General features: G+C 33.1%; 96 protein-coding genes (2 of these 96 only partly in view). 44 read left to right on the forward strand and 52 right to left on the reverse strand.

Annotation, left to right across the window (positions count from 1 at the left end):
* Both APR43_RS18600 and gltB read right to left on the reverse strand, forming a co-directional pair.
* A protein-coding gene (locus tag APR43_RS18600; protein WP_053471070.1) for a glutamate synthase subunit beta crosses the window boundary here: on the reverse strand, positions 1-775 show its 5' portion. The gene continues 680 nt to the left of window position 1, outside the view; the window shows 775 of its 1,455 coding nt (coding positions 1-775); its start codon is at positions 773-775; the stop codon falls past the left edge of the window.
* Positions 776-907: 132 nt separating this feature from the next.
* Entirely contained in the window at positions 908-5,425 is a 4,518-nt protein-coding gene (gene gltB / locus APR43_RS18605; protein ID WP_053471069.1) for a glutamate synthase large subunit, read from the reverse strand.
* A gap of 415 nt (positions 5,426-5,840) precedes the next feature.
* Here gltB and sucC point away from each other — a divergent pair, with 415 nt between their 5' ends.
* Positions 5,841-7,034 carry an ADP-forming succinate--CoA ligase subunit beta gene (gene sucC / locus APR43_RS18610; protein ID WP_053471068.1) on the forward strand — a complete coding sequence of 398 codons (1,194 nt, stop codon included), beginning with the start codon at positions 5,841-5,843 and terminating at the stop codon, positions 7,032-7,034.
* Between the two features lie 460 nt (positions 7,035-7,494).
* Here sucC and APR43_RS18615 read toward each other — a convergent pair whose 3' ends face one another.
* The 4 genes from APR43_RS18615 to APR43_RS18630 all read right to left on the reverse strand — a co-directional run bounded on the left by APR43_RS18615 (position 7,495) and on the right by APR43_RS18630 (position 11,024).
* The gene (locus tag APR43_RS18615; protein ID WP_053471067.1) at positions 7,495-7,959 is read right to left on the reverse strand and encodes a DUF1456 family protein; all 465 of its coding nucleotides are present in this window, start codon (positions 7,957-7,959) and stop codon (positions 7,495-7,497) included.
* A 209-nt stretch (positions 7,960-8,168) separates the two neighbouring features.
* Positions 8,169-9,188, reverse strand: coding sequence for an aminotransferase class I/II-fold pyridoxal phosphate-dependent enzyme (locus tag APR43_RS18620; RefSeq protein ID WP_053471066.1), 1,020 nt, complete (start codon positions 9,186-9,188; stop codon positions 8,169-8,171).
* A gap of 2 nt (positions 9,189-9,190) precedes the next feature.
* The gene (locus APR43_RS18625) at positions 9,191-10,201 is read right to left on the reverse strand and encodes a dipeptide epimerase (protein WP_053471065.1); all 1,011 of its coding nucleotides are present in this window, start codon (positions 10,199-10,201) and stop codon (positions 9,191-9,193) included.
* Between the two features lie 31 nt (positions 10,202-10,232).
* The gene (locus tag APR43_RS18630) at positions 10,233-11,024 is read right to left on the reverse strand and encodes an alpha/beta hydrolase (RefSeq protein ID WP_053471064.1); all 792 of its coding nucleotides are present in this window, start codon (positions 11,022-11,024) and stop codon (positions 10,233-10,235) included.
* Between the two features lie 57 nt (positions 11,025-11,081).
* On the opposite strand from APR43_RS18630, the gene APR43_RS18635 reads away from it, so the two are divergent.
* Positions 11,082-11,483, forward strand: coding sequence for a hypothetical protein (locus APR43_RS18635; protein WP_053471063.1), 402 nt, complete (start codon positions 11,082-11,084; stop codon positions 11,481-11,483).
* On the opposite strand, the gene uvrB is transcribed toward APR43_RS18635, so the two are convergent.
* The 12 genes from uvrB to trmD all read right to left on the reverse strand — a co-directional run bounded on the left by uvrB (position 11,480) and on the right by trmD (position 25,397).
* Entirely contained in the window at positions 11,480-13,471 is a 1,992-nt protein-coding gene (gene uvrB / locus APR43_RS18640) for an excinuclease ABC subunit UvrB (protein ID WP_053471062.1), read from the reverse strand. The genes APR43_RS18635 and uvrB overlap by 4 nt on opposite strands.
* A 400-nt stretch (positions 13,472-13,871) precedes the next feature.
* Positions 13,872-14,813 (reverse strand): alpha/beta fold hydrolase, encoded by a 942-nt coding sequence (locus APR43_RS18645; protein WP_053471061.1) that lies wholly within the window; start codon positions 14,811-14,813, stop codon positions 13,872-13,874.
* Positions 14,814-14,905: 92 nt separating this feature from the next.
* Positions 14,906-15,136: a hypothetical protein gene (locus tag APR43_RS18650; protein WP_053471060.1), complete on the reverse strand. Its 231-nt coding sequence runs from the start codon at positions 15,134-15,136 to the stop codon at positions 14,906-14,908.
* A gap of 133 nt (positions 15,137-15,269) precedes the next feature.
* Positions 15,270-16,358, reverse strand: a complete 1,089-nt coding sequence (gene rlmF, locus APR43_RS18655) for a 23S rRNA (adenine(1618)-N(6))-methyltransferase RlmF (protein WP_240514972.1) — start codon at positions 16,356-16,358, stop codon at positions 15,270-15,272.
* A 172-nt stretch (positions 16,359-16,530) separates the two neighbouring features.
* Entirely contained in the window at positions 16,531-17,193 is a 663-nt protein-coding gene (locus APR43_RS18660; protein ID WP_053471059.1) for a thiamine diphosphokinase, read from the reverse strand.
* 137 nt (positions 17,194-17,330) lie between these two features.
* The gene (locus APR43_RS18665) at positions 17,331-17,777 is read right to left on the reverse strand and encodes a DinB family protein (RefSeq protein ID WP_053471058.1); all 447 of its coding nucleotides are present in this window, start codon (positions 17,775-17,777) and stop codon (positions 17,331-17,333) included.
* A 44-nt stretch (positions 17,778-17,821) separates the two neighbouring features.
* Positions 17,822-18,304, reverse strand: coding sequence for a GyrI-like domain-containing protein (locus APR43_RS18670; RefSeq protein WP_053471057.1), 483 nt, complete (start codon positions 18,302-18,304; stop codon positions 17,822-17,824).
* A 5-nt stretch (positions 18,305-18,309) separates the two neighbouring features.
* Positions 18,310-19,131, reverse strand: coding sequence for a DUF4249 domain-containing protein (locus APR43_RS18675; RefSeq protein ID WP_053471056.1), 822 nt, complete (start codon positions 19,129-19,131; stop codon positions 18,310-18,312).
* Positions 19,132-19,166: 35 nt separating this feature from the next.
* Complete coding sequence (locus APR43_RS18680; protein ID WP_053471055.1) at positions 19,167-21,548, reverse strand: TonB-dependent receptor; 2,382 nt, start codon at positions 21,546-21,548, stop codon at positions 19,167-19,169.
* Positions 21,549-21,693: 145 nt separating this feature from the next.
* Positions 21,694-23,916, reverse strand: coding sequence for an NADP-dependent isocitrate dehydrogenase (locus APR43_RS18685; protein ID WP_053471054.1), 2,223 nt, complete (start codon positions 23,914-23,916; stop codon positions 21,694-21,696).
* 281 nt (positions 23,917-24,197) lie between these two features.
* Positions 24,198-24,548 (reverse strand): 50S ribosomal protein L19, encoded by a 351-nt coding sequence (gene rplS, locus APR43_RS18690; RefSeq protein ID WP_053471187.1) that lies wholly within the window; start codon positions 24,546-24,548, stop codon positions 24,198-24,200.
* A 174-nt stretch (positions 24,549-24,722) separates the two neighbouring features.
* A complete protein-coding gene (gene trmD / locus APR43_RS18695) occupies positions 24,723-25,397 on the reverse strand; it encodes a tRNA (guanosine(37)-N1)-methyltransferase TrmD (protein ID WP_053471053.1) in 675 nt (224 codons plus the stop codon).
* Positions 25,398-26,056: 659 nt separating this feature from the next.
* On the opposite strand from trmD, the gene tnpA reads away from it, so the two are divergent.
* The 8 genes from tnpA (at position 26,057) to APR43_RS18735 (ending at position 32,022) form a co-directional block, all read left to right on the forward strand.
* Complete coding sequence (gene tnpA / locus APR43_RS18700) at positions 26,057-26,518, forward strand: IS200/IS605 family transposase (RefSeq protein ID WP_053471052.1); 462 nt, start codon at positions 26,057-26,059, stop codon at positions 26,516-26,518.
* 31 nt (positions 26,519-26,549) lie between these two features.
* Positions 26,550-27,458, forward strand: coding sequence for an archaemetzincin (locus APR43_RS18705; protein ID WP_053471051.1), 909 nt, complete (start codon positions 26,550-26,552; stop codon positions 27,456-27,458).
* 2 nt (positions 27,459-27,460) lie between these two features.
* The gene (locus APR43_RS18710) at positions 27,461-27,991 is read left to right on the forward strand and encodes an NADPH-dependent FMN reductase (RefSeq protein WP_053471050.1); all 531 of its coding nucleotides are present in this window, start codon (positions 27,461-27,463) and stop codon (positions 27,989-27,991) included.
* A 29-nt stretch (positions 27,992-28,020) separates the two neighbouring features.
* The gene (locus APR43_RS18715) at positions 28,021-28,890 is read left to right on the forward strand and encodes a sugar phosphate isomerase/epimerase family protein (RefSeq protein WP_053471049.1); all 870 of its coding nucleotides are present in this window, start codon (positions 28,021-28,023) and stop codon (positions 28,888-28,890) included.
* A 49-nt stretch (positions 28,891-28,939) separates the two neighbouring features.
* Positions 28,940-29,287, forward strand: coding sequence for a cupin domain-containing protein (locus tag APR43_RS18720; RefSeq protein WP_053471048.1), 348 nt, complete (start codon positions 28,940-28,942; stop codon positions 29,285-29,287).
* 201 nt (positions 29,288-29,488) lie between these two features.
* Positions 29,489-30,637, forward strand: coding sequence for an MFS transporter (locus APR43_RS18725; protein WP_240514973.1), 1,149 nt, complete (start codon positions 29,489-29,491; stop codon positions 30,635-30,637).
* Positions 30,638-30,696: 59 nt separating this feature from the next.
* On the forward strand, positions 30,697-31,629 hold the full coding sequence (locus APR43_RS18730) for a peptidylprolyl isomerase (protein WP_053471046.1): 933 nt from the start codon (positions 30,697-30,699) through the stop codon (positions 31,627-31,629).
* A gap of 93 nt (positions 31,630-31,722) precedes the next feature.
* Positions 31,723-32,022, forward strand: coding sequence for a c-type cytochrome (locus APR43_RS18735; RefSeq protein ID WP_053471045.1), 300 nt, complete (start codon positions 31,723-31,725; stop codon positions 32,020-32,022).
* A gap of 106 nt (positions 32,023-32,128) precedes the next feature.
* On the opposite strand, the gene APR43_RS18740 is transcribed toward APR43_RS18735, so the two are convergent.
* The 3 genes from APR43_RS18740 to APR43_RS18750 all read right to left on the reverse strand — a co-directional run bounded on the left by APR43_RS18740 (position 32,129) and on the right by APR43_RS18750 (position 34,536).
* Positions 32,129-32,524, reverse strand: a complete 396-nt coding sequence (locus tag APR43_RS18740) for a GreA/GreB family elongation factor (RefSeq protein WP_053471186.1) — start codon at positions 32,522-32,524, stop codon at positions 32,129-32,131.
* A 387-nt stretch (positions 32,525-32,911) separates the two neighbouring features.
* Entirely contained in the window at positions 32,912-33,466 is a 555-nt protein-coding gene (locus APR43_RS18745) for a thioredoxin family protein (protein ID WP_053471044.1), read from the reverse strand.
* Between the two features lie 176 nt (positions 33,467-33,642).
* Positions 33,643-34,536 carry an alpha/beta fold hydrolase gene (locus APR43_RS18750; RefSeq protein WP_053471043.1) on the reverse strand — a complete coding sequence of 298 codons (894 nt, stop codon included), beginning with the start codon at positions 34,534-34,536 and terminating at the stop codon, positions 33,643-33,645.
* 130 nt (positions 34,537-34,666) lie between these two features.
* Here APR43_RS18750 and APR43_RS18755 point away from each other — a divergent pair, with 130 nt between their 5' ends.
* Positions 34,667-35,002 (forward strand): tRNA-binding protein, encoded by a 336-nt coding sequence (locus tag APR43_RS18755; RefSeq protein WP_053471042.1) that lies wholly within the window; start codon positions 34,667-34,669, stop codon positions 35,000-35,002.
* A 412-nt stretch (positions 35,003-35,414) separates the two neighbouring features.
* Here the strand turns inward: APR43_RS18755 and APR43_RS18760 are convergent, their stop codons facing one another.
* The 4 genes from APR43_RS18760 to APR43_RS18775 form a co-directional block, all read right to left on the reverse strand.
* Entirely contained in the window at positions 35,415-35,969 is a 555-nt protein-coding gene (locus tag APR43_RS18760) for an RBBP9/YdeN family alpha/beta hydrolase (protein WP_053471041.1), read from the reverse strand.
* Positions 35,970-35,987: 18 nt separating this feature from the next.
* A complete protein-coding gene (locus APR43_RS18765) occupies positions 35,988-36,818 on the reverse strand; it encodes an alpha/beta hydrolase (protein WP_053471185.1) in 831 nt (276 codons plus the stop codon).
* A 178-nt stretch (positions 36,819-36,996) separates the two neighbouring features.
* Positions 36,997-37,365 (reverse strand): PUR family DNA/RNA-binding protein, encoded by a 369-nt coding sequence (locus APR43_RS18770; RefSeq protein ID WP_053471040.1) that lies wholly within the window; start codon positions 37,363-37,365, stop codon positions 36,997-36,999.
* Positions 37,366-37,434: 69 nt separating this feature from the next.
* On the reverse strand, positions 37,435-39,213 hold the full coding sequence (locus APR43_RS18775) for an ABC transporter ATP-binding protein (protein ID WP_053471039.1): 1,779 nt from the start codon (positions 39,211-39,213) through the stop codon (positions 37,435-37,437).
* A 204-nt stretch (positions 39,214-39,417) separates the two neighbouring features.
* Between APR43_RS18775 and APR43_RS18780 the strand changes: the two genes are divergently transcribed.
* The 3 genes from APR43_RS18780 to yajC all read left to right on the forward strand — a co-directional run bounded on the left by APR43_RS18780 (position 39,418) and on the right by yajC (position 42,226).
* Entirely contained in the window at positions 39,418-40,527 is a 1,110-nt protein-coding gene (locus APR43_RS18780; RefSeq protein WP_053471038.1) for a Glu/Leu/Phe/Val family dehydrogenase, read from the forward strand.
* Between the two features lie 330 nt (positions 40,528-40,857).
* The gene (gene nusB / locus APR43_RS18785; RefSeq protein WP_053471037.1) at positions 40,858-41,769 is read left to right on the forward strand and encodes a transcription antitermination factor NusB; all 912 of its coding nucleotides are present in this window, start codon (positions 40,858-40,860) and stop codon (positions 41,767-41,769) included.
* 181 nt (positions 41,770-41,950) lie between these two features.
* Positions 41,951-42,226, forward strand: a complete 276-nt coding sequence (yajC, locus tag APR43_RS18790; protein WP_053471036.1) for a preprotein translocase subunit YajC — start codon at positions 41,951-41,953, stop codon at positions 42,224-42,226.
* 386 nt (positions 42,227-42,612) lie between these two features.
* On the opposite strand, the gene APR43_RS18795 is transcribed toward yajC, so the two are convergent.
* From APR43_RS18795 to APR43_RS18815, 5 genes are all read right to left on the reverse strand, one after another.
* Complete coding sequence (locus APR43_RS18795) at positions 42,613-43,173, reverse strand: YdeI/OmpD-associated family protein (protein WP_205720338.1); 561 nt, start codon at positions 43,171-43,173, stop codon at positions 42,613-42,615.
* Between the two features lie 28 nt (positions 43,174-43,201).
* A complete protein-coding gene (gene pepT, locus APR43_RS18800; RefSeq protein WP_053471035.1) occupies positions 43,202-44,479 on the reverse strand; it encodes a peptidase T in 1,278 nt (425 codons plus the stop codon).
* Between the two features lie 339 nt (positions 44,480-44,818).
* The gene (locus APR43_RS18805) at positions 44,819-45,961 is read right to left on the reverse strand and encodes a formylglycine-generating enzyme family protein (RefSeq protein ID WP_053471183.1); all 1,143 of its coding nucleotides are present in this window, start codon (positions 45,959-45,961) and stop codon (positions 44,819-44,821) included.
* A 110-nt stretch (positions 45,962-46,071) separates the two neighbouring features.
* Complete coding sequence (locus APR43_RS18810; protein WP_053471034.1) at positions 46,072-47,031, reverse strand: DUF6515 family protein; 960 nt, start codon at positions 47,029-47,031, stop codon at positions 46,072-46,074.
* Positions 47,032-47,099: 68 nt separating this feature from the next.
* Positions 47,100-48,320 carry an OprO/OprP family phosphate-selective porin gene (locus APR43_RS18815; protein ID WP_053471033.1) on the reverse strand — a complete coding sequence of 407 codons (1,221 nt, stop codon included), beginning with the start codon at positions 48,318-48,320 and terminating at the stop codon, positions 47,100-47,102.
* A gap of 304 nt (positions 48,321-48,624) precedes the next feature.
* Here APR43_RS18815 and APR43_RS18820 point away from each other — a divergent pair, with 304 nt between their 5' ends.
* Complete coding sequence (locus tag APR43_RS18820) at positions 48,625-49,659, forward strand: quinone-dependent dihydroorotate dehydrogenase (protein WP_053471032.1); 1,035 nt, start codon at positions 48,625-48,627, stop codon at positions 49,657-49,659.
* On the opposite strand, the gene APR43_RS18825 is transcribed toward APR43_RS18820, so the two are convergent.
* A complete protein-coding gene (locus APR43_RS18825; RefSeq protein WP_053471031.1) occupies positions 49,645-50,361 on the reverse strand; it encodes a DUF3307 domain-containing protein in 717 nt (238 codons plus the stop codon). The two genes, APR43_RS18820 and APR43_RS18825, sit on opposite strands and share 15 nt — an antisense overlap.
* Entirely contained in the window at positions 50,358-50,972 is a 615-nt protein-coding gene (locus tag APR43_RS18830) for a SatD family protein (RefSeq protein ID WP_053471030.1), read from the reverse strand. The genes APR43_RS18825 and APR43_RS18830 overlap by 4 nt, the downstream gene beginning before the upstream one ends.
* A gap of 316 nt (positions 50,973-51,288) precedes the next feature.
* Here APR43_RS18830 and APR43_RS18835 point away from each other — a divergent pair, with 316 nt between their 5' ends.
* The 5 genes from APR43_RS18835 to guaB all read left to right on the forward strand — a co-directional run bounded on the left by APR43_RS18835 (position 51,289) and on the right by guaB (position 56,263).
* Positions 51,289-52,155 (forward strand): hydroxymethylglutaryl-CoA lyase, encoded by an 867-nt coding sequence (locus tag APR43_RS18835; protein WP_053471029.1) that lies wholly within the window; start codon positions 51,289-51,291, stop codon positions 52,153-52,155.
* Positions 52,156-52,169: 14 nt separating this feature from the next.
* Positions 52,170-52,502: a hypothetical protein gene (locus tag APR43_RS18840; protein ID WP_053471028.1), complete on the forward strand. Its 333-nt coding sequence runs from the start codon at positions 52,170-52,172 to the stop codon at positions 52,500-52,502.
* A gap of 142 nt (positions 52,503-52,644) precedes the next feature.
* Entirely contained in the window at positions 52,645-53,196 is a 552-nt protein-coding gene (locus APR43_RS18845; protein ID WP_053471027.1) for a hypothetical protein, read from the forward strand.
* A complete protein-coding gene (locus APR43_RS18850; protein ID WP_053471026.1) occupies positions 53,193-54,587 on the forward strand; it encodes a DUF5723 family protein in 1,395 nt (464 codons plus the stop codon). Before APR43_RS18845 ends, APR43_RS18850 begins: the two co-directional genes overlap by 4 nt.
* 203 nt (positions 54,588-54,790) lie before the next feature.
* Entirely contained in the window at positions 54,791-56,263 is a 1,473-nt protein-coding gene (gene guaB, locus APR43_RS18855; RefSeq protein ID WP_053471025.1) for an IMP dehydrogenase, read from the forward strand.
* A gap of 60 nt (positions 56,264-56,323) precedes the next feature.
* On the opposite strand, the gene APR43_RS18860 is transcribed toward guaB, so the two are convergent.
* The 16 genes from APR43_RS18860 to APR43_RS18940 form a co-directional block, all read right to left on the reverse strand.
* Positions 56,324-57,154 carry a hypothetical protein gene (locus APR43_RS18860; protein ID WP_053471024.1) on the reverse strand — a complete coding sequence of 277 codons (831 nt, stop codon included), beginning with the start codon at positions 57,152-57,154 and terminating at the stop codon, positions 56,324-56,326.
* Positions 57,155-57,319: 165 nt separating this feature from the next.
* Positions 57,320-58,216, reverse strand: a complete 897-nt coding sequence (locus APR43_RS18865; protein ID WP_053471023.1) for a L,D-transpeptidase — start codon at positions 58,214-58,216, stop codon at positions 57,320-57,322.
* A gap of 83 nt (positions 58,217-58,299) precedes the next feature.
* Entirely contained in the window at positions 58,300-58,857 is a 558-nt protein-coding gene (locus tag APR43_RS18870; RefSeq protein WP_053471022.1) for a hypothetical protein, read from the reverse strand.
* Position 58,858: 1 nt separating this feature from the next.
* Complete coding sequence (locus APR43_RS18875; RefSeq protein WP_240514974.1) at positions 58,859-60,304, reverse strand: S41 family peptidase; 1,446 nt, start codon at positions 60,302-60,304, stop codon at positions 58,859-58,861.
* A gap of 84 nt (positions 60,305-60,388) precedes the next feature.
* The gene (locus APR43_RS18880; protein ID WP_053471020.1) at positions 60,389-60,973 is read right to left on the reverse strand and encodes an NUDIX domain-containing protein; all 585 of its coding nucleotides are present in this window, start codon (positions 60,971-60,973) and stop codon (positions 60,389-60,391) included.
* A gap of 54 nt (positions 60,974-61,027) precedes the next feature.
* Positions 61,028-62,299 carry an adenylosuccinate synthase gene (locus tag APR43_RS18885; protein ID WP_053471019.1) on the reverse strand — a complete coding sequence of 424 codons (1,272 nt, stop codon included), beginning with the start codon at positions 62,297-62,299 and terminating at the stop codon, positions 61,028-61,030.
* A gap of 92 nt (positions 62,300-62,391) precedes the next feature.
* Positions 62,392-62,856 (reverse strand): Fur family transcriptional regulator, encoded by a 465-nt coding sequence (locus APR43_RS18890; protein ID WP_053471018.1) that lies wholly within the window; start codon positions 62,854-62,856, stop codon positions 62,392-62,394.
* Between the two features lie 184 nt (positions 62,857-63,040).
* A complete protein-coding gene (locus APR43_RS18895) occupies positions 63,041-63,583 on the reverse strand; it encodes a hypothetical protein (RefSeq protein ID WP_082356387.1) in 543 nt (180 codons plus the stop codon).
* A 27-nt stretch (positions 63,584-63,610) separates the two neighbouring features.
* The gene (locus APR43_RS18900) at positions 63,611-65,833 is read right to left on the reverse strand and encodes a RelA/SpoT family protein (RefSeq protein ID WP_053471017.1); all 2,223 of its coding nucleotides are present in this window, start codon (positions 65,831-65,833) and stop codon (positions 63,611-63,613) included.
* A gap of 335 nt (positions 65,834-66,168) precedes the next feature.
* Positions 66,169-66,957: a TrmH family RNA methyltransferase gene (locus APR43_RS18905; protein WP_053471016.1), complete on the reverse strand. Its 789-nt coding sequence runs from the start codon at positions 66,955-66,957 to the stop codon at positions 66,169-66,171.
* Between the two features lie 193 nt (positions 66,958-67,150).
* Entirely contained in the window at positions 67,151-68,236 is a 1,086-nt protein-coding gene (locus APR43_RS18910) for a phosphoglyceromutase (RefSeq protein ID WP_053471015.1), read from the reverse strand.
* Between the two features lie 499 nt (positions 68,237-68,735).
* Positions 68,736-70,067, reverse strand: a complete 1,332-nt coding sequence (locus APR43_RS18920) for a DUF58 domain-containing protein (protein ID WP_053471013.1) — start codon at positions 70,065-70,067, stop codon at positions 68,736-68,738.
* A gap of 134 nt (positions 70,068-70,201) precedes the next feature.
* Positions 70,202-71,215 carry an AAA family ATPase gene (locus APR43_RS18925; RefSeq protein ID WP_053471012.1) on the reverse strand — a complete coding sequence of 338 codons (1,014 nt, stop codon included), beginning with the start codon at positions 71,213-71,215 and terminating at the stop codon, positions 70,202-70,204.
* A gap of 106 nt (positions 71,216-71,321) precedes the next feature.
* Positions 71,322-72,527, reverse strand: coding sequence for a DUF4350 domain-containing protein (locus tag APR43_RS18930; protein WP_053471011.1), 1,206 nt, complete (start codon positions 72,525-72,527; stop codon positions 71,322-71,324).
* On the reverse strand, positions 72,527-73,294 hold the full coding sequence (locus tag APR43_RS18935) for a DUF4129 domain-containing protein (protein ID WP_053471010.1): 768 nt from the start codon (positions 73,292-73,294) through the stop codon (positions 72,527-72,529). Before APR43_RS18935 ends, APR43_RS18930 begins: the two co-directional genes overlap by 1 nt.
* 11 nt (positions 73,295-73,305) lie before the next feature.
* On the reverse strand, positions 73,306-74,286 hold the full coding sequence (locus tag APR43_RS18940) for a stage II sporulation protein M (RefSeq protein WP_053471009.1): 981 nt from the start codon (positions 74,284-74,286) through the stop codon (positions 73,306-73,308).
* A 20-nt stretch (positions 74,287-74,306) separates the two neighbouring features.
* Here APR43_RS18940 and APR43_RS18945 point away from each other — a divergent pair, with 20 nt between their 5' ends.
* From APR43_RS18945 to APR43_RS18995, 11 genes are all read left to right on the forward strand, one after another.
* Positions 74,307-75,050: an RDD family protein gene (locus APR43_RS18945; protein ID WP_053471008.1), complete on the forward strand. Its 744-nt coding sequence runs from the start codon at positions 74,307-74,309 to the stop codon at positions 75,048-75,050.
* Positions 75,051-75,160: 110 nt separating this feature from the next.
* Complete coding sequence (locus APR43_RS18950; RefSeq protein WP_053471007.1) at positions 75,161-76,006, forward strand: hypothetical protein; 846 nt, start codon at positions 75,161-75,163, stop codon at positions 76,004-76,006.
* Positions 76,007-76,074: 68 nt separating this feature from the next.
* Positions 76,075-76,677, forward strand: coding sequence for a trimeric intracellular cation channel family protein (locus APR43_RS18955; protein WP_053471006.1), 603 nt, complete (start codon positions 76,075-76,077; stop codon positions 76,675-76,677).
* A 122-nt stretch (positions 76,678-76,799) separates the two neighbouring features.
* On the forward strand, positions 76,800-77,777 hold the full coding sequence (locus tag APR43_RS18960) for a hypothetical protein (RefSeq protein ID WP_053471181.1): 978 nt from the start codon (positions 76,800-76,802) through the stop codon (positions 77,775-77,777).
* Between the two features lie 12 nt (positions 77,778-77,789).
* Positions 77,790-78,890 carry a DegT/DnrJ/EryC1/StrS family aminotransferase gene (locus APR43_RS18965; RefSeq protein WP_053471005.1) on the forward strand — a complete coding sequence of 367 codons (1,101 nt, stop codon included), beginning with the start codon at positions 77,790-77,792 and terminating at the stop codon, positions 78,888-78,890.
* A 279-nt stretch (positions 78,891-79,169) separates the two neighbouring features.
* Positions 79,170-80,153: a hypothetical protein gene (locus APR43_RS18970; protein ID WP_053471004.1), complete on the forward strand. Its 984-nt coding sequence runs from the start codon at positions 79,170-79,172 to the stop codon at positions 80,151-80,153.
* A gap of 24 nt (positions 80,154-80,177) precedes the next feature.
* Positions 80,178-80,627 (forward strand): T9SS type A sorting domain-containing protein, encoded by a 450-nt coding sequence (locus APR43_RS18975; RefSeq protein WP_053471003.1) that lies wholly within the window; start codon positions 80,178-80,180, stop codon positions 80,625-80,627.
* 10 nt (positions 80,628-80,637) lie between these two features.
* The gene (locus APR43_RS18980) at positions 80,638-87,828 is read left to right on the forward strand and encodes an RHS repeat-associated core domain-containing protein (RefSeq protein ID WP_053471002.1); all 7,191 of its coding nucleotides are present in this window, start codon (positions 80,638-80,640) and stop codon (positions 87,826-87,828) included.
* A gap of 8 nt (positions 87,829-87,836) precedes the next feature.
* The gene (locus APR43_RS18985) at positions 87,837-88,685 is read left to right on the forward strand and encodes a hypothetical protein (protein WP_123924616.1); all 849 of its coding nucleotides are present in this window, start codon (positions 87,837-87,839) and stop codon (positions 88,683-88,685) included.
* A gap of 421 nt (positions 88,686-89,106) precedes the next feature.
* Positions 89,107-90,426 carry a CDP-glycerol glycerophosphotransferase family protein gene (locus APR43_RS18990; RefSeq protein ID WP_053471000.1) on the forward strand — a complete coding sequence of 440 codons (1,320 nt, stop codon included), beginning with the start codon at positions 89,107-89,109 and terminating at the stop codon, positions 90,424-90,426.
* A gap of 8 nt (positions 90,427-90,434) precedes the next feature.
* The gene (locus tag APR43_RS18995) at positions 90,435-91,892 is read left to right on the forward strand and encodes a lipopolysaccharide biosynthesis protein (protein WP_053470999.1); all 1,458 of its coding nucleotides are present in this window, start codon (positions 90,435-90,437) and stop codon (positions 91,890-91,892) included.
* On the opposite strand, the gene APR43_RS19000 is transcribed toward APR43_RS18995, so the two are convergent.
* A complete protein-coding gene (locus APR43_RS19000; protein ID WP_053470998.1) occupies positions 91,884-93,023 on the reverse strand; it encodes a glycosyltransferase in 1,140 nt (379 codons plus the stop codon). The genes APR43_RS18995 and APR43_RS19000 overlap by 9 nt on opposite strands.
* Positions 93,024-93,136: 113 nt before the next feature.
* Between APR43_RS19000 and APR43_RS19005 the strand changes: the two genes are divergently transcribed.
* Together APR43_RS19005 and APR43_RS19010 are read left to right on the forward strand one after the other, a co-directional pair.
* Entirely contained in the window at positions 93,137-93,967 is an 831-nt protein-coding gene (locus APR43_RS19005; RefSeq protein ID WP_053470997.1) for a glycosyltransferase family 2 protein, read from the forward strand.
* Complete coding sequence (locus tag APR43_RS19010; protein ID WP_053470996.1) at positions 93,957-94,370, forward strand: sugar 3,4-ketoisomerase; 414 nt, start codon at positions 93,957-93,959, stop codon at positions 94,368-94,370. The genes APR43_RS19005 and APR43_RS19010 overlap by 11 nt, the downstream gene beginning before the upstream one ends.
* On the opposite strand, the gene APR43_RS19015 is transcribed toward APR43_RS19010, so the two are convergent.
* Complete coding sequence (locus APR43_RS19015; RefSeq protein WP_053470995.1) at positions 94,357-95,292, reverse strand: glycosyltransferase family 2 protein; 936 nt, start codon at positions 95,290-95,292, stop codon at positions 94,357-94,359. The genes APR43_RS19010 and APR43_RS19015 overlap by 14 nt on opposite strands.
* A gap of 6 nt (positions 95,293-95,298) precedes the next feature.
* A complete protein-coding gene (locus APR43_RS19020; protein ID WP_053470994.1) occupies positions 95,299-96,183 on the reverse strand; it encodes a glycosyltransferase in 885 nt (294 codons plus the stop codon).
* A 63-nt stretch (positions 96,184-96,246) separates the two neighbouring features.
* On the opposite strand from APR43_RS19020, the gene APR43_RS19025 reads away from it, so the two are divergent.
* On the forward strand, positions 96,247-97,083 hold the full coding sequence (locus APR43_RS19025; RefSeq protein WP_053470993.1) for a class I SAM-dependent methyltransferase: 837 nt from the start codon (positions 96,247-96,249) through the stop codon (positions 97,081-97,083).
* Positions 97,084-97,086: 3 nt separating this feature from the next.
* Here APR43_RS19025 and APR43_RS19030 read toward each other — a convergent pair whose 3' ends face one another.
* Positions 97,087-97,770: a cell division ATP-binding protein FtsE gene (locus APR43_RS19030; RefSeq protein WP_053471180.1), complete on the reverse strand. Its 684-nt coding sequence runs from the start codon at positions 97,768-97,770 to the stop codon at positions 97,087-97,089.
* Positions 97,771-98,079: 309 nt separating this feature from the next.
* Here APR43_RS19030 and APR43_RS19035 point away from each other — a divergent pair, with 309 nt between their 5' ends.
* The 10 genes from APR43_RS19035 to secDF form a co-directional block, all read left to right on the forward strand.
* Complete coding sequence (locus tag APR43_RS19035; protein WP_053470992.1) at positions 98,080-101,097, forward strand: tetratricopeptide repeat protein; 3,018 nt, start codon at positions 98,080-98,082, stop codon at positions 101,095-101,097.
* Positions 101,098-101,203: 106 nt separating this feature from the next.
* Positions 101,204-102,067: a PhzF family phenazine biosynthesis protein gene (locus tag APR43_RS19040; RefSeq protein WP_053470991.1), complete on the forward strand. Its 864-nt coding sequence runs from the start codon at positions 101,204-101,206 to the stop codon at positions 102,065-102,067.
* Positions 102,068-102,234: 167 nt separating this feature from the next.
* Positions 102,235-103,989 carry a TonB-dependent receptor gene (locus APR43_RS19045; RefSeq protein ID WP_053470990.1) on the forward strand — a complete coding sequence of 585 codons (1,755 nt, stop codon included), beginning with the start codon at positions 102,235-102,237 and terminating at the stop codon, positions 103,987-103,989.
* 179 nt (positions 103,990-104,168) lie between these two features.
* Entirely contained in the window at positions 104,169-104,618 is a 450-nt protein-coding gene (locus tag APR43_RS19050) for a hypothetical protein (RefSeq protein WP_053470988.1), read from the forward strand.
* Positions 104,619-105,151: 533 nt separating this feature from the next.
* Entirely contained in the window at positions 105,152-106,828 is a 1,677-nt protein-coding gene (asnB, locus tag APR43_RS19055) for an asparagine synthase B (protein ID WP_053470987.1), read from the forward strand.
* 313 nt (positions 106,829-107,141) lie between these two features.
* On the forward strand, positions 107,142-108,758 hold the full coding sequence (gene asnB, locus APR43_RS19060) for an asparagine synthase B (RefSeq protein ID WP_053470986.1): 1,617 nt from the start codon (positions 107,142-107,144) through the stop codon (positions 108,756-108,758).
* A gap of 217 nt (positions 108,759-108,975) precedes the next feature.
* Positions 108,976-111,711: a M16 family metallopeptidase gene (locus APR43_RS19065; protein ID WP_053470985.1), complete on the forward strand. Its 2,736-nt coding sequence runs from the start codon at positions 108,976-108,978 to the stop codon at positions 111,709-111,711.
* Between the two features lie 361 nt (positions 111,712-112,072).
* Positions 112,073-114,013 carry a DNA topoisomerase (ATP-hydrolyzing) subunit B gene (gene gyrB / locus APR43_RS19070; protein WP_053470984.1) on the forward strand — a complete coding sequence of 647 codons (1,941 nt, stop codon included), beginning with the start codon at positions 112,073-112,075 and terminating at the stop codon, positions 114,011-114,013.
* Positions 114,014-114,121: 108 nt separating this feature from the next.
* On the forward strand, positions 114,122-115,057 hold the full coding sequence (gene mdh, locus APR43_RS19075) for a malate dehydrogenase (RefSeq protein ID WP_053470983.1): 936 nt from the start codon (positions 114,122-114,124) through the stop codon (positions 115,055-115,057).
* Between the two features lie 227 nt (positions 115,058-115,284).
* On the forward strand, positions 115,285-115,343 hold the 5' end (the start) of the coding sequence (gene secDF, locus APR43_RS19080; RefSeq protein WP_053470982.1) for a protein translocase subunit SecDF. The gene runs 2,932 nt beyond the window's last position; 59 of the gene's 2,991 nt are visible here — the first part of the coding sequence; the start codon lies at positions 115,285-115,287; the stop codon falls past the right edge of the window.

Raw genomic sequence — 115,343 nt, forward strand, 5'->3', positions numbered from 1 at the left:
AATCCATTGCCTGAACAACGCCTTTGCTTTCGATTCCTTTAGTTGGCAAACTTCTTCTTTCTGTTGCTCCTCCGCATAAAACGATAGAATCGAAAGCGTTTAATTCTGCTACGCTAAAGTTTACACCAACGTTTACATCAGTTTTAAAAGTGATTCCTTCAGCTTCAAGGATTGCTACACGTCTGTCGATAATTCCTTTTTCTAATTTGAAATTCGGAATTCCGTAACGTAATAAACCTCCAATTGCATTGTCTCTTTCAAAAACTGTAACCGTGTGACCAGCTCTGTTTAATTGCTGCGCTGCAGCAAGTCCCGCAGGCCCTGAACCAATAACGGCAACTGTTTTACCAGTTCTTGTTTTTGGAGGTTGAGGTTTGATCCATCCTTCTGCAAAACCAATTTCAACAATGTTTTTCTCGATGTTTTCGATTGATACCGGATCTTTAATGATTCCTAATACACATGCTTTTTCGCATGGAGCAGGGCATAAGCGTCCTGTGAATTCCGGAAAGTTATTAGTCGATTGTAAAATCTCTAATGCGCTCTGCCATTCTTCCTGATGCACCATGTCGTTGAAGTCAGGAATTAAATTTCCTAACGGACAACCACTGTGGCAAAAAGGAATACCACAATCCATACATCTTGAACCTTGTTCTTTTACTTTATCTTTTGCTAACGGAATAGTAAATTCGTTGTAGTTTGAAACACGTTCTGCTACTGCTAAATTACTTTCGTCGGCTCTGTTATATTCTTTAAATCCGCCTATTTTACCCATGACATTTTAATTAAATGTAAATTTTTAAAAATTCCAATTCTTAAAATTCCAAATTCCAATTTCATCCTTCGACTTCGCTCAGGAAGACATTGTAAATAAATCTAAAATCTAAAATCTGAATTCTAAAATCATTTATCCAGCTATTAATTCTTCTATTTTTTTCTCTTCTGCAATTCTTTGTAATGCTTTTTTGTAATCAGTTGGCATTACTTTTACGAAGTGCTTTTGTTGATTTTCCCAGTCTGCTAAAATTCTTTTTGCTAATGGACTGCTTGTGTACAATGAATGATTTTTGATCAATCGTCTTAGTTTCGTAAGATCTTCTTCTTCCATAGGGTCGAATGCAACCATTTCCATGTTACAAACTGTTGAGTCGAATTTCTTATTTGGATCGTAAACATAAGCTACACCACCGCTCATACCAGCTGCGAAGTTTCTTCCTGTTTTTCCTAAAACTACTACTGTACCACCGGTCATGTATTCGCATCCGTGATCTCCAATTCCTTCAACAACTGCTGTTGCTCCAGAATTTCTAACACAGAAACGCTCTCCGGCCATTCCATTAATATAAGCCTCTCCGGTAATAGCTCCGTAAAGGGCAACGTTTCCAATAATGATATTTTCTTCAGGTTTGAAAGTTGCAGTAGGAGGGACTTTTACAATTAGTTTTCCTCCAGAAAGACCTTTTCCTAAATAATCATTACAGTTTCCGTGAATTTTAAATGACAATCCGTTTGTTGCAAAAGCACCAAAACTTTGTCCGGCAGAACCTTCAAAATCAACTAAAATAGTGTCATCAGGTAATCCTTGTGCGCCATAAATTTTTGAGATTTCGTTACTCAAAATCGCACCTACAGAACGGTCTGTATTTTTAATTTTAAATGTTACTCTTGTTTTTTCTTTTCTATAAATAGACGGAATCGCTTCTTTAATGATGTCAAAATCTAATACGTTTTCAAGTTGGTGATCTTGTTGTGTTGTATTGTGATTTGGCTGTGTTTTCGCTTTTTCCGGTTTGTATAGAATTGGTGATAAATCTAAACCATTTGCTTTGTAATGTTTGATCGCTTTGTTCACATTTAATTTTTGTGACTGACCAACCATTTCTTTTAAAGTTCTGAAACCTAACTGCGCCATGATTTCTCTTAACTCTTCAGCAATAAAATACATAAAGTTGATTACGTGCTCTGGAGTTCCTTTGAAATTTTTTCTCAATTCAGGATCCTGAGTTGCAATACCAACAGGGCAAGTATTTAAGTGACAAGCTCTCATCATGATACATCCAGAAGCTACAAGCGGTGCAGTTGCAAAACCAAATTCCTCAGCTCCTAATAAAGCTGCGATAGCAACGTCACGACCTGTTTTTAACTGTCCGTCACACTCTAAAACTACACGGCTTCTTAAATCGTTTAAGATCAAAGTCTGCTGTGCTTCAGCTAAACCAAGTTCCCACGGAATACCTGTGTGTTGTAAAGATGTTAATGGTGCAGCACCAGTTCCTCCGTCATAACCTGAAATTAAGATAACGTCAGCTTTAGCTTTGGCAACACCGGCAGCGATGGTTCCAACTCCAACTTCAGAAACTAATTTTACGTTTACACGCGCTTCACGGTTTGCATTTTTCAAATCGTAAATCAACTGAGATAAATCCTCAATTGAGTAAATATCGTGGTGAGGAGGAGGTGAAATCAAACCTACATAAGGCGTAGAGTTTCTGGTTTCAGCAATCCACGGCACCACTTTTTCTCCAGGTAATTGTCCACCTTCACCAGGTTTCGCTCCCTGAGCCATTTTAATCTGGATTTCTTTAGCGTTTGTCAAATAGTTGATCGAAACACCAAAACGTCCCGAAGCAACTTGTTTGATTGCACTGTTTCTGGAATCTCCATTAATTTCTTTCTGGAAACGTTTTGGATCTTCTCCACCTTCTCCAGAATTACTTTTTCCGCCAATTCTATTCATTGCAATCGCTAAATTCTCGTGTGCTTCCTGGCTGATAGAACCATAAGACATTGCGCCTGTTTTGAATTTTTTTACAATTTCTGTCCAAGGTTCTACTTCATCAATAGAAATTGGATCCAAATTGTTGAATTCAAATAAACCTCTAATAGTCATTAAGTTTGAGCTCTGCTCGTTAACGGCATTTGAGTATTCTTTATAACTTTCAGGGCTGTTTAAACGAACCGCTTGTTGTAATTTAGAAATAGTAGTTGGGTTAAACATGTGTTTTTCACCACCGCGTCTCCATCTGTAAATACCTCCAATTTCAAGAGAAAGCAAACTTGCCACTTTTGAATTAGGGAAAGCTTTTTGGAAACGTTTTTTAACTTCTTTTTCCACTTCCATTAAACCAATTCCTTCAATTCTTGATGGCGTGTAAGGGAAGTATTTAGAAGTAAATGTTTTGTTTAAACCTAAAATCTCGAAAATCTGAGCAGCTCTGTATGAATGTAATGTAGAGATACCAATTTTGTTCATGATTTTAACGATACCTTTTGCAATCGCTTTGTTGTAGTTTACAACAGCATAATCAGCTTTTACTCCGGTAATGAAACCTTGAGCTACCTGATCGTGAATGATTTCGTTTACCATGTAAGGATTGATGGCACTTGCACCGTATCCGAACAATAATGCAAAATGATGTGGTTCACGAGGTTCTGCAGATTCAATGATGATTCCGAATTTAGAACGAACCTGTAAAATATTCAAAGAGTGGTGAATGTAAGAACAAGCCAATAACATAGGAATTGGAGCTAATTCTTCACTTACGCCTCTATCAGAAAGAATGATAATATTACATCCTTCGTTTACAGCTTTGAAAGTTGCCTGAACACATTTTTCAAGTGCACGCTCTAAACCGTTAACTCCTTTTTCTATTTTATATAAAGTAGAAATTGTAGCCGATTTGAAATCTACGTGATCAATGTTTCTAATTTTATCCAAATCCTCGTTAGAGATAACCGGATTTTGGATTTTTAATTTTTTACACTGTTTAGATTCAATTTCAAAAATATTGAAATCTCCTCCAACAGCTAAACTAATATCTGTAATGATTTCTTCACGAATACCATCCAAAGGCGGATTGGTAACCTGAGCAAATAATTGTTTGAAATAGTTGTACAACAATTGAGGCTGCTCTGACAATACTGCCAAAGGCGTATCGTTACCCATAGAACTGATTGCTTCAGCTCCTTGTCCTCCCATTGGGTTGATGATTGTTTTTAAATCTTCAATTGTATAACCAAATAAACGCTGTCTTGTCTGGAAATCTAATTTCTCAACCGGAGTTGGATTATTCGTATAAGGAACTTTTGCTAAAGGCAATAAGTTAGCGTCCAACCATTCCTGGTACGGACGTTTTGTAACAATTGCTTTTTTAACTTCTTCGTCTTCAATAATACGGCCTTCGTTCATATCAACCAGGAACATTTTTCCTGGCTCTAAACGTCCGTGCTGAATTACATCTTCAGGATCGATATCTAATACACCAATTTCTGATGACATGATTACGAAACCACTATGTGTTAAGGTGTAACGAGAAGGACGCAATCCGTTTCTGTCTAGTAAAGCTCCAATTACGTTACCATCTGTAAACGGAATAGAAGCTGGACCATCCCAAGGCTCCATAATACAAGCGTTAAACTCGTAGAATGCTCTTTTTTCAGGAGACATTGTCTGGTGTTTTTCCCAAGCTTCAGGAACAACCATCATCATTGCTTCTGGCAACGAACGACCTGTCATTAATAAAAGTTCAACCACCATATCCATAGAAGCAGAATCTGATTTTCCTTCTAAGATAATTGGGAATAATTTTTTGATATCATCGCCAAAAACTTTGCTTTGCATAAGCTCTTCACGAGCACGCATACGGCTTACGTTTCCACGAAGTGTGTTGATCTCACCATTATGACACATGTATCTAAACGGTTGAGCTAAATCCCATGATGGGAATGTATTTGTAGAGAAACGCTGGTGTACAAGCGCTAAACGAGTCACCAAGTCCGGATCTTTCAAATCTATATAATAACGGCTGATGTCTTCCGGCATCAATAGACCTTTATATATTATAGTAGTTGTCGATAAACTAGTAAAATAAAACATGTGGCTTTCAGAAGTTTTTGATCCTCTTACGGCATGTTCAGCAATTTTTCTAGCTGCAAAAAGTTTTGCATTAAATTCTTGTTCAGTTAAATCTTGTCCGTTTTTAGAAACGAAAACTTGTTTAATTGTTGGTTCTTTTTCTGCGGCGATCTGCCCTAAATTCTCAACGTCAACAGGTACATCTCTCCAACCTAAGATCTTTAAATTTTGATCTTTAATAGTTGCCTCAAATGCATTGATACAAAAAGATACCTGGTTTTTGCTTTTTGGTAAAAAAACCATTCCTACTGCATACTCACGTGTTTCCGGGATTTCAAAGTCACAAACCTTCTTAAAAAAATCATGAGGGATATCAAATAAGATTCCCGCTCCGTCTCCAGTTCTTCCATCAGAACTAACGGCACCACGATGTTCCAATTTAATTAAGATGTCTAATGCTTTATGAATAATATCATTTGATTTAATACCATTCAAATTACAAATAAATCCTGCACCACAATTGTCGTGTTCAAATTCAGGCAGATAAAGCCCTTGTTCTTTAACTTTCATTCTTGATATTTTTTCTACAAAAATAAAGATTTCGTTAAACATAATGTAGTGAAATTATGCTTTAGCTTACATTTTTGTTGTAATATTAGAAAAAGGCTTCTTAATTGATAATATTATTATATTAACCATTGCGAAATGATAAAATGATAATCCGAATTAAAATATATTAAGAAAAATCGCCTCAAGGCTAATAAATACGGTGAAGTTTTTGTTAAATATCAAACGTTTTAGTGGTTTTGAGTTAATATTAACAAATCGTTTCGTTAACTATTTCTTTGCATTGAAAAAGAATAAACGTTTAATACCTATAAGTGTCATTTTTTAATAGAAAAAGATTTTACTATTAAGTTGTATTTTGTTACTTTTGTCCGACTTTTATTCTGAACTAAATTCAGAACCAGACAAATTCTATATTATGAACATACACGAATATCAAGGAAAAGAAATTTTAGCAAGTTACGGAGTACGCACTCAACGCGGAATTGTGGCTAATAATGCGGTTGAAGCTGTAGCTGCTGCAAAACAATTAACTGCCGAAACTGGTACAGGATGGCATGTAATAAAAGCACAAATTCACGCAGGTGGTCGTGGAAAAGGTGGTGGAGTTAAGCTGGCAAAAAACTTACAGCAAGTTGAAGAGTTAGCAGAACAAATCATCGGAATGCAATTGATCACACCTCAGACTCCGCCTGAAGGTAAAAAAGTAAACAAAATTTTAGTTGCTGAAGATGTTTACTATCCTGGTGAAAGTGAAACTTCTGAGTTTTATGTTTCTGTTTTATTGAATAGAGGTACAGGACGCAACATGATCATGTATTCTACTGAAGGTGGAATGGATATCGAAGAAGTTGCTGAGCATACTCCTCACTTAATCTTTACTGAAGAAATCGATCCTTCTGTTGGATTACAAGGTTTTCAAGCAAGAAGAATTGCCTTTAATTTAGGTCTTTCTGGAAATGCTTTTAAAGAAATGGTGAAATTCATCGACGCATTATACAATGCTTACATTGGTTCTGATGCTTCTATGTTTGAAATCAACCCGGTTTTAAAAACATCTGATAACAAAATCTTAGCTGTGGATGCTAAAGTAAATATCGACGATAACGCTTTATACAGACAAGCTAAATATGCTGAAATGAGAGATATCCGTGAGGAGAATCCAATCGAAGTTGAAGCTAAAGAAGTAGGTTTGAACTATGTAGATCTTGACGGTACTGTAGGATGTATGGTAAACGGAGCTGGTCTTGCAATGGCAACTATGGATTTAATTAAATATGCTGGTTTTGAGCCTGCTAACTTCCTTGACGTAGGAGGAACTGCTGATGCAAAACGTGTTGAAACAGCTTTCAGAATTATCTTGAAAGATCCAAACGTAAAAGCTATTTTAATTAACATCTTTGGAGGAATCGTTCGTTGTGACCGTGTTGCTCAAGGTGTTGTTGATGCTTACAAAAACATGGGTGACGCTATTAAAGTGCCAATCATCGTTCGTTTACAAGGAACAAATGCTGAAATTGCAAAAGAATTAATTGACAATTCTGGTATGCCAATTTTATCAGCTGTTCAGTTCCAAGAAGCTGCTGACCAAGTTAAAGCTGCTCTTTCTTAATTAAATAAGAAATCAAATTATATAGAAAATCCCTTCGATATTCGGAGGGATTTTTTTTTGAAATTATGCCAAAAACATTCCTTTTGAGAATATTTTTTAAGACAAAGTATATCGTAGAGACGCACAGCAGTGCGTCTACACAACGTATTTAACATTGTGGATTTCCGAGATGTAGACGCACTGCTGTGCGTCTCTACGATCAATGATGTGTAATAAAAGATCCCTTAGATATTCGGAGGTTTTTTTTGCAATTATGCCAAAAACATTCCGTTGAGAATATTTTTTAAGACAAAGTATATCGTAGAGACGCACAGCAGTGCGTCTACGCAAAGTATTTTTCATTATGGATTCACTAGACGTAGACGCACTGCTGTGCGTCTCTACAATAAAATGATATGTAATAAAAAAATCCCTTCGAATATTGAAGGGATTTTATGAAATAATGATATCTCAATATTGATTATTTCTTATTCTTACCGTTTTTGTAAACGACTTTTTCTACAACAGATGTTTTTCCATTTCCTTTTGGGAATGCTTTCTTCTTAGGTTTTCCCGCTGCTGAACCTGACTTTGATGGACTTTGATCGCCTCTTGCTCTTTCAGAATCTTTTGGAGCAGCTTTAAACTCAGGTCTTTCTTTAGAAGTTTCTTTCTTCGGAATTTCTGCTTTATGTTTTGCTAAAACATCCGTTGGGTTTTTAGGATTTTCTTTCGTTCCTCTTAAATGAATAACCAATCCGTTTAAGAAGTTTCTTAAAACCTGATCGCCGCATTCCATATAATTAGGATGATCTTCAGCTCTGAAAAAAGCACCCAATTCTGATTTTGAAATTCTAAAATCTACTAATTCTAAAATCTCAACTATTTGGTCATCACGGAGCATCAAAGCCACGCGAAGTTTTTTAAGTATATCGTTATTTGTCATCGTTTATTTTTTGCAAAGGTACGGTTTAAAAACAATTCGGACTATTTATTTTTTTTGCCACGAATTACGCGAATTTTCTTGCCACAGATTAAAAAGATTTTAATGATTTTTTAAGCAATTTATAAATCCTGATAATCTTTTTAATCTGTGGCAAAAACATAAAAATTAATTCGTGCAAATTAGTGTAATTTGTGGCAACTTTAATAATATTAAGAATTTAAAACCGCAGCAAGTTTATCTAAATCTTCTTTGAGATGATTTGCTGTAATTACAATTCGATTTAGCGGTTCAGCATTTTTAGTGTATTTAAAGCTGGCAATAATAATCTTTTCGTTTTTTAATTTTTCAACTAATTCTTTTGATAAAAGATAAATCAAAGGATAGTTTTTATCAAACTTAATATTGTTGTTTTTGATTAAAATTGAATCTATATACTTTAAATTATCCAGCAGTTTGATGTGCTGCCAAGTATAAATTTCTGCAGCATCAGAAAGAGTTTGTACAAAAGCAGGGTTCATTCCCGCGGCACTTGTAAAAGTTTCCATTTCTTTTATTTCATTTATAAATCCAAAATCGCCGGCAATAACCCCTCCAGTTAAACCGAAAGCTTTTCCCAGAGATGAAACCATGATTTTTCTTTTAACTGGATATTGAATTGATGAATAAATTCCAGAACCATTTTTGCCTAAAATCCCAAAAGAATGCGATTCATCCAAAATTAAAGTAACTTCTTTATGATTTGGAATTTGTTTTAAAAAGGATAAATCAGCAGGCTTAGTTTCAAAAGTAGGAACACCGTCAGTAAGAATCGTTATTTTCTCCCGTTTTGAATCTAATAAACGATCATTTAATTTGTCATTAACAAATAATGGAAGACTATTTTCAATGCTGATTGCGTTGTGTGTATCATTAAAATGAAAAAAACAATCTGTCTGCTTTTTCATTAAATCTATAACCAGTTTTCCAGCCAGCATTCCTGAAGAAACCGTAACAGTACTATCTGAATCTATATGAGAAGCCAGAAACTTTTCTCCTTCATCGTATGCTTTTAATTTGATATTGGCTGTTCTGGAACTTCCGTAAGTAGTTCCCCAATTAAGAATGTTCTTAATTACCAAATCCTGAAAACCTTTGTTTGTTGGCAATCCTAAATAAGCAGTTCCGCCAAAATACAAATACTGTTCTTGGTCAATTTCAATAATACGGTCGGGAAATTTTTCTACTATCATTTTTATAGAAGTGTAACTCCGGTTCCGTTAAGATCAGAATAACTCACAGCGCCATTTTTAATGGTTACTCCGGTTGCAATATCTTGTGCTAAAAGTAACGCGCCATCCATATCAACATAATCAAGCTGAGGTAATAAATGAGCAATCGCAGAAATTCCAACTGTTGATTCCGTCATGCAGCCCACCATTGTTTTTAGTCCTAATTTTTTAGCTTCTTCAATCATTCTTTTGCCGGGAGTTAATCCACCGCATTTTACCAATTTTACATTTACTCCGTGAAAATGATTGTGGCATTTGGCAACATCTTCTTCAATAATACAGCTTTCATCGGCAATAATTGGAAGAACAGAATGTTTAAAAACTTCTTTGTGGGCTTCCCAATTATCTGCTTTCATAGGTTGTTCGAGAAATTCAACACCTAGTTTTTTTAATTCAATGGCATTGTTAATGGTTTCCTCAACGCCCCAGCCGCAATTGGCATCGATTCTAAAAATAGCATTGGTATGTTTTCTAAGTTCTTTTACGATTTCAATATCTTCTTTGGTACCTAATTTAATTTTATAAATAGGCCAGGGAAGTTCCTGCATTTTTGAAACCATTTTTTCAATAGAAGCAATTCCGATTGTATAATCCGTAAGCGGATTTCTTTCGGTTGTATAATTCCATAATTCGTATAACTTTTTGCCTTTTTTACGGGCGTACAAATCATTATAAGCCAAATCTAAAGCGCAAAGTGCAAACATATCCTCTTTTAAAAACGGATGAATTTTTGTCCAAAATGCATCTGGAGTCTCATTTTCTGTATTTTCAATAATGCTTCTGATTTTTTCTAAATCCTGGATCATCATTGGAACTGTTGTTTTGTAATACGGATTTGAAGTTGCTTCTCCAAAACCAGAAAAACCATCACTTTGCAATTCAACAATTAAAGAAGGCTGAAAATCAATAGATTCTCTTGAAATCGTGAAAGTGTGTTTTAGTTTTAGGTTATATTCTCTTAAAATTAGTTTCATGATTTTTGTACTATTTTTTTTATGTTTTCTCTCAATAATTAAGCCAAAGAACTGCTTTTACAAAACCGTCCCTCCATAATTTTTCATTATGTTCACCGCCTTTTACCACTTTAGATTTCGTAAGATGAAGACAGTAACAACGCTTTGTATCCAATAACTTTTCCATTTTGGTCATGTCTTTCACCATATTTTCATCTTCTTTATCGCCGCATAAAAAGTAAAATTTGGTTTTAATTTTGGGTATCTTTTCAGTAAAAGTGAAAATGTCGTTTGTGTACCAAAATGAAGGTGAAAAAACGCCGGCTTTGCCAAATACTTCAGGATATTTTAAAGCTCCATAATAAGAAACCAAACCGCCCAGTGAACTTCCAAAAATGATTGTATTCTTAGGTTTTGTTTTGGTTCTGTAGTTTTTATCAATATACGGTTTTAATGTTTTTACGATAAATTCTAAATAATTATCAGCATTTCCTCCGCCGTATTTTTCGTTTTTAAAAGGAGTTAATTCTTCTATACGTTTTTCATTTCCGTGTTCAATTCCAACAACAATTACCTGCGCTTTTAAACTGTCTAATTTCTCGTCGACATTCCATTCGCCTACGTAAGAGGTTTTAGCATCAAATAAGTTCTGAGCGTCGTGCATATAAATCACGCTGTATTTTTTGGCTGAAGCCGAATAATTTTCAGGAAGATAAATCCAGATTTTTTTAGTAGTTTTTAGCTGAGGTGCTTCAATCGTAAATGTTGATACGTTTTTTGAAGCCGTACTTTGTGCATTTCCGGAAATCATCCAAAGAAATATAAATATAAAAAATCCCCTCATCATTAGATTTTGTATTTTTAATTTAAAAGCAATATTTTAGCTAAAAATAACAAATTGATGAATACCGAAGCACAAAAGAAAAGTTTACTTTTAGAATTGATCGCCTTTTCTACTGTTGACGGGCAATTGCATAAAAGAGAGTATGATTTTATATGGCATGTTGCTCAGGAATTAAAGATTGATTTGAATGTTTTTCATGATTTATTTCATCAGGAAATAAAACCTGTAGTTATAAAATCAGAATTTCAACGCATTCAGCAGTTTTACAGATTGGCTTTGATTATGCACTGCGATGGAATTTTACATGAAAAAGAGGCAATAGGAATTCAGCAGATTGCAATTGAAATGGGATTAAACCCAAGTGCAGTAAAACGCATTTTAGATTTAATGAAAAAGGCTCCAAATGCAATGATAGAGCCTAAAGTTTTATTAAGAGTTTTTCAGGAACAACACAATTAAGGTAATTGTTCCTGTAATTTTTTGATATCGTCACGCAGTTTGGCGGCCTGCATAAAATCTAATTCCTTTGCTGCTTTTTCCATTGATTTTCGTTTCTCGCGAATCATTTTTTCAAGATCAGCTTTAGACATATACGCCGTTTCTGGTTCTGCAGCAACTGATAAAGTATGACCTAGTTCGTATTCTACCAAAGGATTTTTGGTAAAAGCACTTTCTATTTTTTTGTTTAATGCCTGTGGCGTTATATTATTTTCGACATTAAAATTGATCTGTTTTGTTCTTCTATAATTGGTTTCGTCAATTGTTCTTTGCATACTCGCCGTAATTTTATCGGCGTACATAATGGCTTTACCATTTAAGTTTCTCGCCGCACGACCAATTGTTTGAGTTAAAGAACGATGATTTCTTAAAAAACCTTCTTTATCAGCATCCAGAATTGCTACAAGCGAAACTTCGGGTAAATCTAAACCTTCACGAAGTAAGTTTACACCAATTAAAACATCAAAAATACCTTTTCGTAAATCTTGCATGATTTCGATACGCTCTAAAGTATCCACTTCAGAATGAATGTAACGGCATCGAATGCTTACTTTAGTTAAGTATTTGGCTAATTCTTCGGCCATTCTTTTAGTCAAAGTTGTCACCAAAACTCTTTCGTCTAATTCGCAGCGCACCTGAATTTCTTCAATCAAATCGTCAATTTGATTTAAACTTGGGCGCACTTCAATAACAGGATCTAATAATCCTGTTGGACGAATAATCTGTTCCACATAAATACCATCAGATTTCTGTAATTCATAATCAGCCGGAGTTGCCGACACATAAATCACCTGATTTTGTAAAGCTTCAAACTCCTCAAATTTTAAAGGTCTGTTGTCCATTGCGGCCGGTAAACGGAAACCGTATTCAACCAGATTTTCTTTTCGGCTGCGGTCGCCTCCGTACATAGCGTGAACCTGCGAAACGGTAACGTGGCTTTCGTCAACAACCATTAAAAAATCACTTGGGAAATAATCCAATAAGCAGAAAGGTCTTGTTCCGGCTTGTCGTCCGTCAAGATAACGGGAATAATTTTCAATTCCGGAGCAATAACCCAATTCGCGAATCATTTCTAAATCGAAATTAGTTCTTTCTTCTAATCGTTTGGCTTCTAAATGTTTACCTATTTCTTTAAAATAATCTACTTGTTTGACTAAATCCTGCTGTATTTCCCAAATTGCGCCTTGAAGGACTTCTGGCGAAGTCACAAACATATTGGCTGGGTAAATCGTCAGTCTTTTAAATTTCTCAATAACCTGAGAAGTTTTTGCATCAAAAGATTCTATTTCTTCAATTTCATCTCCAAAAAAATGAACTCTGTAAGCGTCATCAGCATAACTTGGATAAATTTCGACCGTATCGCCTTTAATCCTAAAAGTTCCCGGATTAAAATCGGCTTCAGTTCTGGCATACAAACTTTGTACAAGACTGTGCAGTAATTTAGTTCTCGAAATAACCTGATCTCTGCTGATTTCAATTACGTTCTTTTTAAATTCAACAGGGTTTCCAATACCGTATAAACACGAAACTGAGGCAACAACTAAAACATCACGTCGCCCCGAAAGCAGGGAAGAAGTGGTGCTTAAACGCATCTTTTCAAGCTCTTCATTTATAGATAAATCTTTTTCAATAAAAACGCCTGTTACGGGCATAAAAGCTTCCGGCTGATAATAGTCGTAGTAAGAAACGAAATATTCAACCGCATTATTCGGGAAAAATTGTTTGAATTCTGAATATAGCTGTGCGGCCAAAGTTTTGTTGTGTGCCAAAACTATGGTAGGACGCTGTACTTCCTGAATAACATTGGCTACTGTAAATGTTTTACCAGATCCCGTAACTCCTAATAATGTTTGATATTTTTCTCCATCAACTACACCTTGTGCGAGTTTTTGTATGGCTTGCGGCTGGTCTCCTTTTGGACTATATTCTGAAGATACTTGGAAATTCATTTGTTACTGATGAAAAGTTGGTTTTGTAAAGATACAAAGTTTGAATGCTATTTAAAAGGGTAAAAAAAAATGATTTGTGTAGTCCCTACGGGACAATTTTAAAATTTGACAACCATTTTTCTACCGATATTTAATCTCTACGAGATGATTTTTTCGAATTAATTTTAAGAAACAACTGAAATTTTTAAACCAAATTGATAATTTTCCCAACAAATAATTGTCATTAAAACATATCTCGTAGAGATTAAATATCGGTAGAAAAATAAACATTCATCCGTACAAATTGTCCCGTAGGGACTACATTTTATGATACAAGTTCGCCACGAATTTCACGAATTTTTACCAATTTATTTAATTGGATTATGCAAAATCAATTCGTGGAAATTCGTGGCAAATAATCTTATTCTAAAAAATTAATAACAGCATCATTAATAATTTTTGGCTGATCAATGGTCAAAAAATGCCCGGCATCTTTTATGATTTTTGTTTTACTGTTGGCTAAGTGTTTTTTTGCACGCTCTAAACTTTCTTCAGAATTAATAACATCTTTGTCGCCAATTAAAACCAAAACAGGATTATTGATTGATTCTAATTCTTTATCTGAAAATGGCGTCATTTTTAACATACTGGAATTTGATTTGGCGTATTTATTAGCCAAATAAAATTGCCTGTTATAGATAGGACTAATTTTTTCTGGATGTGTAGAAAATGCTTTTAATGTTTTGCTGAATTTCTTTTCACTAGGAAAAAGTTTTAACATTAAAGCCGATGATGTTTTTCTGGGCTTGTCAATGAATTTAAAAGTCTGCGCCGGACTTAACAGTACAATTTTATCTATAGAATTGTTTTTTTGCGTTGCCAATAATGTTGCAATCCAACCACCGCGAGAAGCACCAATGATGTCGAATTTCTTTAATTTAAAATGATCGAAAATTTCGTTGTACCAAACGACAATTTCTTCTGAGGAAAGTGGTTTTGCGGTTAAATTGGATTTATTGGGTTCCATCAAAAAGTCGATAGCATAAATGCGGTGATTTTTAGCCAAAGATTTAATGTTAGGATACCACATCGTTGAACTGGCATCCATTCCGTGGAGTAAAACTAAATCTTTTCCGTTTTTTGGTCCGGCGATGATCACATGCGCAGTTCCAAAACTTGTTTTTACATTTTCTTCGGTATACGGAATATCCCAAAGCTTTAAAGCCTTGTTATAAGCGGTTTCATATTTTTGTTCTTCGCTTTTGGTTTTAAAAACATAATCCTCAAATTTTGCCTTTTTGGTTGAAGCGCAGCTTGTTACTAAAAATAAGAGAATTGCTAATCTGGAGTATAATTTTGACATGGTTATAAGTTCAATTTGAACTTAAAGTTACGATTATAGAAAACAGGAATTGTATCAGAATTTTGTTTTAAAATATCATAATTACAATCTTGTTATACTTTTTTAGCTGTCAGATGATAGATTTGAACAAATGATAAAATCGCATTTGGAATAATAATCGGTAAAAGCCATTGGCTAAAATCCCTGTAATCTTTTAAAAAGATTCCGTAAACTACAAAACATATACAGCCGAATAAATTTATGAGTCGAATTGTTTTAAGATCTTTTAGCAAAAATCCTCCAACAATAAAAAAGGAAGCGAGATAACCTATGTATTCTGCCATAACCTTGATTTTAAATAGTTTACTAAATTTAGCAAAACCAAATTATATAATCAAGAGTTTAGTTGAAAATCAGTAATATAGGGTGTTTTTTTGTTGGTCTAAAATTTTAAATTGTAAGCAATGCATTTCCAAATTACTTCTTTTTCCATTGTTCAATTTTGCCTTTCATTTCATTATGTGAATGAAAGTTACCTTTTTTGATATTTTCTTCTGCAGCTTCTAAATCGTCCTTATATTCTTGTGAATAGTTTTCAGATGAATTTTTGTGATTATCTAGTTTCCAAGACTTTTGTTCTGCATTATTCAAAAAACTCCAAGCTACAATACGACTATTTTTCTGTCCTTGCGACATTTCAATTGTTTTGAATTCAACAGCATTTACCTTTTTCAAAGTTTTGTAAATAGAAGAAAGATTTTCTTTTTTAGAAACTAAAGTAGTGAACCATAAAACTTGCGAAGCATATTTTGCGCTTTCGTAAATCATTTGTGTTACAAAACCAATTTCGCCGCCGCTGCACCACAATTCTGCGTTTTGTCCTCCGAAGTTTAAAACTGGATTTGTGTTTCTTTTTTCCTTTGGATTCAAATTTGAAACTTTTCTGGAAGTGCTTTTATTGGCTTCTTCTGCCGATGCGTGAAAAGGCGGATTACACATGGTGAATGTAAATCGGTCTTCGGGAATTATAATATTTTTAAAGATAAATCGGGATTCTGTCTGTTGTTGTAAACTGATTGCGTCAATTAATTTTGGATTAGCTTCGATAATTTTACTGCAGTTTTCGATTGCTTTTTTGTCAATATCAGTGGCAACAAAACTCCAGTTGTAAATAGAATGCCCTAATATCGGATAGATTAAATTTGAGCCCGATCCGATATCTAATCCTAAAACAGAATTTCCTTCCGGAATTTGATTGTTGTTTGTTTCGGCTAATAAATCAGCGATATAATGAATGTAATCGGCGCGGCCGGGAATTGGCGGACAAAGATAATTTTTAGGAATATCCCAGTTTTGAATGTCGTAGTACGTTTGCAATAAAGCTTTATTTAAAGTTTTTACCGCATTTGGATTAGCGAAATCAACAGTTTCAATTCCGTATTTATTGATGGAAATAAAAGCTTTTAATTCGGGACAATTTGAAATTAGAAGTTCAAAATCATATCTGGAACGATGAAGATTTCTTGGATGTAAATTGTCTTTTTGGGAATTGTTTTCTGCTTTCATTTTGATTTATTTCGATGCAAAGGTACACATTCCTTTTTTGAAGAAAGATTTATTATGAAACCGATTGTCCTAGCCCTGATGGAAGCGGCATCCTTTTGTGGCGGGGTTCGCCGCAAAAGATATAGCGGACAGCAGGATTAGCTTCTAACTCTTCGACTTTAGAATAACATTATTAATCAAAACATTCCATTAATAACAAATCACCGTTTGTGTGATTAATAGTTACCAAACCGTCTTTTGCAACAGAATTACTGCTTCCGGTTCTGTAACCCATTGTTAAAGTGTCATTTTGCAGAGGATATTCTAAATTTGTAGAATAAATGCCGTTTACAACACCAATTGGAATCAAAGAAATTGGTGTTTTAGCAGTATACCATTTTTCGAATTTTGTTGGAAGCAAAAAGATTTTGGAATGATCGTCGAGAATTACAATTTTAAGTAAATCTCTGTAACGAACAATATTCGTTAAGCTGGTAATTGTGTGATCTGCACGTCTTCCGGTTGCCCAAACTACATTTACGGCTGGAATTTTTCTTTTAACTAAATAATCAAAAGCTTTTTCTAAATCGGTTTTATCCTGATCTGGCGTGTGAACAATTTCAAGTGGATATTGTGAAGTTTTATAAATTTCGGGATCAAAACCTCGGTCAAAATCTCCTAAAAGTACATCAACTTTAATACCCAATTCAATCACCCTTTCTATTGCCGAATCTAAAACGATAACGAGCGGAGACCATTCTAGCAATTGTCCTAATAATTCAGGATCGCAGGCCGCTCCGTTTGCAATTATTAAAGCTGGTTCCTGATCGTCGCGAACTATATGATGTGATGACATGTGAGTTTTTTTGAATGTAACGCAAAGATACGTTTAGAATTTTAGATTGCAGATTTTAGATTTTAGATTTTTTTTGCCACAGATTAAAAGGATTAGAATGATTAATCTTTTTAATCTGTGAAATCTGTGGCTAAATATTATATATCAAGCAATCTTCTATGATAATTGATTTGCCCAACATGATAGGCCAAATGTGTTGAAAGATGAACTAAGAAAAATCCGGTTGTCATTTCTTTTTCAAAAACGATTTCAGGATATATTTTACTTAAATCTTCTTCGGTTAAAATATCCAGTACATCATTTACAACTATAATTGTATTTTCGATTTTATCGATTAATTCTGATTTTGGAATATCTTTTAGTGAAAATTCTAAAGGACGATTTCGAATATATCCAGTTTTTCCAATTTGGGCTCCAATATAAGTATTGATGTTTCCAATTAAATGAAGTGTAAGATTTCCGGCGGAATTAGAAATGTTTTTATCAATTGCCCAAATTTGTTTTTCGAATTCGTATGATTCAATTTCAAATTTGAGTTTATTTAGATCCCTGTTAAAAAGTATTTTTAGTGTTTCGATTAACATATTTTTTATTTGAAGATTAAAAAGAATAATTTGTAGGCAAGCGGTTAATCTCTGTTTTTTATGGGAATCCAGATTTCTTCTTCTGATTCCGGATCTTCTTTTTTGTACTTATGATCCATAACGGCAAAATGCGGTCTGTCGTCAACTGTGTATTTTGAATTAGGAAGCCATTCTGCAAAAATTGTGTGATACGTTTTATGTCCTTCAGAAGCCGGGCCATAATGTATAAAAACGGCATATAGTCCATCTGGAATAATTAAAGTTTCCATTTCTGATGGGACTTCATCATAATTTCCGACTTCTACAGCAGCCCATTTTTGAAATGTTTTGCCTGGATCAAAGTTATCAAAATGACCGTGAGAAAACACTTCAAGTGAATATAAATTCTCGTTAATGGTATTTTTGATTTGCTTTCGTTTTGGCATAAAATTACTCCACAATTGAAATGTTTTGTTTTCGATAAATGACATTTCAATATGTTGTCCGATCAGTTTTTTCTCGGTTAAAGTTTCAATTCTGGCTTCCATGTTTATTATTCTATTTTGAATTTTTTTGTCTGACTTTCGCTAAGTGAAAAATAACCTAAAGGATAATTTGCTTTGTCGGTTGTATTGATGATGTTTCCTTTTACGGTTGCGGGCGGCGATTGAAAAGGACCGCCAACATTACTGCCGGCAATACTTACCAAAATATTCATGTAATTATAATATTGTTTTGAAATGCCGAAATGTGTTATTTCTAATTCATCTCCAGCTTTGAGTTCGTCATCATCAGAAACACTAAAGAATTCATTACCCTGAAAAAACTTATCTTCATCAACATAAAAATTAGAAGTGACTTTATTAGAGTATACATATTTGTATAAATAGAAATTATCTTCATCTGGAGGGTCGTTAAAATAAGCTCTTATTTCGATATCTTTTCCTGTAAATCCGCCTTCGTTATTTTGTTCAATATGCGTAATTGGCGCAACAGATTTTAAAGTTTCAGATGCTGTATAGGTATTTCCTCCGCTAATAACGGTTAGTGTATAAGTTTCATTAATTTCAGGTGCAAAATTATTACAGAGATAGCGTCCTGTTTTTGGAACTTCGGTAAAATTAAATTGCACGTTTTTACTGTTCCTAATATATATAGTTGCTCCGGAAACCGTTGGAATTACTGATTCAAAATAACCTGTTGTTGTCGTTAATTTTACAACCTGCTGTTTTCCCGTCGTACCTTTTTGCCAATTTATGGCGGCTTCGATAACTAATTTTGGAGGAGCAGTATCCAGTTCAACATCTACAACATCTTCACAGCTTGTGAAGAAAACTGATGTAAATAAGACGATTAATGCGATTACTTTTTTCATACTATATCTTTTATTTTCTTTACAGAAATGAATTTTTAAAATTTGAAATTATAACTAACAGCCGGAACTATTCCGAAGATTGATAATCGTACCGCTTCATTTAAACCTGTATCAGAATTTTGTCTAAAGTTGATTGAGGCTGCGTTGCTTCGGTTGTATAAATTATAGATACTAAAAACCCATTCACCTTTCCAGTTCCTGCCTTTATTACTTCGAGGCGTTAAAGTTGCCGAAACATCTAAATGATGATAAGCCGGAAGACGATTTTCATTTCGAAGGCCATAACTTGGAACTGTAATTCCTAAATATTCATATTGTGCGTTTGGATACGTAACCGGCTGCCCGGATTGCAAAGCGAAATTAGCACCAAAAGACCATTTTTCGTTTAAATTATAAGCAGATGTTATCGCCAAATTATGTGTTTTGTCGTAAGGAGTACTATACCATTGTCCATTGTTGATTCCAATTTCTTCCGGAGTTCTTCCAGGCGTTTGCTGTTCTGATTTTGATAAGGTATAAGAAACCCAGCCATTGAATTTGCCTTCGTTTTTTTTAACCATAATTTCTAAACCATAGGCACGCATTCTTCCGTTTAGAATAACTTGTTCGATGGCATTATTGGCAATTAAATCGGCGCCGTCAATATAATCCAATCTGTTCTGTATTTTTTTGTAATACGTTTCAACTTCCAGCGAATAAGCGCCTTCTTTAATGTTTCGGAAATATCCTAAAGCAACCTGATCTGCAATTTGCGGTTTAATATAATTGTCACTTGGCATCCAGACGTCGAGCGGAGTAGGAGATGAAGTATTTGAAATTAATTGAAGATACTGCGCCATACGATTGTAACTCGCTTTTATGGACTGATCGTCATTTAATTGATACGATATTGAAAGTCTTGGTTCGAAATTATTATAATCCTGAATTACTTTGTTTTTGCCGAAATATTTTGTTGAGGTTGGAATTCCTTTTTCATAAACTTCTGTATCTGAATTGAAAACTACCGGACTATTATTGTCGTAATAATTTATGGTTGAAGAACCTAAACGATAAAATAAACTGTAACGTAATCCATACGCCAGTGTTATTCTTTTTGAAAGCTGATTTTCGGCATCTAAATAAATCGAAGGTTCAAATGCATATTTTTTATCTAATTGATCAGGATTAATTCCAGAAGTAGTATTACTTGGTATAATAGTTCCCGGATTGAATTCGTAATAAATGCCGTTTACACCATAATTCAGTTTGAATTTATCTGAAATATAATGTTTGAAATCGTATTTGATATTATAGTTTTGAATTCCCGAATCCCACTTAAAACCGACATAATCCAAATCAAGTCCGTAATAATAATCGCTGTAAATGAGAGATAAATTAGAGAATAATTTATCAGAATATAAATGATTCCAGCGCAGGTTTAAAGTTGAATTTCCGTAAATATTAGTAAAGCTTTTGTTCAAGCTGAAAACATCCCGGCCAAAATATCCGGATAAATATAAATTGTTATTGTCGTTTAATTTATAACTCAGTTTAGCATTTAAATCGTAGAAATAAGCCGAATTATCTTTGTTATCTTCTGAAAGTTTTAAAAATAAATGAGCGTAAGATCCTCTTCCGCCAATTAAAAAAGAACCTTTGTCTTTTACAATTGGACCTTCCAGAAGAAGTCGGCTTGAAACTAAACCAATTCCTCCATTCATGTGGAAATTTTTACTGCTTCCGTCTTTCTGGTAAATATCTAAAACAGAAGAAGCTCTTCCTCCAAATCTTGCCGGAATGCCGCCTTTATACAATTTTAAATCTTTAATCGCATCAGGATTAAAAACTGAGAAAAATCCAAAAACGTGAGAGGAATTGAAGATTGTTGCTTCATCTAACAAAATTAAATTCTGATCTGCACCGCCGCCGCGAACATTAAATCCAGAAGCGCCTTCGCCAGCATTTGTAACTCCGGGAAGTAATAAAATTGATTTTAAGACATCGACTTCACCTAAAACTACGGGCATTTTTTTTATGGTTGAAATGGAGAGTTTGTTAACGCTCATTTCTGGTGATTTGATATTTATTTTCTTCTTATTATCTGTAATGACAACTTCCTGAAGTTCTTCGCCACTTTCGCTGATGGAAAAATTGTTTTTGGTATTTTGGTTTAAAGTGATGGTTTGTTGAATAGTTTGATAACCCACATAACTAATTTCGATTTCATGTTCGCCGCGAGGAACTGTAATGGAATAAAATCCGTATTCGTTTGTTGTCGTTCCTATTTTTAAAGCCGGAATATAGATATTGACACCAATTAAGGTTTCGTTATTTTTTGAATCTTTAATAGTACCGCTTAGCGTAAATTTATCCTGAGAGAAAGAATGAAGTGTGGTAAAAATAATGATAAGAAGGAAACTAATCTTTTTTGTAATCATCGTTTTGGTTTTGAGTTACATAGTTAGCAATTCTTACTAAATATTAGAGTCCAACTATTGTTAAACATTAGTTAAGAATAAAAAAGGGCAGCTTATAAAAGCTGCCCTTTTTGTCTATATTTTAAAAATACACAGCGTGCATTTCTTATTTTATTTTTGCAATAATTGCATTGAATGTTTCACTAGGACGCATAGCTTTGCTTACTAACTCAGGAGTTGGCTGATAGTATCCGCCAATGTTTTGAGCTTTTCCTTGTGCACCAATTAATTCTGCATCGATTTTAGCTTCGTTTGCTTCAAATTCTGCAGCAATAGGAGTAAAGATCGCTTTTAATTCTGCATCTTTATTTTGAGCAGCTAAAGCCTGAGCCCAGTAAAATGCAAGGTAAAAGTGAGAACCACGGTTATCAATTTGTCCAACTTTACGAGCTGGAGATTTATCGTTTGCCAAGAATTTATCGTTTGCTTCGTCAAGAGTTTCAGCTAAAACAATAGATTTAGAATTGTCTAAAGTTTGTCCTAAATGCTCTAATGAAGCACCAAGAGCTAAGAATTCTCCTAATGAATCCCAACGTAAATATCCTTCTTCTGTAAATTGCTCAACGTGTTTTGGAGCAGATCCTCCAGCGCCAGTTTCGAACAATCCACCACCGTTCATTAACGGAACAATAGATAACATTTTTGCAGAAGTTCCAAGTTCTAAAATTGGGAATAAATCTGTTAGGTAATCACGTAAAACGTTTCCTGTTACAGAAATAGTATCTAAACCTTTGATGATTCTGTCTAAAGTAAATTCAGTCGCAGCAACCGGGTTTAAAATACGGATATCTAAGTTTGTAGTATCGTAATCTTTAAGGTATTTTTGAACTTTTACGATCAATTCTCTGTCATGCGCTCTGTTTTCGTCTAACCAGAAAACAGCCGGAGTATGAGATAAACGAGCTCTGTTTACAGCTAGTTTAACCCAGTCCTGAATAGGAGCATCTTTTGCCTGACACATTCTGAAAATATCGTTTGTTTCAACGTTTTGTTCCATTAAAACAGTTCCGTTTGCATCAACAACACGAACAATACCATCACCTTGTATTTGGAAAGTTTTATCGTGAGATCCGTATTCTTCTGCTTTTTGAGCCATTAATCCAACGTTAGGAACACTTCCCATTGTTTTAGGATCAAAAGCACCATGTTTTTTACAGAAATCAATTGTTGCTGTATAAATACCAGAATAAGAACGGTCTGGAATAACTGCAATTGTATCTTGTGCCTTACCATCTTTATTCCACATTTGTCCAGAAGTACGGATCATTGCCGGCATTGAAGCATCAACAATAACATCAGATGGAACGTGTAAGTTTGTAATTCCTTTATCAGAATTAACCATTGCTAAAGCTGGTCCGTTTTCGATCGCTTTTGTAATGTCAGCTTCAACTTCAGCTTGTTCAGGTCTTCCAGCAATTTTTGCGTAGATATCACCTAAACCATTTCTTGTATCAATATTTAATTCTGCAAATAAAGTTTCGTATTTTTTGAAAAGATCAGCAAAATATACTTCAACGATAGCGCCAAAGATAATTGGATCTGAAACTTTCATCATTGTAGCTTTCAAATGCACAGAAAGTAAAACTCCTTCTTTTTTAGCTTCTGCAATAGCATCGGCAGCAAAAGCTTTTAATTTTTTTACACTTAAAACAGAGCTGTCGATGATTTCTCCAGCTTTAAGCGGTGTGCTTGCTTTTAAAACAGTTGTAGTTCCGTCTTTTGCAACAAATTCGATTTTTACATCATTTGCTTCAGCAACAGTAAGTGACTGCTCACTTCCGTAAAAATCACCGTTTGGCATTGAAGCCACTTTAGTTTTTGAATCAGCAGACCATGCACCCATTGAGTGTGGATTTGCTTTTGCAAAGTTTTTAACGGCTCTTGGCGCTCTACGATCAGAGTTTCCTTCACGTAAAACAGGGTTTACAGCAGAACCTAATACTTTTGCATATTTTGCTTTAATTTCCTTTTCAGCATCGTTTTGCGGATCTTCCGGGAAATTAGGAACGTTGTAACCGTGAGATTGTAATTCAGCAATAGCAGCTTTTAATTGTGGTACAGATGCTGAAATGTTTGGTAATTTGATGATGTTAGCTTCTGGTTTTGTTGCTAATTGACCCAATTCAGCAAGAGCATCTACTGTTTTTTGAGCATCTGTTAAAGACTCAGGAAAATTAGATAAAATTCTTCCTGCCAAAGAGATGTCTCTAGTTTCAATAGCAATACCAGCTGTTGAAGTAAAAGCCTGAACAATAGGTAATAAAGAATAAGTCGCTAATAAAGGCGCCTCATCAGTTAAGGTGTAAAAAATTTTTGAATTCTGTGTCATTTTTTTTTTTTTTATAATCGTGTCGTCAAAGAATGGCGATGTAAAAGGTATGAGCTGGCTCAAAATGAGCGGAGCAAATATAATAAAAACAGTCCGAAAACGGTTTAGTTTTCCTGATAATTGCTTAAATTATCAGATTGCTAATACGATTTCGTAAAATTGCTAAATCGATGATTTTGATATTAAAAAATTACGGTTTTGATATTGGTTAAAATAGAGTCATAAAAAAAACTCGTTTCAAATAGTATGAAACGAGTTTTTTATAACAGATTGATAAATGATTATCTTCTTTTATCTTTAATCTTAGCTTTTTTACCAGTAAGTTCTCTGAAGTAGAAAATTCTAGCTCTACGAACTGCACCTTTTTTGTTGATTTCGATTTTTTGTAAAGCTGGTAAGTTTACTGGGAAGATACGCTCAACTCCAATAGCTCCAGACATTTTACGAATCGTGAAAGTTTCTGTGTTACCAGAGCCTCTTCTTTGAATAACAACTCCTTTAAAAAACTGAGTTCTTGTTTTTTCACCCTCTTTAATTTCGTAGAAAACTGTGATAGTATCTCCAGCTCCAAATTCAGGGAAATCTTTTTTAGCAACGAATTCGGTTTGAACGAATTTTAATAAATCTGCCATGATAATTTTATTATTATAGTTTAATAGAGTAACATTCACGGATCTCGCCAGAGGTTAGTCTAATTCGGGTGCAAATGTAGTTAAAAAAAATAAAATTCCAAATAAAATAAATTCCAAATTCCAATTTCTTAACTAGTTGATTAATTGGAATTTGGAATTTTAAAAATTTGGAATTTATTCAAGTAAATCCGGACGTCTGTTTTTTGTATGTTCGTAGGCTTTATCTTCGCGCCATTTGTCAATTTTGGCAAAATGTCCGCTGGTTAAAACTTCCGGAACTTTCCATCCTTTATAATCCGCAGGTCTTGTATATATTGGTCCTGATAGTAAATTGTCCTGAAAACTATCTGTCAACGCTGAGGTTTCATCGCTTAAAACACCAGGGATTAAACGAATTAATGCATCTGATAAAACTAATGCGCCCAATTCTCCGCCAGATAAAACGTAATCTCCAATCGAAATTTCCTTAGTAATAAAATGATCTCTAACACGCTGGTCAACACCTTTATAATGTCCGCATAAAATGATAATGTTTTCGTACATTGACATTTTGTTGGCCATTTTTTGGTTTAAAGTTTCACCGTCGGGAGACATATAAATTACCTCGTCATACTCACGCTGACTTTTAAGATGCGTAATACAATCATCAATAGGCTGAATTGTCATTACCATTCCTGCGCCGCCGCCAAAAGGATAATCGTCTACACTTTTTTGCTTATTAGTGCTGTAGTCGCGAAGATTATGAAAATGTACTTCGACCAAGCCTTTATCAATGGCACGTTTCATAATCGATGCCTCAAAAGGGCTTCTTAATAATTCAGGTAAAAGTGTAACAATGTCAATTCTCATTTTTTCTTCAATAATTTGGGCAAAGATACGAAGTTAAAAATGAAGATGTAATAGGTATAGTCCCTACGGGACAAAAAATCATGTCGATGCAAAATTTTCTATCGATATTTTGTTCCTAACGGAACAATTTGTTTTTGCATATATTGTTTTTATGGGCTATATAAAACCATCAATATTCTATTCTTTGTCTAGATGTATAGTCCCTACGGGACAAAAAAACTTACCGATATTTTTTTCTACCGATATTTTATCCCTAACGGGATATTGTATTGATTTTAATTGGAGTTTATTAAAATAGAATTATGCTAAAAAGTTCCGCTAGGAACATAATATCGGTAGAATAAAGATGGATGAGAATTCAAATGTCCAGTTAGGGACTATATCTTAAAAATAAATAATAATGAAACGAATATTTTTTTGTTTGTATTTGAAAACTATCAAAAAGATATCCCTTTAGGGATAAGATATCGGTAGAAATAATGTTAGATATACGTTCAAATGTCCCGTTAGGGGCTATACATTTCTATTGAAATAAAAAGAAAGAATATTCTTTCTTTTTTATATATTTGAAAACTATCAAAAAATATTCCGCTAGGAATAATATATCGGTAGAAAAAAAATATTTAAGAAAAAATGTCCCGTAGGGACTACACAAAATCATGGCAAATACCTACACCCAAATCCACATTCATTTTGTTTTTGCTGTAAAATATAGACAAGCGGCTATACATAAAAACTGGAAAAATGATTTATATAAATACATTTCAGGAATTATTAAAAACAATAATCATAAGATCTTAGCAATCAATGGTGTTTCAGACCATGTTCATATTTTAATCGGAATAAGACCCGCACAATCAATATCTGAATTGATGAAAAGCATAAAGCAAAATTCATCAAAATGGATAAACGAAAATAAATTTACCAACATTCATTTTGAATGGCAGGAAGGATATGGAGCATTTTCATATAGTAAATCTCAATTAAGTGCAGTTGCTGACTATATAGAGAATCAAGAAGAACATCATAAAAAGAAAACTTTTAAAGAGGAATACATCAATTTTCTCGAAAAATTTGAAGTTGATTATGATGAAAAGTTTATTTTTAAGGAATTAATCTAAAATTGGTTTTTTAATTATATCCAAAACGTAAATGAAAAAAATAACCTTCTTCATTCTTATATTATTATGCGCTTGTAACAAAGAAAAAGCCAAAGAAATCTCAAAACCAGCCTCAAAACAAATTCCAGAAGAAGCTTCCTATTTTAAAGACATTAAAAGAAATGACGTTAAATTGCCGAAACCATCTTATGGAGATTGGCTGTTTTCTCATCCTGAAGATGGACAGACTTTTGAACAGTATTATAGATCTAAGCACATTGTTCCGACTAAAGAGGAGAATATTATTTATATAAAACCGATTGGAAATTTTAATTCTCTGCAAAAGAAACAGATTCAACTTGTTAATGAGTATTTAGGACTCTTTTTTCAATTAAAAACAAAAACATTAGAACCAATTTCTAATGATATAGTTCCAAATTCAGCAAGAAGAATGTCTACGGAAGGTCATGAACAATTACTGGCAGGATATCTTTTAAATGATGTATTAAAAGAAGAAAAACCGGAGAATAGAATTGCATTGATGGGACTTTCTGAATTGGATTTATATCCGAAACCGGAATGGAATTATGTTTTTGGACTTGCTTCCTATAGAGATAAAGTAGGTGTAAGTTCTATTTACAGATTTCAGGATGGTAAACTTACTGCCGAAAATTTTGATTTGTGTTTGGTAAGATTACTCAAAACGAGTTCTCATGAAATTGGACATATGTTTGGAATACACCATTGTATTAATGCTGATTGTGTAATGAATGGTACTAACAGTTTATCTGAAACAGATAGAAGTACGATTCGATTGTGCTCTGTCTGCCAGAGAAAATTAAATTCATGTATTCAATATGATAATAAAAAGAGATTAACCGACTTAGATAATTTTTTTAAAAAAAATAACCTGACTGAGGAATCTGATTCAATGAAAAAAGATATCTCAGTTATTCAATAAAAATGAAGACAATTAAAATAGTTGCCATAACAGGCAGTACAAGAAAAAACTCAAGCAATTTTAAAATTCTAAAATATATTTCAGAACATATAAAATCAGATTTTGAAGTTGAAATTTTTGAAGATTTAGATCGAATTCCGCATTTTAATCCCGATTTAGATACAGAGAATCCACCTGAAGAAATAAGTTTGTTCAGAAATAAAATAATGAAGGCCGATGGAATTATAATCTGTACTCCGGAATATGTTTTTAGTCTGCCCGGAAGTTTGAAGAATGCTTTAGAATGGTGCGTGTCGACCACTATTTTTTCGAATAAAAAAGTCGGATTAATTACGGCTTCTGCTTCTGGAGAAATGGGACACGAACAGCTTTTATTAATTATGAAAACCCTTGAAGCCAAATTTGACGATAATACGCAACTTTTAATTCAGGGCATTCGCGGAAAAATAGATGCTGAAGGGAAAATTACAAACGAAGAAACAGAAATTGCGCTTCAAAACTTTATAAATAATTTTGAGAATCAATTTTTATAGTAGATTTACTTTTCTAAAATTCGATCAAAATGGTTACAAGAAGAAACTTTATTATAAACACAAGTCTGGCTGCTACGGCTGTTCTGGCTTTACCGTCATTAGCATTTTCTATGAATAAAAAAGAAATTGGTTTGCAGTTATATACATTGCGTGAGGAACTTCCGAAAAATGTAAAAGAAACTTTAGAAAAAGTTGCTGCGTCAGGATATACAAATGTAGAAACGTATGGATTTTCTATTAAAGATCAGTTTTGGGGATTGTCTCCAATTGAATTGAAAAAAATATTAGACAATAACAAGTTAAAAGCGGTTAGCGGACATTATAATTTAGGAAGCTATTTATATGACGGAAATACAGCGGAATTAATTGCTGCAATTGAAGCCGCAAAGATTTTAAAAAACGAATTTTTAACCGTTCCGTGGATCGATGAACCTTTTAGGAAAATTGAAGATTATAAAAAGATTGCGCTGCGTTTGAATCAGGCTGCAAAAATGTGCAAAGAAGCAGGGTTAAAATTAGCGTATCACAATCATGATTTCGAATTTCAAAAACATGATGGCGTTACGGGTTATGAAATCTTATTAAATGAAACTGATAAAAATCTGGTTTATTTTGAATTAGATTTATATTGGGTAGTTCGTTCGGGAAATGATCCGCTAAAATTATTTAAAGAAAATCCGGGACGTTTTAAAATGTGGCATGTAAAAGACATGGACAAAGCAAATCAGGCTTTAAATACTGAAATAGGTTCGGGATCAATTGATTTTAAACCTTTTTTCAAAGAAGCAAAACAATCCGGAATGATTCACTTTTTTGTTGAGCAGGAAAATAATTATGCTGGAGATTCTTTTAAATCCATTAAAACAAGTTCAGATTTTATTTCAAAAGAATTGATTTAAAACCGAATCATCAAAATATCTTATTTTTGTAAGAATAAAATTAAAAATCATGCAAAATATTAAAACAAGCAAAGAATTTATAAAAGGAGACGAAATAGAGTGGGAAGTAGTTGGTGAAGGAATCAAACGTAAAATCCTGGCTTTTGATGATAAAGTTATGCTTGTAAATGTTCATTTTGAAACCGGAGGAATTGGTGTTTTACACGAACATTACCACTCTCAGGTAACGTATATCGCAAGCGGAAAATTTGATGTAACCATAAGCGGAGTTACACAAACTTTAAAAGAAGGCGATAGTTTTTATATCCCGCCTCACGCCATTCATGGAGTTGTTTGTTTAGAAAGCGGCATGCTTACAGATGTTTTTAGCCCGGCAAGAGAAGACTTCTTGAAATAGATTAATAAAGAAAATCAGTAAATATCCGCGTCTTCGCGATAGCGAATCTGCGTCATCAGTGTTCTAAAAATTGACGTTGATAAAACGGATTCGCTATCGCGAAGACGCAGATTTAGACAGATTTTATAAAAAAATAACTTTAATTATAAATATTGATGGTATTTTTGTAAAATGAATTTATCTAAAACCAACGTCCTGTTTATGGCAGTTTGCACTGGTCTTATAGTCGCAAATCTTTATTACTGCCAGCCTTTAATTGTTTTAATTGCCAATGAATTTAAAATTCCAGAAGCCAGCGCCGGAACTATAACATATTTAACTCAGGCGGGTTATGCTATTGGGTTATTTTTTATGGTGCCGCTTGGTGATAAATTAGAACGAAAAAAGCAGATTTTAATCACCACTTTTGCCTCTGTAATTGCATTGCTTATTGCAGCAACGGCAAAAAGTTTTTTTATTTTACAAATTGCTTCATTGTTAATCGGAATCACTTCGATTGTACCGCAGCTTATTTTGCCTTTAGCAGCTTCGTTAAGTACGCCAGAACAGCGAGGAAAAGTTATCGGAACTATTATGAGCGGTTTATTAGTCGGAATTTTGCTTTCCAGAACTTTAAGTGGTTTTATTGGAGAAGTTTTAGGTTGGAGATCAATGTTTTATATTGCAGCCGGAATTTGTCTTTTAATCTTTTTTGTCATTCAGAGTAAATTCCCAGTGAATAAACCGCAATTTCAGGGAACTTATGGTCAATTGATTCAGTCTTTATTTACACTTATAAAAACACAGCCGGTTTTGCGTGAAGCTACAGCAATCAACGTTTTCAGTTTTGCCCAGTTTGGAGCTTTCTGGACCACAATGGTTTTACTGCTTTCTGGAGAACTGTTTCATTTTAACAGTGCCACCATTGGTTTATTCGGAATTGTTGGTGCTTCCGGAGCTTTGGCTGCGCCTTTGGTTGGAAAAATTGGAGACAAAGGAAATTCAAGAATTGCAGTTGGTTACGGGTGTTTATTAATCCTGATAAGTTTCTTGATTTTTTATTTTTCTATAGAAAGCGTAATCGGAATTGCAATTGGAATTGTCTTTATTGATATCGGAATTCAGGGCGTTCATATTTCAAACCAAACCAGAGTGTATTCATTATTGCCAGAAGCAAGAAACAGACTAAATACAGTATTTATGTCGTTTAGCTTTTTAGGAACTGCCGCGGGATCTGCCTACGGATTATTATTGTGGAAACTGGGCGGATGGCATACTGTAACAATTGGCTGTATGGTTTTATCTGCATTGTCATTAGCCGTTTACGGACTTACTTATAAATCATCCCGAAAGGTCGGGACTAAAAAATAGAAAGCACAAATTGATATAAAATTAATTTGTAAATTTGCGTTCAATTAAAAAATAACAACATGGAAAACGGAATATACGCTAAATTCAACACAAGCAAAGGTTCGATTTTAGTTAAACTTACACACGACTTAACACCAGGAACCGTAGGGAATTTTGTAGCTCTTGCAGAAGGAAATATGGAAAATAAAGTAAAACCTCAGGGACAAAAATTCTACGATGGATTAAACTTTCACAGAGTAATTCCTGATTTTATGATTCAGGGTGGTTGTCCTAAAGGAACTGGAACTGGAGATCCGGGTTACAAATTTGATGATGAATTTGATCCAAGTTTAAAACACGATCGTCCGGGAGTTTTATCTATGGCAAATTCTGGACCTGGAAGTAATGGTTCTCAATTTTTTATCACACACGTTCCAACTCCTTGGTTAGACGGAAAACATAGTGTTTTTGGTCACGTTGTAGAAGGACAAGATGTAGTTGATGCTGTTGCTCAAGGTGATGCTTTAGAGACTTTAGAAATCATCAGAGTTGGAGAAGAAGCTCAAAAATGGAATGCTATTGAAGCTTTTATTGGTTTAAAAGGTGCTCGCCTTAAACGTGAAGCAGCTTTAAAAGCAGAATCTGAAGCAAAAATGGAACAATTAGCAGCTGGTTTTGATAAAACAGAAAGCGGTTTACGTTACAAAATGATCCAAAAAGGTGAAGGTAAAAGAGCTGAAGCTGGAAAAACAGTTTCTGTTCACTACGAAGGATCTTTAGAAAACGGAAAAGTTTTTGATTCTTCTTACCCACGTAAAAAACCAATCGAATTCAAATTAGGAGTTGGACAAGTTATTGAAGGATGGGACGAAGGTATTGCTTTATTACAAGTTGGAGACAAAGCTCGTTTTGTAATTCCATCTGATTTAGCTTACGGTCCATCTGGAGCTGGAGGAGTTATCCCGCCAAACGCAACATTGATTTTTGACGTTGAATTAATGGACGTTAAATAAGGATTTACAAGCAATTTAGTATTGTTTTAAATAGCAATCCCATTCGCAAGCCGAATGGGATTTTTTTTATATTTACTATAAAAACCAGAGACAATGAAAAATATTTTAATCCTTGCAGCACTTGCTTTATTTGTGGTTTCCTGCGGAACTCAAAAAGCACCAGCTGTTGCTGCTACTCCTGCCGAACCTGCAAAAACGGTGGCATTAACTCCTGAATTAGAAGCAGGTAGAGATTTGTATGAAAACAATTGTGCAAAATGCCACAAATTGAAAGATCCAAAGAAATACACAAAAGAAGAATGGGGACCAATTTTGGTTAGAATGGGCAAAAAAGCGAAGTTAGATGAAACCCAAATGGCATCAATTACAGATTACATTCATTCGCAATTATAATTTGTATTTAGAAAAAAAACAAAAAACCTGTTCAAATTGTTGAACAGGTTTTTTGTTTTCAAATAGATATAAAAAAACACCTTCACAAAATGAGGTGTTTAAAAAGTTAGGAATGATGTACAGCCGTATTGTCTACCGCGATAATTTTTAAAGTTTTGACACCAGCCGGCATTTCCCAGTCAACTTCGTCATTTTCTTTAAAACCAATAATAGCAACACTTAAAGGTGCCAGAATTGAAATTTTAGATTGCTTTATATCTGCGGATGAAGGTAAAACAATTTGAACTTTCATTTGCTTCTTCGCTATTACATCTTCAATTGTTACAACAGAATTTATTCTGATAACAGAGTTGTCGAGTTCGCTTTCCTTGCTTATTACAGCGCGGTCTAATTCTTGCGAAAGCTGATTTGCTTCTTTAGTATTTGTTGAATTTTTACTTTTTAAAATCAATTCCCTTAAAAATTGATAATCTGATTTACAGAAAGTGGGTGTTGGTTTCATATCTATATTGAATTTATTGTTATTGAATTTGAATGATTTTTCTTCTTTTATGCTTTCTAAAGCGAGTTGTCGCTCATCTTGTTTAAAAAAAGACAAGCGTGTAAAGTATTTAGTTTGAAAAACAAAAAAGTATCTGACCAAAACTTAAATTTTGTCAAATAAGTAAATGTTTAAATCGATGTAAATCCTCCGCCTGAAAGAAGAATTGAAATAGACGGAGGCCTAATTAATAAAGGCCTTACTATGTGAAATAAATACAGCCGAAAGCGATTTTCTCTTACAAGAAAACGCAGGTCTAAAAACTGTAAATATTGTTATAGTGTTCACAATGAGTGATTTTAATTATGATCTGCAAAGATAGGTAAAGTTTTTTGATTCTTACAAATTTTATTTCCATTTGATATTACACCCAATGCTTGGTTTCTGAATTTCATTCAAGATTCGGTTGTAAATTAAGGCATCAATTGCATTTCTTAAATCAGTTCCGCTTAACGGAATTCCGTTTCCGGGTCTTGAATCATCAAGTTGTCCTCTGTAAAACAATTTATCCTGATTATCGAATAAATAAAAATCGGGCGTGCAGGCTGCATCGTATGCTTTTGCTGTTTCCTGTGTTTCATCAAATAAGTAAGGGAAATCAATTTTATGCTGTAAAGCAAAATCAGTCATTAATTCTGGAGAATCCTGAGGATATTTCACGATATCGTTACTTGAAATAGCAATAATACCAAGTCCCTGAACACGATAATCATTTGAGATCATCACGATTTCATTAATAACATGAAGTACAAACGGGCAGTGATTACACATAAAAATAACAAGCGTACCTTTTGATCCTTTTAAATCTTCAAACGAATAAGTATTATTCGAATTCGTATCTTTTAGATAAAATTCTGGAGCAATTGTTCCAAGCGGAATCATATTTGAAGGAGTGCGTGCCATTTTTACAGAAATTAATACTCAAAAATAGCCTTTAAATTCTGTATAAAAAAGAGCACAGGAAGAATTGTATTTTTTTGCCACAGATTGCACGAATTAAAAAGATTATAAAATTTTAAAACAGTTTTAATCTGCAGAAAAAAATCCTTTTAATCTGTATAATCTGTGGCTAAACTTATTTATGAATTTAAAAATTCAAGTAAATCTTCGTTTAATTTGTCTCTGTCTGTATAAAACAAACCATGCGGAGCGCCTTCGTAAATAATGTATGTATTATTTGCAATAGCTTCAGAAGCTTTTTTAGACGTTAAATCGATAGGAACGATTTTATCGTCATTTCCGTGAATAATTAAAGTTGGAACTGTTATAGTGCTTAATTCGTCTCTAAAATCAGTAAAAGAAAAAGATTCGGCACATTTTAAAGTTGCGTGTGGAGAAGCAAAAGAACAAAGCATTCTGTAATATTCTAATAAAGCTGTGCTTAACGGTTTATTGATAATATTTACGCCAAAGAATGTCTTACCAAAATTATCAACAAATCCAATTCGGTCTTCCTTGATTGCTGCTGCGGTAGTTTCACTTTTTTCTCTTGGATGTCCGTCTGGATTATCTTCTGTTTTTAATAAAAAAGGAATAATCGACGAAATCAAAGCGGCTTTTGCAACACCTTTTCCCTGATATCTGCTAAAATAACGAACCACTTCACCGCCGCCCATAGAAAATCCAACCAAAGTCACATTCTCTAATTCCAGCTGGTTTATAATTTCGCTTAAATCATCTGTTAAAGTATCATAATCATATCCTTCCCAAGGCTGTGAAGATTTACCAAAACCACGGCGGTCGTAGGCAATTACACGGTAATTATTTTTAACCAAATATTCAACCTGATATTCCCACATTTCGTTAGAAAGCGGCCATCCGTGAATTAAAATAACTGGTTTTCCTTTTCCGTAATCCTTTACATAAAGCTTTACGTTTTTAGCAGTTTCAATGAATTTATCTGTATTTAATTGATGAATATCAAAATCTAAATCCCTTAGAGTTGGATTGGCATTTATTACACTATTTTCCATTTTTATATTTTTTACTAATTAGTTACTAATGCATGTGTAGTAAAATTAAACCTAGTATAAAAAAAATAGGTTATAGAATTAGTTGTATTACTTACAAAATTTATAGGTTTGTAAATAAACAATTTTCAAAATGGATTTAACCTGGAACGAATTCGAAAGAACAGATATGCGCGTAGGAACTATCATCGAAGTAAATGATTTTCCCGAAGCCAGAAAACCTGCATTTCAATTAACAATAGATTTTGGTGCCGAAATAGGTATCAGAAAATCATCTGCACAAATTACAAAACGATACAAAAAAGAAGATTTACTAAACAGACAAATTGTCGCGGTTGTAAATTTCCCCAAAAAACAAATCGGAAAATTTATGAGCGAATGTCTGGTTCTTGGTGCTGTAGGCGAGGAGGGAGATGTTATTTTATTAGCTCCTGATTTTAAAATTCCTAATGGGCTTCGAATAGGGTAGTTTTTTAGTTTTCAGTCGCAGTCACAGTTTTTTTAGCCACAGATTTCACGGATTAAAAGGATTTTTGATTTTGCAGTTAATTTTTGCCACGAATTACACTAATTTACACGAATTATTTTTTAACTCCAGCTTTGTGACCTTTAATAAATCAAAGATTTCGCAAACTTTTAATAAAAAACTTTGTGGACTTTGCGTAACATCTTCGCGGCCTTTGCGGTTAAATTTTAGTCGCAGTCCCAGTTTTCAGTTTGCCACTAATTACACTAATTTACACGAATTATTCTTTAAGTGCCAGCTTTGTGACCTTTAATAAATCAAAGATTTCGCAAACTTTTAATAAAAAACTTTGCGAACTTTGCGAACTTTGCGTAACATCTTCGCGACCTTCGCGGTTAAATTCGCATGCAAAGCTTTAGTTTTTAGAATCTATTTTTGTAATTAATTGTTGTAAAATCAACTGTCCTTCTTCCCAATATCTTAAATCAGAATCAGAGTTAATGTGGCCTTGTTCACCAACGTTTACGAAATCACTTCCCCATTTTTCTGCAAAATATTGTTTTCTTTCGAATAACGCATACGGATCATTTTCGCTCGCCACAACAATCGACGGAAAAGGCAATTTATAAAGCGGCATTGGAGAAAAATTTCTAATAATATCTGGAGTATGTTCTGGTGAATCAACATCGGCTGGAGCGACTAATAAAGCACCAATAATATTTTTATTCGAATTACTTTCTGCCCAATGTAAAACTAAAGAAACAGCAAGACTGTGCGCTACTAAAATCGTTGGACTTTCTAATTTAGAAACGGCTTCGTTTAAGCGGGCAATCCAATCTTCGCGAACAGGCTCGTCCCAATTATCCTGAACTAAACGAATTGAATTTTTAAATTTTTCATGCCAAAAAGTCTGCCAGTGTTTCTCTCCGGAATTTCCTAATCCAGGTAAAATTAAAAGTTGTGTTTCCATTGCCGTGGAATTATATGTTTATTTCTTAGTTTGTTTTTCTTTTAAAATTCGGTTGACTTCGTTTACCAATAGCGGAAAACCAGGTTCAGTCATTCCATGGCCGTAGCCGTCTAATTCGTAAAGTTTAGTATGCGTGTGTCCAACTAATTTCATCATTCTTGCCATGTATGCGTTTTCTTCATATCGGCCTAACATTTCCAGTTCACGATCTCCGGTAATTAATAAAAGCGGCGGAGCATCGGCGCGAACGTGATACAAAGGCGCAAAAGCATCAATTGTAGGTTGTTTTTCAGGAATTCCATTTTCTCGTCTAACTTCAAAATGCGTAATACATTGTCCGCTAAACGGAATAAGCCCAGCAATTTTATTAGCATCAATTCCTTCTTTTTGTAGCCATTTTTTATCTAAACCAATCATCATATCTAAATATCCTCCGGCAGAATGACCAGAAAGAAATATTAAAGAAGAATCACCGCCATAATTGCTGATATTATTAAATGCCCAGGCAACAGCCGCCGCCGCATCTTCAATAGCTTTTACCGTTTTTGCTTTTGGAGACAATCTGTAATTTACACCAATAATGGCAAAACCTTTATTTTTTAAAGCTTCAGGAATTTCTTTATTTCCGCCCGTTAAACCTCCACCATGAAACCAGACAATTGTAGCAAAGCCTTTTGTGTTTTTTGGATAATAAATATCCAGAACACATCTTTCGTTAATGTAACTGTCGGATTTATTTATTTCTGAAGAATAATATTGAATGTTTGATTTTGTTTCATATTCTGTTTTTTGAGCAGATGCTGAAAACGTAATAAAAATGAAACTAAATAAGAAAAGTAATTTTTTCATTTTGAAATAGTTGAATTGCATTTAATAATCTTAAATTCCAAATTTTAAATTCCAAATTCCAAAATATAAAAATCTAAAATCTACAGTCTACAATCTAAAATCGAGAACTTAAATATATAAAAAAAGTCCAAAAATGCTGCACATATTGGACTTGAACTTTTAGAAAAGTTATATAAGATTAAATATCGTCAAAATCAATATCAGTAAAGCTAGATCTTGGTGTTTCAGCTTTATCAGAACCGTATTCTTTTTTAAAATCTTTTTGATGTCTTTCAGAGATTACTTCTTCACCTTTGTGGTTCAAAACGTATGAAGTCATTTCTTCTAGTATTTCGGCAAAAGCACTAAAATCTTCTTTGTATAAATAAATTTTGTGTTTTTTAAAGTGAAAAGAACCATCTTCTTCTGTAAACTTTTTGCTTTCGGTAATCGTAATATAATAATCGTCAGCTTTAGTAGCTCTCACATCAAAGAAATAAGTTCTTCTTCCTGCTCGTAATACTTTAGAAAAAATCTCTTCTTTTTCTAACATGTCATTTTCTCTCATAATACGTTCTATCATTTTTGGTAATTAATAGTACTCAAAAATCATAAAAATTTATCTATTACGCAACAATTAAAGTAATTCTTTTTCCGAAAGTTGTTTTAAATATAACGATGCGTAGTAACCTTCCTGATTTATTAATTGATTATGAGAGCCTTGTTGAATGATTTCGCCATCTTCTAAAATAATGATTTTATCAGCGTTTTTGGCAGAAGACACTCGGTGACTGACAATTATGGTAGTTTTATCCTTACAAAATTCGAACAAATTATGTAGGATTGTTTCCTCAGTTTCGGTATCAACGGCAGACAAACAATCATCAAAAAGTAAAATCGCCGGATTTTTAATAATGGCCCTAGCTATCGATACACGCTGCTTTTGTCCGCCGGAAAGCGTAATTCCTCTTTCTCCTAAAATAGTGTCGTACTGCTTGTTAAATGCGATAATATTATCATGAACAACAGCATTTTTTGCAGCTTCAATAACTTCTTCATCTGTGGCATTTTGATTTCCGAATTTGATGTTATTTTTAATAGTATCCGAAAACAAAAAAGCATCCTGAGGAACAATTCCGATGCTGTTTCTTAAATCATTTAAATTTAAAGAACTGATTTCGTTTTGATCAATTGTAATCCTTCCATCAGTAACATCATAAAGGCGTGAAATCAAAGATAAAATAGTAGATTTTCCGGAACCGGTTTTTCCTAAAATCGCCAGCGTTTCTCCTTTTTTTACCGTGAAACTTACATTTTTTAAAGCTTCAATATTAGTATCTTCATAAGTATAACTTACATTTTCAAAAGCAATTGAACCTTGTATGTCTGATGAATTTTGATTGTTGTTTTTAATCTCCGGTTCGATTTTCAAAAACTCATTTAAACGTTTTTGAGAAGCCTCTGCTTCCTGCACCATAGACGAAACCCAACCAAGTGAAGCAACAGGCCAGGTTAACATATTTACATATAAAATAAATTCGGCAATTGTACCAATATTCGGAATCGTTCCGTTGATGTACATTACGCCTCCAAAATAAATTACAACTAAATTACTAATTCCGATAAGGGCAATCATCAAAGGACCAAACAGCGACTGAACTTTGGCTAAATCTAAACTCTTGCGTTTACTTTCATCCGAAAGATTTACCATATTATTTTGATGCTGATTTTCTAAAGAATAAGCTTTTATAACCCTGATTCCTGAAAATATTTCCTGAGTAAAACTCGAAACCTTAGATAAATACTGCTGAAAAGTGGTGCTTCGTTTATTGATTTCTGAGCTTAATTTGAAAATACAATAGGACAAAATTGGCAATGGTAAAATTGTATATAAAGTCAACAAAGGTGAAACATTATACATATATAATAGTACGATCGCAAAACGAATAAACGTATTTATAGTATACATTACCGCCGGGCCTACATACATACGAACTTTAGAAACGTCTTCACTGATTCTGTTCATTAAATCTCCCGTACGGTTTTGTTTGTAGAAATTTTGAGAAAGGTTTTCGTATTGCCTAAAAACCTCATTTTTTAAATCAAACTCAATATGGCGTGACATTACGATTAAAGTCTGGCGCATTAAAAAAGTTAAGAATCCTCCAACAATTGCACTTCCGGTGATTAAGAGCACGTTATGAATTAATTCCTGCTGATAAAAGTCTACAAGCATAGAAGATTTTTTATCGGCATCGGATAGTTTTAAAAACTTTTCGATAACATCAAAAGAATGGCTAACCAGCTTTGGAGTAAATAAAAAGAATATTTGTGCGATTATGGTGATTAAAATTCCGAAGGAAAAACTGAATTTATATTTAATGAAATATTTGTTTAAATAGCTTAATTCTTTCATTTTTTTAAGAGATTCAATATTGACTTGATTTAATTTTATGAATTATTCTTAATTAAAAGTATAATAAAATGCAATCTAATCAAAATAAATATTTTGTATAATTGTTATTTTAAAGATAAAAAATTAGCACATGTATATTTTTTGTTTATGTTTGAGTTGTCTTTTTGACAAATTCATAATTTTAAACAACTAAATAGTAACGCTATGGATGCAACTTTCGCAACTGGAAAGGAACTTCAAAAAATGGATCCTGTTTTTGGTCAATTATCTTTTGACGATCACGAACAAATTGTATTTTGCAATGACAAAGATACAGGTTTAAAAGCAATTATTGGTATTCATAATTCAGTTATGGGGCCAGCTTTAGGAGGTACTAGAATGTGGAATTACAATACGGAATGGGAAGCATTAAACGATGTTTTGCGTCTTTCAAGAGGTATGACTTATAAATCTGCAATTACCGGTTTAAATATTGGTGGTGGAAAAGCGGTAATTATTGGTGATGCTAAAACGCAGAAAACTCCTGAATTAATGCGTAAGTTTGGTGAGTTTGTTCACTCTTTAAGCGGAAGATATATTACAGCTGAAGATGTTGGAATGGAAACTAAAGACATGGACACTGTAAGAGACGTAACACCTTATGTTACTGGAATCTCTGAAGAAAGAGGCGGATCTGGAAATCCTTCTCCTGTAACAGCTTACGGAGTTTATTTAGGAATGAAAGCTGCTGCTAAAAGTCAGTTTGGTTCTGATGTTTTAGATGGTAAAAAAGTTTTGGTTCAGGGAATTGGACACGTGGGTGAAACTCTGGTTGAGTATTTAACTAAAGAAGGAGCACAGGTAACGATTACTGATATTAACGAAGAAAAATTATATCAGGTTGCTTCAAAATACAATGCTACAATTTATACAGGTGAAGATTTATATACAGCAGATGTTGATATCTATGCGCCTTGTGCAATGGGAGCAACAATTAATGATGATACAGTAAACAAAATTAAAGCTAAAGTTATTGCTGGAGCAGCAAATAACCAATTAGCGGATGAAAATGTTCACGGTGCAAGATTACAGGAAAGAGGAATTTTATATGCTCCTGATTTCTTGATCAACGCTGGTGGAATCATCAATGTTTATGCTGAATTAGAGCATTATGGTAAAGCTGAAATCATGGCTAAAACCGAAAATATCTACAATACTACTTTAGAAATTATCGATTATGCTGTGAAAAACGGTATGACAACTCACAAAGCTGCACTTACAATTGCTCAAAATCGTATCGATGCGAGAAAAATTGAAAACGCTGCTAAGAAGTAATCTTTTATATTTTATAGTTTACAGTTATAGTTTATAGTTTACAGTCTCAGTTTGCAGTCACAGTTTTCAATTATACCGAAAACTGCGACTGCAGACTGAGATTTTTTTGTGTAGCTTCTAAATCACTAAATACTGCGACTGTATACTGCGACTTTTATACAATTCCTAATATATTATTGAAAACTGAGACTGCGACTGCAAACTGCGACTAAAAACTGTTACTTTTTTGCGAATTAATTTTAAAATATGCCTTAAAAGTTATACTTTTGCTGACTAATTTTTAAATGTTCTTACAAGGTGGTAAATAGAAGACACATACGCGTTAAAGTCATGCAATCCATTTATGCAATGCACCAAAGCGGTTCTGATAATATGGAAAAAGAAGAAAAATTTCTTTTTTATAGTATTGATAATATTCAGGACTTATATCTTATAATGCTTTCTTCATTGATTGAAATTTGCAAAAAAGAATCAGTATTCTTGCATCTGTCAAGCAAAAAACATCTTGCTACCGCAGCAGAACGTAATCCGAACGAAAAGTTCATCAAAAACAAAATCTTTCAGCTTCTTGCCGAAAGTAATTCCCTTAGCATCGCTTTAGAAAATCGTAAAATCAACAACTGGTCATTAAACGACGATTATATTATTTTGCTTTTAAATGATATTAAAGCAAGCGATTTGTACAAAAAATACATGAGCAATAATGTCAATACTTTTGAAGAAGACAAACAATTTATTGCTGATTTATTTGCTGAGGTTATTGTTCCAAATGATAAATTATACGAGTATTTAGAGGATGATAAATTGACTTGGGTTGATGATATTCCGGTTGTAAACACACATATCATTAAACAATTAAAAGCAATTAAAACCGAAGATCCAGACGATTTTAGAGTTCCTAAATTGTATAAAGATGTTGAGGATAAAGATTTTGCTAAAGATTTATTTAGAAGAACAGTTTTAAACGAAGCTGTTTTAGCAAAAGAATATGACGATAAAACGCCAAACTGGGACAGTGAAAGGATTGCAGAAATCGATACGATTATCCTGAAAATGGCAATTTGCGAATTCTTGAAATTCCCTTCAATTCCTGTAAAAGTAACTCTTAACGAATATTTAGAAATTGCAAAAGAGTATTCTACACCAAAAAGTAGTATTTTTATCAACGGAATTTTAGATAACCTTGTAAAAGAACTTACCGCTAATAAAAAGATGGTAAAAGTTGGTAGAGGGTTAATGTAAAATTTAGAATAATCAATTTTAAAATTCCAAATTCCAATTACCTTTGTGTCACTCTGAGCGAAGTCGAAGAGCATTCCAAGACGGATTAGAATCGAACAAAGTTGAATAAAAAATAATGTCACTCTGAGCGAAGTCGAAGAGAAAAAAATATTAATAATAAATCAAAAACAGAATTTAAATTATGGGACAATTAACTCAATTTGCGCCATTTCTATTAATGTTTGTGGTAATCTATTTCTTCATGATCAGACCACAGCAAAAAAGAGCAAAAAACGAAAAAGAATTTGAAAGCAGCCTAAAAGTAGGTGATAAAATAGTTACTAAAAGTGGTTTCCACGGTAAAATTGCTGAATTAGCAGAAACTACTGTAGTAATCGAAACTATGTCAGGAAAATTAAAATTAGAGCGTTCAGCTATTTCTTTAGAATTAAGCGCTGCTTTGAATAAAAAGGCTTAAGCTTTTTAAAATTACAATATTTAAAAATCCCAAATTCCAAATGGAGTTTGGGATTTTTTTGTTTATGCTAAACGCCTGAAATGTCATTGCGAGGAACGAAGCAATCTCACGATGATTATCACGTATGTTTATCACGCATTGCATAACCCGCAATCTTGTCATTCCGAGGAATCTTCGCAAGGAACTCTACAAAGATTGGCGATATAGATTGTCGAGCCACTTACGAAGATTCCTCGTTCCTCGGAATGACAAAAATGCGAAAACCTTTGTCAAAGTTTTAAACTTTGACAAAGGTCTCGTATAAGTTTGAAAGCTCTTCGACTTCGCTCAGTCCCGATAGCTATCGGGATGGAATTTGGAATTTTAAAAAATTGGAATTTTAAATTTTACCTGTATTTATCATTCAACCCAACATTCCCTAAAATCATCGGAATCACTTTTTCAATTCTCGAAAGTTTTGTTTTTTCCTGTTTCGCAGTTTCAATATATTCTAAAAACTCGTATTGTTTATAAGGACTAAATTTTTCAAAAGCCGATTTCAAAGCTGGATTTTTAACCATTTCTACATTAAGAAGTTCAGAAACTATAACTTCTTTTTTTGAAGGTTTAATGATTTTGCCTTGCTTTTCATTTTCAATCGCTTCTAAGATATATTCTAAAATTTCTTTTTCGTTTATTTCCTCTTTTGAAGCAAAACGCCATTGACGCAATGATTTTGTAATTTCTTCCTGAGCATTGATAAGTTTCTTTTTCTCATCTTTCAGGAAAACTCCATTAAAAAACCAAATCGCAAAATAATCTTTAAAACCTCCTAAACCAATAACATTTTTTTTCTCATAAACATAAACCGGACCGCCCCATTTTGTGGTTTCTTTCAGTTCGGTTTTGTCAATAATAGCTTTTAGGAGAAGCAATTCTTCTTCCCATTGACCACTATATTTCCACATGCCTTTATTTTCAGAAGCTGGTTCCAAATTATCTTGTTCTTTTAGGTTTTTCTTTTGAATCAAAAATTCCCGGAATTGCTGTAAGTTCAGCAATTTTTACAATAACATCAGTCGCTTTTTGAATGCTTTCTGCCGGAACATATTCGTATTTTCCGTGGAAGTTATGTCCGCCGGCAAAAATATTCGGACAAGGTAATCCCATATATGATAATTGAGATCCGTCAGTACCGCCGCGAATAGGTTTTATGATTGGTTTGATGTTTAATTCTCGCATTGCTTTTTCGGCAATATCAACAATATGTTTCACCGGAAGTACTTTTTCTTTCATATTGTAATACTGATCTCTAACTTCAGTAGTTACAATATCTTCACCAAATTGTTTCGCAAATTTCTTGTTGATTTTTTTGGCAATTTTTCCAATTAAATCTTTACGTTTTTCAAATTTGCTTTTATTATGATCGCGGATAATTAATTCTAAAACGGTTTCTTCAATACTTCCCGTTAAATGATGAACGTGAAAAAAACCTTCGTAACCTTTTGTTTCCTGAGGCGTTTCACCTTTTGGAAGTTCATTGATAAATTCATTTGCAATCAACATCGAGTTGATCATTTTTCCTTTTGCATAACCAGGATGAACGCTTTTTCCTTTAAAAGTAATTTTAGCTCCGGCAGCATTAAAATTTTCATATTCTAATTCACCAATCTGGCTTCCGTCCATGGTGTAAGCCCATTGAGCGCCAAATTTTTCCACATCAAAATGATGCGCACCGCGTCCAATTTCTTCGTCGGGAGTAAAACCAATTCTGATTTTCCCGTGTTTAATTTCCGGATGCTGAATTAAGTATTCCATTGCCGAAACAATTTCGGTAATTCCGGCTTTATCATCGGCACCTAACAAAGTAGTTCCGTCGGTTGTAATGATTGTCTGCCCTTTATATTGTAATAAATCTTTAAAGTAATTAGGAGAAAGAACGATGTTTTTTTCAGCATTCAAAACAATATCTTTACCGTCGTAATTCTCTACAATCTGAGGTTTTACATTTGCCCCGCTAAAATCTGGCGAAGTATCAAAATGAGAAACAAATCCAATTGTCGGGACTTCATGATCAACATTACTTGGCAAAGTTGCCATAATGTAAGCTTTGTCATCTATGGTAACATCTGTTAAACCAATTGTTTTTAGTTCTTCGACTAATTTATTGGCAAGATTCCATTGTTTTTCTGTACTTGGAGTTGTTTTTGAATTCGGATCTGATTCTGTATCAATTGTTACATAACTGATAAAACGATCTATGATATGTTGCATTTCTTTTTATTTTTAGCAAATATAGACATTTTTTTTAGCAGTAAATTTGTGGTTTTACTATCGAAAATAATAAAACAAGAGACTGTTTTTGTAGACAGCCTCCTGTTTTTTATTGAATTATCTGTTCTAATAGTCAAACGTTCCTACGGAACGTATATCTTTCAACAAATTGAATTTCTACCAATCAGACATTCCTAACGGAATGAGCCTTTTCAGTTTAAAAAAACTATTCCGTTAGGAATATTTGGTTGGTAGCAAGAATATTAAGATTTTGATTGTGTCCTGTAAGGACACCTGATTTATTGAGTCTAATGTATTTGAGATAACCGTTTTTATCTTTTAAATACTTTTTACACATCTAAAACCAAGATGATTGGCAGCAGATCTAATTTCGCCCTTTCCTCTGGTTCCCACCATATATCTGGTACAATATTGATCTGTACATAAAAAAGAACCACCGCGGTGCACTCTTTTTATTTGAGTTGGATCGTTAGGATCATTATAAGCATCCGGTCCTTTCGGGTTTCTGGCTGTTTTTCCGCTTTCGCTTAATGTTTTATAATAATCAACGCTGTACCAATCGTTTGTCCATTCCCATACGTTTCCTGCAACATCGTACAATCCGTAAGCATTTGGAGCAAATTGTGCGACAGGAGCAATGCCTTTAAAACCATCTTCTCCCGTATCGCCATCTTTAATTGGGAAATGTCCCTGATAGATATTAGCCTGAAATTTTCCGTTTGGTTTCAGTGTGTTTCCCCAAGCGTAGATTTCTCCTGTTTTTCCGCCTCTGGCTGCAAATTCCCATTCAGCTTCTGTTGGAAGTCTTTTTCCTGCCCATTTTGCATAAGCTGCAGCATCTTCATAAGTAATATGAACAACAGGGTACTTTTCTTTTCCTTTTATAGAACTTTGAGGTCCAAGCGGATGTTTCCAGTCCGTTCCGCCAACGTAAGACCACCATTGTAGAAAATTATTCAAATTTACGGCTGATGGAGTAGGTGTAAATATTACAGAACCTGTAATTAAATCTTCTTCGGCAGCGGTTGGAAATTCTTCTTTAGTTGGCTTTTGTTCTGCAACGGTAATGTATCCCGTAGCTTTTACAAACTTTTCATATTCTTCGTTTGTTACTTCGGTTTTATCCATATAATAACCGTCAACATACACGCGATGAATAGGAGCAGCATCTTTTGTTACGCCAGATAAACTGCATAAACTTTCATCTGCAACATTACTTCCCATGGAGAATTCGCCGCCGGGAATCCAAACCATTCCTTCAGGAGCTTTTCCTGCTGGTTTATTTTTATTTTCAATTGTAGGTTTAAATGCCGATGGTTCTGATGTATTTGGAATTTCATGACAATCTAAAGCCGCTTCGGTTACTTTTGGTTTAGGCGTAATTAATTTGGTTACACCGTAAGTAATTGAAATTATGGAGATTGTTAGTATAGCGAAAATCCAAAAAGTTTTATTTTTCATTGTAATGGTTTTTTGAGCTGTATTGGTTGTCAATAAGTTGAATCAAAAGTATGAAAATAACTTTTAAAGTTATATTAGTTTGATAGAATTAATAAAATAAATATATTTTGTTATTTATCTTCTTCAACTAAAACCACTTCGTATTTGTCTTTTCCATCAACTTTTACAGGTTGATAGTAGGTTTCGCCAAACTTCACATATTTTACATCGCCAATGGTAACTTCTTTACCGCCTTCGGGTAAATTGTCAACAACCGTTCCTGCTGTTGGCGGCACAACTTTATAGGTATTGCCGTCCTTTTCATAATAAGTTCCTCCGTAATAATAATTGTTGACCGTTCCTGTATTAACAGTCTGCGCTCCACTCGGAATATTGTTTACTGTTCCTCCAACTGGCGCAGGAACCGCAGTATAACCTCCATTAGAAGGCGCGTACCAAACTCCCTGATCGTAATGATACTGCGTGCTTTCGACACTTACAACTATTGCTGTTACGGCTAAAGTGGCAACAAAAAATCCCCACGGGTGCCAAACCGGACCATAATAAAATGGTCTGTATGGATGAAAGTAATACGGGTTATAAGCATGATATCGATAACCGCCATATACATAAGGAGGACGAGCATACACAACAGTATTTCGTCTAACTACAGTATTTCTGTTATTATTTATGGTAATGTCCCTGCTTCTGTCAACGTTTCGGGTATTGCCGCTTATATTCGTATTTCTATTACCTGAATTGTTTATGTTGCCAGAATTTCGATTACCAGAATTTCTGTTGACAGAATTATTTATGTTAATATTTGTGTTTGAGGTATTAGCAGGTCTGGTAACTTTGGTTCCTGAACCATTAGAGCCAGGTCTTGTTGTTGCAGGCCTGTTTACTGTAGGTCGTGACTGATTGGCTGGTCTGTTTACAGCAGGTCTTTGAGTTCCTCCGCTAGGTCTGTGAACGCCGCCACCGCCACCGCCCACACGACGTTGCGCTATGCTGTCAATAGAAATCAAAAAAAACGATCCAGCTAAACATATTGTTACTGCTTTTCTTATTGTTTTATTTATATTTTTCATTTTCAGTGTTTTAGTTCAGATAAAGTTATTAAAAAAATGAATTTGTATTAAAAAAAGAAGTAAGAATTTTACAATGAAATATCCCATTGTATCCGAAATCTCCATCCGGCTTCAAGAGGAAGTGTTTTGTCCTGAAAGCTGAAATAAGTCACTTCTGATGTCAATTTGTTTTTATGTCCTTTAAAAAACCAGTTAAAAGCAATAGTAGTTTCATCTTGTCGGTTTTGTCTAATAGTATTGTCAGGTCTGTAAGCGGCGTGCCTTCCGGCCATTTCTAAATGTTTGGGCCACCATTCAAAAGCATTATGAAAAAAATATCCGGCCTGAACATAGTAGCCTTTTAAGGTGGTTTCGTCATCATTGTTTAATTTGTCGATAATTTTTTTAGTATGCATTTCGCTCTGCCAGGAAAAACCCCGATACATAAATGCGGTTTCAAAATTCCACTGATTTACCCTGTATTGTCCCGGCGCACCATCTTCATATCCTTCTAAATATCCTCCGCCAGATTGTGAAAATCGGGTGTAAGGACTTCGGTTTGTTAAAGCTGAAAAAGCAATAATTGGAGTTAATTTTTCATGAAATTCCAGATCACTTCCTTCAAAATCAAGAAATCGTCCTAAAAAATTCCATTGTGCCCGCCCGAAATACATCAAATTATTATCATCGTTAGAGGTGTTTCCCCGACCAGTTCCGGTAAGTGCTGCGGCCCAATAATTAAAATCAGCAATACCTTTTCCTTTTAAATGTCCGTAAACTTCAACTCCCATTTGCCTGTCTACAGTAAAGGGACGGTTAATTAAAGAACGATCAACGGTTTGCTGCTCACCGCTGCTTATGAAACGCTCTCTTGTAAATTCTACTTTCCATTGTCCGGCTTTAAAACTTAACCATTTCCATTTCTCCACCATAATTCTAAAATCTAATAAATTAGACTGGCTGAGTTCATATTCCCAATAATAATTTAACCAAGGCTCAAAAGCATGACCGCCCACTTTTAATCTGGCACGGTTAATTTTGAAAGTAGTTTTTTTATCCTGACTGTAATCATCATAAGTTAAAGGATCTGTATCATTTGGTGTAGAAAACCGAAACTGAAGCCGGCTTTGCAATTGAAAAAGAAATTTATTGTCATTGGTACGAAGTTCAATTCCTTTATCGCCGTACCTAAAGTTAAGCAGTTTGGTGGTGTCTTTTTCTTGTTGCGCTTTTGATTTAAAGGCAAGAAATAAGAATAATAGTAAAAAGTAAATTTTTAAAATGCGAATTGTTTTGTTTGTGTGATGCATAGGCGAAGCTGATAGGTATAATTTGTATATCACTTTATTACATCCTGTTTTGTCAGGCTGAGCGAAGTCGAAGCCCTTTGTGTCCCTTCGACTTCGCTCAGGGTGACAATATTTAACTTAAGTAAATATTTTGTTTAACTATTTCAAAATTAGGTAATAAATAATCCATAGACAGTTGTTGAAACTCTTGAACTTGTTTCATTTTATAACTTGCAACCTCTTATTAATTTGTTTTTTATAAAACAGTACCTTTTTAAACTATAATATTTAAATTTGCAGCCAAAATAACAACAACACAACTCTTATGTATAAATTGATAATTCGCCCAATACTTTTTTGGTTTGATCCGGAAGAAGTGCATTACTTTACTTTTTCATTTGTAAAATTCATTTCAAAAATCCCTGGAGTTTCGGCAATTATAAGATCAATTTATGAAGTAAAAGACGCTCGATTAGAAAGAGAAGTTTTTGGAATTAAATTCAAAAATCCGGTGGGACTTGCGGCAGGATTTGATAAAGATGCGAAGTTGTACAAAGAACTTTCTGATTTTGGTTTTGGTTTTATCGAAATTGGAACCGTAACTCCGGTTGGTCAGGAAGGAAATCCTAAAAAACGCTTGTTTCGTTTAAAAGAAGATCAGGCGATTATTAACCGAATGGGGTTTAATAACGGTGGAGTTCTGGAAGCTGTTGAACGTTTGAAAAAGAATTCAGGCGTTTTAATTGGCGGAAACATCGGAAAAAATAAAGTGACACCAAACGAAAATGCGGTTGACGATTATATCATTTGTTTTGATGCACTTTTTGATCACGTAGATTATTTTGTAGTAAACGTAAGTTCGCCAAATACACCAAATTTAAGAGCGCTGCAAGACAAAGAACCTTTAACGGCTTTATTGCAAACGCTGCAAAACAGAAATGTCGAAAAGCAAAAAACAAGTACTCAAAAAGTAAAACCAATTTTATTGAAAATTGCTCCAGACCTTACAGATGAGCAATTATTAGATATTATTGATATTGTGAAAACTACACAGATTGCGGGTGTAATTGCAACAAATACGACTATTTCAAGAGACGGACTTCAATCTCAAAACCAATCTGAAATGGGAGGTTTATCTGGAAAACCATTAACGAAACGTTCTACAGAAGTAATTCGTTTTCTTTCGGAAAAAAGCAATAAAGCATTCCCTATTATTGGAGTAGGAGGAATTCACTCTGCCGATGATGCCATCGAAAAACTAAATGCAGGAGCAAGTTTAGTGCAATTGTACACTGGTTTTATTTATGAAGGGCCAGCGTTAATAAAAGCAATCAACAAAAAAGTTTTAGGGCAGTTGTAAAAGAAGCGCCTGAACCAGTATTCCGGCAAGAATTGCAATTCCGAAACTAATTAATGTACCAATTAAAACATATTCAGTTAGTTTTCGGTCTTTGGCTTCTTTTAAATCTCCAAATCTAAAAATAGATTTTGCGGCCAGTAAAAATCCAATTGCTTCAAAATGTCCGGTTAAGATAAATCCGAACACAAATAAGCGTTCTAAAATACCAATATAATTTCCGGCAGCTATCAGCGAGTTATCCTGATGGCTGTTTTCGTTTTCGGGTGCCCAGATCGAAATAATGGTTTTGATTAAAATAGAAGTGGGTTTGGTCAACAGTAAAATTCCTGTAATTAAAATCCAGAATGCGTTATCCTGCCAAAAATAAATAATGCCTTTGTGTTGATATAAAAGTACCACGCCTATTAAAACCAAAACATGTGCAATTTGATCTGCAATAAACCAAGTACGTTTAGTTTTATCTTTCTGGAAATTGAGTTTGATTAAATCGATGATGCCGTGCGTAACCGCAATTAAAACCGCATACGGAATAAAACTAATTTCCCAAGCCAAAATCGCGGCTAAAACTCCATGTAATAAAACATGAATATATAAGTAAATACTTTTGTGTTTTTTACTCTCTTTATCGATAACCCAGGAATTAGGCTGCCAGATAAAATCGCCTAATAAATGTGCCAGAAACAGTTTTATAAATAAAATCATGAGGCTGTAAGTTGTTTTATTTGTGTTCTAAAATAACGATCTAAATTGATAACCAAATCAAACTGAGCACGCTTTTGTCTTCGGCTTACAGCAGCTTGATTAATGCCTAATTTTTGTCCCAATTCTTCCTGCGAAAGGCTTGGGTTTTCTATTGCTTTTGCAACAAATTCTGCCGACTGCACCAGCCAGTTATCCATAAAAGTCAAAGCCAGCTGAATCATTAAATTCAGTTTTTCATCAAAATCAACATCGCCTGTTCGCAATGCTAAAGTTACTTTTTGTTTTTTTAAAGTCTCAAAAAGTTCTCCCGAATTGATATAAGCCGTTCCGTTACTTTCAGAAATTTTAGCAGCATTATGCGTTTTATTTCCAAAACCAATGCTCATTCTCGCATCAGATTTTATGGTTCGTAAATGTGCTTTTATCAAAATCGCAGTCCATAAAGCATCTTCCGGATTTTTAACTTCAATTTGAAATTCGTCACCACGATAGATTTCCCATTCACTTGGCGTTTTACCAAGCGGAGCCAGGATTTTTTTTAAATCTTCGACCCAATGCTGCGATTCTTGTTGTCTTGAACCAATTATGTCACCTGTAATTACACTAGTCATAATCAAATATAATTAAAAAATAATAAAAATTCTATTACAAATATAAGTAATAAATTTAATTATTACATTTTTTGGTAATATTTTAAAATATTACGTTTTTGTGTAATAAAAACATCTATTACGATATAACGTAATAAAAACGGATGCACTTATATTTAACTTACGAGAAACTATCCAGCATTAAAATTTAAATGAACTTACATAACTTATATGGTAAAAAAAACAGCCCGATAAGATTAAAATAAATAATTCACAAACAGTTAATTTTTATTTCTTTAAAAAAGAACCTAACTTAGCTTTTACAAAAGAATAAGCTTTGAATAAAGAGATCAAGATTATCGAATGTCCACGAGATGCCATGCAGGGTATCAAAACCTTTATTCCAACAAAAAATAAAGTAACTTATATACAAGCGTTGCTTCGTGTGGGGTTTGATACCATCGATTTTGGAAGTTTTGTTTCTCCAAAAGCAATTCCGCAAATGCAGGATACTGCCGAGGTTTTGGCACAATTAGATTTATCGCAGACAACCAGTAAATTACTTTCGATAATTGCCAATACACAAGGCGCAGCTCAGGCTGCAGAACATGAAGCCATTCAATATTTAGGATTTCCTTTCTCGATATCTGAAAATTTTCAGATGCGTAATACGCATAAAACAATCGCCGAATCTTTAATTACTCTGGAAGAAATTCTGGAAATCGCCGATAAAAAAAATAAAGAAGTTGTAACCTATCTTTCAATGGGATTTGGAAATCCATACGGAGATCCGTGGAATGTTGAAATTGTGGCCGAATGGACGGAAAAACTTGCTGGAATGGGAGTTAAAATTTTATCGCTTTCAGATACAGTTGGAAGTTCTACGCCAGATGTTATTACATATTTGTTTTCGAATTTAATTCCAAAATATCCTGAAATCGAATTTGGAGCGCATCTGCACACTACGCCAGACAGCTGGTTTGAAAAAATCGATGCGGCATCAAAAGCCGGATGCATACGTTTTGACGGAGCAATTCAGGGATTTGGAGGCTGCCCAATGGCGACCGATAAATTGACCGGAAATATGCCGACAGAAAAATTGATTTCGTATTTTACTGCCAATAAAAAAATAACAGGACTTAATTCTCTAAGTTTTGAAAGTGCTTATAATGAAGCATCTAAATTATTTGGAAAATTTCATTAAAAAATAATGAAATTATGAGTGATTTTAAACTTTGGTTAGAGTTTGAAGAAGTAGATCCAGATAATTGGCAGATCAATAATGATTTTTGCAATATAAATGTTGAGTTAGCTGATGGCAGGAAATATGGAATGAATGTTTGGACTTATGAATTTCTGAAAACAGTAGTAGAATATGATAAAACGAACGGAAATAATCTCGAGGGTTTATATGTAATTCCGCCTGATTTATTTGTAAAGGAATTAACTAGAAGTTGTATAGAAAAAACAATTGAAGATTTATTAAAAATTGACAATCTGGAAGTCATATTAAACTCAAGCATAGTAATTAAGAATAATATTAAATTATAATCCGCACTTAATTCTTTAAGTTTTGAAAGTGCTTATAATGAAGCATCTAAATTATTTGGAAAATTTCATTGAAAAAATAATGTAAAATAAGTAATATCTGACAAGAAAAGGCGTTTTTATTTATCTTTAATTAAATTAAAAAATGAAACGAAATCTTTTAAATAGAATCTCTATAACACTCTTTTCTGCAGTTTTATTGCTCTCTTGTTCAAGTGATTTAGACTTTGACCAAATCGATGATTTTGTGCTTGAGCCTGTGTTTGTGGCAAATCTCGCTTACTTTGATGTTCCTGCTGACCAAATTGACGATAATGGACAGGGGCAGCAAATACCTCCAGATGTTGAAGATTTTGATATTTTTAAAAAGAAATTTTTCACTGATAATCTGGCAAAAGCCGAGCTTAATTTCGAAATCGAAAATACGATAAACAGAGCTTTTGAAATTGAATTGCAGTTTATAGATGGTGATAACCAGGTATTAGAAACTATTGATTTAGCTGTTCCAACCTACACAGGAGGTTCCAATATCATAAAATATCCAACAGAAGTTTTTGAAGGTGAACGGTTGAATTTATTAAAAAAGACCATGAAAATTGGTTTTATAGTAACAACCGTAACAGGATCTGGATCGGGAGATATTACAGGTAATTTAAAGTTCAAATCAGGTGCAACCGTTTATATAAAAATAAAATGAGACAAGCACTTTTAATTTTGATACTGATGCTGCAGCTCTTTTGTTATTCTCAAAATAAACAAGTGTTGTACAATTTTACTTCGATTCCGCAGTCATTACTTGTAAATCCCGGAGCCGATGTTTCGTATAAATATTATTTTGGAGTTCCGCTTCTGTCCGGAGTTTCGGCAAATATTGGTTCGAGCAGTTTTTCTGCCTATGATTTATTTGCAGATAATGGCGTAGATTTTAATGACAAAGTCCGAAATATTATCAATAAATCATCTGCAAATGACAAAACACAGGTAAACCAGCAGCTTGAAATATTTTCGGGTGGATTTAGAGTAGGAGGCGAGGACAGTCAATCGTATATTTCATTTGGTGCTTATCAGGAATTTGATTTTTTAATGTATTTTCCAAAAGACCTTGCTATTTTAGCAGTAGACGGAAACCAGAATTATATTGGAAAATCATTCAATTTAGCCGATTTAAATTTACGTGCCGAAGTGCTTTCTGTTTTCCATGTCGGATTTCATAAAAGGCTAAATAAAAAATTGGTTTTAGGCGGACGAGCAAAAATTTATTCAAGCGGTGCCAATGCAACTTCGACTAAAAATTCGGGATACATTTATACCGGACAAGAAACAGGAACAAATTTATATACTCAAATAATCGAATCAAATTTAGAACTTAAAACTTCAGGCATAGGAAAATTTACAAAAGATGAATATGAAGGAAGTATTCCCAGTGATATTGCACACAATACTTTTCTCAACGGAAGTTTAGGTTTGGGGTTTGATGCCGGTGTCACTTATAATATTAAGGAAAATCTACAGCTTACAGCCAGTATTCTCGATGTTGGTTTTATAAAACATACCAAAGATATTGAGACATTAAGGTATAAAGGAACTTACAAATACGACGGAGTAAATCCAAATTTTGATGCTGTAAATGAACCAAAAAATATTTTTGATGAGTTTGATGCAGCCATTCCGCGGGATACATCTTATGCTAAATATACGACCTGGCGTCCGGTAAAATTTAATTCTTCCATTCAATATTCATTTGGGGAATCAAGATACGACGGAGAGTGTAATTGTAAAATTCAAAATGAAAGAAGATATTTAAATGCTGTTGGCACACAATTGTTTATAATGACAATGCCCGAAACACCTTATGTTGCTTTGACGGCTTTTTATCAACGCAGTATTTTTGAAAAACTTGATGCGAAAGTTACTTATACAGTCGATCCGTATTCGAATAAAAATATTGGTTTGGGGCTTTCCGGAACTCTCGGGAAATTTAATATTTATGCTTTATTCGATAATGTTTTAGAGTATAAAGATGTTACAAAAGCCCATAGCCTTGCGTTTCAATTTGGTTTCAACTTCATTTTTCAAGATAAAAAATAGAATTCCAATTATTTAAATTCCAAATTCCAATTTCTTAGAATGTGAAACCTTTATTTCGCTGTTTTTAATTGGAATTTGGAATTTAAAAATTTGGAATTTAAATCGTAAGATGTTTCCTGTAAATATAAATTTATGAATAAGTTAGTATTTAAGTTAGCAATTTATTCACTATATTTGCACGCAATTCAACTAGAAATTGCACCATGATAGCACACAACTCCAAGATTATCGGCGAAGGTTTAACTTACGACGATGTATTATTAGTACCTAACTACTCGAATGTGCTTCCCCGCGAAGTGAGTATCAAATCAAAATTTTCAAGAAACATAACATTAAACGTTCCAATCGTATCTGCTGCTATGGATACAGTGACCGAAAGTGCAATGGCAATCGCTATGGCGCAAGAAGGCGGAATTGGAGTTTTACATAAAAACATGACAATCGAGCAGCAAGCTGCGAAAGTTAGAAAAGTAAAGCGCGCTGAAGCAGGAATGATTATCGATCCGGTAACATTACCAATGAATTCAACTATTGCAGACGCTAAAAACGCCATGAGAGAATTCGGAATTGGCGGTATTCCAATCGTTGACGAAAACAGAATCCTTAAAGGAATTGTTACAAACCGTGACTTACGTTTCGAAAAAAACGGAGCAAGACCAATTGCTGAGGTAATGACAAGTACAAACTTAGTTACTGTTGCCGAAGGAACTTCACTAGAACAAGCCGAAGTAGTTTTACAGGGCCATAAAATCGAAAAATTACCAGTTGTAAACGCTAAAAACGAATTAGTTGGTTTAATTACGTTTAGAGATATTACAAAACTGACTCAAAAACCAATCGCAAACAAAGATACTTTTGGTCGTTTGAGAGTTGCTGCTGCAATTGGCGTTACCGGAGATGCAGTTCTAAGAGCTGAAGCTTTAGTTGCTGCCGGAGTAGACGCAATTATTATCGATACTGCACACGGACATACTGAGGGTGTGGTAAATGTATTGAAAGAAGTAAAATCAAAATTTCCTCAAATAGATGTAGTGGTTGGAAACATTGCAACGCCGGAAGCTGCTAAATATTTAGTAGAAAATGGTGCTGATGGTGTAAAAGTAGGAATCGGTCCTGGTTCTATCTGTACTACACGTATCGTTGCAGGTGTTGGTTTCCCTCAATTTTCAGCAGTTTTAGAAGTTGCTGCGGCTATTAAAGGAACTGGAGTTCCGGTAATTGCTGATGGTGGAATTCGTTATACAGGAGATATTCCTAAAGCAATCGCTGCAGGTGCTGACTGTGTAATGTTAGGTTCATTATTAGCAGGAACAAAAGAATCTCCGGGTGAAACTATTATTTTTGAAGGAAGAAAATTCAAATCATACCGCGGAATGGGTTCTGTTGAAGCGATGCAGACTGGTTCAAAAGATCGTTATTTCCAGGATGTTGAAGACGACGTTAAAAAATTAGTTCCGGAAGGAATTGTTGGTCGTGTTCCTTACAAAGGTGAATTAAACGAAAGTATGCTTCAATTTATTGGAGGTCTTCGTGCCGGAATGGGATACTGTGGTTCAAAAGATATTCCAACTTTACAAGAATCTGGACGTTTTGTTAGAATCACGTCAAGCGGAATCACTGAAAGTCACCCTCATAACGTAACTATTACAAAAGAAGCTCCAAATTATTCTAGATAATTTTTAGTTTTTCAAATATTAAAAAAGGCATAAGAGTTTGATTCTTATGCCTTTTTTAGTTTATTTTTTGGAGATTTTAGCAAGCTGGCTATAATCGCTTTTTGATTTTAAATCGATATTAAAGTCGGTATGCTTTAAGTTAAGATTTAATTCCATGTTTAAAGTATTTTCACTTATAAAATGATTGGTGATATCATAAACTAATTTCCCTGTTCCATTTCCTGAACCACTCGAATCGAAGCTAGGATCAGCAAGTTTCATTGTATATGTCTGGACAATATCAAAAAAAGCAGATTTAGGAGTAATATTTTTTAAACTATAGATAGTTGTAATTACCATTTCGATATTAATGCCGCCAATAGGAAGTTTAAGTGGGCTTTCCTGAGAAAAAGATTCACCTGCTTTTAATTTTTTTTCGGGCATAGCTAGTTGATTAAAAGTACTTTGAACCATATTAAAAATACTATTTTTAAAATTTTCCTCCATTCCTTTCCCTACGATCGAATCCAATTTTGGCATGCTCGAAAGCGTAGCATTCCCATACAAAAGGGTTCCGCTTGGAATTACACTTTTTCCATCTTTATCAGAAGATTTTAGGTATTCTATGGTAATAGGAAAGCTTCCGTTTTTATCAATTTTACCAGTTTTAGAAACAGTTTCGACATTAAACGAACTCTTTATTTTGACTGGATTTTCGGTCCCGTTTTCCTTTAGCATCGTCAAAAGTTCTTCCGATCCTGAATATGTCATTTCATAATCTGAAGAATTAGTTACTGTCTGATTGTAAATAGTTTCAGGGGAGTAACCCGGTTTGAAGTCTAAAATTTGATTTGACTGGCAGTAATTCTGAAAAGTTGTAAAAATAAAAACTAGTAAAAATGATTTTTTCATGTGTGAAAATTAGGGAGATAATTGTTTTAGGTATTTTATGAAACGAAAATAGACAAATTATTATCAATGAAAATTTATTTTATCTAAATTTTTACCTTTCGGTTTAAAACAAAAAAACAGCTTATAGATAAATTATAAGCTGCTTTTTCAGGAAAAAAATATTTTTTAAAGAGCAGTAGTTTGTTGTTCCGCCTCTCTTAATTTTTGATTGTCTAAAATCTTCTGAATAAAAGGTTTTACCTCTTTCTCAATTTCAGATTCAGATATATTTAAAGCTTTTGGATCTGATGCCAATTGCAGCCATGGTTTTGGGCCGTCAAAATTATAACTTCCAAAAACTACAACCGGAGTTCCTTTTACTTTTACATTTTCTTTATCTTTCAAAATCCATTCATCGGCAAATTTGTAAAGATATTTAGCATCTTTTTCCAGTAATCTCAAACAGGAATGTGATGCCGGATAACCTGGTAATTCATATTCGTGAAAACCAACTCCAAGTTTGTTTTCGATATTAAAATTCCATTTTAAATCCCATTCGTCATTAAAAGTACTCGTTGTTTTTTCTGCCTTCCAATTGGTGAAAAATAACCCGGTTGGTGTTGGATCTTTTTTTCTTCCCATATTTGTTGGCCCTGTATAAACAAGTTCACCGTTTTCGTAAGCAGCAAAAGTCTGGGTAGGATAGGAGAAAATAATGATTTTCGAAACTTCTTCTAAAGCCCCAACATGCAGTGGAAACGGTAAATAATAAACTAAATCTCCACTAAAATCTGCAGGAATAACTACTGAATCTAACTTTTTTAAATTCGCTTTATCAGTTCTGTTTACTGCATAAACAATATCCAGTTTACTGCTGTCAGCTTCATTTGTTTTCAACCATTCTTTAGTATTGCTAAATTGATAAGAAACTGCTGATTCTGGTTTCTTATATTCAATTGTTTTTTTAGGTTTTTTATCAGTTGTATTATCTGTCAGCTTTACAGTGTCGCTTTTTTTACAAGAAATCACTAAGGCTAACATTAATATAAGTAGTACGTTTGCTGTATAATATAACTTTTTCATAGGGTCGTATTTTTATAGAAATAAAATTATAACTATACCCGTCAATATGTATTACACAATTCTTTAAATTCTTTGCTGGATTTTCATTTTACAGCTATAACATTTATTTCAAACATTTCGTTTAAGATAAGTTTAAAAAGTTCTAACAAATCATTTAAGATATTTAAATCTAGAATTTCGCCATCACTAAAATAAGATAATTCAAATTTGTCTTTTGGAAGCTTCTCTTCCCAAATCCCTTTTTGATCTGAGATTTGAATGTTTACATCTTTCTGATTACTGATACTATTTCTTATATCACTATTTTTTAATAATGTTTTTATCTTAAATTCATTATTACTTTTAATTGTAAAGGCTTTATCAAAATCAGCATAACCAATTTCTATGTCTTGCGCCCCAAAGAATTTTTCAATTTTACGAATAAACCCTTCTTTATAAATTTCGAATCTAAAATTATCCTGTAAAGTAATCGGAACAATTACTCTAGTCATTTCGGTGCTGTATTTTCCAGACCAAAGTGTATAATTATCAAAAACAATTTTCCAGTTTTTATATTCAATTTCAACGGAATCTGAATGCCAGGAATAACCTTCTTTAAAAATTCCATTAGTTTGGTTTGCAAATTCTTTCCAGATATTCATATTATTTCGATTCAATTAATTTCAAAGTAGATTCAAACTGCGTATCCTTATTTTGTAAAAAATCTTCTAAAGTTTGTTTGACTTCATAATCAGGAATAACGCCTCTGCCAAATATCTGATTGACCTTTTTAGGAACATCCTGATCTAAATTTACAATCGAAAATTTTGTTTTAATTTTTGTGTTTGGTAATTCATATTCAACAGGAGTGTGGCCGTTATGTCCGAAATAACCACCCATAGTTTCTTCGCCAATAACAATGGCATTTGTATTTCCTGTCACTAAAGAAGCGAATAACGATCCTGCAGAAGCTATTCTTGGACTTATCAATAAATAGATTTGTCCTTTAAAATTGTTTGTATCAGGTTGTAATAATTGATTGAATTTTTCGTCCTGATTGTATTTTCCGTTTTCTAACTTCGGAAACTCATCTTTTAAATCAGCTTCAAAATCATTTTTTTCTTCCAGTTTTTTTTGTGGTTCCGTTTCATCGTAAACAAAATAATCTGGAAACGGAATTTCCTGAAAGCTAACATATGCAGAAGCATTTTCGCGATATGGTTTTTGTGTAAGATAAGAAAAAGTCAAAATATCATTTGGATCGCTGCCTCCGCCATTGTTCCTTACATCTACAATCAAGTTATTTATTTGATTGTTTTTGCTTAAATATTGAAAACAACTGTCCAGATATTTTTTATAAGCTAAATGTTCTTTTGCTTTAGCATTTTTACCAATTGAAAAAGTATGAACAGAGAGTAAGGCCGTATTTTTAGAAATAATCGTACACGAATATTTGTTTTTTGCTTTATTAAACTGAAGACTGTCAATAGGAAGTGAAAACCGATTTTTGAAATTTTCTTTTCGGATATCATTAGATACGGCAGGAACTATTTTAGTCAGTTTTTTAGAGCTGTTAAGAAGCGAATATTCTACCAAAAAGCTCTTTTGAGGTCCGTATTCCATTTCAAAATACTTTCCAAACGAACTTGTTAATCCAATATATTTTCCGGAAATATTGTATCCATCAGTGGTATAATATTTATAAAAGTCTTTTATTAGTTTATTGACTTTAATTTTGTTTACACGATGAATTTCTGAGCCTAACGGAATTTCTGAGTTTTGAAAATTGATTACTAACTTTCCTTCAATGAGTTTTACAGGATATGGAAAAAATACATTTCCTGATGAAAATTTATTTTGAAATTCATCAGGAAGAGTAGTATCATTGTGTACGCTGCCTTCAAAATCAGTAATTTTTAAAATGATTTTGTAAAATTCGAGCAGTGTTGCAGGTTTTTCTATTTGTGAAAATGCCCAGGAATAAATACTGTCAATTTGCTGTTTTGTGCGGTATTTGTATAATCCAGAATTGGCTTTTTCTCTTATTTCTTTAAAAATAGTAAGATCTTGTTTTAGTTTTTCGGCTGGCAGTTTCTCATTTTGTGCCATTATAAGAAAAGGTAAAAACAGAAAAAATAATATCTTGAATTTGGACATTTGAGTATTTTTAGAATTTAAAAATACTCAAAAAATCTAAATTAAATTTTTAATCTTCGCGTGCTGCAGTAATAAAATGGTTTTAGCATCTGTAATCTCTCCAGATTCAATCATGGCGTAAGCTTCATCAAAAGTATATTCCAGAACTTCAATATTTTCCTGTTCAGCGTCAAGTCCGCCGCCAGAGCTTACTTTCATGTTTTCATCATATTCTCCCACAAATAAATATAGAATCTCTGTTACAGAACCTGGAGACATGTAGGTTTCAATAACTTTTTGAACTTTTTTTAAGCGATAACCTGTTTCTTCTTCCGTTTCTCGAATTATAGCTTGTTCGGCATTATCTTTATCTAAAAGTCCGGCGCAAACCTCGATCATCATTCCGGTTTTATTTCCGTTAAGAAAAGTTGGTAAACGAAATTGTCTGGTTAGAATAACCGTTTTTTTAGAACTATTGTATAATAATATTCCGGCACCATTTCCGCGATCATACACTTCACGAATATGCGATTCTACTTTTTCGTTTTCCTTTTTATAGTTAAAAGTAACTTTGTTTAATACATACCAATTATCAGATAATAATTTGGTTTCTGTAATTTCAATTTCTGGATTTTTTCTCATTTCGAAAATAGTTTCATAAAAAAAACGCCCTGATTATCAGAGCGTTTAAATGTATTATTTTGTTATTGTTTGCTTTCTGTCTGGCCCAACCGATACAATTTTGATCGGCACTTCGATTTCTTTCTCAATAAACTCAATATATTCTTTTAGCTCGATTGGCAATGCATCATAAGTTGTCAATCCTGTTAAATCTGCTTTCCATCCTTTAAACTCTTTGTAAACCGGAGTAACATTTTCTGGTTCAATGTTATAAGGGAAGTGAGCAATGTTTTGACCTTTATAGTTGTATTCTGTACAAACTTTTAAAGTTTCAAAACCAGAAAGAACATCACCTTTCATCATCATTAACTGCGTAACGCCATTTACCTGAACAGCATATTTTAAAGCCACAAGGTCTAACCATCCGCAGCGTCTTTGTCTTCCTGTTACAGATCCAAATTCGTTACCAACTCTTGCCATTGTCGCTCCAACTTCGTCAAAAAGTTCAGTTGGGAAAGGTCCGCTACCAACACGAGTAACGTAAGCTTTAAAAATTCCGTAAACTTCTTTGATTTTGTTAGGAGCAATTCCTAAACCAGTACAAGCTCCGGCAGCAGTAGTATTTGATGAAGTTACAAAAGGATAAGTTCCAAAATCTACATCTAATAAAGAACCTTGAGCTCCTTCGCACAGAATAGATTTACCTGCTTTTTGAGCCTGGTGAATATATTCTTCACTGTCAATAAAATCTAATTTTTTTAATTCTTCGATAGCTTCAAAAAACTCTTTTTCAAGTTCTGCTAAATTGTATTGAATAGCAACATCATAGAAAGCAATCATAGCTTCATGCTTGTCAGCCAATGCTCTGTAACGCTCGTTAAAATCTTCTAATTCGATATCACCTACACGTAAACCGTTTCTACCAGTTTTGTCCATGTAAGTTGGGCCAATTCCTTTAAGAGTAGAACCAATTTTTGCTTTTCCTTTTGAAGCTTCAGAAGCCGCGTCAAGCAAACGGTGCGTTGGTAAAATTAAATGTGCTTTTCTTGAAATGATTAATTTCTTTTTGATGTCAAGGTTGAATTTTTCTAAACCTTCAATTTCTTTTTGAAAAACTACAGGATCAATTACAACACCATTTCCGATAATATTTATTGAATCTTTATGGAAAATTCCAGAAGGAATAGTTCTAAGTACGTGCTTAATTCCATCAAATTCTAATGTATGTCCTGCATTTGGTCCTCCTTGAAAACGTGCAATAATATCATAATTTGAGGTAAGAACGTCAACAATCTTTCCTTTACCTTCATCTCCCCATTGTAATCCTAGTAATAAATCTACCGTCATTCTGTTTTTAATTTGCGTTAGGACAATTAAAAGCTGTCCTACTGATTATGTAGTTAATTTTCTTTTTTTAATTTTTTGAAAAAGTCTTTATTTTAAGACTGTGAACTCTGTTTTTTGTTTCCGTAGAAATAAAGCGAGTGATTTGTGATTTCAATATCAAATATCTCTTCGATAGTTTTTTTGATGGTTTGAATTCTTGGATCGCAAAATTCGATTACCTCACCAGAATCTGTCATAATGATATGATCATGCTGTTTATCAAAATATGATTTTTCGTAGTAAGCCTGATTTTGTCCAAATTGATGTTTTCTAACCAAAGCGCAGTCTAACAATAACTCGATCGTGTTGTAAAGCGTAGCCCTGCTCACACGGTAGTTTTTGTTTTTCATTTTGATGTATAGGTTTTCTATGTCAAAATGCTCCTCGCTATCGTAAATTTCCTGAAGTATAGCATAACGCTCAGGAGTTTTGCGATGCCCTTTTTGTTCAAGATACATTGTAAAAACATTTTTTACAATTTCTTGATTCTTAGTGTTGTCAGTTGAAATAAGTGTCATATCCTGCAAAGATAATTTTTTATTTTTAATGAATAAAAGTTTCGGGTTTAAAGTTTAACGTTTAAACTGGAATTTGATAACAGGGAATGTACCAAATTCAGGCTTTTGCGCTATTATATTTTACAAAGTTCAACAGAACTTAATTAACATAATTATTTTAATTTAGGAGAAAAATAACAGATTTTCAGCTCGTTTTTGACATATACATGTACCAGTTCCATTCCCATGTTTTTCCCTGATCATCAGACATAGCCTGACTCCACACCGGATTATTTTCGTCACGGGCATCCCATCTAAATACCTGAATTACATTTTTACCTTCATAAATATCTTTAGAGAAAAAATGTCCAATTTTATTTTCAAAAGAGCCTACAACGGGTTTATCTAATGTTCCCGAATTTGAATCGGCCCAGTAAATGCTCCACAATTTTGTCTTCGGATTAAATAATCTAACGGTCATTCCTTCAAAAGGTTCTCCGTCAAAAGTGGCAAGAAAATTATCAATATTGCCAATTCCGTTTAAAATTTTATACATTTCCTGAGTTGATGGAAATTCAATCCACTCTGTACAATTGGCAAATCTTGTTTTTAATTTTTTGTTACGAATAACCGATTTTCCCTGAAAGAAATCGAAATCATCTTTTGAGGAAGATTGAGAAGCAACAATTAAAAGTTCTCCATTTTTATCAAAAACAACTTCTGGAATTTCTAGGGTTTCATTACTCATAACTCAATTTGTAAAATATTTTAAAAGCTAGGTTCTATATTCTCTGGTAACTTTATCAACGCCGTCAATTTTCTTAATGGCATTGATCATTTTTTTCAAAATGGTATTGTTTTGAACAATTACAGCAATTTGACCGTGAAAAATTCCGGCATCCGTACTCAAAGAAATACTTTGAATATTAACACTCATATTGTTTGAAATTACTCGCGTTAATTGATTTGTAAGTCCTAAAACGTCCATTCCTGTAATATTGATAATGGCTTTAAATTCTTCTTGAGAAGAATCTATCCATTTGGCACTCATGATTCTGTAGGCATAATTAGACTGCATTCCAATGGCGTTTGGACAATCTTTTTTATGCACTTTAATTCCTTCGTTTATCGTTACAAAACCAAAAACATCGTCACCCGGAATTGGGTTACAGCACTGCGAAAGTTTATAATCCAGTTTATCATGTTCAGTTCCAAAAACCAGCATGTCGTAATTACTGCTAATGACTGGTTTGTGAATATCTTCGGCAGCGGTGTTGTCTTTATTTCTTTTAATTTTATTTTTAAAGAAATTGATAAACGTATTTCCTTTTTGTGCTGCGTAATCTTTTAACTGCTGATTTTCGATAGCGCCAATTCCAACGCGATAAAATAAATCTAAACTGGTTTTTAATTTAAAAAAGTTAACTAACTCGTTTGTAACTTGCTCGTTAAGCGTGATTTTTAAATGTTTAAGTTTTCGGGTAAGTAATTCTTTTCCTTCCTCACCAATTTTTTTCGTGTTCTCGTTAAGAACGTTTTTGATCTTGTTTTTTGCTCTTGATGTCGTTACATATTCCAACCAGTTCACCGTAGGTTTTTGGTTTGCAGATGTTATAACTTCAACCTGATCGCCGCTTTTTAATTCGTGGTTTAAAGGCACAAGACGTCCGTTTACGCGGGTTCCTCTTGTTTTAATTCCAATTTCAGAGTGAATACTAAAAGCAAAATCCAGCGAAGTTGCGCCTTTTGGCAATGATTTTATTTCTCCTTTTGGGGTAAAAATGAAAATTTCTTTTGAATATAAATTCATTTTGAAATCTTCCACGAAATCTACCGCATTTGTCTCCGGATTTTCTAAAGCTTCACGAAGTAAATTTAGCCAGACATCTAATCCGCTTTCTTCGCTTGCGCCATTTTTATATTTGTAATGTGCTGCATACCCTTTTTCGGCAATTTCATCCATACGCTCGCTTCGAACCTGAACTTCAACCCAGCGTCCTTTAGGCCCCATAACGGTAATGTGAAGTGCTTCATAACCAGTTGATTTTGGAGATGAAATCCAGTCACGCAAACGGCTTGGGCTCGGTCTGTAATGATCGGTTACGATAGAATATATTTTCCAGGCGATGAATTTTTCATCGTGCGGATCTGATTTATAAACGATTCTAAGCGCAAATTTGTCGTACACTTCGTCAAAACTTACATTTTGCGCACGCATTTTACGGCGAATAGAATAAATAGATTTCGGACGACCTTTTATGATATAATCTATATTTTCTGCATCTAAAGATTTCTTTAAAACATCAGATATATCTTTGATATAAGCATCCTGTTCTTCCTTAGTTTCTCTAATTTTGCTTACAATATCTTCGTAAACAGCAGGTTCTGTGTATTTTAATCCCAAATCTTCTAATTTGGTTTTGATATTGTAAAGTCCTAAACGATGGGCGAGAGGAGCGTAGATATAAAGCGTTTCAGACGCAATTTTTGTCTGTTTATATTCTGCCATCGAATCCATCGTCTGCATATTGTGAAGACGATCGGCTAATTTTATCAAAATTACACGCACATCATCGTTCAAAGTCAGAATCATTTTACGGAAATTCTCCGCCTGCATGGAGGCATTTAAGTCTTTTTGAACTAATGAAATCTTAGTTAAACCTTCAACAAGCTGCGCTACTTTTGGGTTAAATAAACGCTCAATATCTTCAACAGTTATGGGAGTATCTTCGACAACATCGTGTAATAAAGCCGCGGCAATAGACGTCGCTCCCAGACCAATTTCTGAGGCAACAATTTTCGCAACTGCAATAGGATGAAAGATATACGCTTCACCAGATTTACGTCTTTGTTCTTTATGAGCATCAACAGCAACATCAAAAGCTTTCCGAATTAATTTTTTGTCGGCAGGTGTTAAAGTCTGGTAACTAATTCGTAGTAATTCCTTGTATTCGTGCGTAATTGCTTTGTTTTCTTTTTCAATATCTATTTCTATCATAACGGCATAGTTCAAGTACTAAAAATAAGAATAACTTAGAACATACGCAAGGGAATGGATTGTTGATTTTAGAGTTAAGATTTTAGATTTTTTGAATAAAAAAAGGGCTTCGACTTCGCTCAGCCTGACAGAAAATAAATTCCAATTTTTTAAATTGCTTCGCCTGTTCGCTATTGCTCGAGTCCAAATTCCAATAAAAAAGAGCAAAGCGATTTTTTATAAATCTAAAATCTAAAATCTAAAATCTAAAATCTAAAATCTAAAATCTAAAATCTAAAATCTAAAATCTAAAATCTAAAATCTAAAATCTAAAATCTAAAATCTAAAATCTAAAATTAGAACCCTCTTTGTCTTTTTGCTTCAAAAATTAAAATAGCGGCAGCGACAGAAACATTCATGCTGTCGATTTCGCCCTGCATTGGGATAATAATGTTTTGTGTTGCTTCGTCACGCCATTTTTGCGTTAAGCCTGTCGCTTCTGTACCCACAACCAAAGCGGTTGGAGTGGTGAAGTTTTGGGTATGATAGGAAGTTGAATTTTGTAAAGTTGCCGAGTAAAAACTGATCTTTTTTTCTTTCAAAAAAGCAATAATTTCTTCGGTTGTTCCGGTTGCGATTTGGTTGGTAAATAAACAGCCAACGCTGGAGCGGACAATATTCGGATTGTATAAATCGCTTTTTGGGTCTGCAATTAAAACGGCATCAAGATTTGCGGCATCTGCAGTACGTAAAACAGCACCCACATTTCCGGGTTTTTCCAGAGATTCGGCCACTAAAATTAATGGATTATCAGATAATTTTAAATCAGATAATTTTAAGGATTTGGTTTTGGCTACAGCCAAAATACCTTCGGTTGTATCGCGATAAGCTAGTTTTTGGTAAACTTCTTTGTTGATTTCAATTAACTGAACCGATGAGGAAACTAATTTATTAATCTGGTTTTCGGTAACTAAATCGGGTAAAAATAAAACGGTTTCAATTTCGTAACCGCCTTTTATGGCTAATGAAATTTCGCGTTGTCCTTCAATTAAAAATGTTCCGGTTTGTTTTCTGGCTTTTGCTTTTTCCTGTAATAAAGCAAGCGATTTTATAAACGGATTTTGAACTGAAGTTATTTGTTTCATTTTTTTGAGCGACTAAGATTCTAAGGCGCTAAGGTACTGAGATTTTTTCTTCCTGCAAGGTTTTTAAAACCTTGCAGGTTTTGAGTTGTTATGGTTTTTGCCACGAATTACACGAATTTTCACTAATTTCTTTTGATTATGTTCAATTATAATTCGTGAAAATTCGTGAAATTTGTGGCGAAAAAACTAGAATTTATTTTTCAAAGATTTCTTTAACTTCAGTTTCTACAGGATGATCTGTGGTGAAATTGTATCCCATGATTTTGGCAAAAGTCTGGGCGAATTGTTTTTGGTAGAATTGAGAATCTGTTTTGATTTCGCCTTTTGGGGCAATTTCAGGTCCCATTGCGGCGAACCAAATTTGCGATGCACCTTCAACATCAGCTCCGTGGTCTGTCCATTGTGATTTTACTTTGTCGCCGCGGCCGTGATCTACGGTGATAAATATAGTTGTTTTGTTTTTGTATTGCGGATCATTTTGTACAAAATCCCAAATTTCTTTAATCCATTTATCAACCTGATTAACTGCGTCAAGATACGATCTGTAATGACCATGATGCGCCCATTCGTCGGTTTCACCGTAAGAGATATACAGCACTTTTGGTTTCTTGGTTTTAAGTTCGTCCATTGCCTCATAATGCGTAAAAACATCAAGGCATTCATCTTCATGAAAAGGTTTGAACGAATTATTTCGCATTTCGTTTAGTAGTTTTTGAGACGCTGTAGGTTTATTTCCGCCTACATTATCAAAAGCAGAAATTACAGGAAAACCACTTCTTTCCTCATTTAAAATTCGGTCAAAAGCGTCCCACGCACCAAAAGCAGCAACTTTTCCTTTTAGTTTAGATTGTTTATTTAGAAATTCCAGAACATTTACGTTTGGATTAGGTTTGTAACCGTTAGAATTTATCTGAACGTCAACATTTCCGGTCATGATTTCGCTATAGCCAGGATAACTAAACCAATACGGATTTGAAACATCTACTTTACTTCCAAGATCGCGATTTCCATAAATTTGCCCTTTCGAAGCAATTTCTGTCCAGAAAAAAGGCATGATTTTTTGACGTGATCCTGAAAAATCTGAAGCAGAATATTTTTTATAAATATAAGTACTGTCTCCCTGATTAAATTTTTTATCATTGGCAATCGCCGGATCTAATCCTTTAAAAACTTCCTGCCATCTAAAACCGTCAGTAGTTATGATAATAATGTTTTCTGTTTTTTGTGCAGAACAAAATAGGCTGGTTAAAATGAATACAATTAGAATTGCTTTTTTCATTTTTTAATGATTTAGAAGTTATTTGATATCCAAAACTAATCAATAATTCAAATGAACTTAATTCATAATTTTAAATATAACCATTAATTAACAGAGAATAAAATGGTAGTATTTCTAAAGTTTAGGTTTTAATAATGCTTTTTAAGTATTAGAAGTCTTTACAATATTTATAAAAAAAGAGCCTGATTTAGATCTAAATTGCAGAAACCAAACGTTGTTTAATCTGCTAAGTTTAGTTGGAAAATCCATTTGATTAAGTATTTGAAATTCTAAATTTTCAAGCGTTTTATTACCTAAATATTGTATTTCGTTTTTTTCTTCTTTTATTTTTTCAAGCCATTTGAAAACTGAATTTTCTATGTTTTCAGATATAACTTGAGTGCAATATGTTCCTCCGCGAAATTGAACAATGTACGTGAAAATGTGAGATTCGAGCTCATTCATAAATCAATGTTTTTCTGTAATCATCTTACTTTTTACAAACTACATTTCACAATTTCTACAAAATCCCTCGCGCCTTAATCTCCAAATACTTATTAATAGCATCCAAAGTCAAATTCTCAGGCTGTGTTAAAACAGAATGTATTCCGTATTTCTTCAGCTCATTTGCAATAAGACGTTTTTCAAACATGAATTTTTCGGCAATTACTTTATCGTAAACTTCCTGAATAGTATCTGTTTTTTTATTGATGATAGCGTTTAGTTCCGTATTCTGAAAAAAGACAACAACTAGTAAATGGCTTTTTGCAATTCCTTTTAAATAGGGAAGTTGGCGATGTAAACCATCCATTGTTTCAAAATTCGTGTAAAGAATAATTAAACTTCTTTGGTTGATGTTTTTCTTGATGTCAACATACAATCGACTGTAATCGCTTTCAAAAAAGTCAGTTTTGATGTTGTATAAAGTTTCAAGGATTTTTTGCATCTGCGAACCTCTTCTTTCTGCAAAAACTCTGTTTTCTACTTTTTTAGAAAAGGCAAAAATTCCGGCTTTATCTTGTTTTTTCAGAATTACATTTGACAAAACTAACGTCGAATTTATTGCATAATCCAGTAAACTTAATCCATCAAAAGGCATTTGCATAACGCGTCCTTTATCAATTGCCAAATAAACAGACTGTGATTTTTCGTCCTGAAACTGATTCACCATCAGTGCATTTTTCTTGGCTGTGGCTTTCCAGTTTAAAGTTCGAAGATCATCGCCCTGAACATATTCTTTAATTTGTTCGAATTCCATGGTATGACCAATTCGGCGGATTTTCTTGATTCCGTATTGATACAAATTATTCGAAAATGCTATTAAATCGTATTTTCTTAATTGAATATAAGACGGATAAGTTGGCACCATTTGATCTTTGGCAAAAGAAAATCTTCTTGAAATTAATCGTAATGGCGAAGAAACGTAAATGTTTAAATAACCAAAATGATATTCGCCGCGTTCGGTTGGACGAAGATCATATCCGATTTCTTTTTCTTCAGACGCTTTTACTCTTTTTGCAATTTTAAAATTACGAACCTGAAATTGAAACGGAATTTCATCAATTATCCTGACTAAAATTGGAAACGTATAATGATTTCTGATTTTGATGTTTATCGGATTTAAATCTCCATTTGAAAGCTTTTCGGGTGTAATTCTCTCGGCTTCAATTCCTGTTTTGGCCAGATATAATATTAAAATATCCAAACCTAAAAAAGTGATCAAAACCAAAACAATAAACCAAACTGCGTTGTACAAATTCGGAAAAATAAAAGCGCAGACAAATAATGCTATAATGCCCAAAAGCACATAGAAGAAGAAATTATTGAGATATAGACTTTTTATAAACTTCACTGTTTTTTATAGTTTCAGGTTTTAAGTTTCAAGTTCTCCTGCAAGGTTTTTAAAACCTTGTAGGTGTTTTTGACTTAGAATAAATAATATAATTAATACCTACGAGGTTTTGAAAACCTCGCAGGAACAGAGAACTATCTAGGAATCTCTACAGTTTCGATAATTTGTTTGATAATTTCAGAACTTGTAATTCCTTCCATTTCACGTTCCGGCGCAACGATAACACGGTGCTGTAAAACTGGAATTGCAGCTTCTTTAATATCTTCCGGAGTAACAAAATCACGTCCGCGAATGGCAGCGAAACCTTTTGAAGCATTCAAAATTGCTATTGAAGCACGAGGCGAAGCTCCTAAATATAAAAAGGCATTTTCGCGTGTATTTACTACGATTCTTGCGATATATTCTAATAGATTTTGCTCTACTCTAATTTGTTTAACTAAAGCCTGATATTGATTTATTTCTGCAGAAGAAAGAAGCGTTTGAATGGCTTCTAATTTTCCATGATCCTGCAATAAATGCTCTCTCTGAATAATCAGGATTTCTTCGTTTAATTTAGGATAATCGATTGTGATTTTGAACAAGAAACGGTCTAATTGTGCTTCCGGTAAACGGTAAGTTCCTTCCTGCTCAATTGGGTTTTGTGTTGCAATTACCAAAAACGGAGTTTCTAATTTATATCCAGAACCATCAATTGTAATCTGGCGTTCTTCCATAACTTCAAAAAGAGCGGCCTGAGTTTTTGCAGGCGCACGGTTGATCTCGTCAATTAAAATTAAATTAGAGAAAATTGGCCCTTTTTTGAATTCAAATTCTGAACTTTTTAAATTGAAAATAGAAGTTCCTAAAATATCAGATGGCATTAAATCCGGCGTAAACTGGATTCGGCTAAAATCAATGTTTAATGTTTTTGCTAATAACTTTGCTGTAATTGTTTTGGCAACTCCAGGAACACCTTCCAGTAAAACGTGACCGTTTGATAAAATAGCAACCAAAAGCTGGTCAACCATTTTATGCTGTCCCACAATTACGGTTTCAATTTCTTTTTTAATAGCATTTACGTGCTCTAAAAGCGGTGCTAAATTTATTCTGGTTTCAAAATTCACATTTTCATTTGTGATTTCTGTTTCTGGTGTATTAATATCGTCCATGTTTGGTGTGTTTTTTAGTTCGTTTATTTTATTGTTTTTGCCACAGATTATAAGGATTAAAAAAGATTTTTTTTAACTCTTTAATTTTAAATCTTCACAAATATTTTTAATGTATGATTTTTTCGATTGCATTATTAATTCGGATTAAATCCTGTTCAATACTATCATGGTAACTATTTCGGTGTTCGTTAATTAAAAATACCAGTTCCTGAATATCTTTTTCATCTTTACCTGTTTTATGATGCAGTTTTTTAACAAATTCATCATCCAGTTTTGTGGTGTCGATTAAATATTCAGTTCTGATTCTTTCTAAGAAATAAATGATTTTTTTATCAATTATATTCTTGTGATCGCCTTCCTGATAGTACAAATTACCAATTGTTTTGGTAAAATCAATTGTCAAATTAGACAACGGCTGCAAAATAGGAACAATTCGCTGTTTTCTTTTGGCATTAAATATCATAAAAATCAACATTCCAATCAGGAATAAATAGAAAGCCCATGCTAAGGCCGGCTGACTATATATATATCGAAGCGGCGACCCGGAAATATTTTCATCTGTCTGCAATTTTGTGTACCAAAAAACATCTCCTTTTGGAATATAAGAAAGCACATTTTCAGCATATTGATAACGATCCTTTTTGAGCAGATTATAATTTGTAAAAGCAACGGGATGTATGTGCAGAAAGAAATTTCCGTTTTTATAAGGAACTTTTATAAAATTGATGTTTTTCTTCTTTTTTGGATTTCCCTGATACCCTAAAACAATGGTGTTTAAAGTGTCAATCTTAGAAAAATAATCGGCAATATCACCTGTTGATTTGTATGCTTTTCGACTCAGTTTTTTATTTGCCATCCAGACTAATGAACTATCTGTTGGACGGAAATTTGAAGTATATTCAAACTTCAAACTATCCAATAAAGGTTTTGGGAAATTTGCCATACTTAAAAAAGCATTATTTCCGTGTGAAACGAAATACATAATCTCTTTCATCGACTGATCGTCAATATTATTCTGTACAGAAATATTAACAAAAGTTCCTTTTACAGAATAAGTTTCGACTAATGAATCTTCATCGTATTTTGAATCTAAAAATTCATAAGGCGTTACAGTTGAAATTCTTTGGATTTTTTGCTTTTTTAAAATACCGCCAATTTCTTTATCAAAAACATATAGCCCAAAAGGAATTTTGTCATTGACAGAATAAGTTGGACGCCAGTCGATAGGTTTTGGTTTGTCATAATCTGAAACCAGAATTAAGATAAAAATAAAAACCAGAACAGAAATGTATATTTTTATATTCTTATTCATTAACTAAAGGTTTTTATTGCTTTCTTAAATCTACTCTGTGCCTTGTTGAAAGTGGTTTCATCAATTTCAAATTCACCATACCAAATGTAATTGTAGAGATATGACAAATATGTAAATTCTTCTCTATGAGCAGGTCTTTGAAGCTCATATAAATAATCGGAATTTGTTTTTTCGATATCCCATTCGATATAATTATTCTGGGCCATTATTTTTAAAAGCCAAAGATAATAGTATCGAATTGCCGCACGTTTTTCGCCAGACTCGAGACTTTCTTTGATTAGTTTTTCGAAATCTAAAAGATGAATATTTTTCTCGATATCAGAATAATAAACGGTTCTTTTGTTAGAATTTTTGCCAAAAATCCATTGTCCTTCTTTATTGATAATTGCTTTAACGATTAAATAAATCATCAAAATAACTCCTAACGTCAAAATAACCCTGATCAATATACCTACAAAGTTTAAAGAAGCTTCGGTTGTACTAAACGAAAACAGACTTCTAAAAATACTGGCAAGCCAGTCTTTAAAACGATCCCAAAGACCTTTTTCCGGAGCTTTATGTTCGTAAACAAAATCCGGATCGGTATATTTTTTCTGGTAATTTTTTGAAAAAGTCCTGCTTTCAATTGAGTCTGAATCAATTTGAATATCTTTTTCAGTGTATTTTATCGAAGCAATTTTTGGAGGATCTTCCGTCACCAAAGAATCCTGCGCATTCGAAATACTGCAGAAAAGGAAAAAAGATAAAATAAATAAAATTTTATTCATTACTGGTTTAATTAATTCGTTTTGGCTGATAATTTATGCACTTTTTTGTAAACAATAGTAGGGTAAACCAAGTAATAAAATGAAATTATTCCTAAAGTAAATAATATTATAAAACTGCTTAACCAGTTAGGCATATCGATAGAATATCTCGTAATAAATCCTTCAAGAAAACCTGCGCCAATGGTAAAAGGGAAAGTGCTTAAAAATATTTTAAAACTGTTTTTAAAACCAATTTTAAAAGAATTAATTCTTGAATATGTTTTAGGGAACAGGATAGAAGCACCTAAAACAAACCCAGCAGCAGTTTCAATTACGATACCAAAAATTTCCATTGCGCCATGAATCCAAATACCGCGTACACTTTTCCAGAAAACATTTTGCTCGTAAAAGAAATATTGAAAGGAGCCAAGCATAATACCATTGTTCATTGCTACAAAAAAGGTTCCAATTCCTGCAAAAATTCCATACATATAACATCTTGCGCCAACATAAAGATTATTCATTGTAATACCTACAAAGCTTCCCCAGTTAGATCCAGAGCCGTAAACCGCCATTGGGTTTCCTTTCTTGATATTTTCTAAAGTCATATTGACATAATCGTCGCCTAATATCAATCGAACAAAATTTGGATCGTAGCGTGCAGAAACGACACCCATTGCAACGGTGGCAAAAAAGAGTACAAAAGCGTATAAAAGATATCTTTTGTATTCAAAAAGCAAAAGGGGAACTTCTATTTTAAAAAATTCTACAATTCTGTTTTTTTCCGTTCGCTTCGTTTTATAAATCTTTTGATAAATCTGTGAAGCTAAATGATTTAAATAGATAACTGTCTTACTTTTAGGGTAATAAGTTTGCGCATAGGAAAGATCATTCATTAATTGAATGTACAAATTAGCTAATTCGTCAGGATTTTTCTTAGCTTTACCGAAAATAGCTAGCTCAAATTCCAGCCATTTTTCTTTATTTTGTTTTATAAAGGCAACTTCTCTCATTGAGGGCTAAAATATAAAATATGTCAGAATTATCTATTAACACAACACAAAATGTCAAAATAAATTTTGTCGCTGCCTCTGTAGGCGAGCGATTAGGTGCTTATTTCATTGACGCAGGCATTAAAATTTCGTATATATTCTTCATTATTTGGGTGTTTTTTTACTGGATGGACATCGATAAGCTCATGACAAATTTAGATTCCTGGTCCAGAGGAGCTATATTTCTTGTTTTGTTTTTTCCACTGATTATTTACTCGATAACTTTAGAAAGTATTTTTGAAGGACAATCCTTTGGGAAAAAACTAGTAAAAATTAAAGTCGTAAAAATAGATGGATATCAGGCAAGTTTTGGCGATTACCTTATTCGCTGGTTTTTTAGAATTATTGATTTTAGTTTATTCAACGGAATCATTGGTTTAATTGCTGTGGCTTCAAGTAAAAAATCACAGCGATTAGGAGATATGGCAGCCGGAACAGCTGTAATTACTTTAAAGAATAAAATTAATATCAGCCATACAATTCTGGAAGATATTGGCGAGGCTTATGTGCCAACTTATCCTTTGGTAATTAAATTATCTGATAATGATATGCGAATCATTAAGGAAACATATCAAAGTGCGCTGGCTAAAAATGATCACGAAATTATCTATAAACTGGTTGCAAAAATCGAAGGCGTAACCGGAATCAAAAATCAATCAGGAAATAATAACGATTTTATCAGGGTAATTTTAAAAGATTACAATTTCTATACGCAGCATATGTAATGAATTGACAAAGAGTTAATTCGTTGTGTTTCTTCGTGTTAATTATCCGTTTAAATTTTATAAATTTATCAGACGTGGAAAATCTGATTATAAATTAAATTCTAAATGATATGATGATTAAAAAATTAACTGCCGTATTACTGCTGTTTTTTGTATCTGTTTTTAGTTTTGCTCAAGGCGGAAAAAAATTAGATAAAATTATTAAAAGAGATTATCAGATTATTGAAGGTACAATCAGCAAAATATCTGATAAAACAGTTGAATATTCTTTACCCGGAGAAACGCTGATAATATCTCTTGATGTTTCGCAAATAGCCAGAATCGATTTTGCTAGCGGACGCTCACAGACTTTTGATGTAAGTCAGGGAAATAATGCATCTTCAAATTCATGGGTTATTGCTGCTGCAGAAACAAAGCCTAATACTATTGCCGTACTTCCGGTTCCGTATTTAAATTCAGATACACAGGAAAGCTCAGAAGACATGGCAAAATTTGCCCAGAATGATCTTTATAATAAACTGATTGATAAATCGTCAAATATTTTTCCGCTGACGGTTCAGGATTTAAGAACGACAAATAGTTTACTGCACAAAGCGGGAATTGATCACAACAATATTGATGAAACGCCAATTGAGGATCTGGAAAAAATTCTTGGAGTCGATAATATTGTAGCCGCAAAAGTTTCTTACACTATGAATTCTGGAACAACTGCTACAACTTACAGCAGCGGAGACGCAAAAGTAAGCGACAATAATAAGAAGGTAAAAACCAGCGATGTTTCGACAACAACGGCAAGCACACAGGTTTATTACTATTACACGGTTTATTTTGACATGTATAAAAATGCTTCAAAAATATATTCGCAGACTCGTAAACCGTTTTTGGCTATAAAAGACAGCTGGATGGATTCGATTACCTATTTGTTAAAAAGAAGCCCTATTTACACAAAAAAATAACAAATTGAGGAGCTGCAATTAATTTAATCTTTGTAACTCTGCACCTTTAAATTTTTGCACCTTAAAAAATGTTTCACTTATTAGATATTATTGGTACTATGGCATTTGCAATGTCAGGAGCATTAACAGCAATGCATAAAAGACTCGATCCGTTTGGGGTTTTTATCATTGCATTTGTTACTGCTGTTGGCGGCGGAACGCTTCGTGATGTTTTAATTGGAAGAACTCCAGTGGGCTGGATGATGAATCTTCAATATGTTTATGTTATTATTTTAGGATTTTTTCTGGCTATTATCTTCAGAAAAAAGTTTGATAAACTAAGAACTTCGCTGTTTCTTTTTGATACCATTGGTTTAGGAGTTTTTACTTTAATTGGTCTTGAAAGAGGAATTTTAACGGGGCTTCATCCTGTAATTTGCGTGGCTTTAGGAACCATGACAGCTTGTTTTGGCGGTGTAATTCGGGATATTTTATGTACCGAAATTCCAACGATTTTTAGAAGAGAAATCTACGCAACAATCTGTATTTTTGGCGGTATCGTATTCTTTGGACTTAAGAAATTAAATTTAGAAGATGATGTTTTGTACCTTGTGACTTCTGTTGTAATAATTTCAGTTCGTTTATTAGCGGTAAAATACAAATGGTATCTGCCGGCTTTTGAACATAAATAAAGATTTTTTTGTTTGCCACGAATTACACTAATTTTCACTAATTTCTTTTGTATTAAATTTCATTAAGTGGCTTTTATTCGTGAAAATTCGTGAAATTCGTGGCAAAAGAACAAACACCAAAAATGAATAAATACACCGTAAAAAAATACGATCAAAACGATTACAAATTATGGAATGACTTTATTGTTCAGGCCAAAAATGCAACGTTTTTATTTCATCGTGATTTTATGGAATATCATCAGGATCGGTTTGAAGATTTTTCCCTTTTAATTTTTGAAGAAGAAAAGCTAAAAGCCATTCTGCCAGCCAATAAAAAAGAAAACTCCATTTATTCGCATCAGGGACTTACTTATGGAGGATTGGTTTATAAAGAAGAAACTAAACAAACTTCTATAATTGAAATTTTTCAGGAACTTTTGTCTTTTTTGAATAAAAATAGTTTTGAGAAAATCTATCTTAAAACGATTCCATCTATTTATCATCTTAAACCTGCTGAGGAAATTTTATATGCTTTATTTTTAGCTGAGGCAAAACTGATTCGAAGAGATTCACTTTCGGTTATTGATTTATTACAGGAAAAATCAATTTCTACGATTAGGAAAAGAGGTGTGAAAAAGGCGCTTTTGAATAAAATTATTATTAAAGAAGAAACCAATTTTGAATTGTTTTGGAATGAAATTCTAGTTCCAAATTTAGAAAAGAGACACAACGCAAAACCCGTTCATTCTATAGAAGAAATGAATTATTTGAAATCTCTTTTTCCTCAAAATATTCGTCAGTTTAATGTTTATTTTGAAGATGAAATTATTGCTGGAACAACTATTTTTGAAACAGAATCGGTTGTGCATTGTCAGTATATTTCAAAAAATCCAAATAAAGAAACTTTAGGAGGTCTAGATTTTTTATTTCATTTTCTAATTCACGAAAGATATACTGATAAAAGTTATTTTGATTTTGGAATTTCAAATGAAAACAAAGGAAAAAATCTGAATAAGGGTTTAACTTATTGGAAAGAAAGCTTTGGAGCAAGTACTATAATTCATGATTTTTATGAAATAGAAACTTCAAATTATACCAAGTTAAATGGTATTTTTGTTTAAAAAATAAAATAAATGATTTCATTTCTTGACTTAAAAAAAATAAATCAACCGTATGAAACTGCTTTTCAGGAAAAATTGAAAGAGGTTTTAGGCAATGGCTGGTATATTTTAGGAAAAGAATTAGAAACATTTGAAAAGGCTTTTGCCGAATATTGTCAGACAAAATACTGTATAGGAGTTGGGAATGGTTTTGATGCTTTAGTTTTAATTTTTAAAGGTTATATTGAACTGGGTAAACTCAAAAAAGGCGATGAAGTTATAGTTCCTGCTAATACTTATATTGCGAGTATTTTAGCCATTTTGCAGGCCGATTTAGTTCCTGTTTTGGTTGAACCAAAATTAGAGACTTACAACATAAATCCCGATTTAATTCCCGAAAAAATCACATCAAAAACAAAAGCTATTCTGGCAGTTCATCTTTACGGGCAATTGGCTGAAATGGACAAAATCATCAAAATTGCAAATCAAAATAATCTTTTGATAATTGAAGATGCAGCGCAATGTCATGGAGCAATTAATAATCAACAATTAATAATTAATAAATCCAACTCGGCATCCGCGTATAGTTTTTATCCTGGAAAAAATTTAGGATGTCTGGGTGACGGCGGAGTTATTACTACAAACAACGATGAACTGGCAAAAGTGCTTTTTTCTCTTCGTAATTATGGTTCTGAGCAAAAATATCATAATGAATATATTGGTGTTAATTCACGATTAGATGAATTGCAAGCTTCATTTTTAAGTTTAAAATTACCAAATTTAGATGCCGATAATGAAAAACGAAGAGTGGTTGCAAAACGTTATTTGGCTGAAATTAAAAATGATAAAATTGAATTGCCATTTTGGGATTTTTCAAATAATCATGTTTTTCATTTGTTTGTTATTCGAGCAAAAAATAGAGATGAATTACAGCAATACTTAAACCAAAATAATATTCAAACCATTATTCATTATCCTATTGCACCGCACAAGCAAAAAGCATTTCCTGAATGGAATAATTTATCATTTCCTATTACCGAAAAAATTCACAATGAAGTTTTGAGCTTGCCGATAAGTCCGGTTTTGGAGGATTTTGAAGTTGACTTTATTGTTGAGGTTTTAAACAGCTATTAATTTTGATTTTATTGTTTGATTGTCGCTTAACAAAAGATTTTGTAAATGCACAATTAGTTTTCTCAGTTTTTATTTTAAGTCTTATTTCCTTTTATTTTTTGATGGAAAGATGATTATTCATTTGATGATTTTCTTTACTCTTTTAACAAATTATTCAAAAACGTCATTTTTTTAAAAGTATCAATTTTATTGTTAATAAAATCTTAATAAGTATGTTTCTAATATTTAGTAAGAAAAAGTCTTTTTGTTAGGTTTGTGAGGAAAACAATAATAAATACCATGATAAAACTTACCAGTAAAATTTGTTCTTTCTGTTTTTTATTAAGTACAATAATTTTAAACGCTCAGATTAGTACAAGTACAGGTGGAGCAGCAAATGTTTTGGCTAATTCACCAACTTCTAATACCAATGTCGGTATAGGTACAAATAATCCAACGGCTAAATTAGATGTGAATGGAGATGCCAAAGCATCATCTTTAACCTTATTAGGTGGTTTACCAAATGGACAAACTTTTTCTTCAAGTACAGACAGAAGTTTAAAATCTTTAATTTTTAATGCTGGAACTGTTATTAGTGGAAGTTACAGAATGTTTAAGTATTTTGATTTTCCACAATCAAATTTCGATGCAAAACCTGTATTTTGGTTTGGCTTGGAAGATAGAAGTGATTATAATCGCTTTCAGGTTGCAGCAGCAACAGGTGGTTATACACAATTAATTCTTTCAAATAAATTACAAGAAGAGTTTGTTAAAATTTATGAAGATAATAATGTTGCATATATGCAATTAGGGATGAGTAATTCCAGAGTTGTTATTGGAGGATTTTCTGATAGTGCAAATAGCTTGGCTCATAAATTATTTGTGCAAGGCGGTAGCGCAAAAATTGAAGGAAATATTTTAACTGATGCTAACATAGGTATCGGAACTTCAAACTTTGTTGATGGCAGCAATACTTACAGACTTTCTGTAAAAGGCAAGATTAGGGCAGAAGAGGTAAAAGTATATAATACTTGGGCTGATTATGTATTTAATCCAGCTTATAAATTACCTACTTTAAAAGAAGTTGAAAGTTATATCAATAAAAATGGTCATTTGCAAAATGTTCCATCTGCAAAAGAAATTAGTGAAAATGGTTTAGAACTTGGGGAAATGACAAAAATTCAACAAGAAAAAATCGAAGAACTTACACTTTATTTAATACAGCAAAATAAAGAGATTGAAGAGTTAAAAACTCAAGTAAGATTGTTATTAGAAAAACGATAACATAATTTAAAGATCATCTAAATCATGAAAAAAATAATAACACTTTTATTGTTTGGTATTTGTTTTTTATCCAATGCGCAGCAAAAAATTACTTTCACATATGATACGGCCGGAAATCAACTCAGCCGAGTTTTGTGCCTTAGCGGGTGTACTTCAAAACCAGCCAGAGATATTAAAGAAATTGAAGCAGTTGTGGAGGAGGACCTTGAAAAGTTTTTTCCTGAGGATGTTATTTCTTATTATCCAAACCCTGTTAAAGAAGAACTTTATCTTCAATGGGAACTGGTGGAGGATAATAAAGTTTCCTCAGTAATGGTTTACGGATTAAATGGCCAGGTATTAAAAGCATTTCCTAAAACAGAAAGTATAAATGCTTTAAATATTTCCTTTCAGGAATATTCAACAGGAATTTATCTGGTTGTTTTAAAATATAAAAACGGAGACGAAAAAACAATTAAAATTATTAAGCAGTAAGCTACTTTATATGAAACAATTTTACTTTTTCATTATATTTTTATTTACCTCTTTTTTATCTTTTTCTCAAAACTTTACAGATACAAAAGGAGAACTTCAAATTTCAGCCTCAGGTACTGCAACTTATACGCTTCCTATAGCAGTTCCTCCAAGTATAAAGGGAGTTGCTCCTACTATAAACCTGGTTTACAGCAGCGGAGTCAGAGGCGGTATAGCCGGTCAGGGCTGGAGTATAAATAGTATTTCAACCATCAGCAGGATGTCTACCCGCCGGGATATTGACGGTTATGTTGACGGTGTTGATTTTGATTCAAATGATAAATTAGCGCTTGACGGGCAAAGACTACTGTTAAAAACAGGAACTTACTGGGCAGCAAATTCTACTTACGAAACAGAATTTAAAAGCAATACCAAAATTGAATTAAAAATTGAAGGTACAACAACTTATTTTGTAGTAACTGCCCCTGATGGATCAAGAAGCTGGTATGGTTCTAAAGGATCTGGAAGCCTGCAGAATTCAGTTTCTGTAAATTCATGGTATATAGTTCATTACGAAGATGTGTACGGCAATTTTATTGATTATAATTATAAGACAGTTGCCTATAATAGTACAAATCAACTGTATATTGATAATATAGCTTTTAGCGGGAATACAGCTGCCGGAATTGCAGCTCAAAATAAAATTAGTTTTTATTATAATGCAGCCAGTCGTGTAGAGAAAGATTACTTAAAAGGCCAGCCAATTTATGCGACGCAGATTTTAAATAATATAAAAGTTTTATCCAATAACGTACCTTTTAGAACCTATCAGCTTACACACGAAGAAGACACAAGTTTAGGATACCAAAGATTAAAGAAAATACAAGAGATAAATGCTCAAAGTGAAGTATCAAATCCAGTTGAATTTGAATATACCCCAAGCCCGACCACACCACAGAGAACGGAGAAAGAGTATACTAATACTTTAGCATTTGATAAGGTAGACCTTGCGGGAGATTTTGATGGAGACGGAAGATTGGATTTTGTTGCAAATAATCAAATTTTTACTAATTTATTTAATGGCAATACAGGTAACGTTCCGGTTAATCTGCCTTTTACTGCTGATAAAAGACAGGTAATTACGGCCACTACATTAACTAATGGTAAGCTTAATCAATTTAATTCCATTGTTTATGCAGATGAACAAGTCAATAACATTAGTTTTAAGATTTACAACTCAACGGCCTTAAATTATACAAAATCAATTAATTTCAACAATAATATTGCTCAAGGTGAGACTGTGACTAATGTAGTATATGATCAATTTTCAGGTTATACAGATACTCGTTTTTTTCCAGCCATTAAGAAATCTAATGAATATCTTGAAGGAGATTTTAATGGTGATGGTATAAGTGAAGTTTTGATTCGCAGCACAAAGAATGAATATTACTATGATTTAGAAACCATATCCTCTAACTGGGCAGGACTGGGAGATGGGCAATGGCTGTCAACAGAGTTTGGCTGGGATGGCTGGGATTATCATTTAGTTAATCTCGATCCAAATGCTTCGACTGCTTTAGGAACCAGCGGCTTTATGAATCTCCCAAATAACAGTGTTTTAAATGGGGATAAGAGACTTATAGCTGATTTTAATTCGGATGGTAAATCAGATATATTGGTGCTTAATAATGATAAGACATATAAAATTATAAGTTTTAAACAATTATTAGTTTCTCCATGGATAGAATTAGAAGTAATTGGTTCTGGAACATTAGATCAGTATTCAAAGTCAAAGCAAATGCTTTTAGGCGATTATAACGGGGACGGAAAAACTGATATTATGCTTCCGACCAGTGAGGGAGAACCGAATGCAGTTGAATGGAATATTTACTACAGTAACCCAAATCCTGCCGGCGGTGAATTATTTGTAAAAGAAACATTAAATATCGTTGAATACTGGCCAGATACAGGCAGCCATTATAATACCCAAAGACATTTCAGCAGTTATTTTGCAATGGACATAAATAAAGACGGTAAATCAGATTTAGTCCGTGTCTGGAGAAAATATTATAAAGATGACTGGAGTATCAACAACCACGATACACAGTGGGAAGTATATGGTTATGCCAACAATCTTGGTAAAGCTTCAGGTTCTGGTTTTACTTCGGTATACAGTTCTACGGTTTTTACCTCAAATTCACCAGATATTCCAATTCCAATTACATCTAATTACAGATATGACGGGGCCAATACAGATTTGGTATTAATACGCGGGCACTATAATAAAATTGAATATTATCAATTTAATAAAAATGTCGATACCGAAAACAGATTGAAATCTGTAACGGAGTCCAGCGGTAATATCAAACAGACCATTGATTACCTGCCGATGGAAGCGCCAAATGGAGATTTGGGAGCTTCTTCTGCAGATTTTTATTCTTCAGCCAATGCGGCATTGTATCCAAATATCGAGATCATTAGAAATTCAGGGAGTTATTTAGTTTCTAAATTAACTGCAACAATCAACGGAATTTCTAAATATCAGGATTTTAGATACAGAGGGTATGTTTCAAACTATAATTACGGAACTGTAGGTTTTACAAGAACCACCAGAAGCAGCTGGTATTTATCGGCTTCAGATACAAAAATCTGGACAACACAGTATAATGATCCTGCATTAAGAGGAGCCAATACAATCAGCTGGACAAGCACCAACCCGTCCACAGTTTTTGATACTACGCCTTCAGGTCTTTTAACAACTAAAACGAATGTTTTTTCAGTTTACACCAAAGGAGGAGGAGATGTGGTTTATTCAAGCCCTCTTCAGAATGATATAATCATCACGACACCTGTTACAACTGGACAGACTTATAAGGCAGGTAATTCTATAACAGCTTCATCAGCAGTAAATAATGATTTAGCGGTTAATTATTATGCTCCTCAGGTAATTTTAAAACCTGGTTTTTCTGCCAGTTCCAGCTCTAATACCAGTTTTACGGCTTCTCCTGTAGCCTCTGCAGCGCAGAGTGCCGGTGCGCCTAACTCTAACAGCGGTGTTTATAATGTACTGCTGAACAAACAAACCATTGAGGATCATCTCAGCGGCACTAAATCAGAAACCGTTTTTACTTATGACGGAACTGCTGACAGTAATAACTATTATGGATTAGAGGTTAGAAGTGTATTAAAAAAATACAGCGGAGCTGCACTTCAGGGTTCTGTTACCACAGATTCACAATATGACAATAATCCAACAGGTGCGGGCAGTTCATATTATATAGGAAGACCTAAAAAAGTAAATTCTTCAGCTAACAATGTCGCTTCAGGTGATACTCGTACTTCAGAAGAAACGTCTACTTATACTGGATTTAACTTAACCAAAACAGAAAAGAAAGGCCATAATACTTATGCTTTAGTAGAGGACATGACTTATGACGGGCTTGGAAACCTGCTGACCAAAACCATTTCAGCTCCGGCAGCAGTTCCGGTTCCGGCAGCAAGAACTATTACCGATGAATACGATGCAGCAAAACGTTTTGTAATTAAAAAAACAGACCATCAGGGATTCATTACCAACTATGTTTATAACAATCTGGGGCAGGTAACAAAGTCAACTGATTATATGGGAGTTGTCAGTGACTTTACTTATGATAACTGGGGTAAGTTAACCAATACCACTGTTACTGGTCCTTCAATCACGCCTATATCCACAACAATAGTTTATGCCAAACTGGGAACAGGGGGATATACTACAACGACAACTAATAACCTGGATTCCAAAACAGTAGTGGAATATGATGTACTGGGACGAGCGGTGAAAAATTCTGCAAAAGGATTTGCCGCCAATACCATGATTACCAAACAGGTTGTATATGATGGTTTAGGTAGAAAACAAAAAGAAAGCGAGCCTTATTTTTCGGCGCCGAGTTTATGGACAAATTATGAGTATGATTACTTGATGCGACCTACAAAAATTACGGCTCCAACGGGAAAAATACAAACCTTGTCTTATTCAGTTTTAACCACCACCAGTACAGATGACGGTAAAGTTACCACAGCAACTGTAGATGCCTTGGGCAATAAAGTTCAGAGTACCGATCCTGGAGGAACGATTAATTTTACTTATTTTGCTAATGGTCAGTTAAAAGAATCCGATTATCAGGGGAACAAAGTAAAAATAGATATTGACGGCTGGGGTAATAAGATCAGGATGGAAGATCCTAGTGCCGGAGTTTATACGTACAGTTATGATGCTTTTGCTCAGTTAAAAACCGAAACAACACCAAACGGAACGACTACTTTACTTTATGATACTTTTGGCAGAACAACTGAAAAAACTATTGCAGGTACACTTACCAATAGTAAAACTACCTATGCTTATAATGCTTTAAATCAAATAACCAGCAGTACATATGTGGATAATATCGAATCCAAAACAACTACAAATCTTTATGAGTATGATACGTTTAAGAGATTGTATAAAACAACAGAAACAACACCATATGCTGTTTTTGTTAAACAGCAGACTTTTGATGCTTTAGCAAGAATAGAAAAAGAAACTTCTACAGCGACAGCTTCAGGAAAAACAAGTTCTAAAACCGTAAAAAACACGTATCAAAATGGGTTCCCATGGCAGATCCTGGATGATACTACCCAGCAGGTTTTATGGCAGGCCAATAGTTTAAATGAAAGAGGGCAGTTGTTGACGGCGGCTTTTGGCAATGGTATAGCGGTAACTAATACTTATGATCAGTATGGCTACATTAAACAGATCAAACATGATAAAACAACTCCTACGGTTGTAAACATTATGACCCTGAATAGTGATTTCGAGATTAAAAGAGGAAACCTGAACAGTCGTACCAACAGCTTGTTCAGTCGAAATGAAACCTATAAATATGATAGTTTAGACCGTTTGACTGAATACACAAATGGACTCGGTATTCAGGAAACACAGGTTTATGACGATAAAGGAAGGATTACCCAAAATAGTGTGGGAACTTATGAATATGATACGGCTAAAACGTATCAGAATAAAGCCATAACCCCAACTCCGGAAGCTGCAGGGTATTATGGTAACAGAGAAGGAATCTTTAATGACAGCATGGAAGACCGTACAGGATGGGGTACTGTAAGATCTCCTGCGACGGTGTTTTACAGTTATGATAACGTTACGGCAGCCCATACTGGTAAAAATTCTTTAAAACTAGTCAATACCCTTACAACAGAGCAGTATGTATATTCAGATAAATGGATAGATATCAATAATACTGCTGCGACAGATTATACTTATTCTGCATGGGTATACAGCAGCAGTCCTCAGGCAGAAATAGTTCTTGTAATGAAAGATGCCCAAGGGGTCTTGAGCTATAATACTGTAGTATCAAATGTAACAGGAAGCTGGACACAAGTAACTAAAACATTTTCAGTTCCTTCAAATATTAAAAAACTATGTATTCGTTTAGATAACAACGGACTGGGAAATATATGGTTTGATGATGTGCAGATCCGTAAAACAAGTGATGCAGCTACAGCAGTAAGAGCATTAAACATAACCTACAATACATTTAAAAGTCCGGTACAGATTGAAGAAACAGGAGTTGATAAAATAAGTTTTACCTACAATGATGATAATGACAGAAGCTCAATGTTCTACGGCGGCCAGCAGAGTGATAAACTTTTAAGAACCTTCCGTAAACATTATTCTGCAGACGGTACAATGGAAGTAAAACATAACATTGTTACCGGTGCTGTTGAGTTTGTAACCTATATAGGAGGTGATGGATACAGCGCTCCAGTAGTGTTAAAAAGTGACGGAACCACACAGAATTATTTATATTTACACAGGGATTATCAGGGAACAATAACAGCCATATCTGATCAGAGCGGTGCAATAGTAGAAAAAAGATTATTTGATGCCTGGGGTAGTATTGTAAAAGTTCAGGACGGAGCAGGTAATATATTGTCTGGATTAACTGTTTTAGACAGAGGATATACAGGTCATGAACATCTGCAGAGTGTAGGGCTTATACATATGAACGGACGTTTATACGATCCAAAACTGCACAGGTTCCTGCAGCCGGATAATTATATACAAGAGCCTTATAATACACAGAATTATAATAAATATGGCTATGTATTAAATAACCCTCTAAAATATACAGATCCAAGTGGTGAATATGCGGAAATTGGATTTTTTGGAGCAGTTATAATTGGAGCAATTATTGCAGCTACTACTTATACTCTTACTGCATTATTAGCAGATGTTCCTTTTAGTGTTGGCGGTTTGGCGAAAGCAACCTTTATAGGGGCAGCAACATCTGCTGTGACGTTTGGAATTGGCTCTGCGGCTACCAGTTTGTTTACGAATTTTTATTCTCAGGCAGCTTTTCAGGCAGCAGCACATGGCACTTTTCAGGGAAGTATGGCAGCAATACAAGGAGGTAAATTCTGGAGTGGATTTGCTTCTGGTGCATTGAGTAGTATTGCTTCAAGTGCATGGAGTGGTGGTATTACAACAGAAAATACATTTCAATCAAATAGTAGTTTAACAGAAGGGCATTTTGTGACAAACACATTTTCTCATCAAGGAATAAGCGGTGCTATTGGTGCTAATAATACGGTTGGAATGATTGCCTTTGGAACGGTTTCTGGAGGTGCAGGTGCAGCTCTTACCGGAGGTAATTTTTGGCAGGGTGCAGTTACGGGGCTTGTTGTTTCTGGATTGAATCATGGAATGCATGAAATGAAAGAAGTATTTCTGAAAAATAAAATTGATAGAGAAGTTGATGCTGCTTATGGAGCAAATGCAGATAATGCAGCACCTGCTACAGATGCTACACTAGTTAAAATGAAAAATAGCTTGCCTACTCTAAGAAAAATATATCCTAGTACAGGATTTGCACCAATACAAGCAGAACCTAGTATTTATACGGTTGGAAGAGCAGAAGCAAAAACATGGGCTTATGATACTGATAATTATAAAAAGTCAAACATAGTTTTTTACAGAGCAGCTTTTAGTTCTTTCAGGAACTTAGCTCATACGATGCTTCACGAATTTGGTCATGCTGTTAATTATTTTAATATGAGTTATGGTAATTATCGTAGTTCTCATTCAGCCGAAGAATCAGATAAATGGGGCGAAAGGCAAGCTTTTAAATTTGCCTTCGACAATGGAGGACTTCCGTATAAAAATGATTCTTGGTACTTATTAAACAAATAAGAGGTAAAATGAAAACTATAAAAACAACTTTTATATTGATATTTTTGAGCTTTAAATTATTTGCTCAAATGGATTTTCCGAGAGATATTATTGAAAGAGAAAAAATAACTAAGGTTTCTCAATATTTAGTTATACCAAAAACAAATCCTAATTATTATAAAAAACCAATAGGATTAATGTTGAAATCGGAAACCAGATTTGATAATAAAGGGCATGTTGTTAGTGTTTTCAGTCCAAATGGTGTGGTTGCATCGCATTCTGATTCTAAAGACTTAAAGCAATATTATTTTTATAAAGAGGATAAAATTGTAAGGATATCTAGAGTTGATTTTGATTCAATTTCAGTCGAATATGTATATTTTGACAAAAAGAATATAATTTTCAAAATAAAAACTAATGATAAAAATGAAAGAATAGGTTTAGAATTAATTTATAATGATTTAAGTAATGGAAAAGAATTAAAAAAAATAGAAATTGATTTTCATAATACAACTGACTTGAATCATTACGCTAATTTGTATATAACAAACATTACTTATTCTAAAAATATCAAGAATTCAAAAATATCAAGAAAATTATTCAGCATATCAAAAGAGCAATTAAATATTCTTAAAACCTCAACAGAGATAGAAAAAATAGAAAATGAGTTAAATCAAATAGAAAGCAGTTCTTATATATCTAATGTGAATTTTGAAACATTATATCTTTACAATCAACAAAAGCAATTAATAAAAGAGGTGTCGGAAGATAACACAATAGAATATTTTTATAATCAAAAAGGATTGCTAATAAGTTATATTAATAAAAACAAACAGTATAGCTTTATTTCAAAATTTATTTATACTGAAATACAATGATTTAGTTAGAAGCTATAAAAGGAATATAAATATGTTCCTTAAAGTTTTCAAATGAAAATTGCGCAATTGTCTCTGACTTTGCGCAATTTTGTTTTTTGTAAGATATAAATCTGCCAAAAGGTCTGGATTTTAGTGACTTCTTGCCGAAATTAAATTGGTTCTGTATTAAATAATTTTAAAGTTTCTTTTGGAGTAAAGATCTTATGCAGAGTACGTTTTTTTTAAATACATTTGTTTTGAATAAGGTACTAAGACTAAAAAGATAAATATCAAAATCAAGTAAAATTCATAAAGCAATTACATTTAAAAATTAAATTTTAAAAACGAACCTTTTGTAATATCCAAAAAGAAAATATTTTTTTTTAAAATAATGTATTAGCAATACGCTTAAATGAGATGAAGAAATCGACAACGATATAAAATGACAAGTTTAAAATTAACTCTTAAAAAAATCGTTCCGCAAACAATATGGATTTCACTTATAAAAGTTTATAATTTTACAAAATTGCGAGCGTTGCATGATTGGTATAAAATTAAAAACGCACCTAAAAAACATCAAAAAGCCCTGGAAATTCTAAGAAAAAAAGAAAAAATAAAAGTGGCTTTTTTTTTAATTCATGAGTCTGTTTGGAAGTATGATGTTTTATTCGATTTAATGCTGAAAGATCCCAAATTTGAACCTGCAATATTTATTTGTCCTGTTGTGAACTTTGGACAGGAAAACATGCTTTTCGAAATGAATAAATCTTTTGAAGCATTTAAAAATAAAGGATATAGTGTTATTAAAACCTATGATAATGTAACGGGAGAATATTTAGATGTTAATAATACTTTTGCTCCGGATATTATTTTTTTTACTAATCCTTATGAAGGTTTAGTAGATTATAGATATTATATAAAGGAGTTTTCAAATACGTTAACCTGCTATGTGCCTTATGCTATTATGACGGTTAATTATGATTTTGTCTATAACTTAAAGTTTCACAATCTTGTTTGGAAAATTTTTTCTGAGACTCCAATTCACAATCAAATAGCATTGCAAAAACAAAAGAATAAAGGAAGAAATAATGTTTTGACGGGTTATCCGGGATTCGATCGCTTATTAATCAATAAAAATCCAAATCATGCTGTTTGGAAAAACACAAATTCTAATCTGAAAAAGATTATTTGGGCACCACATCATGCCATATCAGATTGGAATAAAGTGGCAAATTTTTTAGAGTATTATGATTTCTTTTTAGAATTGGCTGATAAGTACAGTGATAAAATACAAATCGCGTTTAAACCACATCATTTATTAAGAATTAAGTTAGAGCAAGAGTATTGGGGCAAAGAAAGAACAGATATCTATTATAATAAATGGAAGAATCTTTCAAATGGTCAGTGCGAAAACGGGGAATATACAGATCTATTTTTAACATCAGATGCATTAATTCATGATTGTGGTTCCTTTATGGCAGAATATCTTGTTACAGGAAAACCAGCACTTTTTATGGTTAGGAATGAATCGGTTATGGAACATTGGAATGCTTTTGGGGAAAAAGCAATAGCAGCGCATTATCAATCCCGAAATAAAAAACAATTGATAGATTTTATTGAAAATGTTGTGCTGAATGAAAACGACTCGATGGAAGAAGAACGTAATAATTTTGTGCAAAACAGCCTAATTCCAAAAAACAAACCCACTGCATCTGAAAACATATTAGACTATTTAGAGAGTCAAATTAGAAATAAATTTTAATTTTTATAATGCACAATACTTCTGTAAAATCAGTAGCGACAAAAGGAATTTTTTGGTCAGCAGTTGATAAATTTGCTGTTCAAATAGGGCAGTTTGTTGTGGGGATTGTGCTTGCCCGAATTTTACTGCCGGAAGATTTTGGATTAATAGGAATGATATACATTTTTATTGCCTTATCACAAACTTTTATTGAAAGTGGACTAGGTACAGGTTTGATTCAACGTCAGTCTAGGTCAGAGATTGATTTTTCTACCCTGTTCGTATTCAATTTAATTGTAAGCAGCTTTTTTTATCTGATTTTATTTTTTTCAGCACCTTATATTTCCTTCTTTTTTAATCAGCCGCGTTTAATAGATTTAACTAGAATTTTGAGTTTAAGTTTGTTTTTAAATGCTTTCGTAATAGTTCAAAGAACCAAATTAACAATTGCAATTGATTTCAAATCTATAGCAAAAAGTAATGTGATAGGAATGTTTATAGGTGGATTATGCGGTATAATAGCAGCTATAAATGAATTTGGAGTATGGGCGTTAGTAATTCAAATGTTGGTAAGTTCTTTAGCTTCTTCAGTTTATTTATGGTTTGTAAGTAATTGGAGGCCTTCAATTGCTTTTTCAAAAAGATCGTTTAGATCTTTATTTGGTTATGGTTCAAAGCTGTTACTAGCAGGTCTATATGCTCAATTATTAAATAATATTTATAATATCTGCTTAGGGAAATTTTATTCCAGCACTGCATTAGGGTATTATACAAGAGCTAAAAGTTTTGCAGATATATCTGCGGGCACAATTGTTAGTGTTTTACAGCAAAGTACATTTCCTATCCTTGCTTCGGTACAGCATGATAAGGAGAAATTAATCTCTATTTTTAGTAGAATGATTCGTATGTCGGCCTTTCTTGTTATTCCAATTATGACCCTTATTGCTTTATTAGCAAAACCAATCGTTATATTATTACTTACAGAAAAATGGATTTCCTTAATTCCGCTTTTGCAATGGATGGTTTTTTCGCGTGTTTTTCTTCCAATGAGCTCACTCAATTTGAATTTATTAAATGCAGTGGGACGCTCAGATTTATTTTTAAAGGTAGATTTGTCTAAACTGCCATTAACATTGCTGGCTATGATAATAACAATTCCTCTTGGCGTAAAATCTATTGTAATAGGACACGTTGTTACATCAGCTGTGTTTTTTGTGTTAAATGCCTATTTACCTGGCAAATTTTATGGTTATGGAGCAATGAATCAATTAAAAGATATGATGCCTTTTTGTTTCGCAGCGATAGGAATGGCAGTTTTAGTATTTATGATGACTTGTTTTATAGATAATCTTGTACTGCAATTATTTTTTGGAGTCATATTTGGACCAGTAATATACTTAGTTATTTCCTGGCTAATGAAGTTAGAGGAGTTAAATGAAATTTGGAAGATGTTTTTGAAGGTGAAGAAAGATAAAAATCTAAGTTAAATTTTCCTTCCATGTTTTTAAATATTTTTCAGCAATCTTTAAATAATTATGCTCTTTTTCTACAAAAGCTCTTGCTCGTTTTCCTATTGCTATTATTTCATTTGGATTTTCAATTAAAAAAGATAATTCCTTAACCAAATAATCAACATCAGGAAGAGCATTTACACAAACTCTTTCGGTGATTTGATAATATTCTGTAAAATCATTTTCAGCACCGGTGAATACGACTTTTCCTTTTGCCATTGCTTCGAGTGCATTATAACCCTGATCTCTGCTAAAAGCTTGATCTAAAAGAATATGAGCTTTATTGTATAAATCAATATAAACAGGATAAGGAACTGTATTTGTAATTATAATTTCTACTTTGTCTAGATATTTTTCTTCTATAAGCTTTAACGCTTTTTCAAAATAAGAAATTCCCTTTTGATTATAGCTGTATTTGTTGATGCCTAAAAAAATAATTATTTTATCCTTAATTATTAATTCCTTAAAAGTTAATTTGCTTAAATCTATTGGATAAGGAATAAAACCAGAAAAAATAGGATAATTTTTTACAGCATCTAGATAATCAAAATCAGTAGGGATTAATCCATTAAAATTGCTCATGATATACTTGTGAATTTTGACATGTCCTTTTTTAAAATAATAGTAAAACCAGTTAAATTCTTTAGACGGGCTTTCTATAAAAGGTTGATAGATAGACTTGTATTCTTTGTTCTCAGTGTAAAATTTGAGAGTCATATAATCTAGTCCGCATGATACTAAAAAAGCAGACTTATTATTTTTTACTATTTTTTTTATCAAATAAAGCTCAAACCTTGTTGTTGTTTTTATGGAAGATTCATTGACAAATTGCACAATATCAAAATCTTTTAATCTAGAAAGGAATAGATAAAAACGAATGCCATATTCTAAATTAACCAAATCAAATTTGAACAGCTTGTATAAAATTTTTCGGGGTATAGCAAATATTTCTTTTTTAAAAAACTTTGCTTCATAATCGTAATCAACAGGGTAACATCTATAACCATTACTATTTCCTATCAAAATAACCTCATGTTCTAGTTCTGCTAATCCTTTCTTTAAAGAATTATGTAAAAGGCTATATTCTCCAATCAGTAAAATGCGCATAAACCCTATTAGTTAAAGAAAAAAGTAAATGTAAAACAATTTAAAAACAAAACAGAATTGCATTTTGTATTTAAGGGAAAAAAAAATTTACATTTGTTTAAGCCAAAAAACTTTTGAAAGTAAATTATAACATAAATGACATTGAAATTTTAATTTCTACAATGAACCAGGATTCATTGGATTTTTTAGTTCCAATGTTTCCGTATTCTCATTTTTCTACTTTTCAAATCTTAATAGTAAATCAAACCCAAAACGAGAAAATTTTAACTTCTAGTTATTCTAATATAAGAGTCATAAACTCATTTGAAAAAGGTTTGGCAAAAAGCAGAAATTTAGCTCTTGAAAATGCTGTTGGAAAAATTCTTGTCATTGCTGATGATGACATTGTTTATCAGGAAGGATTTATAAATAAAATAATTAATGCTTATCATAAATTCCCAGAAGCTGCTGTAATAAATTTTTCAGCCATAAATTCAAATGAAAATTTAATTAAAAAATATCCTTCTTATCCTAAAAGTAATTTGAATACTTTTGATATCCTTAATACAAGTTCAATAGAAATGACACTCAATAAATCAATTATTGATGAAGCCAAGATTCAATTTGATGAAAATTTTGGATTAGGAGGAATTTTTGAAATGGGTGAAGAAGCTGTTTTTTTATTCGATTTAAAAGAGAAACAACAACAACTTTCATTTTATCCTGAAATAATAGTAAAACATGAGAGTCAAACGTCCTCAAATAAAAAAGATATAGCCGAAAGATATTATATTCATGGCGCATTATTTTCCAGGATTTTCAAAAAGAAACATATTTTTTGGCTATTCATTAAATTGTTTTTTGATTTAAAACAGAAAAAAATAAAATGGAACAATATTAAAAGAGTTCTGAAAAGTGCAAAAAAGGGACATGAAAAATTTGAAAGAACGGAATATGGAAATTAAAAATAAAGGAATACAAATTATCTCAATTCCTAAAATTGAAGAACGAAGAGGGAATCTCTCTGTAATAGAAAATGACACAGTTCCTTTTGAAATAAAAAGAGTTTATTATTTATATGATGTGCCAACCGGATCAGAACGAGGCGGACATGCACATAAAGATCTTCAGCAGTTTTTGGTTGCTTTAAGCGGTAGTTTTGATGTTGTTTTAAATGATGGAAAACAAGAGCAGATTATTACTTTAAACAAGCCGTATGAAGGTTTATTAATCAATTCCGGAATTTGGAGAGAACTTCGAAACTTTTCATCAGGTTCAATTTGTTTGGTGGTTGCTTCAGAAGTTTATATTGAAGACGATTACATTAGAGATTTTGATGAATTTGTAAAATATTCTAATCGTAAATAGAAAAATTAAATCCGATTTTTTTTAAAGCATTTTTTAGTCTTAAAAAGAAACGTAAAAAAACAGAAGGCATTTTCATTAAAAACCGAATCTTTAAGCTGATATTTTGTTGGTCTACATCTTTGAGGTAAAAATTCATTTTATCTTTATTTCCAAAAATATAATAGCGCAAGCCATATTCAATTCTATATAAATCAAGAAAATTTTTAAGGGAAGGATTTTCCTTTTCAGAAAGTTTGAATTGCTCAAAATCCATTAATTTCATTGAGTTTACATGATTTTTAGCCAGACTGTTTGGAATATTATAATTATAAACAGCCGTTATTTTATTTGTTATGGCAACAGGATATTTTATACCAATTTTAGTCCATAATTCTAAATCCTGACCATTTGTTACTTCTGGCGTAAAGCCTCCATTTTTTTCTATTATTTCCTTGGGTATTGCTAAGGAAGAAGTCCAGGTAATTCTAAAAGGTCTGTTTGAAAAAAAATAATCAGTTACAATTCCTCTGAAAGAATTATTTATTCCATTGTAAGAGGGAATTTGAAGGTGATTTTTAGAAATTCTGATTTTATGGCGAGAACAATATATACCGCAATTTGGGAAATCATGATATAAATGAGCTAATTCCTGTAAATGATCAGGAAACCAATAATCATCAGCATCCAGAAATGCAATAAGCTCACCTTTTGATTTTTCTATACCAAGATTTCGGGCAGTAGAAACGCCTTGATTTTTTTGATTGTAAATCTGAATTCTTTTATCATTAAAATCAAGTGCAAAAACTTCAATATTATCCGTAGAACCATCATTGATTATAATAATTTCATAATCAGTAAAAGTTTGATTAAGAACACTTTTTATGGTGTTTTCAATATGATTAGCTTTATTATATAAAGGGATAACAACTGAAAAAAGTGCCATACTCGATTATTTTTTTAAATGACAATAATAGCATAATTTATAAAAATCTAATAGATATAAATTCGGATTTTCCGAAGTTAAATTAGCAAGGACTTTATTTTTTGTTATTTTATAAATTGCTTTTATAAACCCAATAAGATGCAGCTTTTTTAAAAGTACGTAAGCTTTAGTTAATTTAATGCCTTTTGGATCAATTTTATGAAGTTGAATTAAGTTGTATAAGTTTCTAACAGCTCTTTCAGTTTTTTCTATAAAATTGATACTATCTTCATTATTGTAATGAATTAAGAAATTTTCTATGTGAATAACCGGAACTGAATTTAAACGTAAATTTTCTATAAAAATTAAATCTTCATATCCATAATCACGTATAAATTCTGGAAATGGAAATTGTAAAAGAATTTCTTTTTTTAGAAGCAAATTCCACGTAAATACAAAATTATAATGGTTTTGAAGTCTTTGATTTAGAGATTTAGTTTCTCTTTGTATACCATATTTCCATCGAAGTATTTTTTCTTTAGAAGGAATAGCATCAGGATATTTAACACCGCCAAAAATTACTTTAGGTTTTTTTGATAATAATTCGATATAATTTTTAAGGTAAGATTCGTTTTCTGGCAAAGCATCAGCTTCCATAATCAGGATATAATTATATTTTGATTTGGAACATAGTAAATTAATATTTCTTCCTCTGCCTAAATTTTCTGGATTAATAGAAAAAATACAATTCTCCAATGTATTAATCTGTGCGTTTTCATTGTTGAATTTTTGGCTAAGATCGTCTTGTGCCAAAATTTCATATATAATTCCTAAATTATCTGCTTGTCGCTTAAGTTTTAAAACAAGCGAAAACACATTGTAATTATAAACCGGAATTAAAATAGAAAGCATTTATTCTCTTTTTTAAAATATATTTGTAAAGGAAATGTTTTTTATTAAAATAATAAATCAAAAATGAATTTAAGGTCTCTTTATTATGCTATTTCTCCAAAGTCAAGATTTCTTGTTCGTAAGATTTATTATTTCCCTGCTGATTTTTGGAACTCTTTAAATAAAAAGAAAAACAAATATGAGCCTAAAAAAGGAGACATCTTTATTGGTGCCGGCGATTTCTTGTTACAAGGAAAACATCATTTAGAACTTTTAAAAGAATACACATCGCTGCAGCCTGATTATTCTTTATTAGATGTTGGCTGCGGAATTGGCCGCGCTGCGGTACCCTTAACGCAGTATTTGTCAACAAAAGGAAAATATGAAGGTTTTGATGTTGTAAAAAAAGGAATTGACTGGTGTCAAAAAAACATCAGCAAAGATTTCTCTAATTTTAATTTTCAGCACATTTCCTTAAACAATGATTTATACAATCTAACCAATCAAAAGGCAGAGAATTTTAAATTTCCTTACGAGGACAATTCTTTTGATACCGTTTTTTTATTTTCGGTTTTTACTCATATGCAGCCAAAGGAAGTTCAGAACTATTTAAATGAAATTTACAGAGTTTTAAAAACCGATGGAAAATGTCTTTCGACTTTCTTTCTTTACGACGATCAAAATGAAGAATACATTTCAAAAGAAAATAAAGGATTCTGTTTTCCTTACCAAAAAGAAAATTACAGATTAATGAATGAAAAAGTTCCTTCGGCAAATATTGCTTTTAAAGAAGAATTACTTTTTGAAATGATTCAAACAAGCCAGTTAGAATTAGAAAATAAGATATACGGAACCTGGTCAAACAGAGCGGTTAATGACTTGTTTGATTATCAGGATATTTTAATTCTAAAAAAAGTTTAAGATTTATACGCTTCTTTGTACCACTTCGAAGATTCTTTCATCTTCACATTTTAATGTTTTAGAAGGGAATTTCATCAACAAAGCATAATCATGAGTTGCCATGATAACGGTTTTACCAAGTGCGTTGATGTTTTTTAATACTTCTAAAACCTCAGAACTTGTCTGCGGATCAAGATTTCCTGTAGGTTCATCGGCAAGGATAAACTCAGGATCGTTAAGTAAAGCTCTTGCAATTGCAACACGCTGCTGTTCACCGCCAGAAAGCTGGTGAGGCATTTTATTAAGGAAATCTTTCATTCCAACTTTATCCAAAACTTCATCGATTTTGTATTCCATCGCTTCTTTTTCAGTCCACCCGGTTGCTTTAAGAACAAAAAGCATATTGTCCTGAACAGAACGGTCTGGAAGTAATTTAAAGTCTTGGAAAACAATCCCGATTTTACGTCTTAAATACGGAATATCTTTTTCTTTTAAAGTTGCCAAATCAAAGTCAACAATATGAGCTTCACCTTCAGTTAAAGGTAAATCTGCGTACAAAGTTTTTAAAAAGCTGCTTTTTCCGGAACCTGTTTTCCCAATGATGTAGATGAACTCTCCATGCTGAACATCTAAGTTAATATGAGATAAAATTTTTCTTCCTTCTTGATATATAGTGACTTCTTTAAGAGATAGTACGGTTTCTGACATAATAAAATTGATTTGAATGGTAAAAGTAATAAGATAACGTATGTATTCAAAATAAATTTCAATCATTTCTTAAGAAAATTTGTAGAAAAAGGAATGAAAATTTAAACCATGTAAGTTATATAAGTTCATTTTAGTTAATCTGTTAAAAGGTACTAGCTTATAATTACTTATATAACTTATAGGATTCATTTTAATTTTTTATAATGTCTCTAAAATGTTTGTTATTCCATGTTTGTTCATAATAAATTCAAGAAACGTTTCGTTATAAACGGTATAAAATGATAAATTTGAATACTAAATATAACTAAAATGCATAGACTTTCCTGGTTCTTTTTATTCCAAATTATCCTTACTTCGACCATAGTTTCGGCACAAAAATCAGCTATTTATACTTACGATTTAAAGGATTTTGACAAAGCACAGGCTTTATATAACGACAAACAATACGCTTCGGCACAACATATTTTTGAGTATGTAAAAAATAATACTGCACAAACAGAAGAGGTAAAATCAGACTGCGCTTATTATATCGCCAATTGCGCCATTAGAACCAATCAGCCTAATGCAGATGCTTTGATGGAAAAATTCGTTGAGGATTATCCAACAAGTACCAAACAAAATCAGGCTTATATTGAAGTAGCGCAATATTTCTTCGAACAAGGAAATTATCCAAAAGCTTTACAATGGTTTGACAAAGTTGACGAAGGTTACATGAGTAAATCAGAATCGGATAAATTTAATTTCCAGAAAGGATACAGCTATTTTACTGCTAAAAAGAAAAAAGAAGCTACAACATATTTTAATAAAGTCGTAAATTCTCCAGAATTTGGTTCGCAAGCCAAATACTATTTAGGATTTATGGCGTATGAAGGCGACGATTATAAAGAAGCAACAAAATATTTTGATGAGGTTTCGGGCGAAGAAAAATACAAAGAAAAGCTTTCGTATTATCAGGCCGATATGAATTTTAAACTTGGAAATTTCCAAAAAGCAATTGATTTGGGCCAAAAAGCAATGGCGAAATCAAATGAAATGGAAAAATCGGAGCTGAATAAAATCATTGGAGAAAGTTATTTCAATTTAAAACAATACGAAAAAGCGATTCCGTATTTAGAGCAATATGCAGGTAAAAAAGGAAAATGGAATAATACGGATTTCTACCAATTGGGTTACGCTTATTACGAGCAGAAAAATTATGAAAAAGCCATTTCTCAGTTCAATAAAATTATTGAAGGAAAAGATTTCGTAGCTCAAAATGCTTATTATCATTTAGGTCTAAGTTATTTAAATACAGGTAAAAAACAAGAAGCTTTGAACGCGTTTAAAAATGCTTCAGAAATGGATTTTAATGCACAAATTCAGGAAGATGCAGCTTTAAATTATGCCAAAGTAAGTTATGATATCGGTAACGCTTACCAAACTGTTCCGGGAATTTTATTTGATTTCTTAAAGAAATATCCAAACAATTCAAACAGGGCAGAAGTAGAAAAACTTTTAGTTGACTCTTATATTTCGACTAAAAACTACAAAGAAGCTTTGGCTTTATTAGAAAAAAACAGAAGCGCCGAAAATAAAGCGGCATACCAAAAAGTACTTTTTTACAGAGGAGTTGAATTGTTCAACGAATCGAATTATACGGAAGCCGGAAAAATGTTTAAAAGTGCGATAAGCGAACAAAAAACACCTGAATTTACGGCTCGTGCAACTTTCTGGAAAGCAGAAACAGAATATGTCTCAGATGATTTTCAGAATGCATTATTGACATACAAACAATTTGCCGGACTTGCTGCCGCAAAATCTACAGACGAATATAAAAACATCAATTATAATATTGGTTATACTTATTTTAAGCTGAAAGAATACGATCAGGCGGCGAACTCGTTTCAGGCGCAGATCGATAATTCTCCTTCGGATAAAGTACGTTTAAATGATTCGTATTTACGTTTAGGAGATTCTCGTTTTGTGAATTCTAAATATGTACAGGCAAACGAAGCTTATGGAAAAGCAATGGATGCAAAAAGCGTTGATGCTGATTATGCTCAATTTCAAAAAGCACTTTCGTATGGTTTTATGTCTAAAAATGATCAGAAAATCAACGAACTGAATAACTTCCTAAAAATGTATAAAAAATCAGAATATCGCGATGATGCTTTATTCGAATTAGGAAATACATATGTGGCGGATAAAAAGAATGATTTGGCGATTAAAACCTACGATCAGTTGATTTCTGAATACAAAAACGGGTCTTTTACTTCAAAATCTATTTTGAAACAAGGTTTGATTTATTACAATTCAGATCGTGATGAACAAGCATTGGCAAAATTCAAAAAAGTGGCGGCCGAATTCCCAAAAACGCCGGAAGCACTTGAAGCCGTTTCGACAGCAAGATTAATTTATGTTGATTCAGGAAAAGTGGATGAATACGCAACCTGGGTTAGAACTTTAGATTTCGTTTCGGTTACAGATGCGGAATTAGATAACGATACTTACGACGCAGCTAACAAGCAATACAGTCAAAACAACAGTAAAGCAGCGATTACAGGATTTGCAGGTTATGTGAGCAAATTTCCTTCGGGATTGCATGCTTTAGAAGCTAATTTCAATTTAGCGCAATTATATTATGCGGAAGGTTCTGAAACAAAATCAACTCAGAATTATCAATATGTAATTGACCAGCCAAGAAACGAATTTACAGAACAAGCGTTAAACCGACTGGCTCAGATTTATTTAAAAGCGAAAGATTGTGATAAAGCGATTCCGGTTTTAGTTCGTTTAGAAAGTGAAGCCGATTATCCGCAAAACAAAAACTTTGCACAGGCAAACCTGATGAAATGTTATTATGACAAAAAGGATTATGACAATTCGGTTATTGCAGCAGATAAAGTTTTAGCGAATCCAAAAGCAGATGCAAACGTAAAAGCCGATGCGCAGATTATTGTAGCACGCGCGGCAATTCAAACCGGAGATGAAGATAAAGCAAAAGCAGCGTATGCAAAACTGTCTACAACTTCAAAAGGAGAATTAGCAGCAGAGGCATTGTATTATGATGCTTATTTTAAAACCAAAGAAGGAAAATTTGATGCGTCGAATGCAGCAGTTCAAAAACTGGCAAAAAGCTATTCAGCATACAAATATTACGGAGCAAAAGGTTTGGTTTTAATGGCGAAAAACTTCTACGGATTAAAAGACAGTTATCAGGCAACTTATATTCTGGATAACGTAATCAACAATTTTACAGATTATCCGGATGTTGTTGAAGAAGCGAAAAAAGAATTAAGTGAGATTAAGGCGGAAGAATCAAAAACGAATTCGTCGATTAATAAATAAGAATAAAAGAGTATAGAATATAGAGAATAGAAAATAGATTGAAAGCAAAGATTCGAAGTCTATTCTCTATATTCTTTAATCTATTTTCTCAAAAAAAATAAGAACAATGAGTTTACCTTTTTATATAGTTGATGTTTTTGCTGATAAAAAATATGCCGGAAATCAATTGGCAGTTTTTTTAGAAGCTGAGAATTTAAGTTCAGAAGAAATGCAGCAAATGGCGCGCGAGATTAATTTTGCGGAAAGCACATTTATAACCAAACTGGACAGAGAAAACAATAAAGCAGAAATAAGAATATTTACACCGGCCCAGGAAATGCAGTTTGCAGGACATCCCATAATTGGAACTTCGTGGGTTTTGATCAATAAAATATTTGATAATTCGCCTGAAAGTATAACATTGAATGTTCCGATTGGACCTATTCAGATTCAGCAGTCAGAAGATTTGATCTGGCTAAAAGCAGCACAGCCAAAATTTTGGGATATTTTCTCCAAAGAAGATTTTACATTATTCAGTAATCTGAAAAAAGAAGATTTTGAAAATCAATTTCCAATTCAGGAAGTTACAACCGGAAGCGCATTTGTAATGGTTGGATTAAGCAGTAAAAGAGCTTTAGAGAACTTGGTTTTAGATAAAGACAAGGCAGATCAATGGATGAGAAATCATTGTAAAACAGATCATAGAGGATTGTATTTTTATTATCTGGAAGGTTCAAAACTATTCAGCCGAATGTTGTGTATTGAACACAATCAATTGGTAGAAGATGCCGCAACAGGAAGTGCAAGTACATGTCTGGAAGCTTTTCTGCTAAAATACCATAAACCTGAATTTGAATTAACGAATTATCAGGGAGATTATATCGGGCGTCCGTCTCAGATTTTCTTCAAAGGGAAATTAGTTGAGAATCAGTTTGATATTAATATTGGAGGAAAAGCTCAGTTTGTTGCTAAAGGAGAGTGGGAAGCTTAGGTCGAGAAAATAGAATAAAGAACAAAGAACAAAGAACAAAGAACAAAGAACAAAGAATATAGATTTTAGAATATAGAAACTGAACAAAGAGATTGAGCTTAAGAATTAAGAAATAGTGTAAGTCTATTTTCTATACTCTTTTCTCTATACTCTTAAAAGAAATAAATATGAAAATTAAGTGCCGAAATAAAATCATCGTTTTACTAGTATTATTGGTCTGCCAGCTTTCGTTTTCGCAGGTTAAGAAAAATGAAAGCATTGGAACTGAAACGGTAAACGTAGTAAAACCTTATTCGCCAACAATATCTGACGCTTTTAAAGTGAAAGAAACACCTTCGCTGGACGATGCGGGAAATCAGCCAAAAGAAACTATTAAATATAGTATTTTGTCTGTTCCTGTGGCTTCGACTTTTACGCCGTCAAAAGGAAATGCACAAGCTGTGGATAAATCTAAAAAAGAAAGATTGTTTAATAATTATGCAACACTTGGAGTCGGAAATTACGGAACGCTAAATGCTGAATTATTCGTAACTCAGGATTTAGGGAACAATGATTATTTAGCGGGAATGCTGCGTCATCATTCTTCTCAGGGCGGAATTAAAGATGTAAATCTAAACGATGAATTTTACGATACAGGTTTAAATATTGGTTACGGTGTAAAAGATCGTGATGTATCTTGGGGCGTTGATTTAGGTTATCAAAATCAAGTTTATAACTGGTATGGTTTACCGGCTGATTTCGGAATGACTTTGGCGCCTGGAACTCAGGAAGATTTGATTAGAGGAATTAATCCGAATCATTCTTACAACACAATTTCTATAGGCGGAAATGCCGAATTTACGGAAGGTATTTTTAGCAAAATTTCAACTAGATTTACGAACTTTTCGGATAGTTTTTCTTCTTCAGAAAATCGTTTTTATCTAAAACCGACTTTTAAAGTGGATGTTATGGATCAGGCAATTAACACTAATATTATTGTAGATCATGTTAGCGGTTCTTTCGAACATAATTATGCTTGGGATAATGTTGAACCTTTAAAATACAGTTTGACAAATTTCGGAATTGAACCAAGTTTTGTAGTTAATGAAAACGACTGGACATTAGAATTAGGTGCTGGTTTGTTTTATGCTTTGGACTCTGAAAACAGCGGAAATAAATTTTATATTTATCCAAAAGTAAATGCTTCATACAAATTGGTTGGTGATTTGATGATTTTCTATACCGGAGTAAACGGAAGTTTAAATCAAAATTCATATGCTGATTTTGTAACCGAAAATCCGTTTTTGTCTCCAACTTTAAATATGAGACCAACCAGTAATCAATACACCGTTTTTGCAGGTTTAAAAGGAAAACTGGCTAATAATGTGAGTTATAATGTAACAGGTTCTTATTTGAATGAAAAAGATAAAGCCTTGTTTAAAAGCAACGATTATACAGAAGATTTTTCGAACCAGAATTATGGTTTTGGAAACTCGTTTAGTGTAATTTATGATGATGTTAGAACTTTTCGTTTCTATGGAGAATTAAAAGCTGATTTTTCTAAGAATGTTTCTTTTGGAATAAACGGAACTTTCAACAGTTATAAAACAGATGGTTTAGAAGCGTGGAATTTACCTTCAATGAAATTAAGCTCAAATCTTGATGTAAATATTACAGAACAATGGTACGCAGGTTTAAATGTGTTTTATGTTGGAGAACGTAAAGATATGCAGACCAATCTGACTTTTGGAACTGATCCTGTAATTACGACTTTAAAAAGTTATTTTGATGCCAATGCGCATTTAGGATATAAATATAATGAGCGTTTGACTTTCTTCTTAAAATTAAATAATATCGGAAACCAAGCTTACGAAAGATGGCTTAATTATCCTGTTCAAGGCTTCCAGGTTTTAGTGGGAGGAAATTATAAATTCGATTTTTAAGAAGATTTGATGCAAAGACACTAAGGGACAAAGATTATATAAAGTATAAAAAGTGCCTTTTTTTTAGCCATGAGTTCGTGAATTTTTTGGAGTAAATTCGTGAATTCGTGGCTATTTTTTTGCGACAGCAGAAAAACCTTCGCACCTTTGTACCTCAGAACCTCAGTACCTTTAAAAAAATGACTTTCAAACAAAAAATACATTCTCATTATTTACAAATGGTTCAAGATCGAATTGATGTTTTTAAAGACATGATTTCGGGATTGACAGAAGATTCTAAAAATGATGCCAAAGGTTCGGCGGGCGATAAGCATGAAACGGCTTTATCAATGATGCATATCGAACAGGAAAAACTAACCAATAAATTGAAAGAATCTATTGCTCAAAAAGCAATTTTAGATAAAATTGATTCTTCTAAAAATACAGAAAACATTATTTCCGGCAGTTTGGTAAAAGCAAATGGAATTTATTTATACGTAAGTGTGGCGCTTCCAAAAATCGCAATTGACGGAATAAATGTTATTGCGCTTTCTCCGCAATCGCCTTTAGGAAATCATTTAATGGGAAATAAGGCTGGTTTTCAGTTTGAGATTAATAAGACGCATTATACGATTGAAAGTGTTTTGTAATTTATTGTTTTAGGTTTAGTCCCTACGGGACAATTTTTACCATTTAATTATTCTGCTTTCTACCGATATTTAGCTCCTAAAGGAGCATATCTCGTAGAGATTAAATATCGGTAGAAAAAAATAACGATAAGTTGAGATTGTCCCGTAGGGACTACATATGAATAATAACGTTGTCAATCTTTGTAGAGCTTCTTACGAAGATTTCTCGTTCCTCGAAATGACAATATTGTGAAAAATCATATTTCTATTCAAGAATTTGTTCGTGGTTTGAAATATCTTTAACGATTTTGAAATATCTCAAAATTTAATTCAATAATTTCTCCGAAACCTTATATTTTACTCGTGTTTTACCTTCAAAATTGAAAATTATAAGTTTAGGGCTTTTTTTAATGCTTAAATTTTACATTTTATATGTAAAAATAAATTTATGGTTATAATTTGTAACTGAAATAACTATTTGTGTTTTTCAATTATAACTAATACTTCATCTTTGCCCTATCAAAATAAAATTTAAAAGTTAAAAATATAAAATTATGTGTGGAATTGTATGTGCCTTTGATCTAAAGCAAAAAGCCGAAGCGTTAAGACCTCAAGTATTAGAAATGTCTAAAATCATTCGTCACCGTGGACCGGACTGGAGCGGAATTTACAGCAATGATAAAGCGATTCTTTCTCATGAACGTTTGGCAATTGTAGATCCAGCTTCAGGAAAACAACCTTTATTTACAGAAGATAAAAAATTGGTTTTGGCTGCAAATGGTGAAATTTACAATCACAGAGATTTACGTAAACAATTCGAAGGAAAATATAACTTTCAAACAGAAAGTGACTGCGAAGTTATCTTAGCATTATACAGAGAAAAAGGAGTAAGTTTTGTTGATGAATTAAACGGAATCTTCGGATTTGCAATTTATGATGTTGATAAAGATGAGTATTTCGTAGCTCGTGACCATATGGGAATTATTCCATTGTACATTGGTTGGGATCAACACGGAACTTTCTATGTAGCTTCTGAGTTAAAAGCTTTAGAAGGATATTGTACAAAAATCGAATTATTTCCTCCGGGACATTATTTATCAAGCAAAGACGGTGAATTTGTACAATGGTACAAAAGAGACTGGGTTGATTATGATGCGGTTAAAGACAACGAAACAAGTATTCCTGAAATCAAAAAAGCGCTTGAAGCAGCGGTTCACAGACAATTAATGAGTGATGTTCCTTACGGAGTTTTACTTTCTGGAGGTTTAGATTCATCTATTACTTCGGCTGTAGCCAAAAAATTTGCACAAAAACGTATTGAGTCAGATGATACAACAGATGCCTGGTATCCGCAATTACACTCTTTTTCAGTTGGTTTAGAAGGTTCGCCAGATTTAGCAGCGGCAAGAAAAGTAGCAGATCATATTGGAACTATTCACCACGAAATTAAATTTACAATCCAAGAAGGTTTAGATGCTGTTCGTGATGTAATTTACAACTTGGAAACTTATGATGTAACTACAGTAAGAGCTTCGACTCCAATGTGGTTAATGGCAAGAGTTATCAAATCAATGGGAATCAAAATGGTGCTTTCAGGTGAAGGTGCAGATGAGTTATTTGGAGGATATTTATATTTCCACAAAGCGCCAAACGCAAGAGAATTTCACGAAGAAAACGTTCGTAAATTAAGTAAGCTTCATATGTACGATTGTTTACGTGCCAACAAAAGTTTAGCAGCGTGGGGAATTGAAGGTCGTGTTCCTTTCTTAGACAAAGAATTTATGGATGTTGCAATGCGCATCAACCCACAAGATAAAATGATCAACAAAGAACACCCAATGGAAAAATGGGTTGTTCGTAAAGCTTTTGAAGATATGCTTCCTGAAAGTGTTGCATGGAGACAAAAAGAACAATTTTCTGATGGAGTAGGATACAGCTGGATTGATACTTTGAAGGAAGTGGTAGCAAGAGAAGTTTCAGATGAACAATTGGCAAACGCAAGATTTAAATTTCCGTTACAAACACCAACTTCAAAAGAAGAGTATTACTATCGTTCTATTTTTACAGAACATTTCCCAAGCGATGCAGCAGCATTATGCGTTCCTCAGGAAGCAAGTGTAGCTTGTAGTACAAAAATCGCTTTAGAGTGGGATGAAGCATTTAAAAACATGAACGATCCTTCAGGTAGAGCTGTGGCAAGCGTTCACGACGATGCCTATGTTAAAGCATAAACACGTTTAATTATTAGAATTAGTATATATATTGCAGAAAGACGTTCTTACTTTAAGAACGTCTTTCTTGTCTAAAATTGTTAAATTCTATATTTCAGTTCTTTATAAAAATATTTCGGCAATTATTTAACTTACTTTTTTTATATTTGGCATTCCCCAAAAAAGTTAAATACCTAAGATTTTAATACTGAAAATGTAAGAAAGCAAAAAATAATATTTAGTTTTGCTTTCAACAGGAAATTTTAATGATTTTTTAATGTTCGGCTTATTTTAAGTTTGAAACAGTAGAATAAAAATAAAAAAATAGAATAGTATGTCTGGATTATTGGCCGTTATTGGTAAAGGAAAAGACCCGCAGCTTGTAAAAGCACTTTCTGAAAGAATGTCGCATCGCGGCCCTGATGAAAGCGATTTGCACATTATGGAAAATGGCAGTATACTTTGTCATGAAAGTCTTTCTATTATCGATTTAAAATCGGGGAAACAGCCTATTCAGGGAACAGATAAAGCCTGGATGGTTCACGACGGGGAAATTTATAATTATCAGGAATTAAAAAATACCGTTTTAAAAGATCATACTTTTAGAACAAATTCTGACTCAGAAGTAATTGTGCATTTGTACGAAGAATTTGGATATGATTTTTGTAATAAACTAGACGGAGATTTTGCTTTCGTAATAATCGACGGAGATAAATATATTGCAGGAAGAGATCCAATTGGAGTTAAACCTTTGTATTATGGTTTAGATGAAAGAGGAAGGATTTATTTTTCTTCAGAAATGAAATCAATTGCAGATCAATGTAAATCATTTTCGACTTTTCCTCCGGGACATTATTATACAGCAAAAAGCGGTTTTGTAAAATATTACCACCCAGAATACGAAGATCATAAAAATGCTACTCAGCCACTTGATTTAGATTTAATTCGTGAATCATTAATTGAAGCAACCCGCAAACGATTAATGAGTGAAGTTCCGGTTGGAGTTGTATTATCTGGAGGTTTAGATACTTCTTTAATTTCATCAATAGCTTCCAGATTATTAAAAGACAGCGGTAAAAAATTACCATCTTTTTCTATCGGATTAGATGCTGATGCTCCGGATAATGTTTCGGCAAGAAAAGCAGCTGAATTTTTAGGAACAGATCATCATGAAGTACATTTTACAGTTGAAGAAGGTGTTGCGATATTAGAAAAAGTGATCTCGCATATTGAAACTTACGATATTATTTCGGTTCGTTCAGGAGTTCCAATGTATTTGTTATCAAAAGCGATAATTGATAAAGGAGTAAAAGTGATTCTTTCTGGTGAAGGTGCCGATGAAATTTTCGGCGGGCATTTGTATTTTAGAAATGCGCCTTCTACAGAAGAATTTCAGGATGAGACTATAGAAAGAGTTCAGAAGTTATTTACGGCCGATTTACTTCGTGTTGATAAAACTACTATGGCAAACGGAATTGAAGCCAGAATTCCGTTTTTAGATACAGATTTTTTAGACGTTACTATTCGAATTAAAACCGAGGAAAAACAGCCTAAAACGTATGAAGGAATTGAAAAATACATTTTAAGAAAAGCTTTTGATACTCCAAATGATCCTTATTTACCAAAAGAAGTTTTATGGAGACAAAAAGAACAGTTTTCAGACGGAGTGGGATATAACTGGGTTGATGAATTAATTGAATATTGTGCTACACAAGTTACAGACGAACAATTGGCGGGTGCAAGTGCAGAATTTCCATATAATACGCCAACAACAAAAGAAGCGTATTATTACAGATCTATTTTCCATAAATATTATCCGCAGGTTAGTGCAGCGCAAACTGTTCGTAAATGGATTCCGAAATGGCAGGAAAACCTTGATCCAAGCGGAAGAGCAAATGCAGCCCACTTACAGGGAAATTTTGAAAGTGTAAAATCTGGAGTTGCTGTTTAATATAGAAAATTTCAATAAAAAAAATCCAAATTCCAAATTCTGAATTTCAATTTGGAACTAAAATATAAAAAGCCGAAATGCATTCATGATGTAGTTTCGGCTTTTTTTTGTGGTTTCCCGTAAATTGCTAAAAGTAAGTTAATAAGAATAAAACGTATTTCAGAAAAATACTATATTTGGTTACCACGAACAATTAAATAACCCTTAAACACAATTTATGAAGAACTTATTACTAAGTGGAATTTTATGCTGCTCATTAGTTTCATTGGGCTCAGTTTACGCACAAAAAACAGAGGCACCCAAGTATATCACAAATGTCGAAGGTGTCAAAGAATATTCTTTAAATAATGGATTAAAAGTCCTTTTAATTCCAGATGCTTCTCAAAGTAATATGGTAGTCAATATTGTTTACAATGTTGGTTCCAGAAATGAAGGTTATGGCGAAAAAGGAATGGCGCATTTATTAGAGCATATGCTTTTTAAAAGCACTAAGAATTTAGGAGATATTAAAAAGATGCTCTCAGACAAAGGCGGAAACGCCAATGGAACCACTTGGTTGGACAGAACCAACTATTATGAAATATTCCCGTCAAGCGATGAAAACCTGAAATGGAGTATCGAAATGGAGGCTGACAGAATGATTAACTCTACCATTTTACAAACTGATTTGGATAAAGAATTTTCTGTAGTTAGAAATGAGTTTGAAATAGGAGAAAATAATCCTGACGGCGTTTTACAAGAGAGAATTCTTTCTTCGGCTTACGTGTGGCATAATTACGGAAACAGCACCATTGGAAGTAAAGAAGATATTGAAAGGGTAAAAGCAAATACACTTCGCGTTTTTTATGAAAAATACTATCAGCCAGACAATTCAACTTTGATCATTGCAGGTAAATTTGATGAACAAAAAGCATTGCAATATGTTGGACAGTATTTTGGAGCAATTCCAAGACCAAAAAGAGTTTTAGATAAAACGTATACTATAGAACCTGCTCAGGATGGTGAAAAATATGTAGAGCTTAAAAGAGCCGGTGACAGCAAAAATGTTGGCGCTTTATATCATACGGTATCTTATGCTGATAAAGATTATGCAGCAATTGATGCTTTAGGAGAAATCTTAACTGCAGATCCATCAGGTTATTTATATAAAGCATTAGTCGAAACACAAAAAGCATCCAATGTTTATTTTTGGCAGCCATCGGTAAGAGACGCAAGTTTTATCTATTTTGGAGTTGCAGTTCCTAATGATAAAGATGTATATGCAACAAAAGATATTGTAAGAAGCGAGCTCGATAAAATAACTACTACAAAATACACAGATCAGGATGTAAGCAGAGCAAAGGCAAAAATTATCAAGCAAATAGAATCAGTAAAAAACAATACGATTTCGTATGCCATTAACCTAACCGAAATTATTGGCGCAGGCGATTACAGACTTGGTTATTTATACAGAGATGCTGTTGAGAAATTAACAAAAGAAGATATTCAAAGAGTTGCTGAGAAATATTTTAGACCAAATAATAGAACAGTCGGCGTATTTATTCCTTCTAAAGATGAGGTAAGGGTTAAGCCAAATGAATATACTGATGAACAATTATTGGCACTTACTAAAGATTATAAAGGAAAAGCTTTAGAGAAAGAAGCGGCGCCGTTTGAAGCATCCATTAAAAATTTAAAACAGAATTTTGTTGAAGGAAAATTGACAAATGGTATAAAATACGGATTAATCAAAAAAGAGATTAAAGGCGGAAAAGTTCAGGCAAGTTTTAAGTTTCCGGTTAGCAATGAAAAAGATTTAACGGGTAAAAGTGATATTGCCGGAATCTTGGCTCAATTACTAAAAACAGGAACTAAAACGCAGACAAAAGAGCAAATTCAGGATAAATTAGATCAATTGAAATCATCAATTAATTTTAATTTTTCTAGACAAACATTATCGGTTAGTGTTAATACGTATAAGGAACATTTTAAAGAAGTAATGGGAATTTTAGCAGATTTACTATCTAATTCGACTTTCCCTGAAAATGAATTAACTAAAACAATCAGCGAATATAATACGTATTTAGAGTCTAGTTTAAATGATCCGCAGGCTGTTGCTTTTACAGAAATTTCGAGAATAACTACTAAATATCCAAAAGGAAGTATTTTTTATACCCCAACTATTCAGGAACAAATTGATGCATTTAAAAAGATTAAACAAGCTGAAATTGTTGATTTCTATACCAATTTTTTAGGTGGAAATAATGGAATAGGAAGTGTGGTAGGAGATTTAGATGCAAAAACTACAGGAGAGATTTTAGAAAATACATTTGGAAAATGGAATTCTAAATCAAAATACGAACTTGCTCAGCCAGCTTATTTTGAAACACAAAAATTAGATAAAGATATTATTACGCCAGATAAAGAAAATGCTGTGGCACTAGGCAGAATCAGTTTTAAAATGGATAGAAAAAATCCAGATTATCCGGCATTTGTTATGGCAAATGAAATTTTAGGAAGCGGTGGTTTTTTAAGCGCCAGAATTCCGATGAGATTAAGAGAAAAAGAAGGTATTAGTTACGGTGCGGGCTCTTTTATTGATGTGCCAATTACCAATGATGCGGCAGCCTGGACTTATTATGCTTTCTTAAACCCTACGAAAAAGAATGCTGTTGAAACAGCTGCAAAAGAGGAAATTGCAAAAGCTTTAAAAGACGGATTTACAGCCGAAGAATTAAAATCAAATTTGGTGAGCTGGCAAAATGAAAGAAAAACAAGATTAGGGGTAGACAATACCTTAATGGAGCTAGTAAATACTTATTTACAATACGGAATAGCTCTTGATGATTATGATCAGCTTGAAACTAAAGTAAAAGCTTTAAAAGTGGATGAAGTAAATAAAGTATTGAAAAAATACCTGACTTTAGATAAAATGACTTCAGTTTACGCTGGTGATTTTAATAAGAAACAATAAAAAAGGAAATTCCAAAATTGAGAAAATCCAAATTCCAACTTAAAGGAATTTGAATTCATAAAACCGAAATACATTTTATAATGTTATTTCGGTTTTTTTTATGCAGCTGGTAAAGTTTGGAATTTGGAATTTAAAAAAAATTGGAATTTCAAAAGAGTTGATTTTTTATGTTATTCCTATTTTTAGAATTTCGAATTTATGAAAATTGGAATTTAAACTTGCCTTTTAGGTTTATTTTTTGGTTTTTAAGACAATTGTGTTAATAACTTAAGTGCTTTAAGTCGGAATTTTATGGGTATATACCTTGCGTTTTTATATATTTGCGTGTTAGACAGTAAATACATTTTTTAGAATAAATTATATGAGCGAAGAGATCAAGAAGAACAATTATTCAGCAGATAGTATTCAGGCATTAGAAGGAATGGAGCACGTAAGAATGCGTCCATCCATGTATATTGGAGATGTAGGAGTTCGAGGACTGCATCATTTGGTTTATGAAGTTGTTGATAACTCTATTGATGAGGCGATGGGGGGACATTGTGATACTATTGGTGTTGCAATTAATGAAGATGGTTCTATTACAGTTGAGGATAACGGACGTGGTATTCCAGTTGATTTACATAAAAAAGAAGGAGTTTCTGCACTTGAGGTTGTAATGACTAAAATTGGTGCCGGAGGTAAATTTGATAAAGATTCTTATAAAGTTTCCGGAGGACTTCACGGTGTTGGGGTTTCTGTAGTAAACGCACTTTCGGTTCATATGAAATCGACTGTTTTTAGAGATGGAAAAATCTATGAGCAGGAATACGAAAGAGGAAAATCATTATATCCGGTAAAACAAATCGGGGAAACAGATAAAAGAGGTACACGTCAGACTTTTTATCCTGATAATACAATCTTTACACAAACTACAGAGTTCTCTTATGATACCTTATCAGCACGTATGCGTGAGCTTTCTTTCTTAAACAAAGGAATCACAATTACTTTTACGGATAAAAGAGAAGTAGATGAAAAAGGCGAATTTAAAAGCGAAGTTTTTCATTCAGACGAAGGTCTTAAAGAATACATTCGTTATTTAGATGGAAACCGTGAGCCAATTATCTCTCACGTAATCAGCATGGATCACGAAAAAGGTGAAATTCCGGTTGAGGTTGCCTTAATCTATAATACAAGTTACACAGAGAATATTTTCTCTTATGTAAATAATATTAATACACACGAAGGAGGAACGCATTTACAAGGTTTTAGAAGTGGTTTAACAAGAACCCTTAAAAAATATGCAGATGCATCTGGAATGTTAGATAAATTGAAATTCGAAATTGCGGGAGATGACTTCCGTGAAGGATTAACAGCTATTATTTCGGTAAAAGTTGCTGAACCTCAATTCGAAGGACAAACAAAAACAAAACTTGGAAACAGAGAAGTAGTTTCTCCGGTATCTCAGGCAGTTGGAGAAATGTTAGAGAATTATTTGGAGGAAAATCCAAATGATGCCCGAATCATTATTCAAAAAGTAATTTTAGCAGCTCAGGCACGTCACGCAGCGAAAAAAGCACGTGAAATGGTACAGCGTAAAACCGTTATGGGCGGCGGTGGATTGCCAGGAAAACTTTCAGATTGTTCTGAGCAGGATCCTGCAAGATGTGAGGTTTACCTTGTCGAGGGAGATTCGGCTGGTGGAACAGCAAAACAAGGTCGTGACCGTAACTTTCAGGCGATTTTACCATTACGTGGTAAGATTTTGAATGTCGAGAAAGCGATGCACCATAAAGTATTTGAAAACGAAGAGATTAGAAACATATTTACCGCTTTAGGAGTTACTGTAGGAACTGCAGAAGACAGCAAAGCATTAAATCTTGAAAAACTAAGATATCATAAAGTAATCATCATGTGTGATGCCGATGTCGATGGTAGTCACATTTCTACCTTAATATTAACGTTCTTCTTCCGTTTCATGAAAGAACTTATTGAAGAAGGTCACGTTTATATTGCAGCACCACCTTTATACTTAGTTAAAAAAGGAAACAAAAAAGAATATGCATGGAACGATGTTCAGCGTGATCAGGCAAATGACAGAATGGGAGGAAGTGCAGCTATCCAACGTTATAAAGGTCTTGGAGAGATGAACGCAGAGCAATTGTGGGAAACTACAATGGATCCAAACTTCAGAACATTACGCCAGGTTACTATTGATAGTCTTGCAGAGGCAGATAGAGTATTTTCTATGTTAATGGGAGACGAAGTTCCGCCACGTAGAGAATTTATCGAGAAAAATGCAGTTTACGCAAATATCGATGCCTAATAAAAATTAACTTTCAATTCGTTTAATTGTTTAAATTTACTTAAACGATTAAACGAATTGTCATTTATAAAACAAACAAACAAATTAATAACCGATAAAGTATAAAATATGAAAGTTACCATTGTAGGAGCAGGAAATGTTGGAGCTACTTGTGCAGATGTTATTTCTTATAGAGGAATTGCCAGTGAAGTAGTGTTGTTGGATATTAAAGAAGGTTTTGCCGAAGGGAAAGCGTTGGATATCACGCAATGCGCCACGAATACTGGGTTCAATACTAAAGTATCTGGCGTAACCAACGATTATTCTAAAACTGCCGGAAGTGATGTAGTGGTTATTACATCAGGAATTCCGAGAAAACCAGGAATGACAAGGGAAGAATTAATTGGTATAAATGCCGGAATTGTAAAAACAGTTGCCGAAAATGTACTAAAATATTCTCCTGACACTATAATAGTTGTAGTTTCAAACCCAATGGATACTATGACTTATTTAGCTTTGAAAGCTACAGGATTACCAAAAAACAGAATTATAGGTATGGGAGGAGCTTTAGATAGTTCTCGTTTTAGAACGTATCTTTCTCTTGCTTTAGATAAGCCTGCTAATGATATTTCGGCGATGGTAATTGGAGGTCACGGTGATACCACTATGATTCCGTTAACACGTTTAGCATCTTATAACGGAATTCCGGTTTCGCAATTCCTTTCAGAAGAAGTACTTCAAAAAGTTGCTGCAGACACAATGGTAGGCGGTGCAACCCTTACTGGACTTTTAGGAACGTCTGCATGGTATGCTCCGGGAGCTTCTGTTGCTTATTTAGTAGATAGTATCCTAAACGATCAAAAGAAAATGATTGCATGCTCTGTTTTCGTAGAAGGCGAGTACGGGCAAAACGATATTTGTATAGGAGTGCCGTGTATAATTGGTAAAAACGGTATCGAAGAAATTGTAGATATTCATTTAAACGACCAGGAAAAGGCTTTATTTGCCAAAAGTGCAGATGCAGTTCGTGGCATGAATGATGCTCTAAAATCGATTTTAGTATAATAAAAACAGGAAAAAAAGAAAAAGGCTGCACTTTTGCAGTCTTTTTTTTGAGATTAATTAATAAATAAATTGGTTAATGTTTTCGTTAATTATATATTTGCTCGATTTAAAAAAAATGTAGTAATTCGTGATCTCGATTTTTTAGTTTTAAAAACTCATGTCAGGGCTTATTTTTAGGGGATTTAAAACCAAAAACAAACATAAAACATAATTAATTTTTAGTAATAATGCAGAATAAAGGACTTATTAAATTTTTCGCAATTCTATTTGCATTGGTAAGTATTTA

The sequence above is a fragment of the Flavobacterium sp. NLM genome (assembly GCF_002210235.1).
In the GTDB taxonomy this organism is placed as follows: domain Bacteria; phylum Bacteroidota; class Bacteroidia; order Flavobacteriales; family Flavobacteriaceae; genus Flavobacterium; species Flavobacterium panici.

Coding starts and splice junctions, on each gene's coding strand:
- gltB (WP_053471069.1), bottom strand. CDS start 5,425: ATGAAAGTTAAAGAACAAGGGCTTTATCTGCCTGAATTTGAACACGAC.
- sucC (WP_053471068.1), top strand. CDS start 5,841: ATGAACATACACGAATATCAAGGAAAAGAAATTTTAGCAAGTTACGGA.
- APR43_RS18615 (WP_053471067.1), bottom strand. CDS start 7,959: ATGACAAATAACGATATACTTAAAAAACTTCGCGTGGCTTTGATGCTC.
- APR43_RS18620 (WP_053471066.1), bottom strand. CDS start 9,188: ATGATAGTAGAAAAATTTCCCGACCGTATTATTGAAATTGACCAAGAA.
- APR43_RS18625 (WP_053471065.1), bottom strand. CDS start 10,201: ATGAAACTAATTTTAAGAGAATATAACCTAAAACTAAAACACACTTTC.
- APR43_RS18630 (WP_053471064.1), bottom strand. CDS start 11,024: ATGAGGGGATTTTTTATATTTATATTTCTTTGGATGATTTCCGGAAAT.
- APR43_RS18635 (WP_053471063.1), top strand. CDS start 11,082: ATGAATACCGAAGCACAAAAGAAAAGTTTACTTTTAGAATTGATCGCC.
- uvrB (WP_053471062.1), bottom strand. CDS start 13,471: ATGAATTTCCAAGTATCTTCAGAATATAGTCCAAAAGGAGACCAGCCG.
- APR43_RS18645 (WP_053471061.1), bottom strand. CDS start 14,813: ATGTCAAAATTATACTCCAGATTAGCAATTCTCTTATTTTTAGTAACA.
- APR43_RS18650 (WP_053471060.1), bottom strand. CDS start 15,136: ATGGCAGAATACATAGGTTATCTCGCTTCCTTTTTTATTGTTGGAGGA.
- rlmF (WP_240514972.1), bottom strand. CDS start 16,358: ATGAAAGCAGAAAACAATTCCCAAAAAGACAATTTACATCCAAGAAAT.
- APR43_RS18660 (WP_053471059.1), bottom strand. CDS start 17,193: ATGTCATCACATCATATAGTTCGCGACGATCAGGAACCAGCTTTAATA.
- APR43_RS18665 (WP_053471058.1), bottom strand. CDS start 17,777: ATGTTAATCGAAACACTAAAAATACTTTTTAACAGGGATCTAAATAAA.
- APR43_RS18670 (WP_053471057.1), bottom strand. CDS start 18,304: ATGGAAGCCAGAATTGAAACTTTAACCGAGAAAAAACTGATCGGACAA.
- APR43_RS18675 (WP_053471056.1), bottom strand. CDS start 19,131: ATGAAAAAAGTAATCGCATTAATCGTCTTATTTACATCAGTTTTCTTC.
- APR43_RS18680 (WP_053471055.1), bottom strand. CDS start 21,548: ATGATTACAAAAAAGATTAGTTTCCTTCTTATCATTATTTTTACCACA.
- APR43_RS18685 (WP_053471054.1), bottom strand. CDS start 23,916: ATGACACAGAATTCAAAAATTTTTTACACCTTAACTGATGAGGCGCCT.
- rplS (WP_053471187.1), bottom strand. CDS start 24,548: ATGGCAGATTTATTAAAATTCGTTCAAACCGAATTCGTTGCTAAAAAA.
- trmD (WP_053471053.1), bottom strand. CDS start 25,397: ATGAGAATTGACATTGTTACACTTTTACCTGAATTATTAAGAAGCCCT.
- tnpA (WP_053471052.1), top strand. CDS start 26,057: ATGGCAAATACCTACACCCAAATCCACATTCATTTTGTTTTTGCTGTA.
- APR43_RS18705 (WP_053471051.1), top strand. CDS start 26,550: ATGAAAAAAATAACCTTCTTCATTCTTATATTATTATGCGCTTGTAAC.
- APR43_RS18710 (WP_053471050.1), top strand. CDS start 27,461: ATGAAGACAATTAAAATAGTTGCCATAACAGGCAGTACAAGAAAAAAC.
- APR43_RS18715 (WP_053471049.1), top strand. CDS start 28,021: ATGGTTACAAGAAGAAACTTTATTATAAACACAAGTCTGGCTGCTACG.
- APR43_RS18720 (WP_053471048.1), top strand. CDS start 28,940: ATGCAAAATATTAAAACAAGCAAAGAATTTATAAAAGGAGACGAAATA.
- APR43_RS18725 (WP_240514973.1), top strand. CDS start 29,489: ATGGCAGTTTGCACTGGTCTTATAGTCGCAAATCTTTATTACTGCCAG.
- APR43_RS18730 (WP_053471046.1), top strand. CDS start 30,697: ATGGAAAACGGAATATACGCTAAATTCAACACAAGCAAAGGTTCGATT.
- APR43_RS18735 (WP_053471045.1), top strand. CDS start 31,723: ATGAAAAATATTTTAATCCTTGCAGCACTTGCTTTATTTGTGGTTTCC.
- APR43_RS18740 (WP_053471186.1), bottom strand. CDS start 32,524: ATGAAACCAACACCCACTTTCTGTAAATCAGATTATCAATTTTTAAGG.
- APR43_RS18745 (WP_053471044.1), bottom strand. CDS start 33,466: ATGGCACGCACTCCTTCAAATATGATTCCGCTTGGAACAATTGCTCCA.
- APR43_RS18750 (WP_053471043.1), bottom strand. CDS start 34,536: ATGGAAAATAGTGTAATAAATGCCAATCCAACTCTAAGGGATTTAGAT.
- APR43_RS18755 (WP_053471042.1), top strand. CDS start 34,667: ATGGATTTAACCTGGAACGAATTCGAAAGAACAGATATGCGCGTAGGA.
- APR43_RS18760 (WP_053471041.1), bottom strand. CDS start 35,969: ATGGAAACACAACTTTTAATTTTACCTGGATTAGGAAATTCCGGAGAG.
- APR43_RS18765 (WP_053471185.1), bottom strand. CDS start 36,818: ATGAAAAAATTACTTTTCTTATTTAGTTTCATTTTTATTACGTTTTCA.
- APR43_RS18770 (WP_053471040.1), bottom strand. CDS start 37,365: ATGAGAGAAAATGACATGTTAGAAAAAGAAGAGATTTTTTCTAAAGTA.
- APR43_RS18775 (WP_053471039.1), bottom strand. CDS start 39,213: ATGAAAGAATTAAGCTATTTAAACAAATATTTCATTAAATATAAATTC.
- APR43_RS18780 (WP_053471038.1), top strand. CDS start 39,418: ATGGATGCAACTTTCGCAACTGGAAAGGAACTTCAAAAAATGGATCCT.
- nusB (WP_053471037.1), top strand. CDS start 40,858: ATGCAATCCATTTATGCAATGCACCAAAGCGGTTCTGATAATATGGAA.
- yajC (WP_053471036.1), top strand. CDS start 41,951: ATGGGACAATTAACTCAATTTGCGCCATTTCTATTAATGTTTGTGGTA.
- APR43_RS18795 (WP_205720338.1), bottom strand. CDS start 43,173: ATGTGGAAATATAGTGGTCAATGGGAAGAAGAATTGCTTCTCCTAAAA.
- pepT (WP_053471035.1), bottom strand. CDS start 44,479: ATGCAACATATCATAGATCGTTTTATCAGTTATGTAACAATTGATACA.
- APR43_RS18805 (WP_053471183.1), bottom strand. CDS start 45,961: ATGAAAAATAAAACTTTTTGGATTTTCGCTATACTAACAATCTCCATA.
- APR43_RS18810 (WP_053471034.1), bottom strand. CDS start 47,031: ATGAAAAATATAAATAAAACAATAAGAAAAGCAGTAACAATATGTTTA.
- APR43_RS18815 (WP_053471033.1), bottom strand. CDS start 48,320: ATGCATCACACAAACAAAACAATTCGCATTTTAAAAATTTACTTTTTA.
- APR43_RS18820 (WP_053471032.1), top strand. CDS start 48,625: ATGTATAAATTGATAATTCGCCCAATACTTTTTTGGTTTGATCCGGAA.
- APR43_RS18825 (WP_053471031.1), bottom strand. CDS start 50,361: ATGATTTTATTTATAAAACTGTTTCTGGCACATTTATTAGGCGATTTT.
- APR43_RS18830 (WP_053471030.1), bottom strand. CDS start 50,972: ATGACTAGTGTAATTACAGGTGACATAATTGGTTCAAGACAACAAGAA.
- APR43_RS18840 (WP_053471028.1), top strand. CDS start 52,170: ATGAGTGATTTTAAACTTTGGTTAGAGTTTGAAGAAGTAGATCCAGAT.
- APR43_RS18845 (WP_053471027.1), top strand. CDS start 52,645: ATGAAACGAAATCTTTTAAATAGAATCTCTATAACACTCTTTTCTGCA.
- APR43_RS18850 (WP_053471026.1), top strand. CDS start 53,193: ATGAGACAAGCACTTTTAATTTTGATACTGATGCTGCAGCTCTTTTGT.
- guaB (WP_053471025.1), top strand. CDS start 54,791: ATGATAGCACACAACTCCAAGATTATCGGCGAAGGTTTAACTTACGAC.
- APR43_RS18860 (WP_053471024.1), bottom strand. CDS start 57,154: ATGAAAAAATCATTTTTACTAGTTTTTATTTTTACAACTTTTCAGAAT.
- APR43_RS18865 (WP_053471023.1), bottom strand. CDS start 58,216: ATGAAAAAGTTATATTATACAGCAAACGTACTACTTATATTAATGTTA.
- APR43_RS18870 (WP_053471022.1), bottom strand. CDS start 58,857: ATGAATATCTGGAAAGAATTTGCAAACCAAACTAATGGAATTTTTAAA.
- APR43_RS18875 (WP_240514974.1), bottom strand. CDS start 60,304: ATGGCACAAAATGAGAAACTGCCAGCCGAAAAACTAAAACAAGATCTT.
- APR43_RS18880 (WP_053471020.1), bottom strand. CDS start 60,973: ATGAGAAAAAATCCAGAAATTGAAATTACAGAAACCAAATTATTATCT.
- APR43_RS18885 (WP_053471019.1), bottom strand. CDS start 62,299: ATGACGGTAGATTTATTACTAGGATTACAATGGGGAGATGAAGGTAAA.
- APR43_RS18890 (WP_053471018.1), bottom strand. CDS start 62,856: ATGACACTTATTTCAACTGACAACACTAAGAATCAAGAAATTGTAAAA.
- APR43_RS18895 (WP_082356387.1), bottom strand. CDS start 63,583: ATGAGTAATGAAACCCTAGAAATTCCAGAAGTTGTTTTTGATAAAAAT.
- APR43_RS18900 (WP_053471017.1), bottom strand. CDS start 65,833: ATGATAGAAATAGATATTGAAAAAGAAAACAAAGCAATTACGCACGAA.
- APR43_RS18905 (WP_053471016.1), bottom strand. CDS start 66,957: ATGAAACAAATAACTTCAGTTCAAAATCCGTTTATAAAATCGCTTGCT.
- APR43_RS18910 (WP_053471015.1), bottom strand. CDS start 68,236: ATGAAAAAAGCAATTCTAATTGTATTCATTTTAACCAGCCTATTTTGT.
- APR43_RS18925 (WP_053471012.1), bottom strand. CDS start 71,215: ATGGACGATATTAATACACCAGAAACAGAAATCACAAATGAAAATGTG.
- APR43_RS18930 (WP_053471011.1), bottom strand. CDS start 72,527: ATGAATAAGAATATAAAAATATACATTTCTGTTCTGGTTTTTATTTTT.
- APR43_RS18935 (WP_053471010.1), bottom strand. CDS start 73,294: ATGAATAAAATTTTATTTATTTTATCTTTTTTCCTTTTCTGCAGTATT.
- APR43_RS18940 (WP_053471009.1), bottom strand. CDS start 74,286: ATGAGAGAAGTTGCCTTTATAAAACAAAATAAAGAAAAATGGCTGGAA.
- APR43_RS18945 (WP_053471008.1), top strand. CDS start 74,307: ATGTCAGAATTATCTATTAACACAACACAAAATGTCAAAATAAATTTT.
- APR43_RS18950 (WP_053471007.1), top strand. CDS start 75,161: ATGATGATTAAAAAATTAACTGCCGTATTACTGCTGTTTTTTGTATCT.
- APR43_RS18955 (WP_053471006.1), top strand. CDS start 76,075: ATGTTTCACTTATTAGATATTATTGGTACTATGGCATTTGCAATGTCA.
- APR43_RS18960 (WP_053471181.1), top strand. CDS start 76,800: ATGAATAAATACACCGTAAAAAAATACGATCAAAACGATTACAAATTA.
- APR43_RS18965 (WP_053471005.1), top strand. CDS start 77,790: ATGATTTCATTTCTTGACTTAAAAAAAATAAATCAACCGTATGAAACT.
- APR43_RS18970 (WP_053471004.1), top strand. CDS start 79,170: ATGATAAAACTTACCAGTAAAATTTGTTCTTTCTGTTTTTTATTAAGT.
- APR43_RS18975 (WP_053471003.1), top strand. CDS start 80,178: ATGAAAAAAATAATAACACTTTTATTGTTTGGTATTTGTTTTTTATCC.
- APR43_RS18980 (WP_053471002.1), top strand. CDS start 80,638: ATGAAACAATTTTACTTTTTCATTATATTTTTATTTACCTCTTTTTTA.
- APR43_RS18985 (WP_123924616.1), top strand. CDS start 87,837: ATGAAAACTATAAAAACAACTTTTATATTGATATTTTTGAGCTTTAAA.
- APR43_RS18990 (WP_053471000.1), top strand. CDS start 89,107: ATGACAAGTTTAAAATTAACTCTTAAAAAAATCGTTCCGCAAACAATA.
- APR43_RS18995 (WP_053470999.1), top strand. CDS start 90,435: ATGCACAATACTTCTGTAAAATCAGTAGCGACAAAAGGAATTTTTTGG.
- APR43_RS19000 (WP_053470998.1), bottom strand. CDS start 93,023: ATGCGCATTTTACTGATTGGAGAATATAGCCTTTTACATAATTCTTTA.
- APR43_RS19010 (WP_053470996.1), top strand. CDS start 93,957: ATGGAAATTAAAAATAAAGGAATACAAATTATCTCAATTCCTAAAATT.
- APR43_RS19015 (WP_053470995.1), bottom strand. CDS start 95,292: ATGGCACTTTTTTCAGTTGTTATCCCTTTATATAATAAAGCTAATCAT.
- APR43_RS19020 (WP_053470994.1), bottom strand. CDS start 96,183: ATGCTTTCTATTTTAATTCCGGTTTATAATTACAATGTGTTTTCGCTT.
- APR43_RS19025 (WP_053470993.1), top strand. CDS start 96,247: ATGAATTTAAGGTCTCTTTATTATGCTATTTCTCCAAAGTCAAGATTT.
- APR43_RS19030 (WP_053471180.1), bottom strand. CDS start 97,770: ATGTCAGAAACCGTACTATCTCTTAAAGAAGTCACTATATATCAAGAA.
- APR43_RS19035 (WP_053470992.1), top strand. CDS start 98,080: ATGCATAGACTTTCCTGGTTCTTTTTATTCCAAATTATCCTTACTTCG.
- APR43_RS19040 (WP_053470991.1), top strand. CDS start 101,204: ATGAGTTTACCTTTTTATATAGTTGATGTTTTTGCTGATAAAAAATAT.
- APR43_RS19045 (WP_053470990.1), top strand. CDS start 102,235: ATGAAAATTAAGTGCCGAAATAAAATCATCGTTTTACTAGTATTATTG.
- APR43_RS19050 (WP_053470988.1), top strand. CDS start 104,169: ATGACTTTCAAACAAAAAATACATTCTCATTATTTACAAATGGTTCAA.
- asnB (WP_053470987.1), top strand. CDS start 105,152: ATGTGTGGAATTGTATGTGCCTTTGATCTAAAGCAAAAAGCCGAAGCG.
- asnB (WP_053470986.1), top strand. CDS start 107,142: ATGTCTGGATTATTGGCCGTTATTGGTAAAGGAAAAGACCCGCAGCTT.
- APR43_RS19065 (WP_053470985.1), top strand. CDS start 108,976: ATGAAGAACTTATTACTAAGTGGAATTTTATGCTGCTCATTAGTTTCA.
- gyrB (WP_053470984.1), top strand. CDS start 112,073: ATGAGCGAAGAGATCAAGAAGAACAATTATTCAGCAGATAGTATTCAG.
- mdh (WP_053470983.1), top strand. CDS start 114,122: ATGAAAGTTACCATTGTAGGAGCAGGAAATGTTGGAGCTACTTGTGCA.